The following is a 113,995-nucleotide window of genomic DNA, read 5'->3' as shown; positions in this document are numbered from 1 at the left end:
TCGTTCAGGTTGCGCGCCTCGCTGGGCACGCCGAGGGCGGCCAGCTGCGGGGTGTCGCGCTCGTCGCTGGCCACCAGCAGGCCGCCGCCGAGCTGGCGCAGCGCGCCGAGCATGGCGCCGCCCACCGCCTGGCTGCCGGCCAGGGTGGCGGCGGCCAGGTTGGCGTTGCTGGCGCCGGCCAGCTGTTCCACGGCGCGGCCGGCGTTGCCGGCGTCGCTGGTGATCAGCGCGTTGTACAGCTGGCCCATGCCCTGGCCCTGCAGGGCGCTGGCGGCGTTGCGGCCGTTGCCGCTGCTGGCCAGGTCGGCGAACTGCACGTCGTTGCGTGTCAGTTGCAGGTCCACGCTGTTGGCGCCGTAGCCGAGGCTCGGGGTGAGGAAGGCGAAGTTGCTGCTGACCTCGGCGAACCGGCCGTTGACGCCGCCGCTGGCGTCCAGCACCTGGTAGCTGCTCTGCCAGGGGTAGTTGCCGGGCCCGGCCTGCAGCGCCAGGCGCGCGCCGTCCAGCGTCGCGCTGCCATCCACTTGCAGGGTGGCGTGGCTGCCGTCGGCCTCCACGCCGTAGGCCAGGGTCGAGCCGCTGCGCAGGGCCAGGTCGCCGGTCACGTGGGTGGCGCCCTGTTGCGGGTTGGCCAGCAGGGTGCCGCTGACGTCCAGGCCGCCGACGCTGCCGCTGCCGGCGTAGCTGGCGCCGCTGTCCACCAGCAGGCTGCCGGCGATGCCGCCCTGGTTGATCAGCTGGGCGCCGGCGAAGACTTCGCCGCCTTCGCTGAAGTCGCCGCTGCCAGTGAGGGTCCAGGCACCCTGGCGCACCTCCAGGCGCTCGAAGTTGCGGCTCTGGCCGAAGCTGCCGCCGCGGGCGTCGTCGAAGCTCACCCGGTCATGGCCGTCGCCGCCGTCCACCAGGCCTTCGAAGCGGCTGCCGGCGAGCAGCGTCAGGCTGTCGTCGCCACCGCCCAGTTCCAGGGCGATGCCGTTGCCGCCGTGGATCAGGCCGTCGTTGATCACGCTGTCGGCGAAGTCGCCGACCAGGCTCACGCCGCTGGAGGCCAGGCCTTCGATGGTGCCGTGGTTCTCCAGGGTGGTGGCGCCGTAGCCGCTGCCGGCGGAGCCGTCGTCCACCAGGATGCCGCGGCTGGCGCCGCTGACCAGCGCGCCGGCGGCGTTGTAGACGCTGCCGCCGCCCATGGCGATGCCTTCGCTGCCGTTGGGCTGGCCGCCCTTGTCGACGCCGGCCGCGCCTGTGCCTTCGATGATCCCGTGGTTCTCGATGTGGCCGATCAGGTCGATGTCCACGCCATCGCCGTCGCCATCGGGCACCAGGCCGTTGTAGGCGCCGGTGATGCGCCCGTAGTTGCTGACCGTGCCGTTGCCGTCGGAGCCGTAGCCCGAGCCGTTGCGGCCGATGATCACGCCGTCGGCGTAGTTGACCAGGGTGGCGCCGACGTCGGTGGTGATGCCGTGGCGGCCGCCGGAGATCAGCCCGTGGTTGTAGACGCTGCCGCCCTCGGCGTCCTGGAAGTCGATGCCGTCGTTCTTGGCGTCGGCGTCGATCATGTCGCCGCTGCTGATCTCGCCGTAGTTGGTGATGCTGGCGTTGGCGCCGGGGCGGATGCCGTCGTTGCCGTCGCCGTGGATGACGCCGGTCTCGCGGTTGATGATGGTCACCGGCACGCCGCTGCGCAGGTCGTCGAAGTCCACCGCCTGGCCGCTGGTCGAGCGGATGCTGCCGGCGTTGTCCAGCAGCAGGCTGCCGCTGTCGAAGCCGTCCTTCACCCGCACCGCGTCGTCGCTGGCGCTGATGCTGGCGCCGGCGCGGTTGTAGATCCGGTAGTTGCGGGTGGTCGCGGTGCTGCCCGAGCTTTCGATGGCGCGGCCGTTGCTGGCGGTGATCTGCCCGCTGTTGTCGACCACCACGCCGGCGCCGCTGGTGGCGTCCTTCAGGGCGACGGTCTTGTCGCTGGCGGTGATGCTGCCGCTTGCGGTGACCTGCAGGCTGGCCTCGCCGGAGAGCGTCTGCTTGCTGGTGCTGGGCGTGCTGATGACGATGGGGCCGGCGGGCGCGGCGTGGGCGCCGGCGCTGAAGACGAGGGCGATGCTGAATGCCAGCGGGGAAGGCTTGAACGACATGGCGACGACCTTTTTCTTCTGGAAGTGGCCGTCGTTTATAGCGATGCAATCTTACGTTTTTGTAACCATGCTGGCTTTTTGCCAAGGCCGGGCGCGGGGCGCCCGGCCCTTGCCGTCACTGCTTGTAGTAGACGATCTGGTTGCTGGTGGCGAGCAGCTCGCCGGCCTCGCTCCACAGCTCCGCGGCCTGGTCGAAGTAGCCGTTGCGGAAGGCCTGGCCGCGGGCCTCGCCGAGCAGGTAGCCGCTGCCGACTTCGGCCAGCTGCGCGGCGTCGGTGTGGAAGTAGGTGGTGATCGACACGGTGCCGGCCGGCACCGGGGTGGCGCGGCGCAGCCAGACGCGCGGGTAGAAGATGTCGCTCATCGCCGCCAGCGCCGGGAAGTCCAGCGCCCGCGGCTGGGCGTCGCGCAGCCAGAGGCGGGTGCGGCTGTGCTCGCCGCTGCCGTCCCAGGTGCTGGGGAAGGCGCCGTCGATGGCGCGCATCTCATACTGCTGAGCCCAGGCCACGCCCTTGCCGCTAGTGTTCAGCGGCGGCGTCTGCGCCGGCGCCGTGGCCTGCGGGCGCGCCAGGTCGAGTTCGCTCCAGGTCTCGCGGCGCAGGGCGGTGACCGCGGTGCCGGTGGTGGAGACCTGCTCCACGCCGTCGCCGTCCACCTGGCTCAGCTGCAGCAGCCAGTGCTGGGTGGAGCGGTTGGTGCGGATCGGCGTGGCGCGCACGGCGAAGGCGCCGGCCTCGATGGCGGCGGCGAAGTTCACCGTCAGCGCGACGGGCGCGCCGAGCAGCTGCGGGTGGCGCAGCACGGCCTGCAGCAGGGTGGCGGCGGTGATGCCGCCGAAGGGCCCGACCATGTTCCAGTAGTCGGCGCTGGTGTGGCCGTGGAACAGGTCGGCGTCGCGGGCGTCGGCTTCCAGGGCCAGGGCGCGGTCGAAGGGGTGCAGGGCGGAGTCGGTCATGCTCGGTGCTCTCGGCGCGGGTATCCGGTCCTTTTAGGGGAGCGGCCCGGGCGCGGTCAAGCGAACCGGGCGGTCAGGGCGTGACCTCGAAACGCAGGGTGCCGATCACCTGGCCGACCTCGGTGATCACCTGCACCTGCCAGCGCCCGGTCGGGTCGGCGGGGAAGTTCTGCTTGTGCGTCCAGGCGCGGTAGCCGGCCTCGCGGCCGCCGTGGATGTCCAGGGCGATGCGGTCGACTTCCCGGCCGTTGTGCAGCCACACGTGGAAGATGCGCTCGTCCAGGCCGCGCGGGGCGCTGATGGCGGTGTAGGCGTAGAGGCCCTGGGCGCGGATCTGCGCGGCGCCGACCTGCTCGACGCTGTCGCCGGGGGTGCGCTGGCTGTTGTCGAACTGCTCGGTGACCGCCATTTCCGCCAGCCACAGGGTAGACGGCGGCACCCAGGCGCGGCCGAACCAGCCGACCACGCCGATGCACAGGGTCAGGCCGAGCAGGGCGAACCAGCGCCACCACTTGTGGATGCCCACCGACACCACCAGGCTGGGGAAGGACAGCGCCACGGCGATGCCCAGGGCCCAGCGGTAGCTTTCCGGGGTGCTCAGCTGGAGGATCAGCGGCAGCGCGGTGAGCAGCACGGCGAACAGCGTCAGGGTGTGGTAGCCGAGGAAGGTCCAGCGCCGCGGCGCCAGCCACTTGTAGTAGACCGGGTCGGTGATGGCGATCAGCCCGGCCAGCCCCAGGGCGCCGGTGAACAGGGCCTGGCCGCTGTTCCAGGTGGTGGTGACGAAGAAGAACGGCAGGACGAAGAACAGGCTTTCCTGGTGGATCAACTGGGTCGCGTAGCGCAGCAGCCCCGGCGGCACCGACCAGCCGAAGCGCTCCTTGAAGCGCTGGGTGAGCAGGTTCTCCAGCATCAGCCAGAGCCAGCTGACCAGCATGACGATGGCCATGGCGCGGGCGAAGCCGGCGCGGTGGCGGTCGACCATCATGAAGCTGAACAGCCCCGAGCAGAAGCCGAACAGGGCGACCAGCCGCGGGTAGCGTTCCAGGAGCGAGAGGGCCAGCGCGATCAGGCGCTGCACGCGGGATTTCAACACAAGCATGACGAAGGGCCGAAGCCGGACAACCGGAAGGGCGGGGATTGTAGCGCTTGTGCCGGGCGCGGGGCAGCGGCGCTGGACGGAGGGTAGGGTGGCCGGCGGCTCTTCGTAGGAGCGGACCTTGTCCGCGATAGCCGGCGGTTCCGGCGCGATTCGCGGGCAGGGCCCGCTCCTATGTATGGACTCACCCCCACCGTCAACCCGCTTTTGAACATGAAAACCCGACTGCATCTATGTATTAGGCCTGTTCGAGGAAGCCACGTCGGGCTTCTGGCCAACATTGGGTAAGCCCGCGGAATGCCGATTACAAAGAGGCCTCGAAGGCCGGTAGGAGCGTAGGCATCGATCCGCGACGGTCTGACCAGGGGTCAATGTTCTTCAGCAAGGGTTGGAGCGACTTGGCGCCCCGTTGGCGGGAACTCGTTGATCAGTGGCTCATTTCCATCTCCCGGCAAGCATTCGGCTTGCGCTGGTAGGTTTGTTCGCTGCACAGCAGCACCCAGGCGATACGCAGGTTGCGGTTGGCCAGTCGCACTGCTGCGCCCTTGCGCCCCAGACGTTGTAGCCAGCGCTGCAGGCGCCGATCATCCGGGTGTTCGGAATCGGGCCGCAGTTGCTTCAACACCGCATGCGAGCCCACCACCATCAGGCTGCGCACATAGGCGTCGCCACGTTTGGTCATCTTGCCCAGCCTTACCTTCTGCCCGCTGCTGTGCTGGTCGGGCACGATGCCGAAGTAGGCAGCGAACTGACGCGCATTGGCGAAACGTTCCGGCTCGACCTGTTTGGCCAGCAAGGCCGTAGCCGTGATCGGACCGATACCACGTACCGTCATCAGCCGTTTGGCTGTCGGGTCGGCGGCGGCACAGGCTTCCAGACGCCCGGTCAGCGCGGCGATACGCTCGCCCAGCCGTTTCCATTCGTTCAGCATCTCGTCGATCAGCTCGCGCAGCAGCGCCGGCAACGGCTGTCTAGCGTCTTCCAGCACCCGGGTGACACCTTGCTTCAAGCCCACATCCCCCTGCGCCAGGGCGATACCCTGCTCCAGCAGCAGCCCGCGGATCTGATTACCCATGGCGGTGCGCCGCCGCACATAGCCCCGCCGGACACGGTGCCAGGCCTGCATCGCCAGTGCCGCGACGCTCTTCACCGGCACCGACGCGATACTGCTATCCCGGCCCGCCCGCAGAATGGCGTGGGCATCATTGCGATCATTCTTCGCTCCGCTCCGGTGCTCGGCCACCCGCTGGGCCGGCAGGATACGCACCGGGTTGCCCTGCGCCTGCAGCAGCCGGGCCCAGGCTTGTGCTCCAGGGCCGGTCTCCATCAGCACCGTCACGCCCTCCGGCAGCTTCTGCAGAAACACCTGAAACGCTTCACGCGACTTGATTCGCTGTTCGTACGCCAGTTGACCCAGGGCGTCTTCCCCCGCCACCTGGAAGACCTTTTTCGCCAGATCCACGGCGACTGTCGTGCACACCGATACATCGGTTGCAGACACCGGCTTATTCATCGTCGTATGCTTTTTCATGGACTCACCCTCACTGTCGGTGGCTTCTTAGACCGCCACCGTGGCGCCTCGACGCCTTGGTGAGGGTGAGTCCATCCAATTACAAGGGTTGGCATTCAGCCCCGTAGGATGGGTATCGCTCCGCTCAACCCATCCTACGAAGGCTGGTGTGCGGGCTCTGACGCCACCCCGCCACTCAACTCCTCGCGGGCATAGTCGACGAACAGCCGCGCCGGCTTGGTCAGCTGGGCGCGCTTGAGCCAGGCGGCCACCAGGCCGGAGGCGCTGACGTCTTCGGCGATGTTCACCATCACCACCTTCTTGCCGTCGTAGGTGCATTCCGAATGCGGCCGGGTGACCAGCACCGAGAAGCCGAAGCCCTGGCCGACCATGCCGCGCACCATCTCGATGGAGGGCGAGCTGAAGGCGATGTTCGGCGTCAGCCCCAGTTCCTCGAAGATGCTCACGAAGTAGGTGCGGCTGGGCTGCACGTCGAGCAGGATCATCGGCTCCAGCGCCAGGTCGCGCAGCGACACCTGGGCCTGGCGGGCGAAGCGGTGGTCGGCCGGGAGCAGGGCGTAGGGGCGCTGCGCCGGCATCAGCGGCTCGGTCTCGATGGTGCCGTCGAGGTCGTGGCGGTACAGCAGGGCCAGGTCGAAGCGCCCGGAGGTCAGGCCCTGCACCAGTTCCTGCTGCTCGCCGTCGCGGATGCGGATCTCCACCCCCGGGTAGCGCTCGCGGAAGCCGGCGATCAGCCGCGGCAGGTACAGTGGCGCCACCGTCTCGAAGCAGGCCAGGTCGATCTGCCCGGCCACCACGTCGTTGTCGGCCAGGGCGTTCTGCTCGAACTCGTGGGCCATGCGCAGCAGTTCCTGGGCCTTGCGGTAGAAGCGCGCGCCGCTGGGGGTGAGGGACACGCCCTGGGCGTGGTGGCGGATGAACAGCTGCACGCCGAAGCTCTCTTCCAGGCCCTTGATCGCCGTGGAGATCGACGGCTGGGCGATGTAGAGCTTGCGCGAGGCCTCGGCCACGCTGCCGCATTCCACTGTGGTCACGAAATACTTCAATTGCCGCAAGGTATAGGAAGCCACTGCAAGACCTCTATGGCGCGGCTTCGCCGGTGGCGTGCGCGCTCTCGTTGTGTCATCGGTTCATCGGAAAGCAAGGATCGGGCCCGCCGGCAGGCGCCGGGGAGCGCCGAGGCGCCTCCAGGTGCCGCACCATAACCCAGCATGGCGCACTTTGCCGGTGCGCGCCTGCCCAGCTTTTTCATATACCCCGAAGACATATTTAATATTTTTCCTCCGCCGGGGCATGCGCGACCATCAGGGCACCACAGAACAAAACAATAATTGCTCGTGAGCAGGAGTGCCCTGGTGTATCAACTCAGCGACTGGCAGCAGCGTGCAGCCCGCCAGACCTTCATCGACGCCGCCCTGATCGATGGCCGCCGCATGGCCGCCGCCGACGGCGCCACCTTCGCATCCATCGACCCGGCCACCAACCGCCTGCTGGCCAACGTCGCCGCCTGCGGCGCGGCCGAAGTCGACGCCGCCGTGCGCAGCGCCCGCCGTGCCTTCGAGCAGGGCCCCTGGGCGCGCATGGCGCCGCGCGAGCGCAAGGCCGTGCTGCTGAAGCTGGCCGAGCTGATGCTGGCCCACCGCGACGAGCTGGCCCTGCTGGACTCGCTGAACATGGGCAAGCCGGTGATGGACGCCTGGAACATCGACGTGCCCGGCGCCGCCGGCGTCTTCTCCTGGTACGCCGAGGCCCTGGACAAGCTCTACGACCAGGTCGCCCCGACCGCGCCCAACGCCCTGGCCACCATCACCCGCGCGCCCCTGGGCGTGATCGGCGCCGTGGTGCCGTGGAACTTCCCCCTCGACATGGCCGCCTGGAAACTGGCCCCGGCCCTGGCCGCCGGCAACTCGGTGGTGCTCAAGCCGGCCGAGCAGTCGCCGTTCTCGGCCCTGCGCCTGGCCGAGCTGGCCCTGGAGGCCGGCCTGCCCGAAGGCGTGCTGAACGTGGTGCCGGGCCTCGGCGAGCACGCCGGCAAGGCCCTGGGCCTGCACCCGGACGTGGACTGCCTGGTGTTCACCGGCTCCACCGAAGTGGGCAAGTACTTCATGCAGTATTCCGCCCAGTCCAACCTCAAGCAGGTGTGGCTGGAGTGTGGCGGCAAGAGCCCGAACCTCGTGTTCGCCGATTGCCGCGACCTCGATCTTGCGGCTGAAAAAGCGGCATTCGGCATTTTCTTCAACCAGGGCGAGGTCTGCTCGGCCAACTCGCGGCTGCTGGTGGAGCGTTCCATCCACGACGAATTCGTCGAGTGCCTGATCGCCAAGGCCCGCGACTGGGCCCCGGGCGACCCGCTGGACCCGGCCAGCCGCGCCGGCGCCATCGTCGACGCCAAGCAGACCGCCAGCATCCTGCGCTTCATCGAGGAAACCCGCGGCAGCGCCGCTACCCTGGCCTGCGGCGGCCGCCAGCTGAGCTTCAATGGGTCGGGCAACTTCATCGAGCCGACCATCTTCACCAACGTCGACCCGCAGCAGCGCCTGGCCCGCGAGGAAGTCTTCGGCCCGGTGCTGGCGGTGACCGCCTTCGACAGCGAGGACGAGGCCCTGCGCCTGGCCAACGACAGCCCCTTCGGCCTGGCCGCCTCGGTGTGGAGCGACGACCTCAACCGCGCCCACCGCGTGGCCGGCCGGTTGAACGTCGGCACCGTGTCGGTGAACACCGTGGACGCGCTGGACCCGGCCATCCCCTTCGGCGGCGGCAAGCAGTCCGGCTTCGGCCGCGACCTGTCGCTGCATTCGTTCGACAAGTACACCCAGCTGAAAACCACCTGGTTCCAGCTGCGCTGAGGGCAGGCCCGGGGCCGGCGCACCGCCGGCCCGTGCTGCCCCGGCGAACCGCTCGAGACGGCCGGTGAGACTGCCCAGGTAAGTCCGTCGCCCTCGATCCCCTGCAAACCCCTCAGGCCGGCTGCCGGAGCACCGCCGAGGGAACTAGGAGAAAGTCGATGACCGACAACACCAAAGCGCAACGCGAAACCCGCGACTACCAGGCGGCCGACGCGGCCCACCACATCCACGCCTTCCTCGACCAGAAGGCACTGAACGCCGAAGGCCCGCGGGTGATGGTGCGCGGCGAGGGCCTGTACCTGTGGGACAACGACGGCAACCGCTACCTGGACGGCATGTCCGGCCTGTGGTGCACCCAGCTGGGCTACGGGCGCAAGGACCTGACCGCCGCGGCGAGCGCGCAGATGGACCAGCTGCCGTACTACAACATGTTCTTCCACACCACCCACCCGGCGGTGATCGAGCTGTCCGAGCTGCTCTTCAGCCTGGTGCCGGGCCACTACAGCCACGCCATCTACACCAACTCCGGCTCCGAATCCAACGAGGTGCTGATCCGCACCGTGCGCCGCTACTGGCAGATCCTCGGCAAGCCGCAGAAGAAGATCATGATCGGCCGCTGGAACGGCTACCACGGCTCGACCCTGGCGGCCACCGCGCTGGGCGGCATGAAGTTCATGCACGAGATGGGCGGCATGATCCCGGACATCGCCCACATCGACGAGCCCTACTGGTTCGCCAACGGCGGCGACCTCACCCCCGAGGAATTCGGCCGCCGCTGCGCACAGCAGCTGGAGGACAAGATCCTCGAGCTGGGCGCCGAGAACGTCGCCGGCTTCATCGCCGAGCCCTTCCAGGGCGCCGGCGGCATGATCTTCCCGCCGGAGAGCTACTGGCCGGAAATCCAGCGCATCTGCCGCAAGTACGACGTGCTGCTGTGCGCCGACGAAGTGATCGGCGGCTTCGGCCGCACCGGCGAATGGTTCGCCCACCAGCACTTCGGCTTCGAGCCGGACACCCTGTCCATCGCCAAGGGCCTGACCAGCGGCTACATCCCCATGGGCGGCCTGGTGCTGAGCAAGCGCATCGCCGAGGTGCTGGTGGAGCAGGGCGGCGTGTTCGCCCACGGCCTGACCTACTCCGGCCACCCGGTGGCGGCGGCGGTGGCCGTGGCCAACCTCAAGGCGCTGCGCGACGAGGGCATCGTCACCCAGGTCAAGAACGACACCGGCCCCTACCTGCAGCAGTGCCTGCGCGAGGTGTTCGGCAACCACCCGCTGATCGGCGAGATCCAGGGCGCCGGCCTGGTGGCGGCGCTGCAGTTCGTGCAGGACAAGGCCACCCGCAAGCGCTTCGACAACGAGAACGACCTGGCCTGGCGCTGCCGCACCATCGGCTTCGAGGAAGGCGTGATCATCCGTTCCACCCTCGGCCGCGTGATCATGGCCCCGGCCCTGGTCGCCGGCCGCGCCGAGCTGGACGAGCTGGTGGACAAGACGCGCATCGCGGTGGACCGCACCGCGAAAGAGATCGGCGTGCTCTGACGCCAGTCTCGCAGGCGCTGCCTTCCGTAGGATGGCGTTGAGCGCAGCGATACCCATCGATGGGTATCGCCGCGCACATCCCCTCCTGCGAGCAGCGCCCTTCGCCACAACCGAACAACAACGCCGCGGGCCCACGCAGGCCCGTGCCGTGGAACCTTTTTGCCGCCCGTTCGGCAACTGCCCAGCAATCCAAACCAACAACGCCAACCGGCTGTGGGAGTTCGTTCCATGAAATCGTCCTTGCATTGCATCCTCGCCTGCGCGGTCCTCGCCGCCACCGGCGCCGCCCAGGCGCAGGATCTCACGGTGATCTCCTTCGGCGGCGCCACCAAGGCCGCCCAGGACAAGGCCTACTTCAAACCCTTCGATGCCAGCGGCGCCGGCAAGGTGATCGCCGGCGAGTACAACGGCGAGATGGCCAAGGTGAAGGCCATGGTCAACGTCGGCAAGGTCACCTGGGACGTGGTCGAGGTGGAAAGCCCCGAGCTGCTGCGCGGCTGCGACGAGGGCCTGTTCGAGCGCATCGACCCGGCCGCCATCGGCGACGAGTCGAAATTCGTCCCCGGCACCTTCAGCGAGTGCGGCGTGGCCACCTACGTCTGGTCGATGGTCATGGCCTACGACAGCAAGCGCCTGGCCAAGGCGCCGACCTCCTGGGCGGACTTCTGGAACGTCAAGGACTACCCGGGCAAGCGCGGCCTGCGCAAGGGCGCCAAGTACACCCTGGAAGTGGCCCTGCTGGCCGACGGCGTGAAGCCCGAGGACCTGTACAAGGTGCTGGGCACCCCCGAGGGCGTCAGCCGCGCCTTCAAGAAACTCGACGAGATCAAGCCCTACATCCAGTGGTGGGAAGCCGGCGCGCAACCGCCGCAGTGGCTGGCCGCCGGCGACGTGGTGATGAGCGCCGCCTACAACGGCCGCATCGCCGCCGCGCAGAAGGAAGGCGTGCCGCTGGCCATCGTCTGGCCGGGCAGCCTCTACGACCCGGAATACTGGGCGGTGGTCAAGGGCACGCCGAACAAGGCGCTGGCCGAGAAGTTCATCGCCTTCGCCAGCCAGCCGCAGACGCAGAAGGTGTTCTCCGAGAACATCCCCTACGGCCCGGTGCACAAGGGCACCCTGGAACTGCTGCCGGCCGACGTGCAGGCCGCGCTGCCCACCGCCCCGGCCAACCTGCAGGGCGCCCGCTCGGTGGACTCGGCCTTCTGGGTCGACCACGGCGAGGAACTGGAACTGCGCTTCAACGCCTGGGCGGCCCGCTGAGGCCCCCGGCCAACCCGAGTGCCCGGCGTGCCGGGCACCGCTTTGCCTTGCGAGAACCACAATGACAACGACGCAAACCCCGGCGGCGACCCTGGAGCTGAGCACCATCCAGCCCATCGCCCGGCACGAACGCCACGGCCGCGCCCGCGACCTCTTCACCATCTGGTTCGGCAGCAACATCATGCTGCTCACCGTGGTCACGGGGGCGCTGGCCGTCACCGTGTTCCAGCTGTCCTTCGTCGCCGCGCTGCTGGCGCTGGTGCTGGGCAACCTGGTGGGCGGGGTGTTCATGGCCCTGCACTCGGCCCAGGGCCCGCAGCTGGGCGTGCCGCAGATGGTGCAGACGCGCGGCCAGTTCGGCTCCTTCGGCTCGCTGCTGGTGGTGGCCCTGGTGGTGATCATGTACCTGGGCTTCTTCGCCTCCAACCTGGTGCTCGGCGGCCAGACGCTGCACGCGCGCTTCCCGGCCGTGGCCACCAACGCCGGCATCCTGCTGGTGGGCCTGGTCAGCGTCGTCGCCACCGTCTTCGGCTACCGCCTGATCCACGGCTACACCCGGCTGATGTCCTGGCTGTCCGGCGCGGTGCTGCTGGTCAGCTTCGCCTGGGTGCTGTTCATCCACGGCCTGCCGGCGGACTTCCTGCAGCGCAACGGCTTCAACCTGCCAGGCTTCCTCGGCGCGCTGTCGATCGCCGCGCTCTGGCAGCTGGCCTACGCCCCCTACGTTTCCGACTACTCGCGCTACATGCCGCAGGACACCGGCGCGCGCACCGCGTTCTGGTCCAGCTACTGGGGCTGCTGCCTGGGCTCGATCCTGCCCATGGTCCTGGGCGTGATCGTCGGCCTGTGCCTGGATGGCGGCGACGTGGTCGCCGGGCTGATCGGCATGACCGGCGGCTTCAGCGCCGTGCTGGTGGCGGTGTTCTCCATCGGCATCGCCGCCACCAACGCCATGAACCTGTACTGCGGCACGCTCTCGGCGATCACCGTCGGCCAGACGCTGATCCCGGCCTGGGCGGCCGGCGCCGGCTGGCGCGCGCTGATCGCCCTGAGCCTGTTCGGCGGCTCGCTGGCCATCGCCCTGCTCGGCCAGGACGACTTCATGGCCAACTACACCAACTTCATCCTGCTGCTGCTCTACGTGCTGGTGCCCTGGAGCGCGATCAACCTGGTCGACTATTACCTGGTCGCCCACGGCCAGTACGACGTGCTGTCGTTCTTCCGCCGCGACGGCGGCATCTACGGCACCTTCAACTGGACCGCGGTGAACTGCTACGTGCTGGGCATCCTGGTGCAGGTGCCGTTCATGTCCACCGAGCTGTACACCGGGGTGGTGGCGCGCGCCATGAACGGCGCCGACATTTCCTGGATCGTCGGCCTGGGCGTGGTCTCGCCGGTCTACTGGCTGTTCAGCCGCAAGCGCCAGCGCGCCCTGGCGGAGGCCCGCGCATGAGCCGGCGCAGCGGTTTCTTCTTCGACGAGCGCTGCTTCTGGCACGCCGCCGGGCTGCACGCGCTGATCCTCCCGGTGGGCGGCTGGCTGCAGCCGCCGGCCGGCAGCGGCCATGCCGAGTCGGCGGAGAGCAAGCGGCGGCTGAAGAGCCTGATGGATGTCTCGGGCCTGAGCGCGAAGCTCAAGCTTTCCAGCGCGCCGCTGGCCAGCGAGGAGGACCTGCTGCGCGTCCACCCGCTGGACTACCTGCAACGCTTCAAGGCCATGAGCGATGCCGGCCACGGCGAGCTGGGCGAGGAGGCCATGGTCGGCCCCGGCACCTACGAGATCGCCCGGCAGTCCGCCGGGCTGGCCATCGCCGCGGTGGACGCGGTGCTCAGCGGCGAGCTGGACAACGCCTACGCGCTGTCGCGGCCGCCGGGCCACCATTGCCTGGCCGACCGCGGCATGGGCTTCTGCTACCTGGCCAACATCGCCGTGGCGGTGGAGGCGGCCAAGGCGCGCCACGGCATCCGCCGCGTCGCCGTGCTGGACTGGGACGTGCACCACGGCAACGGCACCCAGTCGATCTTCTATGGCCGCGACGACGTGCTGACTCTGTCGATCCACCAGGCCGACTGCTTCCCGGTGGGTTCCGGCGCCGTGGAAGAGCAGGGCGAAGGCGCCGGCCTGGGCGCCAACGTCAACGTGCCGCTGTACCCCGGCAGCGGCGACGACGCCTATCGCCACACCATGGAACGCATCATAGTGCCGGCCCTGGAGCGCTTCCGTCCGGAGCTGATCGTGGTCGCCTGCGGCTTCGACGCCAACGGCGTGGACCCGCTGGCGCGCATGCTCGCCCACAGCGAGACCTTCCGCGCCCTCACCGCCAGCGTGCGCGAGGCCGCCGAGCGCCTGTGCGACGGGCGCCTGGTGCTGGTCCACGAGGGCGGCTACGCCGAAGCCTACGTGCCCTTCTGCGGCCACGCGGTGATCGAGGAACTGGCCGGGGTGGCCACCGAGGTGGTCGACCCCTTCCTGCCGATGCTCGAAGGCCAGCAGCCGGACGCGGACTTCCGCGCCTTCCAGCGCCAGGCCATCGAGCGCATGGCGCAGAAGCTCGGGCTGGCGTAGGGCGTATAACGCTCCGCGTTATACGCCGTTTGGCCTTCATCACCGATGGCGATGAAGATGAGCCAGGCGTTGTCTATGCGTGGTCGCCCGATTCTGCCGTGGCGTGAGTGTCGGGAGCGGTGTAGCGGCGTATAACCGCGAACGGTTATACGCCCTACGCCCTGTCTTGCCGGCTGCACCGAGGTGCTTTTCGTAGGATGGGTTGAGCTTGCGATACCCATGCGGTGGTAGCGATGGGTATCGCAAGCTCAACCCATCCTACGGGACTCCTACGAAGAGCATGCGGCGCGGAGTCCTTTGTCTCCGGCTGACCCCAGCCTCCCCGCACACGCCGAACGGTCCCCTCTCCCCCCGGGAGAGGGTTAGGGTGAGGGGCCGTTGAGGCACGGGGCGTCATGTTTACCGTAGCGGGCCCTGCCCGCGATTCGCGCGCAGGGCGCGCTCCTACAGGGGAATGCGGCGCAAAAAAAGAGGGAGCCCGAAGGCTCCCCTGGAGAGAAACCGCGGCGGGGGACGCCGCGGTCGGAGCGCTGGCCGCGGCTCAGGCGGCGCGGAACAGGTTGTGCGGGTCGATGACGAATTTCTTCGGCACGCCGGCATCGAACTCGCCGTAGCCCTTGGGCGCTTCGTCCAGGGTGATGACTTCCACCCCGACGATGTCGGCGATCTTGATGCGGTCCCACATGATCGCCTGCATCAGCTGGCGGTTGTACTTCATCACCGGGGTCTGGCCGGTGTGGAAGCTGTGCGACTTGGCCCAGCCCAGGCCGAAGCGGATGCTCAGGCTGCCGTGCTTGGCGGCGTCGTCCACCGCGCCCGGGTCCTCGGTGACGTACAGGCCCGGGATGCCGATCTGGCCGGCCACCCGGGTGATGCCCATCAGCGAGTTGAGCACGGTGGCCGGGGCCTCGTGCTGCGAACCGGAATGGCCGTGGCCGCGGGCCTCGAAGCCCACCGCGTCGACCGCGCAGTCCACTTCCGGCTCGCCCAGCAGGTCGGCGATCTGCTCGTGCAGCGGGGTGTCCTTGGACAGGTCGGCGATCTCGAAGCCCTGGGCCTTGGCGTGGGCCAGGCGGGTCGGGTTGACGTCGCCGATGATCACCACCGCGGCGCCCAGCAGGCGGGCAGAAGCCGCAGCCGCCAGGCCGACGGGACCTGCGCCGGCGATGTACACGCTGCTGCCCGGGCCGACGCCGGCGGTGACCGCGCCGTGGTAGCCGGTGGGCAGGATGTCGGACAGGCAGGTCAGGTCGCGGATTTTCTCCATGGCCTTCTCGCGGTCCGGCAGCTTCAGCAGGTTGAAGTCGGCGTAGGGCACCAGCACGTATTCGGCCTGGCCGCCGACCCAGCCGCCCATGTCGACGTAGCCGTAGGCGCCGCCGGCGCGGGCCGGGTTGACCGTCAGGCAGACGCCGGTGTGCTGCTCCTTGCAGGTGCGGCAGTGGCCGCAGGCGACGTTGAAGGGCACCGAGACCAGGTCGCCGATCTTCATGGTTTCCACGCCGCGGCCGATCTCCACCACCTCGCCGGTGATCTCGTGGCCCAGCACCAGGCCGGTGGGCGCGGTGGTGCGGCCGCGCACCATGTGCTGGTCGGAGCCGCAGATGTTGGTGGAGACCACCCGCAGGATCACCCCGTGGTCGATCTGCCGACCTTGCGGGTCCTGCATCTTGGGATAGGGGATGTTCTGAACTTCGACCTTACCTGGGCCGAGATAAACCACACCACGATTGCCAGACATACGCATTCCTCTTTTTTGTCGTTGTGGGTACAAATGCGCGGCGCGGCGGCCACGCGGCTTTGCACTGGGAATTCGAGCTGGAAGCTCAAAGCGCGAAGCTTGAAGCCAGGCCGCATGCTTCCAGCTTCAGGCTTCCCGCTTCCAACTGCTCTTTTTAGAGAACCACCGTCCGATTCGCGTTGAGGAACACCCTCCGCTCGATGTGGTAGCCCACCGCCCGCGCCAGGGTCAGGCACTCGACGTCGCGGCCCTTGGCGATCAGGTCCTCGGGGTAGTGGGCGTGGTCCACGGCCTCGACGCCCTGGGCGATGATCGGGCCCTCGTCGAGGTCGTTGTTGATGTAGTGGGCGGTGGCGCCGACCAGCTTGACGCCCTTCTGGTACGCCTGGTGGTAGGGCTTGGCGCCCTTGAAGCCGGGCAACAGCGAGTGGTGGATGTTGATCGCCCAGCCGTCCAGCCTGCGGCACAGCTCGGGGGAGAGCACCTGCATGTAGCGGGCGAGGATCACCAGTTCCGCGCCGCTTTGCTCGATCACCTGCCACACCTTGGCTTCCTGGGCGGCCTTGTCCTGCGGGTCGAGGGCGAAGTGGTGGTAGGGGATGCCGTGCCAGCGCGCCAGGGGCTCCAGGTCCGGGTGGTTGGAGACCACCGCCACCACGTCCATCGGCAGCTGGCCGATGCGCTGGCGGTAGAGCAGGTCGTTCAGGCAGTGGTCGGCCTTGGAGACCATGATCACCACCTTGCTGCGGTAGCCCGGCGGGGTCAGTTCGGTCTTCATCTGGAAGGGCTCGACGCGCTCGGCCAGGCTGGCGCGGAAGGCCGCCTCGTCGAAGCCGGGCGGGGCGCGGAATTCCACGCGGATGAAGAAGCGCTGGGCCAGGCGGTCGTCGAAGGAGTGGTGCTCGGTGACGTAGCACTGCTGTTCGAACAGGTGGCGCGTCACCACGTCGACGGTGCCGAGCAGGCTCGGGCTGTCGGCGGTGAGGATCCAGGTATCGGGGGTGCGGCTCATGGCGTGGCTCCGGTGGCGACGCGGGAGGGCGGGCCGGGTGGCCCGCCCGCCGGGATCAGGCGGCGATCTGCAGGCCGTACTCGGCGCTGGCGTCCTGCAGCCACAGCCAGAAGTAGTCGGCGAAGCTGCGGCGCACCACCAGTTCCCAGGTGTCCTCGCCGGTGTGGCGGATCACGCACTGGGACTTGGCGAAGATGCTGCCCACCGCCTTGCCCACCGGGAAGTTGCTCGGGTGCACGTCGTAGCTGGTGGACTTCATCAGCAGTTCGCGCACCTTCGGCCCGGTGAGTTCCAGCAGGGTCTGCCCGCCGCTGACGTTGACCACCGAGTAGTGCAGGTCTTCGCCGAGGGTTTCGCGCAGCTTCTTCTCAACAGTGAATTCCTCGCCGCCGGGGACGATCAGCAGCCACTCGTCCGGGCCTAGCCACTGCAGCGAGACCTCGCCCTTGGCCACCAGGCCCAGGGCCACCGGCAGCTCCAGGCCCAGGGCCTTGTGCACGCCTTCGGCGAAGGCCGCGTCATGGGCGCTGCCGCGCAGGGTCAGGTGGCCCAGCAGCTTCTTCTCGCGCAGGGTGATGCCGGCGTTGGCGACGCTGCGGCCGGCGAGCTTGTCCAGCTCGGCGTGGTGCAGCGGGGTCTCGACTTTCACCCCGGCTTTGGGGCATTGCTGGTAGAGGTTTGCCTTGCTCATTCGTATTCACCTTGGGGCGCCGTGCGCCCTGGAATCCTGACGCCCTCCCCCCGTCGGAGGAGGGCTCGGCCTTCGCTTGCGGCTTGTCGCTTACCGCTTGCAGCTGCTCTTAATCCACATTCTGCCGTTCGCCTTTCGGGTCGTAGAACACCGAGCTGCAGATTTCCGCCTCGATCACCCGGCCGTCGACCAGGGGCGCGTAGACCTTCTCGCCCATGCGCTTGAGGCCGCCCTTGACCACCGCCAGGGCGAAGCCGTAGCCGAGGGTGCTGCTCATGTAGCTGGAGGTGACGTGGCCGACCATGTTCATCGGGATCGACTGCTGGGTGGTGAACACCAGCTGGGCGCCTTCGGGCAGCACGTCCATGGGGTTGGTAGGTTTCAGCCCGACCAGTTGCTTGCGGTCTTCGCGCAGGCAGTCGGCGCGGTTCATGCCGCGCCAGCCGATCCACGAGAAGGGCTTGGTGCGGCCCACGGCCCAACCCATGTTGAGGTCGTCCGGGGTCACCGAGGCGTCGGTGTCCTGGCCGACGATGATGAAGCCCTTCTCGGCGCGCAGCACGTGCATGGTCTCGGTGCCGTACGGGGTCAGGTTGTACTTCTTGCCGGCCTCGACTATGGCTTCCAGCACGCCCATGGCGTAGTTGGCCTGGATGTTCACCTCGTAGGAGAGCTCGCCGGTGAAGGAGATGCGGAATACCCGCGCCGGCACGCCGGCCACCTTGCCTTCCTTCCAGGTCATGAAGGGGAAGGCGTCCTTGTCCAGGTCGATGTCGGTGACCTCGGCCAGCAGCTTGCGGCTGTTGGGGCCGGACAGGGTCAGGGTGGCCCAGTGGTCGGTGACCGAGGTGAAGTACACCTTCAGCTCCGGCCATTCGGTCTGGTGGTACAGCTCCAGCCACTCCAGCACGCGGGCGGCGCCGCCGGTGGTGGTGGTCATGACGAAGTGGTTGTCCGCCAGGCACGCGGTCACGCCGTCGTCGAAGACCATGCCGTCTTCCTTGCACATCAGGCCGTAGCGGGCCTTGCCCACGTCCAGCTTGGTCCAGGCGTTGGTGTAGACGCGGTTGAGGAACTCGCGGGCGTCCGGGCCCTGGATGTCGATCTTGCCCAGGGTGGAGGCGTCCAGCAGGCCCACCGACTCGCGCACCGCGCGGCATTCGCGGGCCACGGCGGCGTGCATGTCCTCGCCGGCCTTGGGGAAGTACCAGGGGCGCTTCCACTGGCCGACGTCCTCGAACTCGGCGCCGTTCTTCACGTGCCAGGCGTGCAGGGCGGTGAAGCGCACCGGCTCGAACAGGTGGCCGCAGTGGCGGCCGGCCACGGCGCCGAAGGTCACCGGGGTGTAGTTCGGGCGGAACATGGTGGTGCCGGTCTCGGCGATGCTCTTGCCCTGGGCGCGGGCGGCGATGGCCAGGCCGTTGATGTTGCCCAGCTTGCCCTGGTCGGTGCCGAAGCCCAGCGCGGTGTAGCGCTTGACGTGCTCGATGGACTCGAAGCCCTCGCGGCAGGCCAGTTCGATGGCCGCGGCGGTGACGTCGTTCTGCGGGTCGACGAATTGCTTGGGCGCACGGGAGGTGGGCTTCTCGTGGGGCACCTGGAACAGTGCCACGGTCGGCTCCTCGACCCGCTCGGAAGCCTTCGGCAGCTCGCCTGCGACGGCCTTGAAGCCGGCGTCCTCGGCGGCCTGGGTACCGGCGTTGTAGCCGTCCTGCAGGTTGTCGGCGAGGCGGAACACGCCGTTCACGGCGCCTGCGCAGATGCGCTTCTGCAGGCCTTCGCCGGGGACGAAGGCGAGGATGTCCTCGCGCCACTCGGGCTTGCCGCCCAGGTGCGAGGCCAGGTGCACCACCGGGCTGTAGCCGCCGGAGCTGGCGATCAGGTCGCAGTCCAGCCAGTCGCCGGGGGCGGTGACCTTCAGGCGGATGGGGTCGATGGCGGCGATTTTCGCGCCGCTCACGCGCTTGCCGCCGCGGGCTTCGATCACCGCGCTGCCGGTGATGACGCGCATGCCGCGCTTGCGGGCTTCTTCCACCCACTCGCCGCGCGGGTTGGCGCGGGCGTCGGCGATGGCCACCACTTCCAGGCCGGCTTCCTGCCAGTCCAGGGCCACGCGGTAGGCGTAGTCGTTGTTGGTGGAGAGCACCAGCTTCTTGCCCGGCGCCACGCCGTAGCGGCGCACGTAGGTGGAGACCGCGCCGGCCAGCATGTTGCCCGGCAGGTCGTTGTTGGCGTACACCAGCGGCCGCTCGTGGGCGCCGGCGGCGAGCACCACGCGCTTGGCGCGCACGCGGTGCACGCGGTGGCGCACCTGGCCCAGCGGCGCGGTTTCACCCAGGTGGTCGGTGAGGCGCTCGTGGATGGTGAGGAAGTTGTGGTCGTGGTAGCCGTTCACCGTGGCGCGCGGCAGCAGCACGACTTCCGGCAGCGACTTCAGCTCGGCCAGCACCTGCGCCACCCATTCGGCGGCGGGCTTGCCGTCGAGGGTCTCGCGGGTGTCCAGCAGGCTGCCGCCGAACTCTTCCTGCTCGTCGGCCAGGATCACCCGGGCGCCGGTGCGCGCGGCAGCCAGGGCCGCGGCCAGGCCGGCGGGGCCGGCGCCGACCACCAGCACGTCGCAGTGGCGGTTCATCCAGTCGTAGCTGTCCGGGTCGACCTCGGTGGGTGCGCGGCCAAGGCCGGCGGCCTTGCGGATGTACTTCTCGTAGGTCAGCCACATGGACTGCGGGTACATGAAGGTCTTGTAGTAGAAGCCGGGGGGCATCATCTTGCCGCCGACCTTGCCGAACACGCCCATCAGGTCGTTCTGCACGTTCGGCCAGCCATTGGTGCTGCTGGCCACCAGGCCCGGGTACAGGGCCTGCTGGGTGGCGCGCACGTTGGGCACCTGGGTGGCCTCGCGCGAGCCGATCTGCAGGATGGCGTTGGGCTCCTCGGCGCCGGCCGCGACTATGCCGCGGGCGCGGGAGTACTTGAAGCTGCGGCCGACCACGTCGACGCCGTTGGCCAGCAGGGCGGCGGCCAGGCTGTCGCCGGCGAAGCCCTGGTATTGCTGGCCGTTGAAGGTGAAGGTCAGCGGCTTGCTGCGGTCGATGCGACCGCCACGGGAAAGGCGATTGATCTGGCTCATGTTCAGGCCTTCGCGACTGCGGGCTGGGCGGCGGGTTTCTTCTCGGCGCTGGTCACGCTGGGTTTCTCGCCGATCTTGTAGGTTTCGAGGATCTCGTAGGTCACGGTGTGGCGGGTGGCGTTGAAGTACTGCCGGCAGCCGGCGGCGTGCACCCACAGCTCGTGGTGGATGCCGCGCGGGTTGTCGCGGAAGAACATGTAGTCGCCCCACTCCTCGTCGGTGCAGGCGCCGGGGTCCAGCGGGCGCGGGATGTGCGCCTGGCCCTTGGCGTGGAATTCCTCTTCGGAGCGCAGCTCGCCGCAATGGGGGCAGAAGATGTGAAGCATGGTCTAAACCTCCGGGGTTGCCTTCCGTGGGAGGCGGGGCGCCGGCTCTTCGCCGAACCACCCTCTCCCGCCCTTCGGGCACCCTCTCCCGCAAGCGGGAGAGGGGAATCAGTTGTCGCCCTGCGGGCGAATGTTCAATGTGCGACGGCGGCCGCGCCGTGTTCGTCGATCAGCGCGCCACTGTGGAAACGTTCGATGGAGAAGGGTGCGGCCAGCGGGTGCGGCTCGCCGGTCGCCAGGGTGGCGGCGAAGACGTTGCCCGAGCCGGGGGTGGCCTTGAAGCCGCCGGTGCCCCAGCCGCAGTTGAAGAACAGGTTCTTCACCGGGGTCTTGCCGATGATCGGGCAGGCGTCCGGGGTGGTGTCGACGATGCCGCCCCACTGGCGGTTCATGCGCACGCGGGAGAGCACCGGGAACATCTCGACGATGGCCTGCAGGGTGTGCTCGATCACAGGATAAGAGCCGCGCTGGCCGTAGCCGTTGTAGCCGTCGATGCCGGCGCCGATGACCAGGTCGCCCTTGTCCGACTGGCTGATGTAGCCGTGCACGGCGTTGGACATGATGACGCTGTCGATGATCGGCTTCAGCGGCTCGGAAACCAGGGCCTGCAGCGGGTGCGATTCGATCGGCAGGCGGAAGCCGGCGAGCTTGGCCATGTGCCCGGAGTTGCCCGCGGTGACCACGCCGACGCGCTTGGCGCCGATGAAGCCGCGGTTGGTCTCGACGCCGATTACCGCGCCGTCCTGCTTGCGGAAGCCGATGACCTCGGTCTGCTGGATCAGGTCCACGCCCAGGGCGTCGGCGGCGCGGGCGAAGCCCCAGGCCACCGCGTCGTGGCGGGCCACGCCGCCGCGGCGCTGCACGGTGGAGCCCATGATCGGGTAGCGGGCGCTCTTGGTGCAGTTCAGGTAGGGGATTTCCTCGGCCACCTGCTGGGCGTTCAGCAGCTCGCCGTCCACGCCGTTGAGGCGGTTGGCGCTGACGCGGCGCTCGCCGTCGCGCATGTCCTGCAGGGTGTGGCAGAGGTTGTAGACGCCGCGCTGGGAGAACATGACGTTGTAGTTGAGGTCCTGGGACAGGCCTTCCCACAGCTTCATGGCGTGCTCGTAGAGCTGCGCTGACTCGTCCCACAGGTAGTTGGAGCGGACGATGGTGGTGTTGCGCGCGGTGTTGCCGCCGCCCAGCCAGCCCTTCTCCACCACCGCGATGTTGCGGATGCCGTGTTCCTTGGCCAGGTAGTAGGCCGTGGCCAGGCCATGGCCGCCGCCGCCGACGATGACCACGTCGTACACCGGCTTGGGCGTGGGCGTGCGCCACATGCGCTGCCAGTTCTCGTGGTGGCTCAGTGAGTGCTTTAACAGGCCGAAGCCGGAGTAGCGTTGCATGTGGGTGCTCCTGAAAATCTCGTGTCGCGGCGTTCTACCTGTAGGAGCGGGCCCTGCCCGCGATGCTTTCGGCCATTCGCGGGCGGGGCCCGCTCCTACGGAGCAAGGGCCGCGGGAATCTCAACGATAGACCGGGAAGTCGGCGCACAGGCCGGCGACCTGGGTGGCCACCTTGGCCTCGACGTCGGCGTCGCCCAGGTGGTCGAGCACGTCGCAGATCCAGCCGGCCAGCTCGCGGCTCTGTTCTTCCTTCAGGCCCCGGCTGGTGATGGCCGGGGTGCCGACGCGGATGCCCGAGGTGACGAACGGGCTCTGCGGGTCGTTGGGCACGGCGTTCTTGTTCACCGTGATGCCCACGCGGCCGAGGGCGGCGTCGGCTTCCTTGCCGGTCAGGCCCTGCTTGACCAGGCTGATCAGCATCAGGTGGTTGTCGGTGCCGCCGGAGACCACGTCGTAGCCGCGGTCGATGAAGACTTCGGCCATGGCCTTGGCGTTCTTGATCACCTGGGCCTGGTAGTCCTTGAACTCCGGCTCCAGCGCTTCCTTGAAGCACACCGCCTTGGCGGCGATCACGTGCATCAGCGGGCCGCCCTGGGCGCCGGGGAACACCGCGGAGTTGAGCTTCTTCTCGATCTCCTCGTTGGAGCGCGCCAGGATCAGGCCGCCGCGCGGGCCGCGCAGGGTCTTGTGGGTGGTGGTGGTGACCACGTCGGCGTAGGGCAGCGGGTTCGGGTACAGGCCGGCAGCCACCAGGCCGGCGACGTGGGCCATGTCGACGAACAGCAGCGCCCCGACCTTGTCGGCGATGGCGCGGAAGCGCGGGAAGTCGAGAGTCTTGGAGTAGGCGGAGAAGCCGGCGACGATCATCTTCGGCTTGTGCTCCACGGCCAGGCGCTCGACCTCGTCGTAGTCGATCAGCCCGGTGGCGGTGTCCAGGCCGTACTGCACGGCGTTGTACAGCTTGCCGGAGGAGGAGACCTTGGCGCCGTGGGTCAGGTGGCCGCCGTGGGCCAGGCTCATGCCCAGGATGGTGTCGCCGGCGTTGAGCAGCGCCAGGTACACCGCCGAGTTGGCCGAGGAGCCGGAGTGCGGCTGGACGTTGGCGTAGTCGGCGCCGAACAGCTGCTTGGCGCGGTCGATGGCCAGCTGCTCGACCTTGTCGACGTGCTCGCAGCCACCGTAGTAGCGCTTGCCCGGGTAGCCTTCGGCGTACTTGTTGGTCAGCCCGCTGCCCTGGGCCTGCATGACGCGCTTGCTGGTGTAGTTCTCCGAGGCGATCAGCTCCAGGTGGTCTTCCTGGCGTTCTTCCTCGGCGGCCATGGCGGCGAAGAGTTCGTCGTCGTAGCCCTGGATCTGGTCATGCTTGCTGAACATCGCGGTCTCCGTGCGACAGGCGCGTCGCTTGTGGGTGGAGGCTGCCCTGACCGCCCGCGCCGGGAGCCTGGCGGGGCTCGGCGCGAAGGGATCGGTATTAGCCAGTTGCAATCGATTGTGCGCAATAGCCAGCCCCCCCATTTGCCTGTTTGCGACGTCAAAATGCCCAAACCTACCCGCGCGCTGCACCGCCCGTCCCTGCTTCGTCTGCGCCGGGCCCGCGACGGCCGCGAAGGCGTCGGCGCGACATCGCCAAGGGTGTAAGCTGGAGGCCGCCAGCGCCCCCGGCGCATGTCGCAGAAGAACAAGAAAAGCAGGCTGCCCTGACTGCCGCCGATTCTCGGCTGCCTGGCCGGGGAAAAGATGTCCGCTCCCGACCTGAAAATGCACCTGGCTGCCACCGGGCCACTGCTGCACGCCGCGCCGCCCAGCGGCTAGAATGCCGCCACTGTCAAACCCGAGGACGCCATGAAACGCTCCCTGATCCTGCTCAGCGCCCTGATGCTCGGCGCGACCCTCCACGGCTGCGGCGGTGGCGACGACAAGGCCAAGGCCGAGAAGGCCGCGGCCGCCGCGGTGCCGGCCGACAGCTGCACCGGCCACCCGCTGGAAAAGGCCCTGCCGCCGAGCAAGGAAATGTACGGCTACCCGTTCATCTCCCGCGAATGCGGCTACAACGACGCCAAGCTGGTGTACGGCACCGCCGACGGCAGCCGCCACCTGGAGATCAGCCTGATCGACACCGGCATGCCGGCCCCGGCCCAGGATGCCAACAGCGAGCAGGCCATCGCCTACCGTGGTGCGCAGGACAAGCTGCGCGACATGACGCATTCCAGCCTGACCTTGCTGAACAAGACTCGCGAGACTGCGATCAAGAATGGCACCGCCGACAAGTTCGGTGGCGACGACTATCTGCCGGTGATCGACACCACGCGCATGGGGGATCCCCTGGGCATAGTCGCGCCGGCCAAGGGCGAGGCGGGTGAGTCCAGCCTGACCGGGCTGATCAAGGGGCGCTATGTGCTGACCCTGAGCAGCCCGGACAAGCCCAATGGCGGTAGCACCCAGTCCATGCGGCAGTTGTTCGTGCCTATCGTCGAGCAGATGAAGCTGACGGCGTTGCCCTGATCGACTGCCTGGGCTCCCGGCCACGCCGGAGGCCCAGGTGGCACGAATGGCCCCATTCGCGAGCCGTCGTAGGATGGCGTTGAGCGAAGCGATACCCATCACCGCGACCGCATGGGTTTCGCCAAGGCTCAACCCATCCTACGAAGAGCACCTCGGCGCAGCCTGAAAGACAGTTGCTACGGCTCCAGGAAAGCGCGGGCGTAGGAGCGGACTTTGTCCGCGATTGGATTCCCCCAGCCACGCCGAACAGCCCCCGCCGTAGGATGGCGTTGAGCAGCGATACCCATCACCGCGACCGCATGGGTTTCGCCAAGGCTCAACCCATCCTACGAAAAGCACCCCGGCGCAGCCGGCAAGACAGTTGCTCCTACAAAAGCTGCGATTTCGCTACGCTGCCTGTGGATGACTTTTATCTTCCCGAGGCAGCTTTCGATGTTCGACATTTCCCAGCAATTCGCCAGCGACAACTATTCCGGCATCTGCCCGGAAGCCTGGGCCGCCATGGCCGAGGCCAACCGCGGCCATGAGCGCGCCTACGGCGACGACCAGTGGACGGCGCGCGCCTCCGACCACTTCCGCGAGCTGTTCGAGACCGATTGCGAGGTGTTCTTTGCCTTCAACGGTACCGCCGCCAACTCCCTGGCTCTGGCCGCCCTGTGTCAGAGCTACCACAGCGTGATCTGCGCCGAGACCGCCCACGTCGAGACCGACGAGTGCGGCGCCCCGGAGTTCTTCTCCAACGGCTCCAAGCTGCTGCTGGCGCGCACCGACGAGCAGGGCAAGCTGACCCCCGCGGCTATTCGCGAAATCGCCCTGAAGCGCCAGGACATCCACTATCCCAAGCCGCGGGTGGTGACCCTCACCCAGGCCACCGAGGTCGGCACCGTCTACCGCCCGGACGAGCTGGGCGCGCTGAGCGCCACCTGCCGCGAGCTGGGCCTGCACCTGCACATGGACGGCGCGCGCTTCTCCAATGCCTGCGCCTTCCTCGGCGCCACCCCGGCGGAGCTGACCTGGAAGGCCGGCGTCGAGGTGCTGTGCTTCGGCGGCACCAAGAACGGCATGGCGGTGGGCGAGGCCATCCTGTTCTTCGACCGCGAACTGGCCGAAGGCTTCGACTACCGCTGCAAGCAGGCCGGCCAACTGGCCTCGAAGATGCGCTTCCTCGCCGCGCCCTGGGTCGGCGTGCTGCAGGACGACGCCTGGCTGCACTACGCCAACCACGCCAACCAGTGCGCGCGCCTGCTGGCGCAGCGGGTGGCCGACGTGCCGGGCGTGCAGCTGATGTTCCCGGTGGAGGCCAACGGGGTGTTCCTGCAGATGTCCGAACCGGCCCTGGAAGCCCTGCGCCAGCGCGGCTGGCGCTTCTATACCTTCATCGGCGCCGGCGGCGCGCGCTTCATGTGCTCCTGGGACACCGAAGTCGAGCGCGTCAAGGCGCTGGCGCAGGACATTCGCCAGGTGATGGGCGCCGCCGCCTGAGTTGTCCACCGAATCTGTCGAAAACCCTGTGCGCAGCCTGTGGCCGGGCTGTGCGCAGGCGGCTGGCATATCGTGTGCGGACCATGGCGGCGGAGCATTCGTCACCGTAGCCCTGGGTCTGGCCATGCTGGCTGAACATCGTGGTATCCGTGCGGCGCACATTTGCGACACGCCTGTCGCTGACGAAACGGCGTACTTGCGAATCGGATGCACCTGGCATTGGCGAGGGTGGCTATTTGACAAGGTACATGGGTTCCCAATGATGGAGTCCTGCCATGTCCAAGCCTGCTGCCCGCCAGACCGACATCGATGCCTGCCCGTTACCAGGGCATGGCTCCAATCCCACTGTCACGGGCTCACCCGACGTACTGATCAATGGCCTGCCAGCGCTGCGCGTTGGCGACAGCAGTGCCTGCGGCGACGTGGTTGTCGAGGGGATGACCAGCATCCTGGTCAATGGCCGGCCGCTCGCCTTCCAGGGAAGCACTACCGCCCATGGCGGCGTGATCATTTCCGGATCTGGCGATGTGCTCATTGGTAACCAGCACACGCCGGCGCCTTTCGTGCCGCCGGCGCCCATGCCCAATACCTTTCAGGACAGGTTTCAGCTGGTCTGTTCGCAGACCGGTGAACCGCTGCCCCATTACCCCTACGTCATTCGTCGTGCCAATGGCGCAATGGAGAAGGGCGTATCCGATGACCAAGGATTCACCCACCTAGTCAGATGCGTGGGCGAAGCGGAGAAGGTCCAGATTCTCGCGGGAGGTGACGCATGAGCGGCGAGGCCGATGCCGCTCTTAAAGCGCCCGGGGTCGCCGATACACGAGAACTGACCCCGGCGGCAGACCAGGCGGTGAAAAAGATTCCGGTGGTCGTGAAAACGGCGGTGGTGTTTTTTATCGGTGGTGCGGCGGACAGGGAGTCCTATTACTTCCAGGGGCCGAACGACAACGTCGATGAGGCCAAGAAGATACTGGATGCCGATTTTGAAATGCAGAAGCAGGCAGGCGCGTACGCCTCCTATCATGTGGGCTACAGCGACGTGCGAGGCGGCAGGGACATCAGAAAGTACGTGCTGAGCAAGATTGTCTCCAAGGCCATGCCCGTCTACCTGGTGGGGCATAGTCTGGGTGGCTGGAACGGCGCACACCTTTCGCAGATTCTCAGCGACAAGGGCTACAAGGTGAAGGCGCTGATAACGCTCGACCCGGTCGGGGAGGGTTCCATTGTCTGGGTGGGTTCGGACATCTACATGAACAAGCCAACGCCGCAGGCCGAATTCTGGATCAATGTTCGCGCCAATGCCGAGAGTCCGGACGCGTCGGACCGCGTTGCCGAATTCGGTGAGCGCTGGATTCCCCAGGGTGCCAACATCAGTGTTGTAGCGAACATCCACCACGCCAATGCCGGCCGGATGTTCACGGTCATGATGCCGCAGGGCTTCTCGCCCTATGACTATCTCAGGCGCTCCATCCAGGAGTACCTGGCGAAATGAACAAGGTGCGGGTGTTCGCTTCGCTGCTTATCGTCTCGCTCTGTTCGGCCTGCATGAGAGACCATCACCAGCCGATCGCCAACCTGGCCTACCTTCGTTCGCAACCGGTGGAAGGTCGTATCAGCTTCCATCTTTACTTCGCCTCCGATCTGGATCTCGACGAGGTCTATTCCCATCTGGAGGGGAGCGGCAAGATCGGGCAGCGGCTTTACTGCTCCCTCGAGCGTGAGCCGCAGTTCAGCATGGGCCATGTGATCCCGGCGTTCGGCGAGGGTACCGTCGAACGCATTGGCCAGGGCGGCGGCCGTTATCTCTATCTCTCCAGCCTGCACTTCGCGGAAACCAGTGACGAGGGCCGGTCGGATCGATTCATTGACCAGCGGCGTTTCAAGGAGATTCTTGCCGGGCGTAGGAACGTCCCATGCAAGGTGGTGATGACTGCCTACGGCTACAAGGCCTATTTCTCCAACATCCTCCTGCTGCCTGCAGACGACCTGCTGCCCATGCTGCCGGAGCAATGACGAGCCCGCGGGGCGACGCAGTGCCTCCCTTTGGCGCCTCCATACCTGCATCGGCGCCTGCGGCGTGTTCCTAGACACCGAAGTCGAGCGCGTCGAGGCGCTGGCGCAGGACATTCGCCAGGTGATGGGCGCCGCCGCCTGAGTTGTCCACCGAATCTGTCGAAAACCCTGTGCGCAGCCTGTGGCCGGGCTGTGCGCAGGCGGCTGGCGGGCGCATGGCCGCTGGGCCGGGCCAGGGCGCTCGGGGTTTGTCCGGCGGGCTGGATTCTGCCCCCGGAATCTGTTGGCCGTGCTGTGGATAAAGTGTGAATGAATACCTTCGCGCCAGGCCGGGCGGGGCCTGCGCGCGGCTGTATGTTTTTTGACCTTGTTTCCGCTGCGCGCCTTGATTTTCAAGCACTTGCCGCGACCTTTCGGTGACCGACGAGTTGCCCACAATGGCTGTGGAGCGAGGCGCGGGAAAGCTGTGGAAAAGCTGTCAGTGAATGGCTGCACGAGCGAAACGGCGAGGGCTGCCGGGTATTGCTGGTTTTTTCGCCAATGGCCCTGTCTCCGGGCGCTGCGGAAAAAACCGGCGGCCAATCGTCGCGGACTGTCCACGGCTTCTGTTGAACGGCTTGTGACAAAGCTGTGGATAAACTGCCGCCGGACAGGCTTTTCGGGGCTTGCGCGGCACTGCTCGAAAAATCACCAGCGTTGCGCTTGAAGGCCCGTGGCGCAAGGCTTGCCAGCCTCTCCAGCGAATCTCCCGAACTGTCCACAATGGCTGTGGAGGCGACCTTCAGCAAGCTGTGGAAAAGCTGTGGTGAAACGACTGTGACAGGCATGCCCGCTGGGCTCGTGGCGGCTGGCTGTTTTTTGCCCAGAGAGTCCCGAGGTGCTACCTATACTTGCCGTTACCCTGCCTGGGAGGTGCCCCATGTCGAACTACTCGGTCGAACAGATCCGCACGGTCGCCCTGGTCGGCCATGGCGACAGCGGCAAGACCCTGCTCGCCGAAGCCCTGCTGCAACGCAGCGGCGCCATTCCCGCGATGGGCTCGCTGGAGCGCGGCGATACCCTGTGCGACGCCGACCCGCTGGAGCGCGACTATCACCATTCGCTGTCCGCCGCCCTGGCGCACTTCGAGCACGAGGGCGCGCACGTCCAGCTCATCGATACCCCCGGCCTGCCCGACTTCATCGGCCACGCGCTGCCGGCCCTGGCGGCGGTGGAGACCGCGCTGGTGGTGGTCAACGCGCAGAACGGCATCGAGCTGAACACCCACCGCATGATGGACTGGGCCGCCGAGCGCGGGCTGTGCCGGATGCTGGTGGTGAACAAGATCGACGCCGAGCGCGTCGACCTGCCGACGCTGCTGGCCGACCTGCGCGAGGCCTTCGGCAAGGAGGTGCTGCCGCTGAACCTGCCGGCCGGCGGTGCGACTCGGGTGGCCGACTGCTTCTTCGCGCCCGCCGGCGAGGCGGACTTCTCCTCGGTGGAGGAGGCGCACCAGGCGCTGGTCGACCAGGTCGTGGAGGTCGACGAGGAGCTGATGGCGCGCTACCTGGAGCAGGGCTCGATCCAGCCGGAGGAACTCCACGAACCCTTCGAGCGGGCCCTGCGCGAAGGCCACCTGATTCCCCTGTGCTTCGTCTCGGCGCGCACCGGCGCCGGCGTCGACGAGCTGCTGGCGGCGCTGGCGCGGCTGGCGCCCAACCCCGCCGAAGGCAACCCGCCGCTGTTCGAGCGGCTGGACGAGCAGGGCGGCGCCAGGCCCTTTCGCTCGCAGCCGGACCCTGAAGCCCACGTGCTGGCCCATGTGTTCAAGGTGGTGATCGACCCCTTCGTCGGCCGCCTGGCGGTGTTCCGCGTGCACCAGGGCACCGTGCGCCGCGACATGCAGCTGTTCGCCGGGGACGGCCGCAAGCCGTTCAAGGTCGGCCACCTGCTGCGCCTGCAGGGCAAGCGCCACGAGGAGGTGCCGCAACTGATCCCCGGCGACTTCGGTGCGCTGACCAAGGTCGAGGAGCTGGAGTTCGACGTGGTCCTGCACGACTCCCACGACGAGGACCACATCCGCCTGGCGCCGCTGGACTTCCCCACGCCCATGCAGGGCCTGGCCATCGAGGCCGGCCGTCGCGGCGACGAGCAGCGCCTGGCCGAGGTGATGCAGCGCCTGCTGGCCGAGGACCCCTGCGTGCGCCTGGACTACAACGCCTCCACCCAGGAAACCGTGCTGCGCGGCATGGGTGAGCTGCACCTGCGCTACCTGCTGGAGCGCCTGACCGGCAGCTACAAGCTGGAAGTGAACACCCGAGCGCCCAGCGTGCCCTACCGCGAGACGGCCACACGCCCGGCCGAGGGCCATTGCCGGCACAAGAAGCAGACCGGCGGCGCCGGCCAGTTCGGCGAGGTGTTCCTGCGCGTGGAGCCGCTGCCGCGCGGGGCCGGTTTCGAGTTCGTCGACGCCATCAAGGGCGGGGTGATTCCGGGGCAGTTCATCCCCTCGGTGGAGAAGGGCGTGCGCGCGGCGCTGGCCGCCGGGCCCCTGGCCGGCTTCCCGGTGGAGGACGTGAAGGTCACGGTGTTCGACGGCAAGAGCCACTCAGTGGACTCCAAGGACATCGCCTTCCAGGCCGCCGGGCGCAAGGCCATGCTCGACGCCCTGCGCAACGCCGGGGGGCTGGTGCTGGAGCCGGTGGTGAACATCGCGGTAACGGCGCCGGAGGCGCGCCTGGGCGACATCACCGCCGACCTCACCGGCCGCCGCGGCCAGGTGCTGGGCACCGAGCCGCTGTCGGCCCGCGCCACCCTGGTGCGCGGCCAGGTGCCGCTGGCGGAGCTGGAGGGCTACGCCAACCGGCTGAAGGCGATCACCGCCGGGCAGGGCTTCTTCACCCTGGAGGCCAGCCACTACAACCCCGTGCCGCAGGACGTGCAGCAGCGCCTGGCCAGTGGGTACAAGGCGGTGCAGGAAGAAGACTGAGGAGGCCGGGTCCTGTCTTGCCGGCTGCGCCGGAGCGCTCTTACGAGAAACCGTGTCCGCCCGGCGTGGCAGGAGCAACTGTCTTGCGCCGAGGTGCTCTTCGTAGGATGGATTGAGCTTGTGAAACCCATGCGGTTGCGCTGATGGGTATCGCTTCGCTCAACGCCATCCTACGAAAAGCCGTGCTTCCTGGAATCGTAGGAGATTTATCCGCGATGCCCTGTGCGTGGGCTCGGCCTATCGCTCCAGGCGCATCAATTCAGATGCAGTTCCACCCCGAAGCGCCGCGACAGGCACGGCCACTGCTTCCAGGCGGTGACCGTCTGCGGGTCGCTCAGGCGGGCGCGGTAGGCTTGCGCCGCCGGGCTGGCGAAGACGCTGTCGTCGAGCATCGAGTCCACCGCGTGGTGCACGGCCTCGTCCAGCTGGTTGGCGAAGGGCTCGCCGATCAGCTGGTGCGCCACCAGGTTGGCCACTGTGGTGTCCAGTGGGATCAGCGGCTGGCCGAAGTGGGCGATGTAGCGGTCGTTCACTTCCTCCACCAGGCGGTGCGCCAGGTAGGCCTCGTCGAGCAGCGCGTCCAGGCCGTCGTGGCCGGCCAGCAGGTCCGGCGGGGTCAGGAAGAAGTGCTCGGCGACCTTCAGCACCGGCTTGATCCTTTCCTCTATGCCGGCGTTGCGCGCCACGCTGGTGGCGGCTTCGAGGAACTCGGGGACCTGCTCGATATAGGCATGGACGAAGCGGGTGAGCACCTGGACGGCATCGTCGCCGCTCAGGTTGATGCTCGGGTGCAGGCCCGCCATCTGGCTGTGGATGAGCCGCGCCAGGTGCCCGTTGCGTGCCTCGAGCCGGTGGGCCTGCTGAATCAGTTCGCGCAGTGCTGCGATATTCATGACAACTCCAAGACAACTCGATTTGGAAAGTGAAGAAAGACCTTAGCCGGGCGGGTCGGCGAGCTAAGACGCGATCGTCATAATCACGCAACCTTTATGAGGTTCGGGCATATCAAGCCGCCACCATGGTAGCGCAAAGCCGCAGGCGGCGTGGGTTTGAGAGCACCTTTCGCAATTGCGGAGGAGTTTTTTGCGCTGCGTTGTTATGTCGCAACCCCTGGCTATACTCCGATTCGACACACCTGAACCTGATGAACCCGGCCTGCCTTGCACGTGCCGAGGCTCGGCGGTCAAAGTTTGCTGTCTTGGCGGTCGCTCCCTTGGCCGCTGGCGTTTGCCGGCGGGATAAGAACAACGATAAGGGGAACCCGAATGCTGCGACATCCGCGTACCTGGATGGGCTTGCTGTCGCTCCTCGTGTTTACTCCGGCGCACGCCGCCTGGACGGTGAACATGACCCCGGGGGCGACCGAGGTCAGCCGTAACGTGTTCGACCTGCACATGACCATTTTCTGGATCTGTGTGGTCATCGGCATCATCGTCTTCGGCGCCATGTTCTGGTCGATGATCGTCCACCGCCGTTCCACCGGCCAGCAGCCGGCGCATTTCCACGAGAGTACCGCAGTGGAAATCCTCTGGACCGTGGTGCCGTTCCTGATTCTGGTGGTGATGGCCATTCCCGCCACGCGCACCCTGATCCACATGTACGACACCTCCGAGCCGGAGCTGGACGTGCAGATCACCGGCTACCAGTGGAAGTGGCAGTACAAGTACCTGGGCCAGGACGTGGAGTTCTTCAGCAACCTGGCCACCAGCCAGGAGCAGATCCACAACAGGGATCCCAAGGACGAGCACTACCTGCTGGAAGTGGATAACCCGCTGGTGCTGCCGGCCGGGGTCAAGGTGCGCTTCCTGGTGACTTCCAGCGACGTCATCCACTCCTGGTGGGTGCCGGCCTTCGCGGTCAAGCGCGACGCCATCCCCGGCTTCGTCAACGAGGCCTGGACCAAGATCGATGAGCCCGGCGTCTACCGCGGCCAGTGCGCCGAGCTGTGCGGCAAGGACCACGGCTTCATGCCCATCGTCGTCGACGTGAAGGCCAAGCCGGACTTCGACAAGTGGCTGGCCGAGCGCAAGGAAGAGGCCATCAAGCTCAAGGAGCTGACCAGCAAGGAATGGACCAAGGAAGAACTCGTCGCCCGCGGCGACAAGGTCTACCACACCATCTGCGCCGCCTGTCACCAGCCCGAGGGCCAGGGCATGCCGCCGATGTTCCCGGCGCTCAAGGGCTCGAAGATCGTCACCGGGCCCAAGGAGCACCACCTGGAAACCGTGTTCAACGGCGTCCCGGGCACGGCCATGGCGGCCTTCGGCAAGCAGCTCTCGGAAGTGGACATCGCCGCGGTGATCACCTTCGAGCGCAACAGCTGGGGCAACAACGACGGCGACATGGTCACTCCGCAAGACGTAGTGGCCTACAAGCAGAAGCAAAAATAACGAGGAGCCTGCGATGAGCGCTGTGATCGACCATCCCGAGCATTCGCACGCCGGCGAGCACCACCACGGCCCGGCCAAGGGCCTGATGCGCTGGGTCCTGACCACCAACCACAAGGACATCGGCACCCTGTACCTGTGGTTCAGCTTCTGCGCCTTCCTCCTCGGCGGCTCCTTCGCCATGGTGATCCGCGCCGAGCTGTTCCAGCCGGGGCTGCAGATCGTCGAGCCGGCCTTCTTCAACCAGATGACCACCATGCACGGCCTGGTGATGGTGTTCGGCGCGGTGATGCCGGCCTTCGTCGGCCTGGCCAACTGGATGGTGCCGCTGATGATAGGCGCGCCGGACATGGCCCTGCCGCGCATGAACAACTTCAGCTTCTGGCTGCTGCCGGCGGCCTTTGGCCTGCTGGTCAGCACCCTGTTCATGCCCGGCGGCGGCCCCAACTTCGGCTGGACCTTCTACGCCCCGCTGTCCACCACCTTCGCCCCGCACAGCGTGACCTTCTTCATCTTCGCCCTGCACATGATGGGGATGAGCTCGATCATGGGCGCGATCAACGTGATCGCCACCATCCTCAACCTGCGCGCCCCGGGCATGACGCTGATGAAGATGCCGCTGTTCGTCTGGACCTGGCTGATCACCGCCTTCCTGCTGATCGCGGTGATGCCGGTGCTGGCCGGCTGCGTGACCATGATGCTGATGGACATCCACTTCGGCACCAGCTTCTTCAGCGCGGCCGGCGGTGGCGACCCGGTGCTGTTCCAGCACGTGTTCTGGTTCTTCGGCCACCCCGAGGTGTACATCATGATCCTGCCGGCCTTCGGCGCGGTCAGCGCGATCATCCCGGCCTTCAGCCGCAAGCCGCTGTTCGGCTACACCTCGATGGTCTACGCCACCGCCTCGATCGCCTTCCTCTCGTTCGTCGTCTGGGCGCACCACATGTTCGTGGTCGGCATCCCGCTGGTGGGCGAACTGTTCTTCATGTACGCCACCATGCTGATCGCCGTGCCCACCGGGGTGAAGGTGTTCAACTGGGCCTCGACCATGTGGCAGGGCTCGCTGACCTTCGAGGCGCCGATGCTGTTCGCCGTGGCCTTCGTCATCCTCTTCACCATCGGCGGCTTCTCCGGGCTGATGCTGGCCATCGCCCCGGCGGACTTCCAGTACCAGGACACCTACTTCGTGGTGGCGCACTTCCATTACGTGCTGGTGCCCGGGGCGATCTTCGGCATCTTCGCCTCGGTGTACTACTGGATACCCAAGTGGACCGGGCACATGTACGACGAGACCCTGGCCAAGCTGCACTTCTGGCTGAGCTTCATCGGCATGAACATGGCCTTCTTCCCCATGCACTTCCTGGGGCTGGCCGGCATGCCGCGGCGGATTCCGGACTACAACCTGCAGTTCGCCAACTTCAACATGGTCTCGTCCATCGGCGCCTTCCTGTTCGGCACCACCCAGCTGCTGTTCCTGTTCATCGTCATCAAGACCATCCGCGGCGGCAAGCCGGCCCCGGCCAAGCCCTGGGACGGCGCCGAAGGCCTGGAGTGGACGGTGCCCTCGCCGGCGCCCTACCACACCTTCAGCACCCCGCCGGAAGTGAAATGAACCGGCATCCGCGGGAACGGCCCTGGCCGTTCCCGCAGGAGGGATAGAACATGAGCGACGGCAATATCGAGACGCGCAAGCTGGTCACCCGCCTGCTGGTGGTGGTGGTGGCCATGTTCGCCTTCGGCTTCGCCCTGGTGCCGATCTACAACGTCATGTGCAAGGCCCTGGGCATCAACGGCAAGACTTCAGGCAGCGCCTACCAGGGCGGCCTCCAGCAGGTGGACATGGCGCGCCAGGTGAAGGTGGACTTCGTGGCGAACAACAACATCGACATGGTCTGGGAATTCCGCCCCGAGAGCGAAATGATCGTGGTGCATCCCGGGGCGGTGAACCAGATGCTGTTCGTCGCGCAGAACCCCACCGACAAGCCGATGACCGCCCAGGCCATCCCCAGCATCGCGCCCTCCACGGCCGCGCGCTACTTCCACAAGACCGAATGCTTCTGCTTCACCCAGCAGGTCCTGCAGCCCGGCGAGCGCATCGAGATGCCGGTGCGCTTCATCGTCGACCGCGACCTGCCGGCGGACGTCCACCGCATCACCCTCGCCTACACGCTGTTCGACATCACCGCACGCAAGCCACCGGTGGCCAGCAACGACCGCTGACCGGCCCAGGAGAACAAGAATGGCAACCCACGATCCCTACTACGTTCCCGCCCAGAGCAAATGGCCGATCATCGCCACCATCGGCCTGCTCACCACGCTGTTCGGCGTCGGCACCTGGATGAACGACTACAGCGCCGGCAAGGAGGCCTCCCACGGGCCCTGGATCCTCTTCGCCGGCGGGCTGATCGTCGCCTACATGCTGTTCGGCTGGTTCGGCAACGTGATCAAGGAGAGCCGCTCCGGGCTCTACAGCCCGCAGATGGACCGCTCGTTCCGCTGGGGCATGAGCTGGTTCATCTTCTCCGAGGTGATGTTCTTCGCCGCCTTCTTCGGCGCGCTCTTCTACATCCGCCACTTCGCCGGGCCCTGGCTGGGCGGCGAGGGCCACAAGGGCATCGCCCACATGCTCTGGCCGCAGTTCCAGTACACCTGGCCGCTGCTGAGCAACCCGGACAACAAGCTGTTCCCGCCGCCCAAGGAAGTCATCGAGCCGTGGAAGCTGCCGCTGATCAACACCATCCTGCTGGTCACCTCCAGCTTCACCGTGACCTTCGCCCACCACGCGCTGAAGAAGAACCACCGCGGCCCGCTGAAGCTGTGGCTGGCGATCACCGTGGCGCTGGGCGTGGCCTTCCTGTTCCTGCAGGCCCACGAGTACCACGAGGCCTATAGCGAACTGGGCCTGACCCTCGGCTCGGGCATCTACGGCACCACCTTCTTCATGCTCACCGGCTTCCACGGCGCCCACGTGACCATAGGCGCGCTGATGCTGAGCATCATGCTGATCCGCATCCTGCGCGGGCACTTCGACGCCGAGCACCACTTCGGCTTCGAGGCGGCCAGCTGGTACTGGCACTTCGTCGACGTGGTGTGGATCGGGCTGTTCATCTTCGTGTACGTGCTTTGAGGAGGCACGCCCTGTAGGAGCGAGCTCAGAAAGTAGCGGAAGTGACCAACTGCCCGGAGTAGAAGCCCCAGGCGACCAGGGCGAGGGTGAGGGCGGCGAGGATGACCCGCACGGTAAGGGCGTTGACCACACGGGAACCGTGGCCCTCGTCCTTGACCAGGAAGAACAACCCGCTGAACAGGCTGGCCACGGTGGCCAGCAGCAGAACGACGATCGCGGCCTTGAGCATGACCTGGCTCCGATTGCTGAGGGGGTAACTTGCAGTATAGCCAGCACGCCATCGACTCCCGCCCGCGCCACGGCGTGGCGGCGGTCTTCCGGCCGGGCCTGGCGCCGACCCTGGTGGTCCTGGCGCTGCTCCCGCTGCTGGTCGCCCTGGGCTGCTGGCAGCTTTCCCGCGCCGCCGAGAAACGCGTGCTGCTGGCCGCCGCCGAAGCGCGCCGCGAAGCCGCGCCCATCCCCGCCGCGCAGCTCGAACGCCTGGCCAACCCCGCCTACGTGCGGGTGCGCTTGCAGGGCCGCCTGGACGCCGAACATACCCTGCTGCTGGACAACCGCACCCGCGACGGCGCCGCCGGCGTCGAGGTGCTGCAGCCCTTCCACGACAAGGCCAGCGGCCTCTGGCTGCTGGTCAACCGCGGCTGGTTGCCCTGGCCCAACCGCAGCGTGCCGCCGGCCTTCGACACGCCCGCCGGCGACCTGCTGCTCGACGCCTGGGCCTACGTCCCGCCGCCCGGCGGCCTGCAGCTGGCCGATGTGCGGCAGCAGGCCTGGCCGCAACTGATCACCCGCGTCGACCCGGACGCCACCTGGCAGGCCCTGGACCGCAACGGCCTGGCCCTGGAGCTGCGCCTGGAACCGGGCGACGCCGCCTTCGAGACCAACTGGCCGGTGGTCGCCATGGCCCCCGAACGCCACACCGGCTACGCCGTGCAGTGGTTCGCCATGGCCACCGCCCTGTTCGCCCTCTACCTCTATCTCGGCATCCGCCGCGCACGGGAGAAGCCCGCCCATGACCAGCCTGACCCTCGATGAAACCCAGCTGCGCCGCCGCAACCGCGGGCGCCTGCAACTGCTGCTGATCCTCGCCGTGGTATTCGGCCCGATGCTGCTGGCCACCGGCATGTACAAGTTCCGCTTCTGGGTGCCGGAAAGCCGCAGCTACCACGGCGAGCTGATCGCCAACGGCAGCACGCCCGCCGACCTGGGCGTGCAGGCCGACGCCGCGAGCGACCGCTGGCAACTGCTGGTCACCGCCCCCGCCGCCTGCGCCGCCGACTGCCAGCAACTGGTGTACCTGGCGCGGCAGATCAACATCGGCCTGAACCGCGACGCCAACCGCGCCGAGCATGCCCTGGCCGCCGCCCAGGCGCTGCCGGCGGACTTCCAGGCGCAGCTGGACAAGGACTACCCGCGCCTGAAGCGCTACGCCCTGCAACCGGCCGCCGGCGAGCAGGCGCCGCAGCTGTGGATCGTCGATCCCCACGGCAACCTGGTGCTGCGCTATGCCGCCGGCGCCAACGGCAAGCAGATCCTCGGCGACCTGCAACTGCTGCTGAAGCTCTCCCACATCGGCTGAGCGCAGGCCACGACAACGACAAGAACGGGGGCTGTGCATGACGAACACACCGCGTAAACCCGGCTTCTACGTCGCCGCCTTCGCCACCGCCCTGGCGCTGGTGGTGGTGCTGCTCGGCGCCTACACCCGGCTCACCCACGCCGGCCTGGGCTGCCCGGACTGGCCCGGCTGCTACGGCTTCATCCACGTGCCCAGCAGCGAGGCGCAGCTGGCCCACGCCGAGCAGCACTTCCCCGAGGCCCCGGTGGAAGCGCAGAAGGGCTGGAACGAGATGATCCACCGCTACTTCGCCGGCACCCTGGGCCTGCTCATCGCTGGCCTTGCGGTACACGCCCTGCTGCGCCGCGGCCGCGACGGCCAGCCGCTGCGCCTGCCGTTGCTGTTGCTGGGCGTGGTGATCGCCCAGGCCGCCTTCGGCATGTGGACGGTGACCCTCAAGCTGTGGCCGCAGGTGGTCACCGCGCACCTGCTCGGCGGCTTCACCACCCTGTCGCTGCTGTTCCTCCTCGCCCTGCGCCTGTCCGGCGCCGTGCAACCGCTGCAACGCGCCGGCGCGCCACGCCGCCTGGCAGCCTTCGCCCTGGCCCTGGTGGTGCTGCAGATCGCCCTGGGCGGCTGGGTGAGCAGCAACTACGCGGCGGTGGCCTGCATCGACCTGCCCATGTGCCACGGCCAGTGGTGGCCGCAGATGGACTTCGCCAACGGCTTCCACCTGACCCAGCACATCGGCCCCAACTACCTGGGCGGGCAGCTCGACAGCGACGCCCGCACGGCCATCCACATGACCCACCGCATGGGCGCCTTCTGCGTGGTGGCGGTGCTGCTGGTGCTGGCCTGGCGCATGCAGCGCGTCGGCCTGATCTACCCCACCGCGCTGATGCTGCTGGCGCTGTCGCTGCAGGTCGGCCTGGGCATCAGCAACGTGCTGCTGCACCTGCCGCTGCCGGTGGCGGTGGCGCACAACGGCGGCGGCGCCTGCCTGCTGCTGGGCCTGGTGCTGGTCAACTACCGCCTGCGCGCGCCGGTCAGCGTCGCCAAGGTCGCTGCGGCCGGCAGAGCGCGCGCACTGCCGGCGCTGGAACGGCCGGTGGCCTATCCCTCGCAAGGCTGAACCCCCTTCAACGAAAGGAGAGTCGAACATGGCCAGCGTACTGAGCGGCACCCGCAGCCAACCCGGCTGGCGCGATTACCTGGAGCTGACCAAACCCAAGGTGGTCCTGCTAATGCTGATCACCTCGCTGATCGGCATGCTGCTGGCCACCCGCAGCGGCGTGCCCTGGACGGTGCTGCTGTTCGGCAACCTGGGCATCGGCCTGTGCGCCGGCGCGGCGGCGGCGGTGAACCACGTGGTGGACCGGCGCATCGACTCGATCATGGCGCGCACCCACCGCCGCCCGCTGGTGGAAGGGCGGCTCTCGCCCAGCGTGGCCCTGGGCTTCGCCCTGCTCCTGGCGCTGGCCGGGATGAGCCTGCTGCTGACCTTCACCAACGCCCTCACCGCCTGGCTGACGCTGGCCTCGCTGCTGGGCTACGCGGCGCTCTACACGGGCTTCCTCAAGCGCGCCACGCCGCAGAACATCGTGATCGGCGGCCTGGCCGGCGCGGCCCCGCCGATGCTCGGCTGGGTGGCGGTGACCGGACACCTGTCGGCCGAGCCGCTGCTGCTGGTGCTGATCATCTTCGCCTGGACGCCGCCGCACTTCTGGGCCCTGTGCCTGCACCGCAAGGACGAGTACGCCAAGGCCGAGATCCCGATGCTGCCGGTGACCCACGGCGAGCGCTACACCAAGCTGCACATCCTGCTCTACAGCCTGGTGCTGTTCGCCGTGAGCCTGATGCCCTTCGCCATCCACATGAGCGGCCTGGTCTACCTGCTCGCCGCGCTGGCCCTGGGCGCTCGCTTCCTCGACTGGGCCTGGGCGCTGTACCGTGACAGCAGGCCCCATGCGGCCATCGGCACCTTCAAGTACTCTATCGCCTACCTGTTCCTGCTGTTCATCGCGCTGCTGGTGGACCATTACCTGCCCATCCACATGGCGCTGTAACAACCGGGTTCGCGAGCATTTCCGGGAAGCACGGCTTTTCGTAGGATGGCGTTGAGCGAAGCGATACCCATCAGCACGACCGCATGGGTATCGCAAGCTCAACCCATCCTACGAAGAGCACCTCGGCGCATGACAGTTGCTCCTACGAAAAGCCCCCGCAGGACCGACCTGCAGGAGCGAGGGGGCGCCTAGCCCTTGCTCGCGAACGCCCCTCGACCTCTCCCGACCACGAGAACCCCATGTCCCGAGTCAACAAGACCGTCCTTATCCTGGTAGCCATAGTCGCCGTCATCCTCGGCCTCACCGTGCAGAAGGTGCTCACCGAGAAACACCGCCTCGACCCCGCCGCGCTGCTCGACGCCGGCATCGTGCTGCTGCCGCAGAGCCGCGAAGTGCCGGCGCTGACCTTCCAGGACCAGGACGGCAAGCCGTTCGACACCGCCAGCCTCAAGGGTCGCTGGCACCTGCTGTTCTTCGGCTACACCTTCTGCCCGGACGTCTGCCCCACCACCCTGGCGCAACTGCGCGAGCTGCAGGGCAAGCTGGCCCCCGAGTCGCGCGAGAAGCTGCAGGTGGTGTTCGTCAGCGTCGACCCGCACCGCGACACCCCGGCGCGCCTGAAGGAATACCTGGGCTTCTTCAACGCCGGCTTCCAGGGCCTGGTGGGCAGCGACGAGGCCATCCAGAAGCTGGCCAACGCCATGAGCATCCCCTACATCCCGGCCGACACCAGCAAGCCCAACTACACCGTCGACCACAGCGGCAACCTGGTCATCATCGGCCCGGACGGCACCCAGCACGGCTTCATCCGCGCGCCGCTGAACAACGCCAAGCTCGCCGAACAGCTGCCCAAGGTGCTCGCCGACCAGGGCTGAGCCATTCGCCGGCGCGCAGCCGGCCCATTCACCGCGCTGCTTTGTCGCAGCCAGGCAACGGCCACCCTCGGGTGGCCGTTCTTTTTTTTCATCACCCGCCTGCACAGCCTTGGACTAGTCTGTTTTTCAAGGTCTGCCCCGACGCCCGCCCGAAAGCCAGGAAACATGCGCCGTGAGGCTGTCGCCGGGGATTTCCTGACTCTGTAGTCAATGTAAAAAATCTGCTACGGAATTCCAGGCATCAGTGATCACTCATATTTCGGATTAAAAACATTAATTAACACCTATAGATACGCCTGAGGCAGGATTGACGGGCCTCTCACCGGGTTGCCGGGGGTTCTGATGAGCAAACATTCACACCAGGGATAGCGTTTTCCCCGGGTCACAATAGGCAATTAGGCTAAAAGCCAGGGCGCACGCGCCCCTTGCCGGAACGGGGGAACTACGGGTCCCAACGTGACTTGTAGTCCTTTTTCAGTACTACTTCAGAACTTCTTGCCGACCCAGTGGCTCGATTGCACAATGCCGACGCCCAGCGGGTTCTGGACCCGCCCTTATCGCGGCATGCGTTGCCAGCTCGACAACCCGGCCGCCTTCCGGCGCCGGACTACTCAAGGATCACGCAGGAGATTTGTGAGTGCAGATCGGTGTCCCTCTCGAGACCCATGCCGGTGAAACACGGGTCGCCGCCACCGCTGAAACCATCAAGAAACTGGTTGGCCAAGGCCACCAGGTGATCGTTCAGAGTGGCGCCGGTATCAATGCCTGTCAGCCGGACAGCGCCTACGAGGCCGCCGGGGCGAAGATCGGCTCCGCCGCCGACGCCCTGGGCGCCGAACTGGTGCTCAAGGTGGTCGCCCCCAGCGCCGAGGAACTGGCGCAGATGAAGTCGGGCGCCGTGCTGATCGGCATGCTCAACCCCTTCGACAGCGACAACATCGCGCGCATGGCCGAACGCGGCATCACCGCCTTCGCCCTGGAAGCGGCGCCGCGCACCTCGCGGGCGCAGAGCCTCGACGTGCTGTCGTCCCAGGCCAACATCGCCGGCTACAAGGCGGTGATGCTCGCCGCCAACCACTACCCGCGCTTCATGCCCATGCTGATGACCGCCGCCGGCACCGTGAAGGCCGCCCGCGTGCTGATCCTCGGCGCCGGCGTCGCCGGCCTGCAGGCCATCGCCACGGCCAAGCGCCTGGGCGCGGTGATCGAGGCCTCGGACGTGCGCCCGGCGGTGAAGGAGCAGATCGAATCCCTCGGCGCCAAGTTCGTCGACGTGCCCTACGAGACCGACGAGGAGCGCGAGTGCGCCGAAGGCGTCGGCGGCTACGCCCGGCCGATGCCGGCCTCGTGGATGGAGCGCCAGGCCAAGGCGGTGCACGAGCGCGCCAAGCAGGCCGACATCGTCATCACCACCGCGCTGATCCCGGGCCGCAAGGCGCCGACGCTGCTGCACGAAGCCACCGTGCAGGAGATGAAACCGGGCTCGGTGGTCATCGACCTGGCCGCGGCCCAAGGCGGCAACTGCCCGCTGACCGAAGCCGGGCAGGTGGTGGTCAAGCACGGCGTGACCCTGGTCGGCCACACCAACCTGGCCGCCATGGTCCCGGCGGACGCCTCGGCCCTGTATGCGCGCAACCTGCTCGACTTCCTCAAGCTGACCCTCTGCGCCGAAGGCTTCAAGGTCAACCTGGAAGACGACATCGTCGCCGCCTGCCTGATGTGCCGCGACGGCCAGGCCGTGCGCAAGAACGGCTGAGCCCTCCTTAATAAAGAAGAACCCGCCGGGCTCCTGCCCGGCCTAGAGACCGGTGAAAGACGATGGAAGAAATGCTGATCTCCCACGGGATCTACAACCTGATCATCTTCGTGCTGGCCGTGTACGTCGGCTACCACGTGGTATGGAACGTCACCCCCGCGCTGCACACCCCGCTGATGGCGGTGACCAACGCCATCTCGGCGATCGTCATCGTCGGCGCCATGCTGGCCGCCGCCCTGACCGTCACCCCGCTGGGCAAGATCATGGGCACCTTGGCCGTGGCCCTGGCCGCGGTCAACGTGTTCGGTGGCTTCCTGGTCACCCGCCGCATGCTGGAAATGTTCAAGAAGAAAGCGCCGAAAGCGCCGGCGGAGAAGCACTGACCATGAGCATGAACCTCGTCACTCTCCTTTACCTGATCGCCTCGGTCTGCTTCATCCAGGCCCTGAAGGGCCTGTCGCACCCGACCAGCTCGCGGCGCGGCAACCTGTTCGGCATGGTCGGCATGGCCATCGCCGTGCTCACCACCGTGGGCCTGGTGTTCAAGCTCGGCGCGCAACTGGCCGAGGGCGGCAACGCCGCCGCCGGCATCGGCTACATCCTGGTCGGCCTGCTGATCGGCGGCAGCGCCGGTTCGATCATGGCCAAGCGCGTCGAAATGACCAAGATGCCCGAGCTGGTCGCCTTCATGCACAGCATGATCGGCCTGGCCGCGGTGTTCATCGCCATCGCCGCCGTGGTCGAGCCGCAGTCGCTGGGCATCGTCCAGCACCTGGGCGACACCATCCCCACCGGCAACCGCCTGGAGCTGTTCCTCGGCGCGGCCATCGGCGCCATCACCTTCTCCGGTTCGGTGATCGCCTTCGGCAAGCTGTCGGGCAAGTACAAGTTCCGCCTGTTCCAGGGCGCACCGGTACAGTTCGCCGGCCAGCACCTGCTCAACCTGGTGCTGGGCCTGGCCACCCTGGGCCTGGGTCTGGTGTTCATGTTCACCGGCAACCTCGCCGCCTTCGCCCTGATGCTGGCCCTGGCCTTCGTCCTCGGCGTGCTGATCATCATCCCCATCGGCGGCGCCGACATGCCGGTGGTGGTGTCGATGCTCAACTCCTACTCCGGCTGGGCCGCGGCGGGCATCGGCTTCTCGCTGAACAACTCGATGCTGATCATCGCCGGCTCGCTGGTGGGCTCCTCGGGCGCCATCCTCTCGTACATCATGTGCAAGGCGATGAACCGCTCGTTCTTCAACGTCATCCTCGGTGGCTTCGGCGCCAGCGCCGACGACGCCGGCCCGGCTGGCGCCAAGGAAGCGCGCCCGGTGAAGTCCGGCTCGGCCGACGACGCCTCCTTCCTGCTGACCAACGCCGACAGCGTGATCATCGTCCCCGGCTACGGCCTGGCGGTGGCCCGCGCCCAGCACGCGCTGATGGAACTGGCGGAGAAGCTGACCCACCGCGGCGTCACCGTGAAGTTCGCCATCCACCCGGTCGCCGGGCGTATGCCGGGCCACATGAACGTCCTGCTGGCCGAGGCCGAGGTGCCCTACGAGCAGGTGTTCGAGATGGAAGACATCAACTCCGAGTTCGGCCAGACCGACGTGGTGCTGGTGCTGGGCGCCAACGACGTGGTCAACCCGGCGGCGAAGAACGATCCGAAGTCGCCGATCGCCGGCATGCCGATCCTCGAGGCCTACAAGGCCAAGACCGTGATCGTCAACAAGCGCTCGATGGCCAGCGGCTACGCCGGCCTGGACAACGAACTGTTCTACCTGGACAAGACCATGATGGTCTTCGGCGACGCCAAGAAAGTCATCGAAGACATGGTCAAGGCCGTCGAATAACGACAGCCGTCGATCCACAAGACACCGGCCGCGCGCCGGTGTCTTGCTTTGCCGCAAAGGAAAACCCTCTGGACTTTGGTAGTAAGGAAGGCGGTGGCGGGGCAGTTTTTCGACCTTGGTATAAGGGCGAAAAATCGCCGAATCCCTAGACTGGCCGCCTTGCACTCCCTATAAAGCCTGAGGTTTTTCCATGTACCGTGATCGCGTGCGCCTGCCTTCCCTGCTCGAGAAGGTGATGACTGCTGACCAGGCCGCAGCCCTGATCCAGGACGGCATGACCGTCGGCATGAGCGGCTTCACCCGCGCCGGCGAAGCCAAGGCCGTGCCGGAGGCCCTGGCCCAGCGCGCCAAGCAGCAGCCGCTGAAGATCAGCCTGATGACCGGCGCGAGCCTAGGCAACGACCTCGACAAGCACCTCACCGAGGCCGGCGTGCTGGCCCGGCGCATGCCCTTCCAGGTCGACAGCACCCTGCGCAAGGCGATCAACGATGGCTCGGTGATGTTCATCGACCAGCACCTGTCGGAAACCGTCGAACAACTGCGCAACCACCAGCTCAAGCTGCCGGACATCGCGGTGATCGAAGCCGTGGCCATCACCGAGCAGGGCCACATCGTGCCGACCACCTCCGTGGGCAACTCGGCCAGCTTCGCGATCTTCGCCAAGCAGGTGATCGTCGAGATCAACCTGGCGCACAACACCAACCTGGAAGGCCTGCACGACATCTACATCCCGACCTACCGGCCGACCCGCACGCCCATCCCGCTGACCAAGGTCGACGATCGCATCGGCAGCACCGCCATTCCGATCCCGCCGGAGAAGATCGTCGCCATCGTCATCAACAACCAGCCCGACTCGCCCTCCACCGTGCTGCCGCCGGACAGCGAGACCCAGGCCATCGCCAACCACCTGATCGACTTCTTCAAGCGCGAAGTGGACGCCGGCCGCCTGGCGAAGAACCTCGCGCCGCTGCAGGCGGGCATCGGCAGCATCGCCAACGCGGTGATGTGCGGCCTGATGGAATCGCCCTTCGAAGACCTGACCATGTACTCCGAAGTGCTGCAGGACTCCACCTTCGACCTGATGGACTCGGGCAAGCTGCGCTTCGCCTCGGGCAGCTCCATCACCCTGTCGAGCCGCCGCAACGCCGACGTCTTCGGCAACCTGGAGCGCTACAAGGACAAGCTGGTGCTGCGCCCGCAGGAAATCTCCAACCACCCCGAGGTGGTGCGGCGCCTGGGCATCATCGGCATCAACACGGCGCTGGAGTTCGACATCTACGGCAACGTCAACTCCACTCACGTCGGCGGCACGAAGATGATGAACGGCATCGGCGGCTCGGGCGACTTCGCCCGCAACGCCCACCTGGCCATCTTCGTCACCAAGTCCATCGCCAAGGGCGGCAACATCTCCAGCGTGGTGCCCATGGTCAGCCACGTCGACCACACCGAGCACGACGTGGACATCCTCGTCACCGAACAGGGCCTGGCCGACCTGCGTGGCCTGGCGCCGCGCGAGCGCGCCCGGGTGGTCATCGAGAACTGCGTGCACCCGTCCTACCGCGATGCCCTGGCCGGCTACTTCGAGGCCGCCTGCCAGCGCGGCGGGCACACCCCGCACATCCTGCGCGAAGCCATGAACTGGCACATCAACCTGGAAGAACGCGGCCACATGCTCGCCGCCAGCTGATCCGGCATCCCTGGCGGGCCATTCCACAAAGAATGGCCCGCCAGGCTGGACAGTCGGAAAAAAACCACGTAAAAACACTTCCGAACAGTTTTTTATCCCACAGCGACTGTTCCACTTCTCCTACTGCCACCCCCGGCAGGCCTGCTGAAAATCCTCAATCCCCCGCCACCTGTGCACCACAATGGAGCGCAGCGGTACAGTTCGCCCCAAAATCGCCATTACAGTTCGCTGAAACAATTCGCTGACGCTATTTAATTCAAGGCAACTGTACCTATCGCGGCTGACCAAAAAGTCAGAAGATACTCCTCAACAACTTCCGCAACCCCACTGCCCGCCAAAAGCGGGAAGGACGAAAATCATGGAACGTACCCTCGGTTCCGCCACTGTCAGCAACATCCGTTCTTCCTCCACCGCCCACCGCAGCCTGGTCGGCACCGTCCGCCTGTGGCAGCGCCGCATCGAGAGCCGCCGCCAGCTGGCCCGCCTCGACTCGCGCCTGCTGGCCGACGCCGGCATCAGCGAAGCCCAGCGCTACGCCGAGCTGAACAAGCCGTTCTGGAAGTAAGCGGAAGCGCTGAACTGTCAGGCGATAGATAGACAGTTCGAAACTGTACTGGTGAAAGGCCGCTAGATTGAGCGGCCTTTCTGCTTTTCCAGGCCCGGATCGGCGAACAGCAGTTCCCGATACAGACCGGCCCAGCGCCGTCCCATGGTCTCGGCGGTGAACAGTTCCTCGTAGCGCGCCTCGGCCTTCCTGCCCATCTCGGCTGCGCTCTCCGGGTGCTCCCATATCCAGCGCATCGCCTCGCGGAACGCCTTCGGCTCGCTGGGCGGCACCACCAGCCCCGTCACCCCCTGGATATTGATGTAGCTGGTGCCCGTCCCGATCTCGCTGGAAATCATCGGCTTGCCGTACATCGCGCCTTCCAGCAGGGAGATACCGAACGCCTCCGAACGCAGGTGCGAAGGAAACACGATGGCGCGGCTCAGTTGCAGCAGCGCCACCTTGTCCACCTCGCTGACCCGCCCCAGGAAGCGTACGTGGCCTTCCACTCCCAAGGCAGCGGCCTGCGCCTTCAGCTCGGCCTCCAGCGGCCCGGCGCCGACCACCACCAGCGGGTAGCCGGTCCCCTGGATCGCTTCCAGCAGGATGTGCAGGCCCTTGTAGTAGCGCATTACCCCGACGAACAGGAAGAAACCCTCTCCCACCCGCTGGCGCCAGCCGTCCAGGCAGTTCGCATCGGGCTGTGGATAACCCGTCTTGTCCAGACCGTAGGGAATCACTTCGGTCTTGCCCGGGAAGCGCCGCAACACCTCGCTGGTGGCCAGGTAGTTGGGCGAGGCCGCCACTATGCGGTCGGCGCAGCCGAGGAAGCCGTTCATCAGCGGCTGGTACAGTTTGAGCAGGTGGCGCTGGCGGACGATGTCCGAGTGGTAGGTCACCACCATCGGCTTGCGCACCCCGGACAGGAAATGCACCAGGTCCATGAACGGCCAGGGGAAGTGGAAATTGATGATGTCGGCCTCGGCGGCCAGGGCGCGAAAGCGCGGCAACACGCTGTAGGAGAAGCCCGTCGAGGCCAACTGCAGGTCCAGGCGCGCACGGTGCACCCGGTGTCCATCGACCTCCAGCAGCGCCGGCTCGGGATTGGCGCTCAAGGTGAGCACCTCGTTCTCAATGCCGTGAGCCTCGCCGCTGCGGCAGAGCTGGTTGATCACCTGTTCGATCCCGCCCACGGAGTCGGGCAGGTAGGTCTTGAAGAAATGTAGAACGCGCATTCAGCCTCCCATGGCCTGGCGATAGGCCTCGACGGTGGCGCGGGCGCACGCCTGCCAGCTGAAAGCCCCGGCGCGGCCCAGCCCCAGGCGCCGCAGACGTGCCCATTCGTTCCCGTCCTCCAGCAGCCGCTGGATGGCATCGGCCATGCCCTGCTCATCCTGTGGCTCGACGAAACAGCCGGCCTCGCCGGCCACTTCCGGTAGTGACGAGGTGCGTGCCAGCACCGTAGGCACGCCGCTGGCCATGGCTTCCAGCACCGGCAGCCCGAAGCCCTCGTAGAGCGACGGGAACAACAGCAGGCGCGCGCCGGCGAGCACGCACGCCAGGGTGTCGTCGTCCAGGTAGCCGAGCAGGCGCACCTGGCCGCCGGCCAGCGCCACGGCCAGTTCCGCGTCCAGCTGTTCCTGGCGCCAGCCGGCCATGCCGGCGATCAGCAGGGGATAGCGCTCGCGCAGCGCCGGCGGCAACAGGGCATGGGCGCGCAGGGCCTGCTGCAGGTTCTTGCGCGGCTCCAGCGTGCCTACGCAGATCAGGTAGCCCCTGGCTTCCAGAGCCAGTGGCGCCAGTACAGTTCGCAACTGTTCCGCCGTGCGCGGCCGGAAGCGCGGCGCACACCCCAGGGGCGCGACCATCACCCGCTCCGCCGGCAGGCCGAAATACGCACGCAGCTCCTCGCCGACGAAGTGCGAATCCACCAGGATGCGCCCGGCCCGGGCCACGCCTTCTCCGACACGCCGCTCGATCTCCGCCAGGCGGTCACGCGGCTGGGTCTGGGGATAACGCACGTGGGTCAGGTCATGCACCGTCATGACCATGGGGCCCTCGAACGCCAGCGGCCACAGGCTCGGTTCGTGATACAGCTGCACATCCCGCTCGCGCAGGCCCCGGTCGAAGCGCTGCTGCTCCAGCCAGCGGCGGATCCGATAGGCGCCCGGCACCCGCCTGGCCGCGGCACTCCAGCGCGAATAGCCCGGCAACGCCGCCCGCGGCAGCGCCTGCGACCAGCCCCAGCCATGGAAATAGTCCAGATCCACGCCGGGCTGCTCGCCCAGGGCCTGCGCCAGCGCCGCCACGTATTGGCCGATGCCGGTGCGCGGGGCCTGGAGGATGCGGGTGTTAAGCGCAATTCGCATCGACTCGTCCAGACTGGGTGACGGGCAGCGGCGCAACATCCCGCATCGTGCGTTCGAGCAACTGCAGGCTGGCCTCGCGCCAGCCGATCCAGCGCCATTGCGCCAGCGAGCCCGCCGCCGGGAAGCGCCCGCTGGCCTCGTAAGCCTCCACCAGCCGGGCCAGGCTCGCCGGGTCGTCCAGGTCGAAGTAGGCCATGAAGTCCTGGCCGATCTCGCGGAACACGGGGATATCGCTGGCCATCACCGGCAAGCCACGCTGCATGGCCTCCACCAGCGGCAGGCCGAAGCCCTCGGCGTGGGAGGGAAACACCAGCGCGCGCGCCTTGGCGTAGGCGTATTCCAGGCCCGTATCGTCGAGCCGGTTGAACATGAACAACTGGCGATTCAGGCGCGGATGACGGTGGATGGCGCCAATGAGGTCCTCGCTCTTCCAGCCGATCTTGCCGATGATGCACAGGCGCGCCTGCGAGCCCGCGGCCCAGAGCTGCTCGAAGGCCCTGAGCAGGTAGGCGTGATTCTTTCGCGGCTCGATGGTGCTGACCATGAGATAGACCGGCGCACCGGACTCGAACACCTTCACCAGCGCCGGATCGGGCTTCTGCTCCTTCTCCACCTGGTCCAGCTCGGAACCCAGGTAGAAATGGTCGAACAGGCGCTTCTGCGCCTCTTCCGCCCCCAGGCGGCGGACTACCTCGGCCCGGACCTCGTCGCGGATGGTTTCGGAGATGGCGATGAAACCATCGGCGGTGCGCACGACCCAGTCGAACCAGCGGTCGAACACCCGGGTCAGCCCGGCATCGCAGAACTGCGAGTGGGTCAGCGGGATCAGGTCGTAGATGACGGACACGATGCGGATTCCCTGTGCCTTCATGCTTTCGGCCAGCGCGTAGAAGTCCACGTGCCAGGACGAGTCGAGCATCAGGAACACGTCGCCCGGGCGGATTTCCAGCGGCACCGAGCGCTGCCGGACCATACCCAGGCGGCGCTCGAGCCACAGCAGCGTGCGCAGCGGCAGCGTCATGCTCAGGCTGCCCAGCTTCCAGCCCCAGAACAGCGCGCGCCTGGGCGTACCATCGGCAGCCAGGCCCAGCTTGCCCACCAACCAGGAGTGCAAGCCCCAGAAGCGCAGCCTGGCGTGGTCGAAGCCGTGGATCAGGCGGCGCATCAGGTTCGGCTTGCCGGATACCCTGGGCGGGATCAGCTCCAGGACCTGCTTGAGCTGCCCGTCCTGCATGATTACCGGAATGCATTCGACGTCGCCCTGGCGCCCCTCGAGGTGCTGGACGACGCTGCGCACGACGCGCTGGATGCCGGAGTTCAGGTCCGGGTGCTCGTAGACGTAGGTACATTCGATCAACAAGCGTTTCACGACAGGCTCCGGTCCGGAATGGGGGCTGCGGCTCGTTCGACCTCCAGCTGGGCGCCGAGCCAGGAATAGCCGATGAAGTTCTCCCGGGTGCTGTTGACCACGTGGAAGATCATGGCGCAGTCGGTCCACTCGTAATTGCCGTCCAGGTGGGAGTCCAGGCGCGAGATGCTCAGCGACACCGAGTAGTTGCCGGTGCCCAGGCGCACGGGGAAGGCGTAGCGGTAGACCACTCGCTCGCCTGCCTTGAGATGCTCCTGCGCCTGTTCCAGGCGATGGGAGTTGATGCCGTACATGGCTTGGCCGAGACGGTCCTTGAGCATGAAGCCGAGGACCAGGCGGTCGATGTCGGCCTCGACCCGCACCGTCACCTCCAGCACCACTTCCTGGCCGACCTCGACCACCTCGATGGACCGACCCTGGGCGTCGAGCAGGCGCACCGACTCCATCACCGCCTCGCCGCTGCCGGAGATGGTGCGCGCCTTGCCGTGGGCCAGCATCTCCTGGCGAACCATCTGGTTGAGGCCGTTGCCCATGCGGGCGTGGTAGTAGTCCATGACCATTTCCGGGTCGCCCTGCTTGGCCACCCGGCCGAACTCCAGCAGCACCGCGCGATCGCAGATCGACTGGATGGCGAAACGGTCGTGGGAGACGATCAGCAGCGTGGTGCCGTCGCGGCGGAAGCTGCGGATGCGCTCGAAGCTCTTGTGCTGGAAGTAGGCATCGCCCACCGACAGCGCCTCGTCGACGATCAGCACGTCGGGCCTGCGCGCGGTGGCGACGCTGAACGCCAGGCGCATCTGCATGCCGCTGGAGTAGGTGCGCACCGGCTGGTCGATGGCTTCACCGATCTCGGCGAAAGCCTCTATCGACGGCATCAGCGCCTCGATTTCCTCACGCTGCAGACCCAATAGCTGCGAGGCCATGTAGACGTTCTGGCGACCGGTGAACTCGGGGTGGAAACCCATTCCCAACTCAAGCAGCGCCGAGACCAGCCCGCCGACCTCGCAGTGCCCGGTGGTGGGCGCGGTGGTGCCGGTGATGATCTTCAACAGCGTGCTTTTGCCCGCGCCGTTGGAGCCGACGATGCCTACGGCCTCGCCCGGCTGGATCTCCAGGTCGATGTCCTGCAGCACCCAGCGCTGCTGGTGCCGCGGCTGGCCGCCAATGCTCAGCCATTCGCGCAGGCGCGCCCAGCGCGAGGGGTATTGCCGGTAGGCCTTGCCCAGGTGATGTATGCGGATCTGTCCCATCAGAGTTCGTCCACCATTTCGCCCGAGCGTCGGCGGAAAAGCGCCAGCGCCAGGCCGCACAACAGGATGCCGGCGACGGCCAGCGGGAGCAGCTGCGCCCAGTCGGGCCAGCGGCCGTAGAGGAACAGATTCTGGTAGGACTGGATCAGCGCCGTCATGGGGTTGAGCTGGATCGCATGACGGATCGGCTCCGGCAGGATGGCCAGCGGGTAGACGATGGGGGTGAACCAGAACCAGAACTGCACGACTATCCCGAACATCTGCCCGACGTCGCGGAAGAACACGTTGAGCAGGCCCAGCAACATGCCCAGCCCCACCGCGAACATCAGCTGCAACAGCAGCAGCAGCGGGAAAGCCAGCAGGGCGACGCCCGGCAGGCGCCCGGTGATCAGCAGGAAGCCGCAGAACAGGCCGAAGATGATCGAGAAGTTGAGCAGCGAGTTGAGCAGGCTCACCAGCGGCAGGCAGATGCGCGGGAAGCTGAGCTTCTTCAGCAGGTTGGAATTGTCCAGGAACATGGTGAGGCTGCGCGACACCACCTCGGAGAACAGGCCCCAGGTCAGCAGGCCGGAACACAGGAAGACGCTGTAGGCCAGCCTGTCGTCCTCCCCGGGCAGGCGCGTGCGCATCACCTCGGAAAAGATCACCGTGTAGACCAGGATCATCGCCAGCGGGTTGAGCACGGTCCAGGCCACCCCCAGCAACGAACCCCGATAACGCGTTTCGAACTCGCGCCTGACGCTGCCGAGGATGAATCCCCGGTAGTGCCAGGCGCCTTTCAACATGCTCAGCGACATCAGACGACCCTGCCGTAGACATCCTCGAAACGGACGATATCGTCCTCGCCCAGGTATTCCCCGCTCTGCACCTCGATCATCACCAGGTCGATGACACCGGGGTTTTCCAGCCGATGCTTGTGGCCGGCGGGGATGTAGGTGGACTCGTTGCTATTGACCAGCCGGACCGACTCGCCGTTGGTCACCTTGGCCATGCCCTGCACCACGACCCAGTGTTCGCTGCGGTGGTGGTGCATCTGCAGCGACAACGAGGCATTGGGCTTGACCACGATACGCTTGATCTTGAAGCGCGACCCTTCCTCCAGGACCGTGTAGGTGCCCCAGGGGCGGTTCACGGTGCGGTGCAGCCGGTAGGCCTGGTTTTCGCTGTCCTTGAGCTGCTTGACCACCTTGCGCACGTCCTGGGCGCGGTCGGAGCGGGCGACCAGGATGGCGTCCGCGGTCTCGACGATGACCAGCCCCTCCACCCCCACGGTGGCGATCAGGCGCCCCTCGCTCTGCACGAAGTTGTCGCGGCTGTCGACGAAGATGGCGCTGCCGGCGGCGCGGTTGTTCTGCGCATCCGGCTCCACCAGCGCGCTCAGCGCGCCCCAGGAGCCGATGTCGCTCCAGTCGAAGGTCGCCGGTACCACCGCCACCCGCTCCGAGCGCTCCATCAGCGCGTAGTCGATGGATATGTCCTCCAGCACGCCGAAATGTTCCGCGGGAAGCTCCTGCTGCAGGAAGCTGCCCACCTCGTCGGGTTGGCTGGCCATCTGACACTCGATTGCCTTGGCCAACAGCTCCGGCGCGTGTCGTTCCAGTTCGCCGAGGCAGGTGCCGACGGTGAAGCAGAACATCCCCGAGTTCCATAGGAAGCCGCCAGTGCTGACGAAGCCCTGGGCTGTAGCCAGGTCCGGCTTCTCGACGAAGCGCCTGACCCGGCTGCCGCCCCGTTCATCGATGGCGTCGCCCATCTCGATGTAGCCGAAGCCGGTTTCCGGCGTCGTGGGCACTACGCCGAAGGTCACCAGGAATCCCTCTTGCGCCAGGGCACTGGCGTGTTCTACGGCGCGGGCGAACGCCTCGGTATCGCGGATCAGATGGTCGGCCGGCATCACCAGCATGGTCGCCTGGTCGCCGTGCCGGGCACGCAGGGCGAGCGCCGCCACGGCGATCGCCGGCGCCGTGTTGCGGCCCATGGGTTCGAGGATGAAATGTCCACGCTGGTCGAGCTTGGCGGCCTGGAAATGGTCCTTGCTGTGGAAGAAGTAGTCCCGGTTGGTCACCGTCACGATGTCGCCGTCGGCGGCGAGCACCCCGGCCGCCCGCCGGTAGGTCTTCTGCAGCAGCGACTGGCCATCGGGCATCGCCATGAAGGGCTTGGGCGCGCCTTCGCGGGAGACCGGCCACAGGCGCGTGCCCGCGCCGCCGGAAAGAATCACGGGAATCAGCATGAGCTACTCCTTGCCGACCCGGCGCAGGTCGGCCTCGACCATCATGTGGATGAGGGATTCCAGGCTCGTCTTGGGGCTCCAGCCCAGCACGCGCTCGGCCTTGGCCGGGTTGCCGAGCAGCACGTCGACTTCCGCGGGGCGGAAGAACGCGGGGTCGATTACCACGTGATCCTGGTACTTCAGGCCGACATGGTCGAAGGCGATGCGGCACATTTCCCGCACCGTGGTGGTCACGCCAGTGGCCACCACGTAATCGTCCGGCTTGTCCTGCTGCAGCATCAGCCACATGGCCTCGACGTAGTCGCCGGCGAAGCCCCAGTCGCGCTTGGCGTCGATGTTGCCCAGGCGCAGTTCGTCCTGCTTGCCGAGCTTGATCCGCGCTACCGCGTCGGTGACTTTACGGGTCACGAACTCGATTCCGCGCAGCGGCGATTCGTGGTTGAAGAGGATGCCGCTGGAGGTGTGCAGGCCGAAGCTCTCGCGGTAGTTCACCGTGATCCAGTGGCCGTACAGCTTGGCCACGCCATAGGGGCTGCGCGGGTAGAAGGGCGTGTTCTCGTCCTGCCGCTCGGCCTGGATCAGGCCGAACATCTCGCTGGTGGAGGCCTGGTAGAAGCGTGTCTGCGGGCTGAACTGGCGGATCGCCTCGAGCAGGTGGGTGACCCCCAGGCCATCGACCACGCCGGTGGTGATCGGCTGGTCCCAGGAACTGCCGACGAAGCTCTGCGCCCCCAGGTTGTAGATCTCGTCGGGCCGGCTCTTGATCACCGCACGCTGGATCGACGAGGCATCGGCCAGGTCGCCGTCCAGGTATGCCAGCTCGGACTCTATGCCCAGCTCGCGCAAGCGCCAGCGGGTATCGGTACTTCGGCGAGCCACCAGTCCGTGGACCTTGTAGCCTTTTTCGAGAAGCAGTCTGGCGAGATAAGCGCCGTCCTGACCGGTAACGCCGGTAATCAGTGCAGATCTTGTCATTCTTGTAACACCCGTGATTCCCAGTCCGACAGAATCGTCGTCAGGGTTTGTCTTATCGTTATGTTCGGCATCCAGCCCGTCGCCTCGTGCAGCTTCCGATAGCTACCGCACACTCGGCGTTGTTCCGCCCGCCTCATGCGGGTGGGGTCCTGAATCAGTTCGATGTCGATATCCGCCAGGTCGGCCAGTTCCAGGATGAGTTCGCGGATCTTCCGCTCCCGTCCGGAGCAGACGTTGTAGACCTCGCCGCCCTCGCCCCCGTCCAGCAGGGCGAAATACGCGTCCAGCACATCCTGCACATCCAGGAAGTCCCGGGTAACGTCCACGTCGCCCACCTCCAGCCGGCGGGCCTGCAGGCCCTGGCGCATCCTGGCGATCTGGCGCGCCGCGCTGGCCAGTACGAAGGCGTCCTTCTGGCCCGCGCCGACGTGGTTGAACGGGCGCGCCACCAGGCAGCGCCAACCTTCGGTGTAGCCCCACTGGCGACACAGCAGCTCGGCGGACACCTTGCTCACCGCGTAGGGGTTGCGCGGCCTCGGTTGCAATTGCTCGTCGATGGGCAGGTTGGCCTCTTCCACCTGCCCGTAGACATCGCCCGAGCTGACATACAGGAAACTGCCCCCGAAGCCGGCACGCTGCAGCGCCTGGAGCAGGTTGAGCGTGCCCAGCAGGTTGACCTCGAAGGTTGCCGCGGGGTTGCGGAAGGCCTCCGGCACGAAGGTCTGCCCGGCCAGGTGAATGACGGCATCCGGCACCTCCTGCGCCAGCACCGCGTCCAGCGATGGCGGGCTCAGCAGGTCGAAGGGCGCATCCCCGACGAGGCGCCACGCGACGTCGCCACCTTCGGCGAGGCGGGCGCGCAGATGGCTCCCGACGAAGCCCCCAAATCCGGTTACGAACAGTTTCCTGGTCAATATGTCCCTCCTTGCTTGTTGTTGTCGGGACCGCAAGACGGGCTCTACGCCCGTCTTGCGTCATCGGGTTACCTGTCGCATTCCGTCCATTCGGACGACTCCTGGCTTGCGCGCGATGATCACCTGGCTCTTGGGCATCACCTCGTCCAGGGCAGCCTTGACCTTCTGCCCCTGGGGCAGCGAAAGCAGGGCGCCCCAGGTCCTGTCCCAGTGCTCCAGCAACGGATGCCAGGGCGGGGATAGGGTCGGCTGGCCGCTGGCCCAGTAGAAGAACCACCATAGCGTCCGGTAGAAGCCGTAGGTCGTACGCCGTTCCACCTCCAGCCCGGCTTCGCGCACCAGCGTCTCGAAGCGCTCGCGCTCGAAGATGTGGATATGGTTCGGCTGCTGGAAGTAGCTATCCGGGGCGATGCCCTGCTGCGCCTTTTCGCCGAACGCATCCGGCACTGTGAGCAGGAACAGCGAACCGGGGCGCGCCACCCGTACCAGCTCGGCGAGGAAGCGTGCGGGGTCCTCGACGTGCTCCAACACCTCCATGGCGATGACGCGATTGACCCGGCCGTCCTCCAGTGGGATCGGATTGGCGTCCGTCACCAGCGGATGCACCGCCCGTGCGGCTGTCTCGCGAACCCGGGCCACGGCCGTATCGACGCTCGACTGATTGATGTCGGCGACGAAGATTTCCGCCCCCTGCCGCCCCGCGAAGAGCGTGAAACCGCCATCGCCACAGCCGATGTCCAGCACCGAATCGTCGGCGCCGATCGGGAAGCCCTCGATCAGCTCGCCGGTGTCGTTCCTGAACCAGCCACTCAGGGACATGTCGACCAGGCCCACTGGCACTGGTGCTTCGGCGGTCTCGACCGGCCTTTCGGGCACAGGCGGGACCGGCGGCGCCACGGCGGCATCCGGTGTCTGTAGCAGTCTCTTCAAGCGATGCAGCATTGGCGCTCCTTATGAATTCGTCGATGCCGGCTCGGTAAAAGGCAAGGTCTCCCGAGGCGTCGTGGACGCTCGCGAACCAGAGGTCAGCCGCACGCCGAAGCGGCGTAGCGGCGACTCCACGAATCGGAAGTTGAGTTCGGCCAGGCCTGCGATCAGCAACCAGGACACGGGCAACGCGATGGCGAGGTAGGTCAGGCTACTCGTGCCACTGTTGCCGAGCAGCCGATGCTGCAGCTCGCGCATCAGCAGATAGACTGGGACGTGGATCAGGTAGATGGCGTAGGAACGGCTGCCCAGCCAGAGCATCACCGCACGCAACCAGCGGACCCGACAGAAGAGCCCCAGGTCGTACGATGCCAGCCAGACCAGGAGTAACGACAACAGCGCTACCAGGCTGATCTCGAAGGTGAAGTAACCCCGCGCCGGCTTTCCTAGCACCAGCATTGCCGTCACGCCCGCTAACAGCGCGAGACTGGCCAGAAACGGTACCTTGGCGAGCCGCTCGGGCCTGAGCCGCTGGTACAGACCGCTACCGCTGGCCATCGCCAGGAGCACACCAAGCAGCAAGGCATCGGTACGGAAGGCCATGAGCCAGAGACCTCGAAACTGCAGCATCTGCACCAGGACCAGGACGATCAGCACCACGGGCAATGCGCGCCGGCCGACGAACACCAGCAGCAGCGGGAACAGCAGATAGAACTGCTCCTCCAGCGACAGGCTCCAGTAGACGAAGCTGACGTAGAAATCGCAGCGCCCGAAGCAGGAGGCGAACCGTACGTTGGCGTAATTCAGGACCCCCGCCAGTGTTGCGTCCAGGTTGCTCCCGAGCTTGCCGAACACGCCACTGTCGTTGAACTGCCAGACGAGCAGCAGGATGATCGCCAACCATAACCAGGCCGAGGGCACCAGGCGCCAGAAACGGCGGATCCAGAAGACCTTGACCACTGGCCAGGCAGCGCTCCAGCTGCTCTGACGCGCCAGTTTCGGCAGTAGGTTGCGGGCAATGACGAAGCCGGAGATGGCGAAGAACAGGTCGACGCCGAAGCTGCCACCCAGATGGAGCATCGGCCAGGGAAGGCTTGGGGCGTCGAGCGTCGTCAGTGAGCCATTGAGGTGCTGGAAGGCCACCATCAACACTGCGCAGGCCCTGAGGACTTCGATGTCACCGATTCTCTGGTTCATTGCAGCGCACTCGCCATCGGGCTTGCCATGCCCTCGGCTCGCGCCGAGGCAGCCGCAAGGAACGGCGCCAGGCGCTCATTCACCGCTCGCCTGGAGCAGTAACCCTCCATGCGCTGCACGGCCCTTTCCGCCATGGCCCGGTACTGTTCCGGCTGCTCGTGGAAGGTGCGATAGGCATTCCGGTATGCGGCAACCAGCGAAGTCCAGTCGATCTGTTGCCGACAGGTACGGATCGCCGAGCGCGGATCGTGCGGCCAGGCGGTGGCTTCCGCCCAGCTGTCCACCACGAACGCCACGTCCTCGTCGATGTAGTCGCTCATGCCGGAGTGTGCGGGGGCGATCGCCGGCTTGCCACAGGAGAGGAACTCCATCAGCGGCAGGCATTGTCCCTCGCCGAAGGAAGCGTTCACCACATAGTTGGTGGCTGCCATCAACGCCTGGTAATCGGCGTCTTCCAGATAGCCATGCAGTAGCACGATGCGGCAGCGGAACGCGGGCAGGCGCGCCATGCAGCGGGCCATTGCAGTCATCGCCGAGCAGTATTCGCGGTGGGTCAGCTTGAACACCAGCGCGGCATCGGGGCTGTCGGCGAATGCCGCGCAGAAAGCGCTGATCAGATCTTCCCAGTTCTTGCGGCCGTCGTAAGGATTGAACACTGTGGTGAAGATCACGCCTTGCAGCTCAAGATCGAAGGGCGCCGGCTCGAATAGTACGCGCTGGGGGAACGGGTCCTGCTCGGCTTCGGCGACTTCGACGGGCTCGCCGACATCTGGCGCGGTCGCCACCGAGCGCCGCAATAGCTTGCGCAGCCCGGCCTTGACGGATTTCGGCAGTAGGTCCCGTACCACCAGCAGGTACCAGGCCGCCAGGTAGCGGCGGTGAACTTTCAGCCAGCCCTCCCAGGACTCGACCCGTGGCGTTGCTGCAGGCTCGGGCCGGGCGGGCGGCGTCGCGTCAGACAAACCTTCCTGCTCGACAGGAGGTGTCTCGCCCTTGAACAGCAGATGCCAGCGCTCGGGGTCGGCATGCAGGAACGACTGCAGGTCCAGTTTCCAACTGTCGAAAACCACACCGTTGCCGCGTATCGATTGGCGCCCGGTCGCCATTGGCAGCGCGCGCAGCGCCGCGAAGGAATCCCACACCGGTGCCGGCACCGAGAGCATCGGGTAGGTGGCGTGCAGCACCTTGCGCGACGCCGCCACCGTCGACTGCGAGTGAGTGATCGCCTGGCCGAACTGGCGCAACATGAACGGCCAGTCCTGGGTGAAGTCGCGCAACCAGACCTCGTGGGGAATGCTGTCGAACTCCCAGGCGAACACCGGGATGGTCGGGCACTCCAGGTTCGCCTGCGTCTTGTGCGGCGGCGAGAAGCTCAGGAACACGCAGGCCTGCCCGCGTTCGCGGCTTTCCCGGTAGAGCGGGTCGACCTCCACCCCCGGGTCGCTGACCACCACCACCTCGCCCAGTTCACGCAGTGCCGGCAGGAACTCCTTGAGGACGAAGTAATAGCTGTACTCCGGTGCGCCGAGGCTGTTACGGATGGTGGAAGCGTTCGTTTCCGAGTAGACCAGGATCCTCATGAACCGGCCCCCACCTGAAGTGCCACAGGCTGGGCATCGGTACGTCGCGGCGCGAGGAACTGTCGCCAGTCGTCGGCCAGCCGCGTCCGGTCGCAGCGCTCCCTGGCGGACTCCCGCGCCGCTCGCGAAAGCTGCCGGTAACGTTGCGGATTCTCCATCGCCACGGCGAACGCGCGGGCGAACACCTCGCACATCGAGGTCCAGTCGAGGCGGTGGTCACGCAAGTGCAGGCGCTTATCGGCATCCTGCACCCAGTAGGCGGGCTGCTCGGCGGAGCGGATGAGGAAGGGGTGGTCGTCCCCGATCCACTCACACAGCGCGCTGTGGCGAGGCGCCAGCACGGGCCGGCCGGCGCTCATGAACTCCTGCACGGTGAGGGCTGAGCCCTCGCTCTGCGCGGGGTGCACCAGGTAATGGCTGGCCGCGACCAAACGCGCGTACTCGGTGTCCTTCAAGTGAGCATTGATCACCACCACGCGGCACTGGAACGGCGACAGGCGCGACAGGTTGGTGAGCATCGCTATGCGTCCGGAGGACAGGTTGCTGTGGGTCAGTTTGAAAACGAGGGTGGCATCGGGCTGGTCCCTGAAGGTCCAGCAGAAGGCGGTGAGCATTTCGGTCCAGTTGCGGGACGGGTCCTCGGCGCTGAGCACGCAGGTGAAAATCACCCCGTGCAGCCGTACCTTCTGTTCGATGGCCGGCAAGCAGCCATCAGGCACCTGCCGAGGCGGCGCTGGCATTGCCGCGGCAGCAGGCCGTGGCCGCAGCAGTTCGACTACGGCCTCGTTCCACCAGTCCCGCAGCAAGGTCCGACTGATAGCCAGACGCCGCCGCCAGGCCAGTGGTTGCGCGGCGGCAACAGGCGCTTCCTGGGTCAGCGGAGACGAGGAAGGCGGCTCGACACGGGCCAGTCCGTCCACGCACAACCCGATCGATGGGCTGTCCAGCAGTTGTCCACGGAAATCCAGCGTACGCGGGGCCAGCGAGATGCTGAGTCCTTCGTCCGGGGCCAGGGCGGCGAACCGCTCCCAGGGCTGGGCGGCGCTCACCAGGACGGGGAAATCGTTGCCCATCAACGTGCGGATGGCGTCGGCCGCCTGCTGGCTGAAGGTGATCACACCCTCGCTACGCGCCAACGGCGCTCGCCAGGTTGCCGCCTCGGGCGGCAGGTCCGCGAAGGCCCAGGGAAAGACGTAGAAACAGGGGCAGCCAGGCTCCACGGCCTGGGACAGGGGCAGCCCGAAGTGGCACAGCACCACGGGGCGGCCCGCCTCCCGGTAGTTTTGGCAAATGGCACGCAAGTCGGCATCCAGGCCCACCCCGACCGGTTCCCCGATCGCGTTCAGGACGGGCCAGATCGCTCGCTTGAGAAACTGTATCCCTTGTCCAGGTACCCCCAGAACATCGGAAGAATCCAGTCCTTCGCACAGACTCCGAACGAGAATGATCGTTTTCATCGTTGTTTTCAGCAACCTGACAGCAGAGAACCATTGTTGTTATTGAATGTTTGGTGCCGAAAAATCCGGCCACGCACAGGGTCTCTTCGCTACCAGTCAGACCAAATCGCGACATCCTGCCGCAGCCTGGCAAGACTGTGTACACGCTCTAAAAAGCCATTTCGCACCGTCTAATTCAAGGCTTTTGTAGTGAAAGTGCAAATTACTGACAGATATGTCTGGCAGATAAGGCCATGGCGGAGCGTCTTCTACACAACCACAGCTAATAGTGACTGGCGAGTCATTGCGACGGACGACAACTTCCGGACTGTCGTGTGCGAATGCCGAGCGAAAGGTCGCTCCTGCCACGAATGTCGATCCCCAGCGCCGCAAGGGACCCACACAGCGACGCTGGAACGCAACAGTACAGATGATCTCGGACGTGCAGGTGTATCGATCGTCGAGTCGATACCTGTGTCTGGCGGCGGCGCCTCATCGGCTGGATGCTGTTCTTCCGCCAGGGAGAGCAGACAGATGGACCGTAACCACAGCCACCGTGTTCCGCACCTCGACATCACCCCGACGCCATGCCGCGTATCGATCAAGCGCCTCATGGCGGTGCTACGGCATTGCCTGCAAAACGCCCGCACCCGCCACCAGCTCGCCCAGCTCGGCGAACGCGAGTTGGCCGACGCCGGCATCGACCGTTGCCAGCGCGAGCGGGAACTTTCGAAACCTTTCTGGCGCTGAGCGGCTGGCCGCGGCGGGCGGGCTCCGCTAGTCTGCATCGGTAGCGCGCGGCAGCTTTGGCCGCGCGGTTTCATCTCGACTGGGAGTGTCCATCCATGAATCGTCTGCGCCTGCTTACCGCCGCCGCCCTGCTCACCTGCGCCAGCGGCGCCTTCGCCACCAGCTTCATCGTCACTACCGATGCGCTGGTCGGCGCCACCAAGGCCACCTCCGACGGTACCACCGACATCACCAACTCCTTCCGCGACGACAAGATCGTCCTGGACGCCCGCGACGACGCCGCCACCTTCGTCGCCACCGCCGGGCAGGTGCGCGGCGCGCACCTGGAAGCGGCGCTGCGGCACATTCGCGGCAAGCTGCCGAGCCTGGCCGCCAACGACCTGCAGCTGGCCCAGGCGATCCTGGTCATCTGACCCCCGCTCTTCGCCCGGAGGCGCCTTTTCAGAGCGTCTACCGGGCCTGCGAGGCTGGCTCTTGCCGGCACATTCCGTTAGCCTTGTCGGCTGTGCTTTTCCGATCGCCATAGCCCATGCGCAGCCTCCTATTCCTGCTCACCGGCCTCTGCCTGGCCACCCCCGCGCTGGCCTTCGAACAGACCACCATGTTCGTCGCCGGCAGCAGCTACGTGACCAGCAAAGTCACCAGTACGCCTTTCGAGAACAAACTGCTCGGTGCCGCCCGCGATGATGCCGCCAGCTACATCGCCACCGATGGCCGGGTGCGCGGAGCGCGCCTGGAGCAGGCGTTGCGCTGGCTGCGCAAACAGCACCCGGAGCTCGCGGCGAACGATCGGGAACTGGCCGAAGCCATTCTTGCCCAATAGTCAGTCGTGAGCAGCGCCCGCTGCCGTTTCGGAGACTCCCATGCGCCTCAGCTCGATCCCCAAGAGCCCCCTGATCCTCGGCCTGCTGCTGGCCGCCTGCGCCTCCAGCGCCCAGGCACAGTCGGTCATCCGCCTGTTCAACATCACCACCAACGCCATCGGTCGCAGCGTGGACTTCACCTCCGACACCACCACCTCGATCCGCGACATGAAGATCGTCCGCGAGGCCCGCGACGACGCCGCCAGCTTCGTCGCCAGCGAAGGCGCCATCCGCGGCGCGCAGCTGGAAGCGGCGCTGAAGGTGGTCCGCGAGAAGGTGCCGGACGCGCGCGACGCCTCCGACCAGCAGCTGGCCGAAGCCATCCTCGCTCTGTGATCCCCCGCGGCCGCCGCGCTCTGGCGGCACTGGGCCTGCTCGCCGCCGTCGGCGCCCGGGCCGATCTGCGCCTGGAGCTGCTGCCCGACGACCTCGCCCCGGCGCAGCGCCAGGCCAGCCAGCAGCTGCTGGATGACGTCCGCCAGGCGCTGCCGCCACTCTTCGTCCAGGCCCTGGACCGCCGCGTCGAGGTTCAGTGGCGCGACGACCTGCCGGGCAACGGCATGGGCCAGGCCCTGCGCCCCGGCGCCATCGCTCTGAACCGCAAGTACCTGGCCGCCCTCGCCGACGGCAGCGCCGCCACCCTCAAGACCGGCCGCAGCCACGGCACCCTGCGCCGCGAACTGCAGGCCACGGTGGTCCACGAGCTGACCCACCTGTACGACCGCGGCCGCCTCTGGCTGCCCGCCGAGGCCCGGCTGATCCAGCGCTGCACGCGCCAGCAGGGCAGCATCGGGCGCATCGGCGAGGGCGCCGAGTGCCGCGGCCAGGCCAACCGCCGCTTCACCCTCTCCGACGACCCGCGCCTGCTCGACCTCGCCGGCTGGCCGCAACTGGCCGGCAAGCGCGGCCAGCGCGAGCACGACAACCGCTTCGTCCTGCGCAGCCCGGACCGCTACGAGCTGAGCAACCCGCGCGAGTTCGTCGCGGTGAACATGGAGTACTTCGTCCTCGACCCCAGCTACGCCTGCCGCCGCCCGGCGCTGTACCGCTACTACGCCGAGCGCTTCGGCGAGCGTCCGCAGCGCCAGGCCTGCGAACAATCCTTCGCCTACCTCAACGCCGGCCGCGACTTCGGCCGCCAGCCGCTGGGCAGGCTGGACCCGGAGCGCGTCTACGAGGTCGACTACCTGCTGGCCGAGGCCAACGACCAGTGGGTGAGCCGCTGGGGCCACGCCATGCTGCGCCTGGTGGTCTGCGCCCCGGGCCGGCCGCGCGGCCCGGATTGCCGGCTGGACCTGGACCAGCACCTGGTGCTGTCCTACCGCGCCTTCGTCGGCGACCTGCAGCTGTCCAGCTGGGACGGCCTGACCGGTTCCTACCCGTCGCGGCTGTTCGTCCTGCCGCTGTCCCAGGTGATCGAGGAATACACCAAGATCGAGCTGCGCAGCCTGGCCTCGATCCCGCTCAAGCTCAATCGCCAGCAGATCGACGAGCTGGTGGAGCGGGCCATGCAGGTGCACTGGGGCTACGACGGCAACTACTACTTCATTTCCAACAACTGCGCCGTGGAAACCCTCAAGCTGCTGCGCAGCGGCATCCCCGACCCGCGCCTGCAGGACCTCGACAGCATCACCCCCAACGGCGTGGTGCAGATCCTGGAGAACCGCGGCCTGGCCGACGCCAGCGTGCTCGACGACTCCAAGCGCGCGCTGCGCCTGGGCTACCGCTTCGACTCCTTCCGCGACCGCTACCAGGCGATGTTCGAGGTGCTGCGCCAGCGCCTGGACATTCCCCAGAGCAAGGTCGAGGACTGGCTGGCCCTGCCCGCCAGCGAGCGCCGCGCCTGGTTCGACAAGGCCGACCTGCGCGCCAGCGCCGCCATGCTGCTGCTGGAGCAGGCCTCGCTGCGGCGCCAACTGCAACTGGCCCAGGACGAGCTGAAGCGCCTGTACCTGGGCCACCGCGACGACGCCCGCGCCGACCCCAAGCTGGTGGCGGCGGGCAAGACGCTGCAGCAGATCCTCGACGACAGTGGCTTCCTAAGCCAGCCGGCGGAGCTGCTGGACAGCGGCTACGGCCTGCCGCAGCCGGGCGAGTCGACGCGCCTGGAACAACAGACCCAGGCCCGCCAGGCGCGCCTGCGCCAGCTCAGCGACAACCTCGACCAGGAAGTCCGCGCGCTGCTGGAGCCGGAGCGCCGCGAGGAGTTGCAGGCGCTGGAGGCCAATCTCAAGCAGCTTGGTGCGCACTTGCGGGCGCTGCATAAGGCGGCGGGTGGGTTTGAGTTGCCCTGAGGGGCTGTTTCTGTAGGAGCGACTGCGCCAAAGCGCTTTTCGTAGGATGGGTTGCAGGGGAGCACGTTGGGAGCGAGCTTGCTCGCGAACGGTGGTCAGCTGCGGCTTCGGTACGTTGGTTTGACTTCGCTCCCTCTCCCCAGCCCTCTCCCTGAAGGGAGAGGGGGCTAGTCCGTGCCGAGATGAGGCATGGTTTCAGCCTGGCAGCAACGGAATTGCCGGCTGACTCCAGAACATCCAAGCACACCGAACGGTCCCCTCTCCCTTCAGGGCGGGGCGCGCAGCCGAGGGTTAGGGAGAGGGGCTCTTCAGGACACGCACCGAGCCATCGGGCTGCGTTCCGTTCGCAAGCAAGCTCGCTCCTACACAACACCCACCACCCCAAACAAAAAACGCGCCCAAAGGCGCGTTTCTCATCAACCGAAGAACCCCTCAGCGGCGCCCCTCCAGCTTGAAGTAGAAGACCTTGGTCGCCTGTCGCGCGACGATCCGGCCGCCGCTGATGCGGGGCTCGAAGCGCCAGGTGTCCATGGCCTGGCGCACGGCGTTGTCGAACATCCGCGGCGGCGAGGAGTCCAGCACCTGGATGTCGTCGATGCGGCCGTCGGCGGTGATGGTGAACAGCACTTTCACGTGGCCTTCGATGCCGCGGCGCTGGGCCATCAGCGGGTACTTCGGCGAATCCATGCGCAGCGGCTTGATGTCGCTGTCGTTGAGGCTGCCGGTGGGCAGGCCGGCCGGGCCCTGGGTGCCGGTCGGGGCGGCCTGGGCGCCCGGGGTGCTCTGGCCAACGGTCGGCGCGGCCGGAGGCGGCGGCGGGGCGGGCGGCGTCGGCTCGGCCTGGGCTTGCTCGGCCGGCTCGGGTTCGGGTTTGGGTTTCGGCTTGGGCTTGGGCGCCTTCTTCGGCACCGCCTTTTCCACCGGCTTGGGCTTGGGTTTCGGCGGCTCCGGCTTGGGCGGCTCGACCACCGGCTCCGGCGGCGTGGGTTGCGGCGGCTGCGGCTCGGGCGCGGCGGCCGGCGGCTCCTTCACCGGTTCGGGCTTGGGCGGCAGTTGCACCACGCTGACCTGCATGGTCGGCACTTCGCCACGGCCCAGGTTGAGCTCGTCGGGGCTGGGCACGGCCCAGACCAGGCCGGCGACCACGGCCAGGTGCAGCACCACGGACAGTCCGGAAGACTTCCACCAGCCCGCCTGCTGGGGCGGCTGCTCCGCGTCTTCCACGCCCTCCACGGGCGCGGCGTAGGGGATCAGCAGTTCGGCGACGGGAACTTCCTCGTCGCGGCGGGCGCCGGAGCAGTCCACCAGACGCAGGTTGGCTTCATTGCCACGCTGGGCGCTGACGCAGGGCAGCGAGAGTCCTTCGTCGCTGTCGGAGGACGAAGGAAGTTCCGCGGCGGACGCGACGAGAGTGGAACTCGCCGGCGAGCGCGATTGCGATGGCGACATGGGAGAAGCCTGTGGAGAAATGACAGAATCTGATAATTATTATCATTCGCCCCGGGTATGGCAACCTTATTGGCCATCCGGCAACCAGGCACAGGTCAACATTTGCTGCTGCAGCGCCTGCGGATCCTGCTCTTTGGCGAAGATCAGCTCCAGCCGATTGTCCCGCCGCCAGGCGCTGGGCTGCCAGGGTTCGGCGCCCGTCACCCGGTTGCAGGCCAGCCAGCCGTCCTCGCAGTGCAGCACCGCCTTGGCCCGCAGCAAGCCGTCCAGGCCGGCCAGCCAGGCCTCCAGCGCCGCGCGGCGGAAGCGCCAGTCGGCGTGCAGGCGCCAGCCGACGGCCTGGTGCCCGCCATCGCTGTGCACCTGGCGCAGGGGCGCGGCGCGGGTCAGCAGTACCGGCAGTTCGGCCGTGGGGGCTGGCAGTTCCATCGCCGCAACTGGGCCAAACGCTGCGACGAACGGCAGGCTCGCGAAGGGCAGGCGCCCCTGCTCGGTCCAGACCAGCGGCAACGCCGGCAGGCTGGCTTGCAGGCGCTCGCGGGCCTCTTCATCCAGACCTTCGCTCTTGTTCAGCACCAATAGCGCGGCGTCGGCCAGGGCGTCCTGCTGCGCCTCCGGCATCGAGGCTCCGGCGGCCAGCGCTGCGGCATCCAGCACCAGCAGCAGCGGCTGCGGCGCCAGCACGCCGCGCCAGGGCGCCTCGCCCAGCTGGCGCAGCAGGGTGCGCGGGTGGCCGAGGCCGGAGGGTTCGATGAACAGCCGCTGCGGCCGCGCCTTGCGCAACAGGCGGGCGAGGCCGACCTGGAAGGGCGCGCCGTTGACGCAGCACAGGCAGCCGCCGGCCACCTCGCCAATGGCCACGCCGTCGGCGTCGGCGGCCAGCAACGCGGCGTCCAGGCCGACCTGGCCGAATTCGTTGACCAGTACCGCCCAGCGCTCGCCAGGCGGACGCTGGGCCAGCAGGTCGCGGATCAGGCTGGTCTTGCCGGCGCCCAGTGGGCCGCCGATCACATGGGTGGGAATCTGTTCGAGCATGGCGCCATGTTGCCGCCTGACGCAGGCCGGGAAAAGCGCTAGAGTCGGCCCTTCGCTCAAAGGACCCCGTTTTCATGCGTCTGCCGGCCCTGCTCCTGTCGTCCTGCCTCGCCCTGCCAGCCCTTGCCCACGCCGAAGCCTGCGTGGTGCACAGCCGCGGCAAGAACCTCGACGTGAAGGTCTGCCAGCAGAACCGCAGCATCCCGGCGAAGCTGTTCCACGAAGGCTTCTGTCAGCCGCAGCTGAAGGACCAGCAGGTCGAGGTGACCTACGCCGACGCCTGCCCCAGCGGCGCCTTCGGTGTCTGCAACAACGCCCAGGTGCCCAACAGCCCCTACCGCCAGGACATCCACTACTACGGCGTAGCCAGCGACGCGCGCTTCCTCCAGCCGTTCTGCGAAAGCCAGAGCAAGGGCCAGTGGCAGGCCGGCAAGTGACCGTCACGTGCCTGTCATGGGCGGCTGTTCTACTGCTGGTCGGGTACCTCACACCCACTGGCGCCCCACGCCAGCAAAGATCTTGGTGATAGGGCCGCCCCGCGCGGCCCTCTTTTTTCCGACTCTATTTCCCGCGTTTTCGCCATCCGGACCGGCGGTATCGCCGTTCGTCCGCGCAAAGGTGTCTTGCGCAGCCGCCCCTTCTGTCAGAAGGTCACATCCGCTAAGTTTTCAGAGCGTGAGGTACCTTGGGGGTTACGCATGAGCACGTCTATGAACCTGGACGGCCCCTTCTATCCACCGGCGCTGGGGGCGCCGGAACGACTCAGCGCGGAGCAGTTGCGCGCCTCGCTGGAAATCACCATGGCCGAGCACGGCGGCGGCGCCGTCTGGCTGTTCGCCTACGGCTCGCTGATCTGGCGCCCGGAGTTCCCGGTGGCCGAGGCCAGCCGCGCGCGGGTGCACGGCTACCACCGCGGGCTGTACCTGTGGTCGCTGACCCACCGCGGCACCCCGGAGATGCCCGGCCTGGTGCTCGGCCTGGACCGCGGCGGCTCCTGCGCGGGCTTCGCCTACCGGCTGCCCGACGACGACCTCGACGCCAACCTGTTCGCCCTCTGGCAGCGCGAGATGCCCTACGCCTCCTACCGCCCGGAATGGCTCAGCTGCCGCCTGGAGGATGGTCGCCGGGTGCGCGCCCTGGGTTTCGTCCTCGAACGCCACCTGCCCAGCTATGCCGGCTCGCTGCCGGACAGCATCGTGCAGCGCGTGTTCGACAGCGCCCAGGGGCACTTCGGCACCACCCGCGAATACGTCGAGCAGACGGTCAGCGCGCTGCGCGCCTGCGCCATGCCCGACCTGAACCTGGAGGCCCTGCTGGCGCGCTGCTGCGCCAAGGCCAGCGGCTGAGTCAGGGCGTCGGCTGGCGCACCTCGATCGGTTGCGCCGGCGTCTCGTCCAGCCCCCAGTCTGACCCATCCGCCCAGTCCTCGCCGAAGGTCTCGATGGGGTGCTGGGTGCGGCTGGAGCCATTGCCGCAACCCATGGCCGAGGCCGGGCAGTAGCGGTCGCAGCCCCAGCAGATGCGTTCGGGGTGGGCGGGGTGCAGGGGGAATTTCTTGGCCATGGAGGTTCGCCTGAAGGGAGTGGGCCCAGCTTCGATTCAACGCCTTCCGGCGCCCTTCGTACTTGTCGCGAATCAAGAAGTGCAGGAATAAGCAAATGCAGTATAAGCAAAGTATTTTTTATTCCTTAATTTATTGACGAAGCCCACCTACACTGCCTCCCCATGACGACTTTCAGGGGGATGAACCCATGCGCAGCGAACGCGTCCGCTATGTCCTGGTGCCCGGCTGGCACGGCTCGGAGGACGAGCACTGGCAGAGCCACTGGCAGCGCGCGCTGCCCAACGCCTCGCGGGTGCAGCAGCGCGACTGGGTGACGCCGCGGCATGTCGACTGGGTCGCCGAACTGGACCGCGAGATCCGCCGCCAGCCCGGTCGCGTGGTGCTGATCGCCCACAGCCTGGGCTGCGTCACCGTCGCTTCCTGGGCCCGCCGCGCCGGGCCCAGGGCCCTGGCCCAGGTCTCCGGAGCCCTGCTGGTGGCGCCCGCCGACGTCGAGCGCGAGACCTGCCACGCGGCGCTGCGCAACTTCGCCCCCATCGCCCTGGACGCCCTGCCTTTTCCCAGCGTGCTGGTGGGCTCGGACAACGACGCCGCCTGCAGCCCGCAGCGCGCCCTGCAGCTGGGCCGCGCCTGGGGCGCCGAGACGCTGATCCTGCCGGATGCCGGGCACATCAATGTGAAGTCCGGCCACGGGGCCTGGGAAGCCGGCTACCGTCACCTGTTCCGCCTGCAGTACCTGATCGACCAGCGCGAACGCCGCCGGGCCTGAGCGAGACGGAATGTAGGAGCAACTGTCTTGCGCCGATGTGCCCTTCGTAGGATGGGTTGAGCTTGCGATACCCATGCTGCCGTGGTGATGGGTATCGCTTCGCTCAACACCATCCTACGAAAAGCCGTGCTTCCCTGGAGGTGTAGGCGGGCCCTGCCCGCGATTTCGCGCGCAGGGCGCGCTCCTGCATGGGAATGGTGCTCGGGCTTGCCCCCTCCCGGAGGGAGAGGGGACCGCAGGCTCCGAGGCGGATCTCATCCGCGATCCGGCTGTCATGCGTGTCGCGGCATGACAGCAGAAACCCATCCTACGAACCTGCCGCTCCCGCCTCGCGCCGTGCGCGGCCTTCGAGGCGGCGGCGCAGGCCGTGGCTTTCCAGGCTCAGCCGGCAGCCCTTGGCCGCCGCGGCGCGGCCCCAGTCCTCCAGCAGCTCCATGCAGGCGTGGTCGATGTAGCGCAGGTGCTGCAGCGGCACGTGCAGCGTGGTGCCCGGCTTCACCTGGTCCAGCAGGCGTGCCAGCTGCGGTACCCGCAGGAAGGTGGCGGCGCCCACCAGGCGCAGCTCGGCTTCGTCGCCGGCGCCGTTGTAGTGCAGGCTGGCCTTCAGCCGTGCGGCCTTCAGCGCCAGCTTGAGCAGGGTCAGGGCGAAGCCCACCAGCACGCCGGTGAGCAGGTCGGTGAGGACGATGCCCAAAGCCGTGGCCAGGTACACCAGCGCCGGCATCCGCCCGTAGCGCAGCAGGCCGGTGAGCGCCTTGGGATCGGCCAGCTTGAGCCCGGTGTAGACCAGCACCCCGGCCAGGCTGGCGATGGGGATCTGCCGCAGCAGCCCGCCGAGCAGGGCGACGAAGGCCAGCAGCCAGAGGCCGTGGAGGATGGCGGACAGTCGGCTGCGGGCGCCGGCCTGCACGTTGGCCGAGCTGCGCACGATCACCCCGGTCATCGGCAGCGCGCCGAGCAGGCCGCAGATCAGGTTGCCGACGCCCTGGGCGGACAGCTCACGGTCCATGTCCGAACGCGGCCCCTGGTGGATGCGGTCCACCGCGGCGGCGGAGAGCAGCGTCTCGGCGCTGGCGATGAAGGCCACCGCCAGGGCCGCCAGCAGCAGCTCGGGTTCGGCCAGGCGCAGCAGGTCGGCCGGGCGGACCCAGTCGATGGCCTGGCTGAGCTGTTCCGGCACTTCCACCCGCAGCACGTCCATGGGCAGCGCCAGGCTCGCCAGGGTCGCCGCGCTCATCCCGAGCAGGGCGCCGGGCAGGAAGCGCAGGCGCGCCGGGCGGAAGCGTTCCCAGCCCCACATCAGCGCCATGGTGCCGAGGCCCAGGGCCAGGGCCTGCGGGCTGTTGCCCAGCGAGGCGGCGAGGGCGCCGGGGAACGCCAGCAGGTTGTCCAGCCCTGAAGCCTGTGGCTGGAGGTCGAGCATCACGTGGACCTGCGACAGCACGATGAGGATGCCGATGCCGGCGAGCATGCCGTACACCACCGCCGGCGCGGTGACGCGGAACCAGCAGCCCAGGCGCAGGCGCCCGGCGACCAGCTGGATCAGCCCGGCCAGCAGCAGGATCGGCCCGAGCATGGCCATGCCGTGGCTGCGCACCAGTTCGAAGACCAGCACCGCCAGGCCCGCCGCCGGCCCGCTGACCTGCAGCGGCGAGCCGGCCAGCAGGCCGACCACCAGGCCGCCGACGATGCCGGTGAGCATACCCTTGGCCGGCGGCATGCCGGAAGCGATGGCGATGCCCATGCACAACGGCAGGGCGACGAGAAAGACCACCACCGAGGCCAGCAGGTCGCGGGGCAGGTTGTCCTTGAGGGCGCGCAGGGGCGCATGAAGGGGTTGGGGAACGGGCATGGCGCTGTCCTCCTTGGCTTTTTCGGGCGCGAGAAAGCCCACGACGCCGGGTCAGCGGCATCGACACGCGCAGGTTGTCAGGCCGCGCCGGCGGGCCGGCGCGGGGTTCGGGCAGGTGTCAGGTCAGGAAGCGGGCACGGCTGTCGTTGTGGAGGTGGGCGCCGTGCCCGTGAGGATCAGGATTGCGAGTAGCGCGGGCGCGGCGTCGCCATGGGCATCGGGCCTTCGCCGTCCAGCGGGCGGAAGTGACCCACCTCGGCGTCGTAGGCCTTGATCTGGCTGGTCTCGATGTCATAGACCCAGCCGTGGATGAACAACTGCCCGCTGGCCAGGCGCGCGGCCACCGAGGGGTGGGTCTTCAGGTGGTCGAGCTGGGCCACCACGTTTTCCTCGGTGAGGATGTCCAGGGTGTCGTGGCTGGCGCAGCCGCAGTTCTGCTCGACCACCGTCTTGGCCACTTCGGCGTGGCGCAGCCAGGCCTTCACCGTGGGCATGCGCTCCAGCGTCTGCGGGTCGAGCACGGCCTTCATGGCGCCGCAGTCGGAATGCCCGCAGACGATGATGTGCTGCACGCCCAGGGCCATCACCGCGAACTCGATGGCGGTGGACACGCCGCCGTTCATCTGCCCGTAGGGCGGCACCACGTTGCCGACGTTGCGGGTGACGAAGAGGTCGCCCGGCGAGCTCTGGGTGATCAGTTCGGGGACGATGCGCGAATCCGCGCAGGTGATGAACATAGCGCGCGGGTTCTGCGCATGGGCGAGCTTCTTGAACAGCGCTTCCTGTTGCGGGAAGACCTCCTGGCGGAACTGGCGGAAACCTTCGACGATGCGCCGCAGGGCCTCGTCGGCATTCTCCGTGATGTGCTCCTCACCGTGCGATTTGTCGTTCATTGCATGAGCCTCGAAGAGTGACGATGGATTTTTCCCATGCTTGCCGACGTTTCGCACATGGCGAAAAGACACAAACGTTGGGAAATGATGTTCGTGACCGTTTGGTCATCCTGTCGGCAACCCTAGACAAGGAAGATTAATCAAAAATTAAATAAACGCTCTATCTCGCACGTTACAGACATCTTTAAGGCAAGATCGCCGATGATGCCGACAAGCTATCATGGCCCGATGATGTGAATGCGCCGCCTCAGAACAGGCTCATCTGTGCCCGCGGAACCTGGAACAGCGAGCAGTCCAGCCCACCGTAGTCGCGGCGGTCCAGCCCCAGGCGGCGGGCGGCCAATTGGAAGCGCTTGGCCAGCAGTTCGGCGAACACGCCTTCCCCGCGCATGCGCGTGCCGAAGCGGCTGTCGTAGTCCTTGCCGCCGCGGCTCTGGCGGATCAGGCTCATCACATGCTCGGCGCGGTCGGGGAAGTGCGCCTGCAGCCATTGCTGGAACAGCTCGGAAATCTCCAGCGGCAGGCGCAGGAGGATGTAGCCGGCCGAGCGCGCGCCGTTGTCGTGGGCGGCTTCCAGCAGGCGTTCCAGCTCCATGTCGTTGACCATCGGGATCATCGGCGCCAGCACCGCGCTGACCGGCACGCCGTGCTCGTGCAGGGTGCGCATGGCGCGCAGGCGCGCGCCGGGGCTGGCGGTGCGCGGCTCCATGATGCGCTTGAGCTCGTTGTCCAGGGTGGTGAGGCTGAAGGCCACGCTGACCAGGTTGAGGCTGGCCAGTTCGCCCAGCAGGTCGAGGTCGCGCAGGATCAGCGAGCCCTTGGTGATGATGTGCAGCGGGTGGCGGAAACGCAGCAGGATCTCCAGCGCCTGGCGCGTCAGGCGCTGCTCGCGCTCCAGCGGCTGGTAGGCGTCGGTATTGATGCCCAGGGCGATGGGCCGCGGCACGTAGCCGGGCTTGCTCAGCTCCGCCTCCAGGCGCTCGGCGAGGTTGGTCTTGGCGATCAGCCGCGTCTCGAAGTCGATGCCCGGCGACAGGTCCCAGTAGGCATGGCTGGGCCGTGCGAAGCAGTAGATGCAGCCGTGCTCGCAGCCGCGGTAGGGGTTGATCGAGCGGTCGAAGCCGACGTCCGGCGACTGGTTGCGGCTGATCACCGTCTTCGCATGCTCCATCCGCACCTTGGTGGCGCGGCAGGGCGGCGCCTCGTCCTGGTACCAGCCGTCGTCCTCGGTCTCGCTGCGGGTCGGCGCGAAGCGGTTGTGCGGATTGCTGGCGGTGCCGCGGCCACGCGGCGGCAGGGAAGAGGACATGAGCTGGCTCCAGAAAATACTGTATATAAATACAGTATTCCCATGCGAATGACAGCCCCCTCCGATGGATGGCCGGGCGTAGGGCGGATAACCGTTCGCGGTTATCCGCCGTTTGACCATGGCCCCAGGCCCCCTGCGGAGCCAAACCCGAAGCCCCGCCTCAAGGCGCTCCGAACCCGACATCGGGTTGGGCAACGGCGTACAACCGCGAACGGTTGTGCGCCCTACGAATGGTGATGGGTATCGCTTCGCTCAACCCATCCTACGAGGGTGTTTCTCCCGCACCCCGCAGGAGCGGATTCATCCGCGATTCCGCCGGCAGGGCCGGCGCTCATGCCATCGCCGACCTCAGATCAACGCCCGCAACGACCAGTACAGCAGCGCCGCCAGGCAGATCGCCGCCGGCAGCGTCAGCACCCAGGCCAGCAGCATGTTGCGGATGGTCTGCCATTGCAGGCCGCTGCCGTTGGCGGTCATGGTCCCGGCGACGCCGGAGGACAGCACCTGGGTGGTGGACACCGGCAGGCCGTAGATGTCCGCCGCGCCTATGGTGAGCATCGCGGTGAGCTGCGCGCTGGCGCCCTGGGCGTAGGTCAGCGGCTGCTTGCCGATGCCCTCGCCGACGGTGGTGACGATGCGCCGCCAGCCCACCAGGGTGCCCAGGCCGAGGGCCAGGGCCACCGCCACCTTGACCCACGGCGGGATGAACTGGACGGTGTCCAGGCTGCGGTCGCGCAGGGCCTGCAGGGTGCTCCAGGTGTCGACGTCGAAGACCTGCTCGGTGCGGTCGAGCTGGCGGATGGTCTCCACGCTCAGGTACAGCTCGTTGTGCAGCGCCAGCACCTCGTCGTCGGGCAGCCCGCTCAGGTCGTCGTGGCCGCGCAGGCGCGCGCCTATGTTGTGCAGTTGCGCGGCCAGCGCCGGCAGCACCTCGGGGGTCAGGCGCTGCTCGCTCTGGTAGTCCAGCAGCACCCGGCGCGGGGCCGTGGGGATGTCTTCCGGGGCCAGCCGGCGCAGCTGCAGTTCGGCCCGGTGCGCCAGTTCGCGCAGTTGCTGCACCTGGGCCGGCGCCTGGCCGCGGTCGACGGCGAAGCTCAGCGGCATCAGCGCGGCGAGGATCAGCATGATCAGGCCGATGCCCTTCTGCCCGTCGTTGGAGCCATGGGCGAAGGACACCCCGGTGCAGGTCAGCACCAGCAGCGCGCGGATGCCCAGCGGCGGCGGCTGGCGCCCCTGGGGCGCGCTGAACAGCGTCTTGCGCCGCGCCACCGCGCGCATGCCCAGCAGTAGCAGGCCGGCGCCGAGGAAGCCCAGCAGCGGCGACAGCAGCAGGGCGTAGCCGACCTTCTGCAACTGCTCCCAGGCGCTGCCGTCGATGCCCAGCGTGCCGCTCAGCACGCCGTGGGCCAGGCTCACGCCGACGATGGAGCCGATCAGGGTGTGCGACGACGACACCGGCAGGCCCAGCCACCAGGTGCCGAGGTTCCACAGGATGGAGGCGCCGAGCAGGGCGAAGATCATCGCCAGGCCGGCGGCGCTGTCCACCCGCAGCAGCAGGTCCAGCGGCAGCAGGGTGACGATGCCGAAGGCCACCGCGCCGCTGGAGAAGAGCACGCCGAGCAGGTTCCACAGCCCCGACCAGCCCACCGCCAGCTGCGGCGGCAGGGCGTTGGTGTAGATCACCGTGGCCACCGCGTTGGCGGTGTCGTGGAAGCCGTTGATGAACTCGAAGCCCAGGGCGATCAGCAGCGCCAGGGCCAGCACCAGCAGGGTGCCGCTGGGGCGCAGCTGGCCGCCCTGGGCGAGGATGTCCAGGGCCAGGTTGCCGAAGGTGTAGACCAGGCCGCCGCCGAGCAGGAGGAAGAACAGCACTTGCCCGGTGGGCGTGGCCACTTCCTGCAGCACCGGGTTCACCGGCATGCGCGAGACGCGCGTGGCGCGCAGGGACTGGAGCAGGTGGTAACGGTCAAGCACGTCCGTTGTGCTCCCTGTCGGGGACTGTGGTGTCGGGGGCGGGGCGAGGGGGCACTGGCGGCTCCTTCCTGCAAATGCCTAATAGCCTAGTCCGCCGGGCGGCGCTGCGGTTCTCCAATGTTTCCGAGATAGGCGCCCCAGGTGATATGTCAAATGGCTATTATCCGTGCAGGTCTTTCAACCACTACGCTTTCCTGGTGGGCCACCCGAGGGCACTGTCATGCAGGAAGAAAGCCCAAGTGCGTTTCCGAGATGGATGCCAGCAATGCCCTACGACCAGCTCCCGGACGTCTTCGCGCAGATTCTCGAACAGGCCATCGATGGCGTGGTGGTGCTCGACGAGCACAACCGCGTGCTGCTGTTCAACGCCGCCGCGGAGCGCCTGTGGGGCTATTCCCGCGAGGCGGTGCTGGGCCAGGACGTCGGCCTGCTGCTGCCCCGGGAGGTGCGCCCGCGCCTGGACGCCCGCCTGGACACCGAGGGCATCGTCGGCAGCCGTAGCGAGGTGCCGATGCGCTGCCGCGACGGCAGCCGGCTGTGGGGCTCGATGTCGATCTCGCACATCGAGTTCGACGGCAAGCGCCTGCTCGCCGCCTTCGTCAAGGACTGCACCCTGCAGCGCCGCCAGCGCGAGCAGATGGACGTGCTGTCGCTGGCCGCCAACGAGACCGACAACGCAGTCATCGTCACCGGCCGCGAGGGGCGCATCCTCTACGTCAATGCCGGCTTCAGCCGCATGTTCGGCTGGAACGCCGAGCAGGCCCAGGGGCGCTACCCCTCGGAGCTGCTGCAGGTGCCCCAGGCCAGCGTGCGGCGCTGGCGCCAGGCCGGCGCCGGGCTGTTCCGCAGCGAAGAGCTGGTGCGCGACCTGATCGGCCGGCCGCTGTGGTGCTCGGTGGTGGCCAACCCCATCCTCGACGCCCGCGGCCAGCCGGTGAACTCGGTGATGCTGCTCACCGACATCACCCACACCAAGCTGCACGAAGTGCTGCAGAACAAGGTGCTCGACGCCCTGGTGCGCGAGCGCCCGCTGGTGGACGTGATGGACCTGGTGTGCCGCGAGGTGGAGCGCATCGCCCCGGAGGTGAAGGCCTCGATCCTGCGCGTGGACGCCCAGGGGCGCATGCACCCACTGGCCGCGCCGAGCCTGCCGGAGGCCTTCTCGCAGTCCATCGAGGGCGCGCGCATGGGCCCCCACGCCGGCAGCTGCGGCACCGCGGCCTACCGGGGCAAGGCGGTGATGGTCAGCGACATCGCCAGCGACCCGTTGTGGGACGACTACCGCCAGCTGGCGCTCCCCCTGGGCCTGAAGGCCTGCTGGTCGAGCCCGATCAAGAACAGCGAGGGCCGCGTCATCGGCACCTTCGCCTTCTACTACGAGCAGTGCCGCGGCCCGGACGAACTGCACCTGCGCCTGGTGGACGTCAGCCTGCCGCTCTGCGCCCTGGCCCTGGAGCGCGAGGAAGCCCGCGCGCACATCCGCCAACTGGCCTTCTACGACACCCTCACCGGCCTGCCCAACCGCAGCCTGCTGCTGGCCGAGGCCGAGCAGGCGATGACGCGCATCGAGAACGACGAGGCGGAAATGGCGGTGCTGTTCATCGACCTGGACCGCTTCAAGCAGATCAACGATTCCCTCGGCCACCCGGCCGGCGACGAGCTGCTGCGCCTGGTGGCGGCGCGCCTGCAGGAGGTGGTGCGCGAGCAGGGCCTGGTGGGGCGCCTGTCGGGCGACGAGTTCGTGGTGGTGCTGCCGTACTGCGGCGGCCTGCTCGCCTCGCAGATCGCCGAGCGCATCCTCGCCCGCCTGGCCCTGGCGCACCGGGTGGGCGGCGTCAGCCTGATCACCCTGGCGAGCATCGGCATCAGCCTGTTCCCCAGCAACGGCCGGGACATGGAGACGCTGCTGCACCGCGCCGACATCGCCATGTACCAGGCGAAGAACGGCGGGCGCGGCAGCTACCGCTTCTTCAGCGAAGAGATGAACCAGCGCGCCCAGGAACGCCTGGCCCTGGAAAGCGCGCTGCGCGAGGCCGTGCAGCGCCAGGCGCTGAGCCTGCACTACCAGCCCCAGGTGCGCCTGGACGACGGCCGCGTGCACGCGGTGGAAGCCCTGGCCCGCTGGCGCCACCCGCAACTCGGCGCGGTGGCGCCGAACCGCTTCATCCCCCTGGCCGAGGAGTGCGGCATCATCGGCGAACTCAGCCAGTGGGTGCTGCGCGAGGCCTGCCGGCAACTGGCCGACTGGCGCCGGCGCGGCATCCACGTTCCGGCGGTGGCGGTCAACCTGTCCCCCGCCGACTTCCGCGATCCCGACCTGCCGGTCCGCCTGCAGGACCTGCTGCAGCGCAACGGCCTGGCCGGCACCGACCTGGTGGTGGAAATCACCGAAGGCATGCTGCTGGACAACCACCCGGCGACCCTCGACATCCTCCGCGCCGTGCACGGCCTGGGCGTGCGCCTGTCGATGGACGACTTCGGCACCGGCTACTCCAGCCTCGGCTACCTGCACCGGCTACCGATCAGCGAACTGAAGCTCGACCGCAGCTTCGTCGCCGAGCTGAACGCCGGCGCGGCGGCGCAGGCGCTGACCGACGCGGTGATGAACATCGGCCGCAGCCTGGAGCTGATGGTGGTCGCCGAAGGGGTGGAGGACGAGGCGCAACTGGAGCTGTTGCGCCAGCAGGGCTACCCGGTGGCCCAGGGCTACCTGTTCTCGCGGCCCTTACCGGCGGCGGCGCTGGAGGAGTGGTTGGTGAGGAGGGGAAGAGGGTTGTAATTGGATGGACTCACCCTCACCGAGGCGTCGAGGCGCCACGGTGGCGGTCTAAGAAGCCACCGACAGTGAGGGTGAATCCATGAAAAAGCATACGACGATGAATAAGCCGGTGTCTGCAACCGATGTATCGGTGTGCACGACAGTCGCCGTGGATCTGGCGAAAAAGGTCTTCCAGGTGGCGGGGGAAGACGCCCAGGGTCAACTGGCATACGAACAGCGAATCAAGTCGCGTGAAGCGTTTCAGGTGTTTCTGCAGAAGCTGCCGGAGGGCGTGACGGTGCTGATGGAGACCGGTCCTGGAGCACAAGCCTGGGCCCGGCTGCTGCAGGCGCAGGGCAACCTGGTGCGTATCCTGCCGGCCCAGCGGGTGGCCGAGCACCGGAGCGGAGCGAAGAATGATCGCAATGATGCCCACGCCATTCTGCGGGCGGGCCGGGATAGCAGTATTGCGTCGGTGCCGGTGAAGAGCGTCGCGGCACTGGCGATGCAGGCCTGGCACCGTGTCCGGCGGGGCTATGTGCGGCGGCGCACCGCCATGGGTAATCAGATCCGCGGGCTGCTGCTGGAGCAGGGTATCGCCCTGGCGCAGGGGGATGTGGGCTTGAAGCAAGGTGTCACCCGGGTGCTGGAAGACGCTAGACAGCCGTTGCCGGCGCTGCTGCGCGAGCTGATCGACGAGATGCTGAACGAATGGAAACGGCTGGGCGAGCGTATCGCCGCGCTGACCGGGCGTCTGGAAGCCTGTGCCGCCGCCGACCCGACAGCCAAACGGCTGATGACGGTACGTGGTATCGGTCCGATCACGGCTACGGCCTTGCTGGCCAAACAGGTCGAGCCGGAACGTTTCGCCAATGCGCGTCAGTTCGCTGCCTACTTCGGCATCGTGCCCGACCAGCACAGCAGCGGGCAGAAGGTGCGGCTGGGCAAGATGACCAAACGTGGCGACGCCTATGTGCGCAGCCTGATGGTCGTAGGCTCGCATGCGGTGTTGAAGCAACTGCGGCCCGATTCCGAACACCCGGATGATCGGCGCCTGCAGCGCTGGCTACAACGTCTGGGGCGCAAGGGCGCGGCAGTGCGACTGGCCAACCGCAACCTGCGTATCGCCTGGGTGCTGCTGTGCAGCGAACAAACCTACCAGCGCAAGCCGAATGCTTGCCGGGAGATGGAAATGAGCCACTGATCAACGAGTTCCCGCCAACGGGGCGCCAAGTCGCTCCAACCCTTGCTGAAGAACATTGACCCCTGGTCAGACCGTCGCGGATCGATGCCTACGCTCCTACCGGCCTTCGAGGCCTCTTTGTAATCGGCATTCCGCGGGCTTACCCAATGTTGGCCAGAAGCCCGACGTGGCTTCCTCGAACAGGCCTAATACATAGATGCAGTCGGGTTTTCATGTTCAAAAGCGGGTTGACGGTGGGGGTGAGTCCATACATAGGAGCGAGCTTGCTCGCGAATGGAGTCTACCGGCTGCGCTGGTGCATGAGGTCACCTCCGCAACCCTCTCCCCAGCCCTCTCCCTGAAGGGAGAGGGGGCTATCCGTGCCGGCGGCTGCTTCCGTGCCATCCGGCAACTCTGGGGTTTCCGGCGAGAGTCGGAAATGCGCTTGACGCCGAACAGTCCCCTCTCCCTTCAGGGAGAGGGTTAGGGAGAGGGCGCTCTTAAAACCCCAGCACCGATAGCCCCCAGCAACCTCAATCCTTCTTCTTCAGCTTCGGATTAGGAAAGAACTGCACTCCCTGCACCTTCGGATCAGCCGGCTTCTTCAACGCGCTGGCATTGACCCGCGTAGCCAACTCCTTCGGCACCGACTGCCCCTGGGCATTGAGCGTGTCGGCGTAGCCGCAGGCCACGCACTCGCGGTGCGGCACGCCGTCCTCGTCCCACATCAGGATCTTGTCCTGCTCGCTGCAGGCCGGGCATACCGCGCCGGCGATGAAGCGCTTCTTCACCTCGGCCATCACGCAGCCTCCCCGGTCAGGCCGGAATGGCGCAGCAGCGCGTCGATCGACGGCTCGCGGCCGCGGAAGGCGACGAACAGCGCCATCGGCTCCTGGGAGCCGCCCTTGGCCAGGATGGCCTCGCGGAAGGCCGCGCCGGTCTGCGGGTTGAACACGCCCTCTTCCTCGAAGCGCGAGAAGGCGTCGGCCGACAGCACTTCCGCCCACTTGTAGCTGTAGTAACCGGCCGCGTAGCCGCCGGCGAAGATGTGCGCGAAGCTGTTGGCGAAGCGGTTGTACGCCGGTGGGCGCATCACCGCCACCTCGTCGCGCACGCCGTTGAGCACGTCGAGCACGCTGCGGCCGTCGCCGTGGCTGGTGTGCAGTTCGAAGTCGAACAGCGAGAACTCCAACTGGCGCACCATCATCAGGCCGGACTGGAAGTTCTTCGCCGCCAGCATCTTCTCCAGGATGTCCTGGGGCAGCGGCGCGCCGGTCTCGTAGTGGCCGGAGATCAGCGCCAGGCCCTCGGGCTCCCAGCACCAGTTCTCCATGAACTGGCTGGGCAGCTCCACCGCGTCCCAGGCCACGCCGTTGATGCCCGAGGCGCCGGCGTGCTCGACGCGGGTCAGCAGGTGGTGCAGGCCGTGGCCGAATTCGTGGAACAGCGTGGTCACTTCGTCGTGGGTGAGCAGCGCCGGCTTGCCGTTCACCGCCGGGGTGAAGTTGCACACCAGGTAGGCGACCGGGGCGATCAACTGGCCGGCGGCGTCGCGGCGGCGGTCGCGGGCGCCGTCCATCCAGGCGCCGCCGCGCTTGTTGGCGCGGGCATAGAGGTCGAAGTAGAAGCGCCCGACGTGCTGGCCGTTCTCCTCGATCTCGAACAGGCGCACGTCCGGGTGCCAGCGCTCGAAGTCATGCAGCTCGCGAATCTGGATGCCGTAGAGCTTCTGCACGATGGCGAACAGACCGGACAGCACTTTGTCCACCGGGAAGTACGCGCGCAGCGCTTCCTGCGACACGCTGTAGCGCGCCTCGCGCAGTTTCTCGCCGTAGTAGCCGGAGTCCCAGCTCTGCAGCTGCGCGCAGCCCTGCTCGGCGGCGTAGGCCTTGAGCTGGTCGAGGTCCTGCTGGGCGTAGGGCTTGCTGCGCACCGCCAGGTCGCGCAGGAAGTGCAGCACCTGCTCCGGGGATTCGGCCATCTTGGTCGCCAGCGACAGCGCCGAGAAGTTGGCGTAGCCCAGCAGGCGCGCCAGCTCCTGGCGCAGGTCGAGGATTTCCTGCATCACCGGGCCGTTGTCGTTCTGCCCGGCGTTGGGGCCCTGGTCGGAGGCGCGGGTGCAGTAGGCGGCGTAGACCTCTTCGCGCAGGGCGCGGTCGTCGGCGTAGGTCATCACCGCGAAGTAGCTGGGGAATTCCAGGCTGATCAGCCAGCCGTCCAGGCCCTTGGCCTGCGCGGCCTGCTGCATCTGCGCCCTGGCCGAGTCGGTCAGGCCGGCCAGCGCCGCCTCGTCGGTGACGTGCTTGGTCCAGGCCTGGGTGGCGTCCAGCAACTGGTTGGAGAAGCGGCTGCCCAGCTCGGACAGGCGCGCCTGGATTTCCGCGTAGCGCTTCTGCTGCTCGGCCGGCAGGTCGATGCCCGACAGGCGGAAATCGCGCAGGGCATGTTCCAGGATGGTCTTCTGCGCCACGTCGAAGTTCGCCGCGGCGGGGCTGGCGGCCAGGGCCTCGTAGGCCTTGAACAGCTCGCGGTTCTGGCCCAGCTCGGTCCAGTAGGCCGAGAGCAGCGGCAGGCAGCCTTCATAGGCCTCGCGCAGCTCGGCGCTGTTGCACACGGCGTTGAGGTGGCTCACCGGGCTCCAGGCCGCGCCCAGGCGCGCATGCAGTTCGTCCATGGCCAGCACCAGGCCGTCCCAGCTGGGGTTGGCGCCCTGTTCGGCGAGAATGCGCGCAATGCCGGCGCGGTTGTCGGCGAGGATCTGCTCGATGGCCGGCTTCACATGCTCGGGGCGGATGGCGGAGAAGGGCGGCAGGTCGTAGGACTGCAGAAGGGGATTCGCGCTCACGGTGGCAACCTTGGCTGAGGAAACACCCGGCCATCTTAAATACAATCGACGGCATCCGCAGCCTGAAGGAAAACTATCGTGGCCATACGTTCGTATCAGGGTAAAACGCCGCAACTCGGCGAACGCGTCTTCGTCGACCCCAGCGCCGTGCTCATCGGCGACATCGAAATCGGCGCCGACAGCTCGGTGTGGCCGCAGGTGACCATCCGCGGCGACATGCACCGCATCCGCATCGGCAACCGGACCAGCATCCAGGACGGCAGCGTGCTGCACATCACCCACGCCGGCCCCTACAACCCCGACGGCTTCCCGCTGACCATCGGCGACGAAGTGACCGTCGGCCACAAGGTCCTGCTGCACGGCTGCAGCGTCGGCAACCGCGTGCTGGTGGGCATGGGCTGCATCGTCATGGACGGCGCGGTGATAGAGGACGAAGTCATCCTCGGCGCCGGCAGCCTGGTGCCGCCGGGCAAGGTGCTGGAGAGCGGCTTCCTCTACGTCGGCAGCCCGGCGAAGAAGGCCCGCCCGCTGAGCGACAAGGAAAGGTCCTTCTTCGCCTATACGGCCGGCAACTACGTGAAGCTGAAGGACCAGCACATCGCCGAGGGCTATGCCGAATAAGGCAACAGGCGGCGCGGAGACGACTGGGCGCCGGTCTGTTTGTACGGCAATGAGGCGCGCAGGAATGCTCTTCCGAGTGTCCGGTGCTTTTTAGCTGCCTACACGGCAGTGAAGTCGATCCCGCCGCGGTACTTTTTGAGCGCGAACTTCTTAGCGGCCTATACGGCAGTGAAGTTGGCGCCGCCCAGGTAGGCGCCGCGCAGGTTTTTCTTAGCTGCCTACACGGCAGTGAAGAACGAATTGACTCTGCGCTGTATCTGGCTGATTTTCTTAGCTGCCTACACGGCAGTGAAGCCAGGACGGGGCTGACCTACCGTTCGACTACTGTTTCTTAGCTGCCTACACGGCAGTGAAGATCGAGGCCTACGCCGATATCCAGGCGCGCAATTTCTTAGCTGCCTATACGGCAGTGAAGTTGGCGGAGCGCTGCGTGCTCGACCAGTAGTATTTCTTAGCTGCCTATACGGCAGTGAAGCGATGCGGCGCTGACTAGGACCTTCCCTCCCATTTCTTAGCTGCCTACACGGCATTGAAGCGGCCGCTGGCGGCGAACCAGTACGGCATCAGTTTCTTAGCTGCCTACACGGCATTGAAGTAGAGGCTCAAGCTCCCAACTCGTTGTGGCTAAAAGGAAAACCAGCCATTAAGCTCATCTATCCCTTTTTTCGACGGCCCTTGTAAGTGACTGATTTTCCAAGATGTACAGAATGCCCCGGAAAAAAGGGTCAGAACCAGGGAACAGTACACCCATCGCTCAGCCCATAGCGGTTGATGTGCCCGGCCACCGGTTGGCTCTGCAAAGGGCCGTGGTGGATGAACAGACGAAAGTGCTGCCCACTGCTCTGACTGCGCAACCGGACGTAGGGCAAGTCGAGCCGGCGGGCGGCGCTGTCGGGAATGCGTTGCCTGGCTTCTTCTTCGCTGAAACCATGGCGGCGCATCTGCCGCCGCCGCAGGCGCTCCGGGTTGCTCTTGGCCTGCACGCGGCGGACCTGGCGATGCTGCGCCCCCTCGGGAACCGGCAGCAGTTCGCCCAGGCGCAGGTGGTCGCGCATGCCGGATAACCAGGGTTGAGCCATCAACGAATCCAGCGCGGCACTGGTTCCGTGCAGGCGTAGCTGGTTACCGAGGCATGGGCGCTTCTCGTCGACGGCCGGGAAGCTGATGCCGATGTTCTCCTCGGGCAGTGCCACCAATGCGCGGTGCAGCTTGGCAAACAACGCATTCATCAACTGGGGGCTGGGGAACTCCGGATCGGGCCTGATGTGGATATCCAGGTAGTGGTCCATGGCTCACTTCTCTTCCGCTTCGCCGAAGACGCCACCGCGGATCAGGTTGGCGATCACGAAGTGTTGCTGTTCGGGGGCCGGCGCCTGGTCCTTCAGCACCCAGCGGTCGAGCAGGCTGTAGAAATCCAGCTTCTCCCGCGGCTGGCGATAGGCCTTGCCCTGGGAGGTCACCGAGCCATAGGGCTCCACGGCGATGGGGCCGAGACCGTCCTCGTCGGGGTACCAGGTGTCGATGGTGCGCAGGGCGTTGCCGATCTTCTGCGAGTGGATGGCGGCGACCTCGCGGACCTGGTACAGGGTCTTGCTCTTCTGTCCGCGCTTGTCGCCGCGGTCGAGGATGAGCTCCTGCGAAGGGAAGACTTCCTGGCCGTCGCCGATGCGGGCAAAGGCGATGACTTCCAGCAGAACGTGGCCTTGGCCGGCCAGCCCCTCGGCGATCAGGCCGGCCAGACCGTCCAGTTCGTCACCGTCGTCGAAGGCGCGGAGGCTGTGGGCTAAGGCGTCGAAGGTCCAACTCTGCGCCGCTTCGCCGTTGCGCAGGTGGCGCACATGGACCTCTATGGCCTCGGCGCCAGTGCGGTTGCGCCAGAGGAATCGCCCGTTGGCCAGGTTGCCGGCATAGCGGCGCGCCAGTTCGCCGAAGCCCTGGCTGCTCACGTACTGGCCGACGGTTTCCAGCAGCTTGGCCTTGTAGGCGGTGTCGTTGCAGGCGGACGGCGTACCGGCACCGCCCAGCACGCGCAAGGTGAAGCGCACTCTTAAGGTGTCCGCATTGTTGGGCAGGTTGGCCACATCCACGGTCTGCAGGTTGGGCGACTGGATGGAGGCGTCGAGCTTCGCCGGGTCGCGGTCCTTGGTCTTCAGACGGTTGGAGATGGTGCCGCGTACGGATTTCTCGCGGATGGCCACGCTGGTCCAGCCGGCGGAGTCGCCACGGTTTCCCCAGCGCCCGGCGCTGAACAATGCGTCGGACGGGTCGAGCTTGCGCTCGAAGGCCAGGACGGAAGCGGTGCTGAGTTCTTGCTTGGACATGTCGATTTCCTTATGCGGTGGCTTCGTGGGCATAGTGAGGCGTGGTGCAGCGGTACAGCCCGGCCCGGGCATCGGCCTGGTGGTACCAGAGCAAATGGCGCAGGTCGGCGACCCGCTGCGGGCTCAGCCACTCGCCAAGGGTGAAGAGGGTTTCGACGAATCGCATTGGAACGCTCCGGTCACGAGCGTTGAGCACTTCCCCCGGCGCGTAGGTTTCCGACAGGGCGCCATAGCCCGCTGGAATCGGCACCAGCCAACCGGCCGGCCGCCTGGACTGCCATTGGGCGGGGCGGCCAGCCTCATGGTGGGGCGGGGGCTCGATGTTGAGTCGCGACAGGTCGAGCAGCGCATCCAGTTCGTTTGCCTGGGGATCGCCTTGGCGTAGGTCTTCCAGGTGCTCTTGCAGCAGACCTTCACGGCTGACCAGGGCGAAACCGGGTAGCAGGCGATGCGCCAGGCGCCGGTAGCGACGGCGCTGTTCGTCCGCATTGCCGGAAAGCAGCTCGAGCGACGGCTCCAGATAACCGCTCGTGGGCCGGGTGGCGGGCAGGATGCTGCCGCCGGCCAGGCGCATGGCATGGGCCTCATGGAGGAGCCGATGGGCGAGGCTGGCCAGGGAATGATCGTCGAGGGCATTGCCGCTGGCGCCGACCAGCAGGCTGACCTCCAGATGGGCGCGGCCTTCCTCGACGATAGCCGCCGTGCTGCCGTCCTTGTTCAGCGGGTTGCGCGTCAGGTTGAAGACCCTGGTGCGCTTGCCGGCCGGCTGCGAGACCTGTGGTTCGAAGCGATGGCAGATGATGCCGACGCCGTCCAATTGGAGGTCCAACTCGTTGGCCACGCGGCGATGCAGGGCGTGCACGAAACCGGTAAAGGCACTGGGAGCGGGGAAGCCCCAGGTCAGCGGGCTGGAGATGGCGTTGGCGTTCTGTACCCGCAGATGTGGGAGCAGAAGCAGGGCCTCGGGTTCAGCTGGGGTCATATTCGAGCTCCTCCCTGAGCAGTTGCAGTTCCTTGTGCAGGTCATGGGTCCATTGCCTGGCTTCGTCTTCGCCCAGCCGGTGTTCATGACCGCCAAGGGCCTGGTTCAGCCAGTTGGCGAAGCGCTGGCCGACTTGCTGGGGCCAATCCAGGCGAACTCGCTGGGCGGAGAATATTTCGTCTTGCCGTCCGCGCAATGGATCGAGCCAGAGACGCTCGGCATCGTGCAGCCGGCAGTCCTGCCGGGCGCTCCAGCCCGAAGGCTCGCGCACTTGGGCTGCGTAGTGCAGGAGCCGATCGCAGATGTCGCCCAGCAGGCGTTCACGCTTGCGGCGTATCGCCAGGTTGTTGTGGCTGGTGTGTGCCAGGAAATCGCGTAGCTCGCGGACGCGGCGGCGCAACGTCCCATCATGGCGAGCCAGGAATGGGAACACCGAGTCGGTGTCCAGCGGCAGGCGCACTTCCGGGCTCTCCCATTGTGGCGGCAGGGATGCCAGCAGCCAGTTCTCGCCGTGGCGTTCGCTGTTCAACTGGCTGATGTTCTGCGGCTTGGTACCACCGAAGTTCTGGATGGCCAGGTTCGGGTACTCGCGGTAGCCGTGGGGCCAGCCCTCGCCTCTGGCGCGTGCCTCGCGGGCTGCCCGGGCTGCCTCGCCGAAACGGTCGGCACGCAGTGTCTGTTGCACCTTGTGCGCCAGGCTGGTGGGAAACAGCGGGGCGAGCAGGTGGTAATCGCCCCCCGCGAGCGGGAAATACAGCTGCTTGGCCAGAGTGTGGGAGGCCGTTTTGCCCTTGCTTCGGGTGATGCTCACGAATGCATCGCGCCATTCCCTGGCAAGACTGCTTTCCTCGGAAAGCGCTGCGAGTACCTGCGGTTCGTCGTCCAGCAGGCGTTGCAACAGACTGCGGCCTTCCAACTCGAGGTTGAGGAACTTGAACACGTCCAGCGCGGCGGCGTTGCCCACTACGTCATGGGCCAGCTCGCCCTTCAGGCTGTGGGTACCGACAAGCCCAGGGGGCTTGGGTGACTCGGGCATGACGTAGAGGTTGCTGCCGCGGGCATCCGGGTGGATGGGTTTGAGGGTATGGCTGGCCATCTGGATCTGGCCGACCCGCCGTGCGGCATCGGCCAACCAGGCTTCGCGGCGATGCCCCTCGATCAGCGCCTGGCGTTTGCCTTCATCGTCGGGCCTGAGCTTGTCCAGCTTGGCTTGCAGGCGTTCGTCGATGAAGGACTGGATGGCCTGGCGCAGGGCCAGAGCGTTTGCTTGGAGCATCACGACCTCCTGGCGTTGGAAGAATGAACTGCAAGTGAGCCGTCAGACGGCGGCGCGCTATCTGGATGAACTGGTGGGTATCGGCATGCTCAGCAAGCATCGCATCGGCAAGGAGAACTTCTACCTCAACGACGCGTTGTTCGAATTGCTGCTCAATGCGGGGCACGCCGACGTGTCGATGGAACAGCGCCTTTCTTGACGCGTTCTCTGCTCGTGTTAAGGAAACCGATGTTTGCTTAACACGTTCTCTCCACGTGTTAAGGAAAACGCCATTTGCTTAACACGTTTCCTCGACGTGTTAAGGAAACCGGCATCTGCTCGACACGTCTTTCCCCTCTTCAGAGCCTGCGTTTGAAACCCAAGGCCGATTGGTAACCCCAGCCTTGGGTCGATTCGCGAAGCTGCACCCTGGCGAAGCGCATCGCGCAATCACGCAGCCCCATGTCGCTGCGTCTGGCCAGTGCTTCGAGTTCGTCGAGATAGTCGGCGGTCGCCCAGAGGCTGATGTTTTCGGCCTGAAGAGGGAGCGGCAGTAGCTCGCACAGAGTGCCGCAAGCGGTCCATTGGCCTTCTTCGTAGTGGTGGAGGCGCAGCCTGGTGTCGTCGTCTTCATCGGGCAGCAGGGCGTAGCTGTCCCCTTGGTTACCTGCCCGGAAGGGCTGGTCGCTCTGCAGGATGCCGGACAGCGAAGCCGGTGATTGCCACCAGAGTTGGGTGTTCAGCTCTATCGCTGCATTGCCGCCGTGCAGCAGAGCACGTAGCCGGGCGTGCTCCAGGTCGGCCAGGTGCATGCGAGGGCGCAAGGGCTGCGGCTCGACGATGCGCGCCGTGGCGTCGATCACCGCCAGTTGCTCGGCCGGTAGCAGGTCATGCAGGTCGTGACTGTCGAGGGGGAAGTCCTTGCTTTCGAAACCCGGCTGGCGATAGGCGGGGTGGCGCCCCTCCAGGCTCCACAGGTTCTGCGCCAGCAGGTACAGGTTGGGGCTGGCGCAGGCACCCGGGCGATGGCGCCGGATGCGGCCGGCGAGCTGGATGATCGAACGCATGGAGGAGGGCTCGGCGATGGCCCAGTCGTAATCGTGATCGCGTCCCACCTCCGCTACTGGCGAGGCGAGCACCACGAACAGATGGTCGTCCTGCGGGTACTCCGCCAGCGCGCGGCGCACGCTTTCCCTGGCGAACAGCCGTGGCGCGTCCCCGTCACCGCGCTTGAGCAGTTCGTCGAGTTCGTGCTCGATGGCCGAGCGCATCAGCAGCGGGTGATGGGAGTGGTAGATGCACAGGTGCAGTTGGCAGCCCGGTGGCGCGACTCCAGCCAGCAGCGCGCGGGCCAGGTCGATCAGCGGCTCGATGTGCGCCAGGCGCAGCAGGCCGAAGCTGACGCGTTTGCCCTCGTGCGCCGTGTGGTGCTGGCGATGCAACTCGCCCATCCAGGCCGGCAGTTGCCGTGCCAGTTCCGTGCAGATGCCCTCGCGCGTCCGGGTTTCGGGGCTCAGGCTGCGAATCTCGGCGCGACGGCGGACCTCGCTTTGCCGCAAACGCCGTGCGCGCTGTTCGACGAAGGCCGCATGGGCTGCAGCGAACGGCTCCAGCGTGGCGCAGTCACGTTCCGTGCAGCCGTATTCGTCGAACCAGGCGCAGACCACGTTCGCCGGGGCTCCCGGGTGTTCGCCGCGATGGCGCTGGAAGACCTGGCGGCCATTGCGATAGGCCTCGAACAGCCCTTCCACCAAGGCCGGCGGCAAGGTGGCCGAGGACAGCAGTACCCGGCTGCCGAGCAGGCCTGCCCAGTGCACCAGGCGGGTAAGGGCGGGCAGGTCGTCGATGTCGAAGTCGTCCGGTTCGTCGAGGACCAGGTCGGAAGTCATCAGGCGCAGCATGGGGGCTATCTGGCGGCCGCCGCGCAGGCTTTCGGTGGCCGGCACCAGGTGGTCGATGGTGCAGACCAGCAGCGGTGCATCGAGTAGCTTGCCGGCGGCCGGGTTACCCGCGAGCCAGTCTTTCAGGGGCCCGCTTTCGAGGCGGCCTTCGTAGCTCACATGGCTGTTGTCCGGCAGCAGCGGCTCGGCAGACTCGCTACCCCGCGCGTCCAGGTCCTGTCGAGTCAGTTCGAACAGCTCCCGGGTGGCGCCACCGCCCACCAGGACGGCGAGGTCGTCGTCGCCCAGGTCGAGTCGCTGGCGGTAGGCTTGCCCGGTCTGCAGCGTCAGGGTGCGCAGGCCGAGGGCAATGGTGGCGCGCATGCCGCGCCCGGGGCTGGCCAGGGCGTAGAGGATGCGTCCGTTGGCGAGGGTCTTGCCGCAGCCGGTGGAGGCCATGTTGATGCCGAAAAAGCCCTGCCGGCTAGTCCGTTCGGCGAGGGCGCCGGCCATGTCGAAGGCCTTGTCCTGCCAGCGGAAGCGCTCTTCCGTGGCGCGGCGCTGGAAGCCCTTGTGGCGTGCCAGGCGGGGCAACTGCCGTTCGAGCCGTGGCAGCAGGCCCAGCAACTGCCGTGCGCCCCGGGCGACACCGATCAGATGTTCGTCCAGGTGCTGCTTGAGCGATCCGCTGGCGCCGTCGGTATTGGCGAACAATGGGAAGCCCTTGTCGCCCAGTGGGCTGGCCGGGCGGCTCGAGTAGTGATGGTCGGCGAGCATCAGGGCCAGACGGGAAAGATGCATGACATAGGGATCGCCGAGAAAGCCGGCGCCGCGCTGGACGAAGCCGTTGCGCTCCAGCATCGACCTGGCGCAGGCAGCCGCCTTGCGCCGCCAGGCACCACTGGCGAAGGGCAGACCGTGGGAGAAACGCCAGCAGCTCTGCTTTTCCTCGGTCGTGGCATCGCCACGCGGGCCGCACCATTCCGGCTTGATGGCGCCGGGCAGGCGCGCCAGGGTAGCGGGACCACGGTGCGGGCCCAGGGGCAGTCGGTGGTGGGTGAGAATCAGCCAACCCAGCGCCCGGGCCAGGGGCGGCATGCCGTTTTCATGCAGGGGGTTGCCCGGCGTTTCCAGGCCATCGCAGCGCAGGCTTGCCAACCAGGGTGTTTGCGCCTGCTCCTCGGCCTCGGCCAGGCTCTGCAGCCAGGCCCGGTCGTCCGTGGCCTGGCCGACGAAGGCTTCGAACAGCCTCAGGGATACCCACTCATGGCGGTAGGCATCGGCCAGCGGTTTGCGGCTCTTCAGTTTTGCCTGGAAGGCGTCGCTGGCCTTGCCGATATCGTGGAACAGGGCCGCCATCTGCGCGAGCAGGCGGATGTCCTCGGCGCTGTGCCAATCGTTCTCGTCTTCCCGGCGCAGGACATCGAGGCTGGTCGTGTCCGTGGGGACGGCGCCCTGGGCGTTGAAGCGGCTGGCGTTGCCGACGATCCAGAGCAGTTCGCTATGATCCTGTCCGCGAATCCAGTGGCAGGCCACGGCAGTGTTGCGCCGTGCGCTCTTCTTCAGCAGGCGGCGCAGGGTGTCCAGGCCGGCCTGGGTAATCGCCGTCTGCCAGGTGCGGTCGCCGCGCCGCTCGGCGAACTGATCGAGGATGCGCCGGCTCTCGGCCAGCGCGCGTTTATCGCATTGCGCGATCAGCAGTACGTTCACCGACTGCCTTCTCCCAGCGTATCGACCACGGCCTTGAGCGTGTCGATCATGAAGTCGAGGGACTCGGTGCGCGTGAGGCTTTCGATGCAGCTCTGGCGGAAGTCCTGCTCCGTATCGCCACGCATGGCCGAGATGAAGGCCTGGGGCAGGATGACCGCGTCCTTGATCAGGTCGGCGATGTCGAACACCAGGCCCCCTCGGCGTGTCTTGCCGTGCAGCACGGCAAGGCCATGGGGTAGGCCCAGCACCCAGGCAGCGGTCGCGCCCAGGCCATAGGCGAGGTAGTTGCCATGGTCGAGGAAGCGGTTGGCCGGGTCCGTACCGCTGCCGTGCTTGGCCCGAGTGAACTCGCCATAGCCGCAGGCCTGGGCGGCCAGGCGGAACAGCCGCTTGGTAAGGCGCGCTTCTTCCGTCAGCAGCAACTCGTTGCTGGATATGCCTTCCAGGGCCTGGCTAGAGGCTGCCAGCGCCGACAGCAACTGTTCGGAGTCGACCTTGAGCCCAGCCTCGCGCAGGAGCCGGTTCTCCAGCCAGTGTTGGCGCACCCGCTCCAGACGGGCGCGCTGGAAAGCCTTGGCGGCTTCCAGGCGCAGTCTGTCGTCGAACCAGAAGCGAACCCAGTTCTGCAGGTATTCCGTGGGTCGGTATTCGCTCTGCGGCGGAAACCAGGCGACCTCCACTTCCATCTCGTTGGCGCTGAACAGGGGCGTCCCGCCTCCACCGCAGAAGCCGACCATGACACCGGCCCTGGCCAACTCACGCATGGCGGCCTGGGTGACCGAGGTGCCGGTGCCGAGCAGCAGGCAGGTGGTGTTGGCGATAGGGATGTTCCAGTACAGCGAACGCTTGCCTTCATCGGTGACGTACTCCACCCGGCCCCCCTTGACCAGTACCCGGCAGTGCTGGAGGTAGTACAGGTTGGCGCGCTTGGAATGGAGAATGGTCTTCAGGTCGGAAGGGGCGAACTCGTCCATGGTCGCGGGTGCCGAAGCGGGATGATTGCGCGATGCTACTGCTGCATGCGGGGGAAGGGAATGATGGAGGTTTGCTTGACTGCCTGGCATGGGAAGAACTGCCTATATGGCAGTGAAGGGGCCTTGGCGGTCATTTAGTCCGCCCTCGCATTTCTTCGCTGCCTACACGGCAGTGAAGACTTGGGCGGCCTTGGTCAGGTCGATGGTGATTTTCTTAGCTGCCTATACGGCAGTGAAGGCCGGCGATGGTGGAATGGGGTTGGGTTATGCTTTCTTAGCTGCCTATACGGCAGTGAAGGAGCTACTGCAATTTCGAATACTGCCGCACAATTTCTTAGCTGCCTATACGGCAGTGAAGGTGTTCGACTCTGGGCGGCCCGGCGGCAAGGTTTTCTTAGCTGCCTATACAGCAGTGAAGTCCTCGACACTGTCCTCGCCCAGCAGCTGCTTTTTCTTAGCTGCCTATACAGCAGTGAAGTCCTCAACGCCCTGGCTTTTTCCGAGCTACTGTTTCTTAGCTGCCTATACAGCAGTGAAGTAGAGATGTTACTCCTCACCCCCCTGACTTCCCACGAGAAAGCACCCTATACACACGCATAACCCTTTTTTCAGGGGCCTCTCCAAACCATTGATTTTCATGGGACTCGCAAGAGGCTCCAGAAAAAGGGCAGGAAGTCATTGCATGGGCGTTTGGTCGGTACGGAGGCCAGTTGTATGCTTCCGGTTCGATTCTTCCTGTCGCAGCCTTGCCCATGCACTACCAGAACATCCTCTTCGACCTCGACGGCACCCTCACCGACCCGCGCGAGGGCATCACCCGTTCGATCCAGTATGCCCTGGCGCAGTTGGGCATCGACGAGCCGGACCTGCGCCGGCTCGAACACTTCATCGGCCCGCCGCTGCTGCAGTGCTTCATGAGCACCTATGGCTTCGACGAGGCGCGGGCCTGGGAGGCGGTGAACCATTACCGGATGCGCTTCAAGGACACCGGGTTGTACGAGAACCGGGTGTTCGACGGCGTCGGCGAGTTGCTGGCGCTGCTTGGCGGCCAGGGCCGCACGCTGTTCATCGCCACCAGCAAGCCCACCGTGTTCGCCGCCGAGATCGCCCGGCATTTCGACTTCGCCCGGCATTTCAAGGTGATCTACGGCAGCGAGCTGGACGGCACTCGCACCAACAAAGTGGAGCTGATCGAGCACCTGCTGCGCCTCGAAGGCCTGGACCCGGCGCAGACGCTGATGATCGGCGACCGCAAGCACGACCTGATCGGCGCGCACCGCAACGGCCTGAGCGCCGCCGGCGTCGGCTACGGTTTCGGCAGTCGCGAGGAGCTGCTGGCCGAAAGCCCGGCGCACTACTTCGCCAATCTGGGCGAACTGCACGCGGCCTTCGCCGCCGGCTGAGGCGCAAGACCCCGGGAGGGCCGCCTCCCCGTGCTGCAACGGGGCGCCGTGGCGGCGGGGGAAATCGCGTCTAGAATGAGTCAGTCGGATGACGTCAAAAATATGGCAAATAGCCATTAATTTGCATTGCCTGGGGAAAGGCTCGCCTGCACAATTGCGCTTTCGCCAAAAGAACGACACTGACTCGGCGAACGGGATTTCTGGGGACAGCCATGGCGGCACGATGGGGATTGCGCGGCAAATCGGTGGTAGCGCTGTTACTGGCCTGCGTTCTGGCGTTGGTTCCCGCGGTGCTGCTGGGCTGGAAGGCGATGGAGGACATCCGCACGCACTTCGGCCTGGCCTATGCGAAGAACTTTACCCTGCTCAACCAGCAGAAGATCCTCGCCCCGGTGATCCGCGAGCTGTCGCTGTCGCGGCGCCTGGCCGAGTCGGTGGTGACCCAGGACTGGCTGCTGGACGAGAGCAGTTCCGAGCGGCGCACGCGCTTCTTCCGTGAGGCCGACGGTTACCGCGGCGACCAGGGCGAGTATTCCTACTTCGTCATCGTCGACTCCTCGCTGCACTACTACTTCAACGACTCCACCTCGCCGCTGTCCAACGCCCCGCGCTACACCCTCAGCCGCGACGACCCGCAGGACGCCTGGTACTTCGCGACCATGGCCAGCGACAGCCCCTACAACATCAACGTCAACTACGACGCCAAGCTGCGCGCCACCAAGGTCTGGTTCAACGTCCAGGTCATCGCCGGCAACCACAAGGTCGGCCTGGCCGGCGGCGGGCTGGACCTGACCGCCTTCCTCGACCAGTTCATCTCGCGCCGCGAGCCCGGGGTGACGCCGATGATCGTCGACGCCGACGGCGCCATCCAGGCGCACCCGGACCGCAAGCTGATCGCCTTGAGCTCCGGCGCCGGCACCGCCGGGAACGATGGCCACCGGGTCTTCGACCTGCTGGCCAGCGACGAGGAACGCAAGGGCCTGCGCCAGGTGCTGGACGACGCCCAGGCGCACCCGGGCGAGGTGCGCACCTTCTGGGCCACCCTCGACGGCAAGCGGCAGCTGCTGGCCACCGCGTACATTCCCGAGCTGCGCTGGCACGTGCTCAGCGCCGTCGACCTGCACGCCGCGCAGGTGCTCGACAGCCGCTGGATCTGGCCGCTGGCGGGCACCCTGCTGGGCCTGCTGGCGCTGCTGCTGATCGGCTTCGCCTACACCGTCGAGCTGCTGCTGCTCAAGCCGCTGCGCGGCCTGCGCCAGTCGGCCAAGGCGATCGCCGCCGGGCAGTACGACAACCCGCTGCCCAAGTCCCGCGGCGACGAGATCGGCGAGCTGTCCGACGCCTTCGCCAGCATGGCCAACCAGGTCCGCCGGCACACCGAGGACCTGGAGGACAAGGTGCGCCAGCGCACCCAGGCCCTGGAGCAGGCCAACCGCGAGATGGCCGCGGCGCAGAAGAAGATCGGCGATTCCATCGACTACGCCAGCCTGATCCAGCGCGCCATCCTGCCCGACCGCCAGCTGCAGTCGTCCCTCGGCCAGCACCATTTCGTGCTGTGGAAGCCGCGCGACGTGGTCGGCGGCGACTTCTACATCTACCGCGAAGGCAGCGAGGACAGCCTGATCGGCGTGGTCGACTGCGCCGGCCATGGCGTGCCCGGCGCGCTCATGACCATGCTGGCGCTGGCCGCCATCGACCACGCCATCGACAGCGTGCAGAGCCACGACCCCGCGTCGATCCTGCGCGAGACCGACCAGGTGATGCGCGGCATGATCGGCCAGGAGCGGGTGACCCAGGCCCTGGCCACCAACATGGACGCCGGTTTCGTGCGCATCGACCACGGCCGCCGGCTGCTGCACTTCTCCGGGGCGAAGATCTCGTTGTTCGCCAGCAATGGTGACGAGGTTCGCGAATACAAGGGCGGCCGTCGCGCCATCGGCGACAAGCGCCAGGGAGAGTACGAGAATATCCAACTGCCGCTGGAGCCGGGCTGGACCTTCTACCTGTGCACCGACGGCTTCCTCGACCAGGCCGGCGGCGAGCACGGCTTCGGTTTCGGCAACAGCCGCTTCGCCGAACTGCTGCGCCGTCATTCACGTCTGCCATTGGCCGAGCAGGCGCGGGTGTTTGCCGCTACCCTGGCGGACTATCAGGGCGAACGGCCGCAACGCGACGACATCACCATCCTGTCCTTCCGATTCGAGTAGGAGTACGCCATGGAGACACTAGACCTGTTGGCCATGCGTGAAAGCTACACCCGACAACGCATCCTGCTGTGCTTCAACGGCCCGATCTCGCGCAGCCTGATCGAGGAGATCGGCCACGCCCTGCGCAACTACATGCAGGCCGAGCAGGCGCACCCCAGCGAGGCCATGGACGTCTTCGCGGTCTACATCGAGATGACCCAGAACATCCGCCACTACGCCACCCAGCGCGGCTACGGCGACCAGGACGCCTCGGCCACCGTGGCCATCGCCCGCGACGACGACGGCCACTACGTGGTGTCCGCCGGCAACCTGGTGGAGCTGGCGGACGGCCGCGAGCTGGTGCGCAACATCGAGGCCATCGCCGGGCTCGACAAGGCCCAGCTCAAGGCGGCCTACAAGGAGCAGCTGCGCCGCCCGCGCGATTCCGGGGTCAGCAGCGGCGCCGGCCTGGGCCTGCTGGACATCGCCCGCAAGTCCAGCATGCCCTTGCAGACCTCCCTTACCGAACAACCCGATGGGCGCGCGTTCTTCAGTCTGCGCGCCGTGATCTGACCACGCGTTTCAGGAATACAAAGGTATGAGTGACCTTCACATCAGCGGCACCCAGTCCACCCCGTCGATCCACGGTGACTGGGAAGCCGGCGTCCTGGCCATGCAGGGCGACTCCTATCCCGAGAACTCCTACGAACTCTTCGGCCAGGTGATCGAATGGGTGGAACGCTTCCTCGCCGGGGAGCAGCGCCCGCTGGCACTGGACTTGCGTCTGCTATACCTCAATACCAGTTCGATCAAGGCGATGATGGATATCTTCGACCTGCTCGAGGAAGCCCACCGCAACGGTCGACAGACCCAGGTGAGCTGGCACTACGACCGCCGCAACGAGCGCGTCGCCGAACTGGCCGAGGAATTCCGCGAAGACTGTAGCTTCCCGTTCGTCATACAGCCCTACGACGAGTGATGCCATGAACAGCGAACGCGAGCTGGACCTGTTGATCGAGGAGCTGCTGGCCGACCCGCAGTATTTCGACCATCCGCTGCGCGAGGCGCTGTTCCTCAAGCACCAGCAGTCCCTCGACCAGCTCGCGCGCCTGGAGCGCATCGCGCGGATTTCCGACGGTTTCCAGTCGATGGCGCGGGCGCAGAACTCGACGCTGTCCGAGCGCTACCACAAGCAGTTGCGCCAGTTGGAGAAGGTGGCGCGCATCTCCGACCGCTACCAGAACATGATGCGCGACCTCAACGTGGCGCTGCGCGAGGCCTCCACCCACGACCCGCTGACCGGCATCGGCAACCGCCGCCTGCTGATGGAGCGCCTGCGCGAGGAAAGCGAGCGCGCCCAGCGCAGCGGCAAGCCCTACGTGCTGGTGATCCTCGACATCGACCACTTCAAGCAGGTCAACGACACCTGGGGCCACGAGGTGGGCGACCGCGTGCTGGTGGAGATCGGCTGCACCATGCAGGCCGCGCTGCGCCAGTACGACCTGTGCGGGCGCTGGGGCGGCGAGGAGTTCCTCCTGCTGCTGCCGGAAACCGCCATGGCCGACGCCGACCAGGTGATCGACCGGGTGCGCCAGGACATCCGCTCGCTGGCCGTGCGCGTGGGCACCGAGGCGCTGTCGGTGACCGCCAGCTTCGGCGTGGCCGAATACCGCCTGGGCGAGAGCTACTCGCAGACACTCAGCCGGGCTGATGCGGCGCTGCTGGAGGCGAAGCGCAGCGGGCGGGACAAGTGCGTGGCGAGTGCTGTGACGAGTGGTTGAGCTGACGGGTTTTCTGTAGGAGCGAGCTTGCTCGCGAACGGTGCTCGCCGGTGGTATGGGTACTTCAGGTTACCTCCATTCCCTCTCCCCAGCCCTCTCCCTGAAGGGAGAGGGGGCTAGTCCGTGCCGAGAGAAGGCATGGCTTCGTCCTGATACCTGCGGAGTTGTCGGCTAACGCCAGAACAACCGTTTCTGCCCAACGGTCCCCTCTCCCTTCAGGGAGAGGGTTAGGGAGAGGGGCGGAGCCAATCCCAGGCACCAAAGCGATAGGCGAACACCCATCGCAATCACCCCACCGCAAAAAAACCTCAAACCCTCACACTGGCAAAGGTCGACTCCCCCTGCGCCTGGCTCAGCGCCGAGATCGCCGAGGAGTGCGGCATCAGCGCCAGGTCCTGGGGTATCGGCATGACCATCACCGGCTGGCCGATCGGCTGGCCCTGGCGTTCGTCGCGTGGCGGGATGCCGAAGTATTCGCGGTAGCACTTGGAGAAGTGCGGGGTGGAGACGAAGCCGCACACCGAGGCCACCTCGATGATCGACATGGAGGTCTGCTTGAGCAGCTGGCGCGCGCGGATCAGGCGCAGCTTCAGGTAGTAGCGCGACGGCGAGCAGTGCAGGTACTTCTGGAACAGCCGCTCCAGCTGGCGCCGCGAGACGTTGACGTAGACCGCCAGTTCGTCGAGGTCGATCGGCTCTTCCAGGTTGGCTTCCATCAGCGCGACTATTTCCTGCAGCTTCGGCTGGTTGGTGCCGAGCATGTGCTTGAGCGGCACGCGCTGGTGGTCCTGCTCGTTGCGGATGCGCTCGTAGATGAACATCTCGGAGATCGCCGCCGACAGCTCGCGGCCGTGCTCGCGGCCGATCAGGTGCAGCATCATGTCCATCGGCGCGGTGCCGCCGGAGGAGGTGTAGCGGTTGCGGTCGATGGAGAACAGGCGGGTGCTCATGGCCACCCGCGGGAAGGCTTCCTGCATCGCTGCCAGGCATTCCCAGTGCACGCTGCAGTCGTAACCGTCGAGCAGGCCGGCGCGGGCCAGCGCCCAACTGCCGGTGCACACCGCGCCGAGGCGGCGGCCCAGGCGCGCCTGGGTCTGCAGGAAGCTCACGTGCTCGCGGGTGACGCTGCGCTGGATGCCCACGCCGCCGACCACGATCAGCGAATCCATCGGCGGGGCGCCGTCGGTGCTGGCGTCGGGGGTGATCTGCAGGCCGTCGCTGGCCCACACCTGGCGGCCGTCGAGGGTGAGGGTGTGCCAGCGGTACAGCTCCCTGCCGGAGAGCTGGTTGGCCATGCGCAGCGGTTCCACCGCCGAGGCCAGGGAGATCAGGGTGAAGTTGTCCAGCAGCAGGAAGCCGATGGACTGCGGAGCTCGGTTTTGCGGGGGAACTCCGGGGTTGAAAGCATTCATGATGCTCGATCTCCTCACGCTAGTCACGGTTGCCCCTGAGGGGCTTTCTTATGCTTGTTTTCTGCCTGGGTGACCCGCAGGTCACCACCGCTTCCAAGAGCAAGGCAAATGCCGTGCCTATGTTGATTGGGCGTTCAATAAAAAAAGAAAAGCGCCTGGGAACGGCGCTTTTGGGAGCTTGGATGCGACCCCTGACATGTCGCAAACGCCTATGGGGCGTGGCCTCTGGGGCATTTGGTAGCACTCGGCCCGTGGCTGCCGAGTGCCAGCATTTTCCGAAAGTAACGCTTGTCAGACCTGTCCGATAACGGCGCGACGCTGCGCCAAAAGGTGGCGTCGGGCGCGCGGAGTGAGCAAAAGGGGGTCAGCACTCGATGATGCTGACGGCCAGGCCGCCACGGGAGGTTTCCTTGTACTTGTCGTGCATGTCGGCGCCGGTGTCGCGCATGGTGCGGATGGCCTGGTCGAGGCTGATGAAGTGCTGGCCGTCGCCACGCAGGGCCATCTGCGCGGCGTTGATGGCCTTCACCGCGGCGATGGCGTTGCGCTCGATGCAGGGCACCTGGACCAGGCCGCCGACCGGGTCGCAGGTCAGGCCCAGGTTGTGCTCCAGGCCGATCTCGGCGGCGTTCTCCACCTGCTCGGGGCTGGCGCCGAGGACTTCGGCCAGGCCGGCGGCAGCCATGGCGCAGGCCGAGCCGACTTCGCCCTGGCAACCGACTTCGGCGCCGGAGATGGAGGCGTTCTTCTTGCACAGGATGCCCACCGCGGCGGCGGCGAGGAAGAAATCCACCACGTCCTGCTCGCTGGCATCGGGGTTGAAGCGCATGTAGTAGTGCAGCACCGCCGGGACGATGCCGGCCGCGCCGTTGGTGGGCGCGGTGACCATGCGCCCGCCGGCGGCGTTTTCCTCGTTGACTGCCAGGGCGTAGAGGTTGACCCACTCCATGGCGCTGAGGGTGGAGCCGATGACGTTGGGCTTGCCGATCTCCAGCAGGTTGCGGTGCAGGCGGGCGGCGCGACGCTGCACGTTGAGGCCGCCGGGGAGGATGCCCTCGGCCTTGAGGCCGTTGTTCACGCAGTCCTGCATGGCGCGCCAGATGCGCATCAGGCCGTCGCGGGTGTCGGTGTCGCTGCGCCACATGCGCTCATTGGCGAGCATCAGCTGGGACACGCGCAGGTTGTGGCGGCGGCACAGCTGCAGCAGCTCGGCGGCGCTGTTGAAGTCGTAGGGCAGGCGGGTGGTGTCCTGGTCGAGACTGCCGGTGGCGGCCTGCTCGGCATCGACGACGAAGCCGCCGCCGATGGAGTAATAGGTGTCGGCGTACAGCTCATTCCCGTCTTCGTAGGCGACCAGGCTCATGGCGTTGGGGTGGTAGGGCAGGTTCTCCTCCAGCAGGCGCATGTCGCGCACCCAATCGAAGGCAATGCGCCGCTCGCCGGCCAGCAGCAGTTCGCCGCTGCCGAGCAGTTCGGCCATGCGCGGGGCGATCTGGCTGGGGTCGATGCGGTCGGGCCACTCGCCCATCAGGCCCATGATCACGGCGCGGTCGGTGCCGTGGCCGACGCCGGTGGCGGAGAGCGAACCGTAGAGCTTCACTTCGACGCGGTCGACGCGGGGCAGCAACTGGCGCTCGCGCAGGGCGCCGACGAACAGGGCGGCGGCGCGCATGGGGCCGACGGTATGCGAGCTGGAAGGGCCGATACCGATCTTGAACAGGTCGAACACACTGATAGCCATGCCGGCCTCCGCAGGAACTGGGCGTGATGCGGAGCGCCCGCGGGCACTCCTGATGCGGGGCATGATCGGCCCTCGGCCGGCGGGGCCGGCGTCCGGCACCGACTTGGCCTTATCCAAAAGCGCCGCGGCGTGCGACACGGGAAGAATCGTGCCAGGCGATGTCGCTAATGCGACAAATAGTTATGAATTTGAGACTTGGTCGATAGACAACATCAATCAGTCGACAGCCCCATATTTCGGGGTGTTTCATGATGAACGGTCGACGAACGGCTAGGGTTTCGCCTTCGGACCTGCGCTTGACCCCTCCCCGTAATTGCTAGAGGCTGACCTCATGAAGTGTTTTCTGTTGTCGCTGTTGGCGTTACCCGTTCTTTGCTCAGGCCTGGCCCAGGCCGCCGAACCACAGTCCTGCTCGCTGGTCCGTTTCGCCGATGTCGGCTGGACCGACATCACCGTCACCACCGCCGTCACCCGCCTGGTGCTCAGTGAACAGGGCTACCGCACCAAGGTCGAGCGTCTCTCCGTCCCCGATACCTACAAGGCTATGGCCGAGAAGCGCATCGACGTCTTCCTCGGCAACTGGATGCCGAGCATGGCCGCGGACATCAAGCCCTACGCCGACAACGGCCAGGTGCAGACGGTGCGCGCCAACCTGGAGGGTGCCAAGTACACCCTCGCCGTTCCCCAGTACGCCTACGACGCCGGCCTGAAGAGCTTCGCCGACATAGCGAAGTTCAAGGAGCAGCTGGGCGGCAAGATCTACGGCATCGAGCCGGGCAACGACGGCAACCAATTGATCCGCAAGATGATCGCCGAGAAGGCCTTCGGCCTGGGCGACTTCCAGCTGGTGGAGTCCAGCGAGGCCGACATGCTCGCCTCGGTGCGCCGCGCCGGCGCCCTCAAGCAGCCAATCGTGTTCCTCGGCTGGGAACCGCACCCGATGAACACCCGCCTGCAGATGCGCTACCTGGAAGGCGGCGATGCCTATTTCGGTCCGAACTACGGTGGCGCCACCGTCTACACCAACGTCAGGGCCGGCTATCTTGATGAATGCCCGAACGTCGCGCAGCTGCTGCGCAACCTGAAATTCGACCTGGCCATGGAGAACCGCCTGATGGACGCGGTGCTCAATGAACGGAGCAATCCGCGCCAGGCCGCCAAGGACTGGTTGCAGGCCAACCCGCAGGTGCGCGACGCCTGGCTCAAGGGCGTGCAGCCGCGCGCCCAGGCCCAGTCCAAGGCCGTCGCCCAGCAGTGAGAGCGACGCCGCCGGGACGCCGGAACAGGGCCGTGGAACTGGATGCGACACCCCTGGTGCTGATTGCGACTTCGCCTGCACTGGTTGCGACGCACCCGGTATGCGGCGGATTTTTCCTGTTCCATGATCGTTTCCGAATCGACGAAGAAAGGGCCCGCGTCCCGGCGCGGCCCACCTAGAAACCCACGCAGATCGCCCCATCCCGTAGAGGAGTACGCTCATGAAAGGTTGCAAGTCTTTGCTACTGGCTGTGTCCCTGAGTACGCCGCTGGTGGTTCAGGCCGCTGAACCTGAGTCGTGCGGCACGGTTCGCTTCTCCGACGTCGGCTGGACCGACATCACCGTCACCACCGCGACCACTCGCCAGGTGCTGGAGTCGCTCGGCTACACCACCAAGGTGAACATGCTTTCCGTGCCGGTGACCTATCGCTCGCTGGCGAACAAGGACCTCGACGTCTTCCTCGGCAACTGGATGCCGAGCATGGCCAACGACATCAAGCCCTACGCCGACAACGGCTCGGTGGAAACCGTGCGGGCCAACCTGGAGGGCGCCAAGTACACCCTGGCGGTCACCCAGGCGGCCTACGACGGCGGGCTGAAGACCTTCGCCGACATCGCCAGGTTCTCCGACAAGCTCGGCGGCAAGATCTATGGCATCGAGCCGGGCAACGACGGCAACCGCCTGGTCCAGGGCATGATCGACAAGAACCAGTTCGACCTGGGCAAGTTCAAGCTGGTGGAGTCCAGCGAGGCCGGCATGCTCTCGCAGGTGGGCCGCGCCGACCGCCGCAGCCAGTGGATCGTGTTCCTCGGCTGGGAACCGCACCCGATGAACACCCGCTTCAAGATGCAGTACCTGCAGGGTGGCGATGACGTGTTCGGCCCCAACTACGGCGGCGCGACCATCTACACCAACGTGCGCAAGGGCTACGTCCAGGAATGCCCGAACGTCGGCAAGCTGCTGACCAACCTCACTTTCACCCTGGACATGGAAAACAAACTGATGGACGCCGTGCTCAACGAGGGCAAGAAGCCCGAGGACGCGGCCAAGGCCTGGTTGAAGGATCACCCGGAACTGCTCGATGCCTGGCTGGCTGGCGTCACCACGCGTGACGGCAAGCCGGCGCTCGCCGCGGCCAAGGTCGCTTTCGCCAAGTGACCCTGGCCGGTCGCTTCCACCTTGCTTGATGGGCCCGCACTATGTTTCTGACTGAACACAAGATCCCCCTCGGTGAGCACATCGCCGCCTTCGTCGACTGGCTCACCCGCCATGGTTCGGCGGTCTTCGACAAGATCTCGGATGTCCTCGAGTTCCTCATCCACGGTGTCACCGGCGGGTTGCTGTGGTTCCACCCGCTGCTGCTCACCGCCATCATGGTGGGCCTGGTGCACTTCATCCAGCGCAGCATCGGCCTGACGCTGTTCGCTCTGGCCTCGCTGCTGCTGATCCTCAACCTGGGCTACTGGCAGGAAACCATGGAGACCCTGGCCCAGGTCATCTTCGCCACCCTGGTGTGCGTCGCCATCGGCGTGCCCCTGGGCATCCTCGCGGCGCACAAGCCCTGGTTCTACACCGCCCTGCGCCCGCTGCTGGACCTGATGCAGACGGTGCCCACCTTCGTCTACCTGATCCCCACCCTGACGCTGTTCGGCCTGGGTGTGGTGCCGGGCCTGATCTCCACGGTGATCTTCGCCATCGCCGCGCCCATCCGCCTGACCTGCCTGGGCATCCAGGACGTGCCGGCGGAACTGATGGACGCCGGCAAGGCCTTCGGCTGCTCGCGTTGGCAGCTGCTGACCCGAATCGAACTGCCGCACGCCATGCCCAGCATCGGCGCCGGCATCACCCAGTGCATCATGCTGTCGCTGTCGATGGTGGTGATTTCCGCGCTGGTAGGCGCCGACGGCCTCGGCAAGCCGGTGGTGAACGCGCTGAACACCGCGGACATCTCCCTGGGCTTCGAGGCCGGCCTGGCCATCGTCCTGCTCGCCATCCTGCTCGACCGGGTGTGCAAGCAACGCTCGCTGCGGGGGAGGTAAGCAACCATGGCTGCGATTGAATTCAAGAACGTCGATGTGATCTTCGGCAAGAACACCAAGGAAGCCCTGCGCCTGCTCGACGAAGGCCTGGGCCGCCAGGAAATCCTCAAGCGCACCGGCCAGGTGCTGGGCGTGGAGGACGCCAACCTGGACGTCGAGCGCGGCGAGATCTGCGTGATGATGGGCCTGTCCGGCTCGGGCAAGTCGAGCCTGCTGCGCTGCATCAACGGCCTCAACACGGTCAGCCGCGGCAAGCTGCTGATCGAGCACGAAGGCCAGCAGGTGGACGTCGCCAACTGCTCGCCGGCGACGCTCAAGACCATGCGCACCAAGCGCATCGCCATGGTGTTCCAGAAGTTCGCCCTGATGCCCTGGCTGACCGTGGCCGAGAACATCGGCTTCGGCCTGGAGATGCAGGGCCGCCCGGCCGCCGAACGCAAGAAGGTGATCGACGAGAAGCTCGAACTGGTGGGCCTGTCGCAGTGGCGCGACAAGCGCCCGGACGAACTCTCCGGCGGCATGCAGCAGCGCGTCGGCCTGGCCCGCGCGCTGGCCATGGACGGCGACATCCTGCTGATGGACGAACCCTTCTCGGCACTGGACCCGCTGATCCGCCAGCAGCTGCAGGACGAACTGCTGGTGCTGCAACGGCAACTGCACAAGACCATCGTCTTCGTCAGCCACGACCTCGACGAGGCGCTGAAGATCGGCTCGCGCATCGCCATCATGAAGGACGGCCGCATCATCCAGCACAGCAAGCCCGAGGAGATCGTGCTGAACCCGGCGGACGACTACGTGCGCACCTTCGTCGCCCACACCAACCCGCTCAACGTGCTGTGCGGCTCCAGCCTGATGCGCGGCCTGGACCAGTGCCGCCGGCAGGACGGCGAGGTGTGCTTCGACCAGGGCCGCGACTGCTGGATCGGCCTCACCGAGACCAACCAGATCAAGACCGCGCGCCAGGGCAGCAACATCATCGACCTGCAGCAATGGCGCCCGGGCGACCCGGTGGAGAAGCTCAAGCACGAGCCGACCCTGGTGGACGTCAGCATCCGCATGCGCGACGCGCTGCAGATTCGCTACCAGACCGGCCACAAGCTGGTCCTGCAGGAGCAGAGCCGCGTGGTCGGCGTGCTCGGCGACAGCGAGCTGTACCACGCGCTGCTGGGCAAGAACCTGGGCTGACGGAGCCGAGGCAACGAAAACGCCGGGCAGATGCCCGGCGTTTTCGTTTTGCGCGGAGTTTCTCCTGCACTTCGTAGGATGGGTTGAGCGAAGCGATACCCATCGCCACGACCGCATGGGTTTCGCAGGCTCAACCCATCCTACGAAGCGCCCATCGGTGCGGCCATTCTCAATGCTTGAGCTCGGCCAGCCCCTTGAGCAGCGCCGCGTGGAAGGCCTGCGGGTCCTGGATCTGCGGCGCGTGGCCGAGCTTGTCGAACTCCACCAGGGTGGCGTGGGGGATGGCCTGGGCGGTGCGCTTGCCCAGCTCGGCGTAGTTGCCCAGCTTGGCGCGCAGCGGCTCGGGGGCCACGTCCTTGCCGATCGCGGTGTTGTCCTGGGTGCCGATCATCAGCAGGGTGGGCGCCTGGATCTGGCCGAACTCGTAGACCACCGGCTGGGTGAAGATCATGTCGTACTGCAGCGCCGAGTTCCACGCCACGCGCTCGTGGCCGGAGCCGTTGTACAGGCCGGCGAGCATGTTCACCCACTTGTCGTACTCCGGCTTCCACTGGCCGGCGTAGTAGGTGGCCTGCTCGTACTTGCGGATGCTTTCCGCGCTGGTCTTCAGCTCGCGCTCGTACCACTGGTCCGGGGTGCGGTAGGGCACGCCCAGGGCCTTCCAGTCCTCAAGGCCGATGGGGTTGACCAGCACCAGCTGCTCGACCTGCTGCGGGTACATCAGCGCGTAGCGCGCGGCGAGCATGCCGCCGGTGGAGTGGCCGAGCATGGTCACCTTGTGCAGCCTGAGCTTGTCCAGCAGGGCGTGGGTGTTGCTGGCCAGTTGCTGGAAGCTGTACTGGTAGTGCTCCGGCTTGGTCGACTTGCAGAAGCCGATCTGGTCCGGCGCCACCACCCGGTAGCCGGCGGCGCTGAGGGCGGCGATGCTCGCCTCCCAGGTGCCGGCGCAGAAGTTCTTGCCGTGCAGCAGCACCACCGCGCGGCCGTTGGGCTTGGCCGGCTTCACGTCGATGTAGGCCATGTGCACGTGCTTGCCCTGGGAGGCGAAGCTGAAGTGTCCCACCGGGTAGGCGTAGTTGAAGCGTTCCAGTTCGGGACCGTAGTTCGGCCGGGTTTCGGCGGCCTGCAGCGGCAGGGCGGCGGCCAGCAGCAGGGCGGGGAGCCAGCGTCGGAACATGGGGTTTCCTCGGGAGGGCGGGGGAATGCTCTAGCATGCCTGGGGAGGCTTGAGGCTCACAAGGGCGTAGGGTGGATAACCGTTCGCGGTTGTCCGCCGTTTGACCGGGGTTGCGTAACGCTGCGAAGTGGAGCACGCAGTCACGGCGATGGGTATCGCTGCGCTCAACGCCATCCTACGAGAAGCAGTGCCTATCCGTATTGTAGGAGCGGGCCCTGCCCGCGAATCGCGCGCAGGGCGCGCTCCTACAGGTGACTCCGTTCGCGATGGCGGCGTTTCAGGCCGGCCCGTCGCGGGTCAGCCAGTCGATGAACAGCGAGAACAGCTCCGCCTGGGAGTTGATCTCCAGCTTGGTGTAGAGGTGCTTGCGGTGCATGCGCACTGTCTCCGGCGAGATGTCCAGCACCCGCGCGCTGGACTTCACCGAGTGGCCGCGCAGCAGCAGGTGGGCGATTTCCCGTTCGCGCTCGGTCAGGCAGTCGCCGCCGAAGTTCATGAAGGCTTCGCGGATGTGCCGGTTCAGCGCCGCCGCCGGTTGCGCGCCGGCGTCGCCGCCGGCCAGCAGCAGGTCGAGGCCGCCGCGGCTCTCGAACTGCCGGCACAGCTCGCGCACCAGCGGCAGCGCGGCGCGCAGCAGTTCGGTCTGTTCCTCGCTGAAGCGCGCGCCGCTGCGGCCCTGGTACACGCACAGGGAAAGCTTGCGCTGGGCGTCGAGGTCGACGATGTAGTGGCTGTCTTCCACCGAGCCGCACTTGAGGTAGTAGGTCTTGTAGTACTCGCTGGCGAAGAAGTCGTCCGGGGCGATTTCCGCCAGCGGGTAGAAGCCCTCGGCCAGGCCGCCTTCCATGGCCAGGCAGAAGGGGTCGAGCAGGTAGCCGCGGGCGTAGTAGCGCTCGGTCAGCGGCTCGCGGTATTGCGCGGGGATGCCGTGCTGGAACAGGTGGCGCGGCGGCTGGCCCTTGCGCTCCAGGCCGAACAGCGAGGACTCGATGGGCACCAGCGCGCCGAGTGCCTCCACCAGCCGCGCCGGGAATTCCGCCGTGGCCACCGCCGCCATGGCGCGCGCCAGCCCCGCATGCCAGGCATGCAAGGCCGGGCTGTTGGGTGGGGTGTCGAGTGGGGTGGCCGGTGTGCTCATGGTCGGCAGCATACGACCGCCGCCGACCAGGTGCAAAGCGCCGCGTCCGCGCATCAGTGCCCCGCGTAGTCGCCGCTGCGCTTGAGGTCCTCGGCGGTTTCGAGAATCGCCTCGCGCAGGCTGTCGACCACCTCGTCGACCTGCTCGCGGGTGATGGTCAGCGGCGGCGACATCACGTTCAGGTGCACGATGGGGCGCACCAGCAGGCCGCGCTTCTGCGCGCGCAGGTGGATCTTCTCGCCGATGTTCAGCTCCTCGGGGAACAGCGTCTTGCTGCGCTTGTCGGCGACGAACTCGACGCAGGCCATCAGCTTCTGGCAGCGCACGTCGCCCACCAGCGGCAGCTCGGCCAGCTCCTTCAGGCGCTGCTCCAGGTAGGCGCCGACGTCCCTGACGTGCTCCAGCAGGTTCTCGCGCTGGATGATCTCGATGTTCTTCAGCGCCGAGATGCAGCTCACCGGGTGCCCGCTGTAGGTGAAGCCGTGGCTGAAGCAGCGGCCCTGGTTCGGCTCGGCGATCACCTTCCAGATGCGCTCCGAGAAGATGCACGCGCCCAGCGGCAGGTAGCCGGAGGTCAGGCCCTTGGCGGTGGTGATGATGTCCGGCTGCATGCCGAACACGTCCTCGGAGGCGAAGAACGCGCCCAGGCGGCCGAAGGAGGTCACCACCTCGTCGGCGACGTAGAGCACATCGTATTTCTGGCACACCTCCCACATGCGCTTGTGGTAGCCCTTGGGCGGGATGATCACGCCGCCCGAGCCCATGATCGGCTCGGCGAAGAAGGCCGCCACGTTGTCGGTGCCCAGTTCCAGGATCTTGTCTTCGAATTCCTTGACCAGGAATTCCAGGAAATCGCCCTCGGTCATGCCCGCCGGCGCGCGGTAGGGATTGGGGCAGGAAATGTGGTGGATGAAGTCCTTGAGGAAGTCGAACTCGGCCGGGTGGTCGGCCACCTTGCCGCCGAGCGACATGGTCAGGAAGGTCGAGCCGTGGTAGGCGTTGACGCGGCTGATGATGTGCTTCTTGGCGTGCTTGCCGCGGCAGTTCTGGTAGTACTGGATCAGCCGGTAGGCGGTGTCCACGGCGGTGGAGCCTCCGGTGGTGAGGAACACGTGGTCGAGGTCGCCCGGGGCCAGTTCGGCGAGCTTCTCGCAGAGCTGGATGGCGGTGACGTTGGCCATGTCGCAGAAGGGGTTGGAGTAGGCCAGCTGGCGCACCTGCTCGGCGATGGCCTCGGCCATTTCCTCGCGGCCCAGGCCGATGTTGGTGCACCACATGCCGCCCACGGCGTCCAGGTAGCGGTTGCCCTTGGTGTCGTAGATGTAGGCGCCCTGGCCTGCGGCGATGTTCAGCGCGCCGTTCTCGCGGTGGTCGTCGAACACGTGGTAGCCGTGCACGTAGTGGGCCTTGTCGGCGGCGACCAGCTTTTCGTCATCGAACTGGGCGAAGAAGGCGGCGGATGGGGTGGTCATGGCAGTACCTCGATAGTGCGGTTTCATCTCGTTAATTCCGTTTCCCTCTCCCTGACCCGCTCCCTGAAGGGCGGGGGGACCGTTCGGAGTGTTCGGCAACTGCGAAACTCCTTGTTGGTCGGGCAGCATCTCCAGCTATCAGGACAACACCTTGCTAGCCGCGCACTGCGGACTGCCCCCTCTCCCTTCAGGGAGAGGGCTGGGGAGAGGGGGCTCTTGAAAGTCAGCTCATCAGGTCCCCGTCTTCACCGCATTCCACGTCCGGGTGATCAGCCGCGTGGCCTTGGGCCCCTGGACCTTCTGGGTGAACAGCCGCGAACGCGTCTCGGCATCCGGGTAGATCGCCGGATCGTCACGCACCTCGGCGGCCAGCAGCGGCTTGGCCGCGCCATTGCTGGTGGCGTAGCGGATGTAGTCGCTGACGTCGGCGGCAACCTTCGGCTGCAGCATGTACTCGATGAACTTGTGGGCGTTGGCCACGTGCGGCGCGTCGGCCGGGATGTAGAAGTCGTCGAACCAGATCAGCGAGCCTTCCCTGGGCACGAAGTAGCCCAGCTTGACCTTGGCCCCGGCCTCGTCGGCGCGGGCCTGGGCGGTGGCGTAGTCGCCGGACCAGGTCATGGCCATGCACTGGTCGCCGTTGGCCAGGCCGTTGAGGTAGCTGGTGGAGTCGAACTTGCGGATGTACGGGCGGATCGACTGCAGCAGGTCCTGGGCGGCCTTGAGGTCCTCGGGGTTGGCGCTGTTCGGGTCGCGCTTGAGGTAGGCCAGGGCCAGCGGGATGACGTCGGTGGGCGAGTCGATGATGGTCACCCCGCAGTCGGCGAATTTCGACACCACCTTGGGATCGAACAGCATCGCCAGCGAACCGATGGGCGCGTCGGGCATGCGCTGCCTGATCTTCTCGATGTTGTAGGTGATGCCGTTGCTGCCCCAGGTGTAGGGCGCTGAGTACTGCACGCCCGGGTCGTAGTGCTCCAGGTGCTTGAGCACCTCGGCGTCGAGGTTGCTCCAGCTGGGCAGCCTGCTCTTGTCCAGCGGTTGGAACACCCCGGCCTTGAGCAGCGGCGGCACCAGCGCGGCGTTGAGCACCACCAGGTCGTAGCCGGAGCGGCCGGGCAGCAGCTTGCCCTGCACCGTCTCGTAGGAGTCGAAGGTGTCGTAGACCACCTTGATCCCGGTGGCTTTCTCGAAGTCGGCGATGGTGTGCTCGCCGATGTAGTCGGTCCAGTTGTACAGCCTCAGCGTTTTGGCGCCGTCGGCGTCCGCGGCCTGGCCGAGCAAGGGGCTCAGCAGCAGGGCCGTGCCCAGGATCGCTGCGCAGGATTTGTACATGTCACTCCCACCTGTGGTTGTTGTTCGAGGGTCGTGTCGGCTGTGGCCACTGTCCGCCGCCGGCCGTCGCCGGGCCATTCCCCGAATGGGTGGGTGGGGCTGGTATGCTGTTGCACATTCGTTCAGATTGGCGGCCTCGGACACAGGAGCGGCAGGCGATGAACCAGGCAGTGCGCTTTTCCCGGCTGGAACCCGAACAGCGCAAGGCGCTGCTGATCGAGGCCACCCTGGCGTGCCTGAAGCAGCACGGCTTCCAGGGCGCGTCGATCCGCAAGATCTGCGCCGAGGCCGGGGTTTCGGTGGGGCTGATCAACCACCACTACGCGGGCAAGGACGAGCTGGTGGCCGAGGCCTATCTGACGGTCACCGGGCGCGTCATGCAGTTGCTGCGCGAAGCCATCGACCAGGCCGCGCCGGACCCTCGCGCGCGCCTGTCGGCGTTCTTCCGTGCTTCCTTCAGCGCCGAACTGCTCGACCCGCAGCTGCTCGATGCCTGGCTGGCGTTCTGGGGCGCGGTGAAGACCGCCGAGGCGATCAACCGCGCCCACGACCATTCCTACGGCGAGTACCGCGCCCTGCTGGCCCAGGCGCTGAACCAACTGGCCGAAGAGGAAGGCTGGGCCGACTTCGACGCCGACCTCGCCGCCATCGCCTTGTCCGCCATGCTCGACGGCCTGTGGCTGGAATCCGGGCTGAACCCCAATACCTTCAGCCCCGAGCAGGGCATCCAGGTCTGCGAAGCCTGGGTCGACGGCCTGCAGGCCGGCGGGCGGCAGCGCTTCAGCCGTCGGCCGTCGGACTGTTGATCGGCCGTTCAGCAATCGCTACTCTGCGCTGGCCCCTGGGAAATTTCCCACGGGCGTCCATCTTCTAATAAGAAATCCGCCGCGACCTCGCCGGCGGCCGCAGCAGGGTACTGGCGATGGCTCCCCGTGTACTGATCGTCGATGACGATCCGCTGATCCACGAACTCCTCCAGTCCTACCTCGCCGGGGAGGGCTACGAGGTGGCCTGCGCCAGCACCGCCGAACAGGCCGAGGCCAGCCTGGCCGAAGCCGAGCAGGGCGGCCCGCCCTTCGACCTGGTGCTGCTGGACATCCGCCTGCCCGGCAAGGACGGCCTGACCCTCACCCGCGAACTGCGCGTGCGCTCGGAGGTGGGCATCATCCTGATCACCGGGCGCAACGACGACATCGACCGCATCGTCGGCCTGGAATGCGGCGCCGACGACTACGTGATCAAGCCGCCGAACCCGCGCGAGCTGGTATCGCGGGCGAAGAACCTGATCCGCCGCGTGCGCCACGCCCGCGCCCCGGCCGCGGCCACGCCGGTGCGCCAGCCGCTGAAGCGCTTCGCCCAGTGGCGCCTGGACCCGGACCGCCGGCGCCTGGTCGACCGCGACGGCGGCGAAACCCTGCTCACCCACGGCGAGTTCCAGCTGCTCAGCGTGTTCCTGCGCAACAGCGGCCACACCCTCAGCCGCGACCAACTGATGGACCAGATCCGCAACCGCGAGTGGCTGCCCAACGACCGCTCCATCGACGTGCTGGTCGGCCGCCTGCGCCGCAAGCTGCGCGACGATCCGGCCGAACCCGAGCTGATCATCACCATCCACGGCGCCGGCTACCTGTTCACCGCCGCCCCCAGCGACGCCTGAACGTGCGCTGGCTGGCCCTGCTCGCCCTGGCGCTGCTCGCTCTGGCCCGGGGTGGCCTGGCGCTGGCCGCCGAGCGCGTGCGTTACTGCGACTATCCGGTGTACCCGCCGGTGTCCTGGAGCGACGGCCATGAAGTGCGCGGGCTGGCGCCACAGGTGGTGAAGCGCGTGCTCGGCGGGCTCGGCTACGACGTGCAGGTGGTGGTGCTTGGCAACTGGAAACGCTGCCTGCTGGATGCCGCCGCCGGGCGCGTCGACGTGGTGCTGGCCTACCGCACGGCGCAGCGCGACCAGGGCCTGGCCTTCGCCGAGGCGCCGGTGCTGCGCGAGGAGGTGGCGCTGTTCTACAACCGCCGCAAGCCGGTGCGCTTCCAGACGCTGGACGACCTTTCCCGCTACCGCGGCGGCCTGCTGTTCGGCGAGAGCTACGGCGCCGCGTTCGACCGCTTCGTCGCCAGCCACGACAACATCGAGTACGTCTCCGACAGCACGCAGAACTTCGGCAAACTGGTCCGCCAGCGCATCGACTTCATCCCCTACGAACGGCGCACCGGGCGGCTGCTGGTCGAGCGCCTGCCCGGCGGCGCGGACATAGTGGACGCGCCGCAACCGATCACCGTCGACTACCTGCGCCTGGCGGTGTCGCGGCATTCGCCGTTGCAGGCGCACCTGGGCGAGATCGACAAGGCCCTGCAACGCCTGCAGGCCGACGGCAGCCTGGCGCGCTGGCTGGACGAAAGCGAGCGCGACTACCGCGCCATGCTCGCCGCCGGGGCGCAACCATGAGGGCCCTGCGCGCCCCCGGCCCGCTGGCGCGGCGCCTGCTGCTGCGGGTGCTGGGCTTCAGCCTGTGCTTCACCCTGCTGGCCGGCGCGCTGCAGCTGTACCTGGAATACCGCCGCGAGATGCGCGACATCGAAACCCGCCTGGAGCTGATCCGCAGCGGCTACCTGGCCAGCTTCGAGCGCAGCCTGTGGGACCTCAACCAGGCCCAGCTCAACGTGCAGCTGCACGGCCTGGTGGACTTCCCCGACATCGCCTGGGCGAGCCTCGCCAGCGCCGACTTCAACCTGATCCAGGGCGACATCCAGGCTCCCGGCCCGCTGCGCGTCGAGCACTTCCCGCTCAGCTACCAGCCGCCGGACGGCGAACTGCGCGCCCTCGGCGAGCTGGCCGTGGCCATCGACCAGGGCGCCGTGTACCGCCGCCTGTGGCACGGCGGGCTGAGCAACCTGCTGTGGATGGGCCTGTTCCTCTGCGGCCTGGCGGTGGCCCTGAGCTGGCTGTTCCACAAGTTGGTGACGCGCCACCTGGAGCGCATGGCCGAGTTCGCCGGGCGCATGGCCGGCGGCGACCTGCAGCAGCCGCTGCGCCTGGACAAGCGCATCCGCGCCGAGGCCGACGAACTCGACACCGTGGCCCATTCCCTGGACGACATGCGCCAGGCCCTGCGCGAAGAGCGCGACGAACTGCAGCGCCAGGTCGAGCGGCGCACCGCCAGCCTGCGCCGGGCCAAGGACGAGGCCGAGGCGGCCAACGAGGCGAAGAGCCGCTTCCTGGCCACCATGAGCCACGAAATCCGCACCCCGCTCAACGGCATCCTCGGCATGGCCGAACTGCTGCGCGACGCGCCCCTGGGCGAGCTGGAACGCAAGCGCCTG

At 66.9% G+C, this 113,995-nt stretch carries 98 protein-coding genes, 1 pseudogene and 1 CRISPR repeat array (2 of these 100 running past the window's edge); of the genes and pseudogenes, 51 read left to right on the top strand and 48 right to left on the bottom strand.

Annotated elements, in window-relative coordinates; genetic code table 11:
• The 5 genes from FG99_RS12620 to FG99_RS12600 all read right to left on the bottom strand — a co-directional run.
• Positions 1–2,129: the 5' portion of an autotransporter outer membrane beta-barrel domain-containing protein gene (locus tag FG99_RS12620; RefSeq protein WP_043270007.1), read on the bottom strand. Its footprint begins 835 nt before the window's first position; the window shows 2,129 of its 2,964 coding nt (coding positions 1–2,129); the start codon lies at positions 2,127–2,129; its stop codon lies beyond the left edge, outside the window.
• 115 nt (positions 2,130–2,244) lie between these two features.
• Positions 2,245–3,084 (bottom strand): acyl-CoA thioesterase, encoded by an 840-nt coding sequence (locus FG99_RS12615; protein WP_043270005.1) that lies wholly within the window; start codon positions 3,082–3,084, stop codon positions 2,245–2,247.
• Positions 3,085–3,157: 73 nt separating this feature from the next.
• Entirely contained in the window at positions 3,158–4,186 is a 1,029-nt protein-coding gene (locus FG99_RS12610; RefSeq protein WP_009614640.1) for a DUF5924 family protein, read from the bottom strand.
• A 424-nt stretch (positions 4,187–4,610) separates the two neighbouring features.
• On the bottom strand, positions 4,611–5,696 hold the full coding sequence (locus FG99_RS12605) for an IS110 family RNA-guided transposase (protein WP_081884617.1): 1,086 nt from the start codon (positions 5,694–5,696) through the stop codon (positions 4,611–4,613).
• A gap of 152 nt (positions 5,697–5,848) precedes the next feature.
• Positions 5,849–6,784 carry a LysR family transcriptional regulator gene (locus FG99_RS12600; protein WP_043270000.1) on the bottom strand — a complete coding sequence of 312 codons (936 nt, stop codon included), beginning with the start codon at positions 6,782–6,784 and terminating at the stop codon, positions 5,849–5,851.
• Positions 6,785–7,069: 285 nt separating this feature from the next.
• On the opposite strand from FG99_RS12600, the gene FG99_RS12595 reads away from it, so the two are divergent.
• From FG99_RS12595 to FG99_RS12575, 6 genes and pseudogenes are all read left to right on the top strand, one after another.
• Positions 7,070–8,560, top strand: coding sequence for an aldehyde dehydrogenase (locus tag FG99_RS12595; RefSeq protein ID WP_043269998.1), 1,491 nt, complete (start codon positions 7,070–7,072; stop codon positions 8,558–8,560).
• Positions 8,561–8,605: 45 nt separating this feature from the next.
• Positions 8,606–8,679 (top strand): annotated as a pseudogene (locus FG99_RS33220) (hypothetical protein); the annotation flags it as partial.
• Between the two features lie 39 nt (positions 8,680–8,718).
• Positions 8,719–10,101: an aspartate aminotransferase family protein gene (locus FG99_RS12590; RefSeq protein WP_043269996.1), complete on the top strand. Its 1,383-nt coding sequence runs from the start codon at positions 8,719–8,721 to the stop codon at positions 10,099–10,101.
• A 228-nt stretch (positions 10,102–10,329) separates the two neighbouring features.
• Positions 10,330–11,364 (top strand): ABC transporter substrate-binding protein, encoded by a 1,035-nt coding sequence (locus tag FG99_RS12585; RefSeq protein ID WP_043269994.1) that lies wholly within the window; start codon positions 10,330–10,332, stop codon positions 11,362–11,364.
• Positions 11,365–11,425: 61 nt separating this feature from the next.
• A complete protein-coding gene (locus tag FG99_RS12580) occupies positions 11,426–12,817 on the top strand; it encodes a purine-cytosine permease family protein (RefSeq protein ID WP_043269990.1) in 1,392 nt (463 codons plus the stop codon).
• A complete protein-coding gene (locus tag FG99_RS12575; RefSeq protein WP_043269989.1) occupies positions 12,814–13,929 on the top strand; it encodes a class II histone deacetylase in 1,116 nt (371 codons plus the stop codon). Before FG99_RS12580 ends, FG99_RS12575 begins: the two co-directional genes overlap by 4 nt.
• 541 nt (positions 13,930–14,470) lie before the next feature.
• Here FG99_RS12575 and fdhA read toward each other — a convergent pair.
• The 7 genes from fdhA to glyA all read right to left on the bottom strand — a co-directional run bounded on the left by fdhA (position 14,471) and on the right by glyA (position 23,588).
• Positions 14,471–15,670, bottom strand: coding sequence for a formaldehyde dehydrogenase, glutathione-independent (fdhA, locus tag FG99_RS12570; RefSeq protein WP_043269987.1), 1,200 nt, complete (start codon positions 15,668–15,670; stop codon positions 14,471–14,473).
• A gap of 154 nt (positions 15,671–15,824) precedes the next feature.
• On the bottom strand, positions 15,825–16,682 hold the full coding sequence (purU, locus tag FG99_RS12565; RefSeq protein WP_043269984.1) for a formyltetrahydrofolate deformylase: 858 nt from the start codon (positions 16,680–16,682) through the stop codon (positions 15,825–15,827).
• 55 nt (positions 16,683–16,737) lie between these two features.
• Positions 16,738–17,373 carry a sarcosine oxidase subunit gamma gene (locus FG99_RS12560; RefSeq protein WP_043269982.1) on the bottom strand — a complete coding sequence of 212 codons (636 nt, stop codon included), beginning with the start codon at positions 17,371–17,373 and terminating at the stop codon, positions 16,738–16,740.
• 109 nt (positions 17,374–17,482) lie between these two features.
• A complete protein-coding gene (locus FG99_RS12555) occupies positions 17,483–20,503 on the bottom strand; it encodes a sarcosine oxidase subunit alpha (protein WP_043269975.1) in 3,021 nt (1,006 codons plus the stop codon).
• Positions 20,504–20,505: 2 nt separating this feature from the next.
• Positions 20,506–20,829: a sarcosine oxidase subunit delta gene (locus FG99_RS12550; protein WP_009614657.1), complete on the bottom strand. Its 324-nt coding sequence runs from the start codon at positions 20,827–20,829 to the stop codon at positions 20,506–20,508.
• A 134-nt stretch (positions 20,830–20,963) separates the two neighbouring features.
• Positions 20,964–22,214, bottom strand: coding sequence for a sarcosine oxidase subunit beta (locus tag FG99_RS12545; protein ID WP_009614658.1), 1,251 nt, complete (start codon positions 22,212–22,214; stop codon positions 20,964–20,966).
• Between the two features lie 120 nt (positions 22,215–22,334).
• Positions 22,335–23,588, bottom strand: a complete 1,254-nt coding sequence (gene glyA / locus FG99_RS12540; protein ID WP_043269972.1) for a serine hydroxymethyltransferase — start codon at positions 23,586–23,588, stop codon at positions 22,335–22,337.
• A 468-nt stretch (positions 23,589–24,056) separates the two neighbouring features.
• On the opposite strand from glyA, the gene FG99_RS12535 reads away from it, so the two are divergent.
• From FG99_RS12535 to FG99_RS12515, 5 genes are all read left to right on the top strand, one after another.
• Positions 24,057–24,716 (top strand): hypothetical protein, encoded by a 660-nt coding sequence (locus FG99_RS12535; protein WP_009614675.1) that lies wholly within the window; start codon positions 24,057–24,059, stop codon positions 24,714–24,716.
• A 432-nt stretch (positions 24,717–25,148) separates the two neighbouring features.
• Positions 25,149–26,198 (top strand): threonine aldolase family protein, encoded by a 1,050-nt coding sequence (locus FG99_RS12530; protein ID WP_043269970.1) that lies wholly within the window; start codon positions 25,149–25,151, stop codon positions 26,196–26,198.
• 275 nt (positions 26,199–26,473) lie between these two features.
• Positions 26,474–26,974 (top strand): PAAR domain-containing protein, encoded by a 501-nt coding sequence (locus tag FG99_RS12525; RefSeq protein WP_009614679.1) that lies wholly within the window; start codon positions 26,474–26,476, stop codon positions 26,972–26,974.
• The gene (locus FG99_RS12520) at positions 26,971–27,693 is read left to right on the top strand and encodes an alpha/beta hydrolase (protein WP_043269968.1); all 723 of its coding nucleotides are present in this window, start codon (positions 26,971–26,973) and stop codon (positions 27,691–27,693) included. The genes FG99_RS12525 and FG99_RS12520 overlap by 4 nt, the downstream gene beginning before the upstream one ends.
• Positions 27,690–28,214, top strand: a complete 525-nt coding sequence (locus FG99_RS12515) for a hypothetical protein (protein ID WP_043269966.1) — start codon at positions 27,690–27,692, stop codon at positions 28,212–28,214. The genes FG99_RS12520 and FG99_RS12515 overlap by 4 nt, the downstream gene beginning before the upstream one ends.
• A gap of 392 nt (positions 28,215–28,606) precedes the next feature.
• On the opposite strand, the gene FG99_RS32095 is transcribed toward FG99_RS12515, so the two are convergent.
• Positions 28,607–29,041, bottom strand: a complete 435-nt coding sequence (locus FG99_RS32095; protein WP_141766065.1) for a hypothetical protein — start codon at positions 29,039–29,041, stop codon at positions 28,607–28,609.
• A gap of 92 nt (positions 29,042–29,133) precedes the next feature.
• On the opposite strand from FG99_RS32095, the gene fusA reads away from it, so the two are divergent.
• On the top strand, positions 29,134–31,182 hold the full coding sequence (gene fusA / locus FG99_RS12510) for an elongation factor G (RefSeq protein ID WP_043269965.1): 2,049 nt from the start codon (positions 29,134–29,136) through the stop codon (positions 31,180–31,182).
• Positions 31,183–31,436: 254 nt separating this feature from the next.
• On the opposite strand, the gene FG99_RS12505 is transcribed toward fusA, so the two are convergent.
• Complete coding sequence (locus FG99_RS12505) at positions 31,437–32,075, bottom strand: hypothetical protein (RefSeq protein ID WP_009614683.1); 639 nt, start codon at positions 32,073–32,075, stop codon at positions 31,437–31,439.
• A 372-nt stretch (positions 32,076–32,447) separates the two neighbouring features.
• Between FG99_RS12505 and coxB the strand changes: the two genes are divergently transcribed.
• Genes coxB through FG99_RS12485 form a run of 4 tightly spaced genes read left to right on the top strand, consistent with a single transcriptional unit; the run spans position 32,448 to position 36,696 of the window.
• Entirely contained in the window at positions 32,448–33,572 is a 1,125-nt protein-coding gene (gene coxB, locus FG99_RS12500) for a cytochrome c oxidase subunit II (RefSeq protein ID WP_081884612.1), read from the top strand.
• A gap of 13 nt (positions 33,573–33,585) precedes the next feature.
• Positions 33,586–35,181: a cytochrome c oxidase subunit I gene (gene ctaD / locus FG99_RS12495; protein ID WP_043269960.1), complete on the top strand. Its 1,596-nt coding sequence runs from the start codon at positions 33,586–33,588 to the stop codon at positions 35,179–35,181.
• 50 nt (positions 35,182–35,231) lie between these two features.
• On the top strand, positions 35,232–35,789 hold the full coding sequence (locus tag FG99_RS12490) for a cytochrome c oxidase assembly protein (RefSeq protein WP_043269958.1): 558 nt from the start codon (positions 35,232–35,234) through the stop codon (positions 35,787–35,789).
• A 19-nt stretch (positions 35,790–35,808) separates the two neighbouring features.
• Entirely contained in the window at positions 35,809–36,696 is an 888-nt protein-coding gene (locus FG99_RS12485) for a cytochrome c oxidase subunit 3 (protein WP_043269956.1), read from the top strand.
• A gap of 25 nt (positions 36,697–36,721) precedes the next feature.
• Here FG99_RS12485 and FG99_RS12480 read toward each other — a convergent pair whose 3' ends face one another.
• A complete protein-coding gene (locus FG99_RS12480) occupies positions 36,722–36,925 on the bottom strand; it encodes a twin transmembrane helix small protein (protein WP_009614697.1) in 204 nt (67 codons plus the stop codon).
• A 29-nt stretch (positions 36,926–36,954) separates the two neighbouring features.
• Between FG99_RS12480 and FG99_RS12475 the strand changes: the two genes are divergently transcribed.
• The 10 genes from FG99_RS12475 to FG99_RS12430 all read left to right on the top strand — a co-directional run bounded on the left by FG99_RS12475 (position 36,955) and on the right by FG99_RS12430 (position 47,040).
• A complete protein-coding gene (locus FG99_RS12475) occupies positions 36,955–37,731 on the top strand; it encodes an SURF1 family protein (protein ID WP_043269955.1) in 777 nt (258 codons plus the stop codon).
• Entirely contained in the window at positions 37,709–38,275 is a 567-nt protein-coding gene (locus tag FG99_RS12470) for a hypothetical protein (RefSeq protein WP_009614702.1), read from the top strand. The genes FG99_RS12475 and FG99_RS12470 overlap by 23 nt, the downstream gene beginning before the upstream one ends.
• 37 nt (positions 38,276–38,312) lie before the next feature.
• Entirely contained in the window at positions 38,313–39,386 is a 1,074-nt protein-coding gene (locus FG99_RS12465) for a COX15/CtaA family protein (RefSeq protein WP_043269953.1), read from the top strand.
• A gap of 28 nt (positions 39,387–39,414) precedes the next feature.
• A complete protein-coding gene (gene cyoE / locus FG99_RS12460; RefSeq protein ID WP_043269951.1) occupies positions 39,415–40,320 on the top strand; it encodes a heme o synthase in 906 nt (301 codons plus the stop codon).
• Between the two features lie 239 nt (positions 40,321–40,559).
• On the top strand, positions 40,560–41,195 hold the full coding sequence (locus tag FG99_RS12455) for an SCO family protein (protein ID WP_043269949.1): 636 nt from the start codon (positions 40,560–40,562) through the stop codon (positions 41,193–41,195).
• Between the two features lie 637 nt (positions 41,196–41,832).
• Positions 41,833–42,951, top strand: a complete 1,119-nt coding sequence (locus FG99_RS12450) for a Re/Si-specific NAD(P)(+) transhydrogenase subunit alpha (RefSeq protein ID WP_043269947.1) — start codon at positions 41,833–41,835, stop codon at positions 42,949–42,951.
• A 62-nt stretch (positions 42,952–43,013) separates the two neighbouring features.
• Positions 43,014–43,334 carry an NAD(P) transhydrogenase subunit alpha part 2 gene (locus FG99_RS12445; RefSeq protein WP_009614711.1) on the top strand — a complete coding sequence of 107 codons (321 nt, stop codon included), beginning with the start codon at positions 43,014–43,016 and terminating at the stop codon, positions 43,332–43,334.
• A gap of 2 nt (positions 43,335–43,336) precedes the next feature.
• The gene (locus FG99_RS12440; RefSeq protein WP_043269945.1) at positions 43,337–44,788 is read left to right on the top strand and encodes an NAD(P)(+) transhydrogenase (Re/Si-specific) subunit beta; all 1,452 of its coding nucleotides are present in this window, start codon (positions 43,337–43,339) and stop codon (positions 44,786–44,788) included.
• A gap of 190 nt (positions 44,789–44,978) precedes the next feature.
• A complete protein-coding gene (locus tag FG99_RS12435; RefSeq protein WP_043269943.1) occupies positions 44,979–46,475 on the top strand; it encodes an acetyl-CoA hydrolase/transferase family protein in 1,497 nt (498 codons plus the stop codon).
• A gap of 358 nt (positions 46,476–46,833) precedes the next feature.
• A complete protein-coding gene (locus tag FG99_RS12430) occupies positions 46,834–47,040 on the top strand; it encodes a DUF1127 domain-containing protein (RefSeq protein ID WP_009614715.1) in 207 nt (68 codons plus the stop codon).
• A 62-nt stretch (positions 47,041–47,102) separates the two neighbouring features.
• Here the strand turns inward: FG99_RS12430 and FG99_RS12425 are convergent, their stop codons facing one another.
• The 12 genes from FG99_RS12425 to FG99_RS12370 are packed head-to-tail and all read right to left on the bottom strand — an operon-like array spanning position 47,103 to position 61,290.
• A complete protein-coding gene (locus tag FG99_RS12425; protein ID WP_043269941.1) occupies positions 47,103–48,254 on the bottom strand; it encodes a glycosyltransferase family 4 protein in 1,152 nt (383 codons plus the stop codon).
• Positions 48,255–49,388, bottom strand: a complete 1,134-nt coding sequence (locus FG99_RS12420; RefSeq protein WP_043269939.1) for a glycosyltransferase family 4 protein — start codon at positions 49,386–49,388, stop codon at positions 48,255–48,257.
• Complete coding sequence (locus FG99_RS12415) at positions 49,372–50,757, bottom strand: glycosyltransferase family 4 protein (RefSeq protein WP_043269937.1); 1,386 nt, start codon at positions 50,755–50,757, stop codon at positions 49,372–49,374. The genes FG99_RS12420 and FG99_RS12415 overlap by 17 nt, the downstream gene beginning before the upstream one ends.
• Positions 50,754–52,007: an ABC transporter ATP-binding protein gene (locus FG99_RS12410; RefSeq protein WP_043269935.1), complete on the bottom strand. Its 1,254-nt coding sequence runs from the start codon at positions 52,005–52,007 to the stop codon at positions 50,754–50,756. The genes FG99_RS12415 and FG99_RS12410 overlap by 4 nt, the downstream gene beginning before the upstream one ends.
• Positions 52,007–52,804 (bottom strand): ABC transporter permease, encoded by a 798-nt coding sequence (locus tag FG99_RS12405; RefSeq protein ID WP_043269933.1) that lies wholly within the window; start codon positions 52,802–52,804, stop codon positions 52,007–52,009. The genes FG99_RS12410 and FG99_RS12405 overlap by 1 nt, the downstream gene beginning before the upstream one ends.
• Positions 52,804–54,240: a mannose-1-phosphate guanylyltransferase/mannose-6-phosphate isomerase gene (locus FG99_RS12400; protein WP_043269932.1), complete on the bottom strand. Its 1,437-nt coding sequence runs from the start codon at positions 54,238–54,240 to the stop codon at positions 52,804–52,806. Before FG99_RS12400 ends, FG99_RS12405 begins: the two co-directional genes overlap by 1 nt.
• 3 nt (positions 54,241–54,243) lie before the next feature.
• On the bottom strand, positions 54,244–55,215 hold the full coding sequence (gmd, locus tag FG99_RS12395; RefSeq protein WP_043269930.1) for a GDP-mannose 4,6-dehydratase: 972 nt from the start codon (positions 55,213–55,215) through the stop codon (positions 54,244–54,246).
• Positions 55,212–56,129: a GDP-mannose 4,6-dehydratase gene (locus FG99_RS12390; RefSeq protein WP_043269928.1), complete on the bottom strand. Its 918-nt coding sequence runs from the start codon at positions 56,127–56,129 to the stop codon at positions 55,212–55,214. Before FG99_RS12390 ends, gmd begins: the two co-directional genes overlap by 4 nt.
• 60 nt (positions 56,130–56,189) lie before the next feature.
• Positions 56,190–57,071 (bottom strand): class I SAM-dependent methyltransferase, encoded by an 882-nt coding sequence (locus FG99_RS12385; RefSeq protein ID WP_051878795.1) that lies wholly within the window; start codon positions 57,069–57,071, stop codon positions 56,190–56,192.
• Positions 57,072–57,080: 9 nt separating this feature from the next.
• Entirely contained in the window at positions 57,081–58,253 is a 1,173-nt protein-coding gene (locus FG99_RS12380) for an acyltransferase family protein (protein ID WP_043269926.1), read from the bottom strand.
• Positions 58,250–59,833, bottom strand: a complete 1,584-nt coding sequence (locus tag FG99_RS12375; protein ID WP_043269924.1) for a glycosyltransferase — start codon at positions 59,831–59,833, stop codon at positions 58,250–58,252. Before FG99_RS12375 ends, FG99_RS12380 begins: the two co-directional genes overlap by 4 nt.
• On the bottom strand, positions 59,830–61,290 hold the full coding sequence (locus FG99_RS12370) for a glycosyltransferase (protein WP_043269922.1): 1,461 nt from the start codon (positions 61,288–61,290) through the stop codon (positions 59,830–59,832). The genes FG99_RS12375 and FG99_RS12370 overlap by 4 nt, the downstream gene beginning before the upstream one ends.
• A gap of 513 nt (positions 61,291–61,803) precedes the next feature.
• Between FG99_RS12370 and FG99_RS32475 the strand changes: the two genes are divergently transcribed.
• The 5 genes from FG99_RS32475 to FG99_RS12345 all read left to right on the top strand — a co-directional run bounded on the left by FG99_RS32475 (position 61,804) and on the right by FG99_RS12345 (position 65,176).
• A complete protein-coding gene (locus FG99_RS32475) occupies positions 61,804–62,019 on the top strand; it encodes a DUF1127 domain-containing protein (RefSeq protein ID WP_043269920.1) in 216 nt (71 codons plus the stop codon).
• A 95-nt stretch (positions 62,020–62,114) separates the two neighbouring features.
• Positions 62,115–62,432 carry a DUF2388 domain-containing protein gene (locus FG99_RS12360; RefSeq protein ID WP_043269918.1) on the top strand — a complete coding sequence of 106 codons (318 nt, stop codon included), beginning with the start codon at positions 62,115–62,117 and terminating at the stop codon, positions 62,430–62,432.
• A 116-nt stretch (positions 62,433–62,548) separates the two neighbouring features.
• Entirely contained in the window at positions 62,549–62,842 is a 294-nt protein-coding gene (locus FG99_RS12355) for a DUF2388 domain-containing protein (protein WP_043269916.1), read from the top strand.
• A gap of 40 nt (positions 62,843–62,882) precedes the next feature.
• A complete protein-coding gene (locus FG99_RS12350) occupies positions 62,883–63,218 on the top strand; it encodes a DUF2388 domain-containing protein (RefSeq protein WP_009614751.1) in 336 nt (111 codons plus the stop codon).
• Positions 63,218–65,176 (top strand): DUF7844 domain-containing protein, encoded by a 1,959-nt coding sequence (locus FG99_RS12345; RefSeq protein WP_141766066.1) that lies wholly within the window; start codon positions 63,218–63,220, stop codon positions 65,174–65,176. The genes FG99_RS12350 and FG99_RS12345 overlap by 1 nt, the downstream gene beginning before the upstream one ends.
• Before the next feature lie 432 nt (positions 65,177–65,608).
• Here FG99_RS12345 and FG99_RS12340 read toward each other — a convergent pair whose 3' ends face one another.
• Positions 65,609–66,625 (bottom strand): energy transducer TonB, encoded by a 1,017-nt coding sequence (locus tag FG99_RS12340; protein WP_009614755.1) that lies wholly within the window; start codon positions 66,623–66,625, stop codon positions 65,609–65,611.
• A gap of 66 nt (positions 66,626–66,691) precedes the next feature.
• Complete coding sequence (locus tag FG99_RS12335) at positions 66,692–67,660, bottom strand: CobW family GTP-binding protein (RefSeq protein ID WP_043269914.1); 969 nt, start codon at positions 67,658–67,660, stop codon at positions 66,692–66,694.
• 74 nt (positions 67,661–67,734) lie between these two features.
• Between FG99_RS12335 and FG99_RS12330 the strand changes: the two genes are divergently transcribed.
• The gene (locus FG99_RS12330) at positions 67,735–68,097 is read left to right on the top strand and encodes a hypothetical protein (protein WP_009614759.1); all 363 of its coding nucleotides are present in this window, start codon (positions 67,735–67,737) and stop codon (positions 68,095–68,097) included.
• A gap of 261 nt (positions 68,098–68,358) precedes the next feature.
• Positions 68,359–69,006, top strand: coding sequence for a gamma-glutamylcyclotransferase (locus FG99_RS12325; protein WP_043269912.1), 648 nt, complete (start codon positions 68,359–68,361; stop codon positions 69,004–69,006).
• 1 nt (position 69,007) lies between these two features.
• Here the strand turns inward: FG99_RS12325 and FG99_RS12320 are convergent, their stop codons facing one another.
• A complete protein-coding gene (locus tag FG99_RS12320) occupies positions 69,008–69,223 on the bottom strand; it encodes a DUF3079 domain-containing protein (protein WP_009614763.1) in 216 nt (71 codons plus the stop codon).
• A gap of 188 nt (positions 69,224–69,411) precedes the next feature.
• Here FG99_RS12320 and FG99_RS12315 point away from each other — a divergent pair, with 188 nt between their 5' ends.
• Positions 69,412–69,993, top strand: coding sequence for an alpha/beta hydrolase (locus tag FG99_RS12315; protein WP_043269910.1), 582 nt, complete (start codon positions 69,412–69,414; stop codon positions 69,991–69,993).
• A gap of 307 nt (positions 69,994–70,300) precedes the next feature.
• On the opposite strand, the gene FG99_RS12310 is transcribed toward FG99_RS12315, so the two are convergent.
• The 4 genes from FG99_RS12310 to FG99_RS12295 all read right to left on the bottom strand — a co-directional run bounded on the left by FG99_RS12310 (position 70,301) and on the right by FG99_RS12295 (position 75,967).
• Entirely contained in the window at positions 70,301–71,845 is a 1,545-nt protein-coding gene (locus FG99_RS12310; RefSeq protein WP_051878789.1) for a SulP family inorganic anion transporter, read from the bottom strand.
• A 176-nt stretch (positions 71,846–72,021) separates the two neighbouring features.
• A complete protein-coding gene (locus tag FG99_RS12305) occupies positions 72,022–72,738 on the bottom strand; it encodes a carbonic anhydrase (protein WP_043269908.1) in 717 nt (238 codons plus the stop codon).
• 247 nt (positions 72,739–72,985) lie between these two features.
• Positions 72,986–74,047: a PA0069 family radical SAM protein gene (locus FG99_RS12300; RefSeq protein WP_043269906.1), complete on the bottom strand. Its 1,062-nt coding sequence runs from the start codon at positions 74,045–74,047 to the stop codon at positions 72,986–72,988.
• 348 nt (positions 74,048–74,395) lie between these two features.
• Positions 74,396–75,967: an inorganic phosphate transporter gene (locus tag FG99_RS12295; protein WP_051878824.1), complete on the bottom strand. Its 1,572-nt coding sequence runs from the start codon at positions 75,965–75,967 to the stop codon at positions 74,396–74,398.
• Between the two features lie 319 nt (positions 75,968–76,286).
• On the opposite strand from FG99_RS12295, the gene FG99_RS12290 reads away from it, so the two are divergent.
• Together FG99_RS12290 and FG99_RS12285 are read left to right on the top strand one after the other, a co-directional pair.
• Entirely contained in the window at positions 76,287–78,800 is a 2,514-nt protein-coding gene (locus FG99_RS12290; RefSeq protein ID WP_043269902.1) for an EAL domain-containing protein, read from the top strand.
• 97 nt (positions 78,801–78,897) lie between these two features.
• Entirely contained in the window at positions 78,898–79,983 is a 1,086-nt protein-coding gene (locus FG99_RS12285) for an IS110 family RNA-guided transposase (protein ID WP_081884568.1), read from the top strand.
• Positions 79,984–80,495: 512 nt separating this feature from the next.
• On the opposite strand, the gene FG99_RS12280 is transcribed toward FG99_RS12285, so the two are convergent.
• Together FG99_RS12280 and prlC are read right to left on the bottom strand one after the other, a co-directional pair.
• Positions 80,496–80,762 carry a YheV family putative zinc ribbon protein gene (locus FG99_RS12280; protein ID WP_043269901.1) on the bottom strand — a complete coding sequence of 89 codons (267 nt, stop codon included), beginning with the start codon at positions 80,760–80,762 and terminating at the stop codon, positions 80,496–80,498.
• Positions 80,762–82,807, bottom strand: a complete 2,046-nt coding sequence (gene prlC, locus FG99_RS12275; RefSeq protein ID WP_043269899.1) for an oligopeptidase A — start codon at positions 82,805–82,807, stop codon at positions 80,762–80,764. The genes FG99_RS12280 and prlC overlap by 1 nt, the downstream gene beginning before the upstream one ends.
• A 78-nt stretch (positions 82,808–82,885) precedes the next feature.
• Here prlC and FG99_RS12270 point away from each other — a divergent pair, with 78 nt between their 5' ends.
• Positions 82,886–83,428, top strand: coding sequence for a gamma carbonic anhydrase family protein (locus tag FG99_RS12270; RefSeq protein WP_043269897.1), 543 nt, complete (start codon positions 82,886–82,888; stop codon positions 83,426–83,428).
• Positions 83,429–84,153: 725 nt separating this feature from the next.
• Here the strand turns inward: FG99_RS12270 and cas6f are convergent.
• From cas6f to csy1, 4 genes are read right to left on the bottom strand one after another with little or no spacing between them, the layout of a single operon-like run.
• Positions 84,154–84,717 (bottom strand): type I-F CRISPR-associated endoribonuclease Cas6/Csy4, encoded by a 564-nt coding sequence (gene cas6f / locus FG99_RS12265; protein WP_043269895.1) that lies wholly within the window; start codon positions 84,715–84,717, stop codon positions 84,154–84,156.
• Between the two features lie 3 nt (positions 84,718–84,720).
• A complete protein-coding gene (csy3, locus tag FG99_RS12260) occupies positions 84,721–85,749 on the bottom strand; it encodes a type I-F CRISPR-associated protein Csy3 (RefSeq protein ID WP_043269893.1) in 1,029 nt (342 codons plus the stop codon).
• A 10-nt stretch (positions 85,750–85,759) separates the two neighbouring features.
• A complete protein-coding gene (gene csy2, locus FG99_RS12255; protein WP_043269892.1) occupies positions 85,760–86,731 on the bottom strand; it encodes a type I-F CRISPR-associated protein Csy2 in 972 nt (323 codons plus the stop codon).
• A complete protein-coding gene (gene csy1, locus FG99_RS12250) occupies positions 86,718–88,007 on the bottom strand; it encodes a type I-F CRISPR-associated protein Csy1 (protein WP_043269890.1) in 1,290 nt (429 codons plus the stop codon). Before csy1 ends, csy2 begins: the two co-directional genes overlap by 14 nt.
• A gap of 34 nt (positions 88,008–88,041) precedes the next feature.
• Between csy1 and FG99_RS32085 the strand changes: the two genes are divergently transcribed.
• Positions 88,042–88,206 (top strand): hypothetical protein, encoded by a 165-nt coding sequence (locus FG99_RS32085; RefSeq protein ID WP_156060071.1) that lies wholly within the window; start codon positions 88,042–88,044, stop codon positions 88,204–88,206.
• Positions 88,207–88,345: 139 nt separating this feature from the next.
• On the opposite strand, the gene cas3f is transcribed toward FG99_RS32085, so the two are convergent.
• Together cas3f and cas1f are read right to left on the bottom strand one after the other, a co-directional pair.
• Positions 88,346–91,576 (bottom strand): type I-F CRISPR-associated helicase Cas3f, encoded by a 3,231-nt coding sequence (gene cas3f, locus FG99_RS12245; protein ID WP_043269888.1) that lies wholly within the window; start codon positions 91,574–91,576, stop codon positions 88,346–88,348.
• Positions 91,573–92,550, bottom strand: coding sequence for a type I-F CRISPR-associated endonuclease Cas1f (gene cas1f, locus FG99_RS12240; RefSeq protein ID WP_043269886.1), 978 nt, complete (start codon positions 92,548–92,550; stop codon positions 91,573–91,575). The genes cas3f and cas1f overlap by 4 nt, the downstream gene beginning before the upstream one ends.
• A gap of 150 nt (positions 92,551–92,700) precedes the next feature.
• Positions 92,701–93,088: a CRISPR direct-repeat array (repeat unit 28 nt; unit sequence TTTCTTAGCTGCCTATACAGCAGTGAAG).
• 214 nt (positions 93,089–93,302) lie between these two features.
• Between cas1f and FG99_RS12235 the strand changes: the two genes are divergently transcribed.
• The 5 genes from FG99_RS12235 to siaD all read left to right on the top strand — a co-directional run bounded on the left by FG99_RS12235 (position 93,303) and on the right by siaD (position 97,920).
• Positions 93,303–93,953 carry an HAD family hydrolase gene (locus FG99_RS12235; RefSeq protein ID WP_043269883.1) on the top strand — a complete coding sequence of 217 codons (651 nt, stop codon included), beginning with the start codon at positions 93,303–93,305 and terminating at the stop codon, positions 93,951–93,953.
• A gap of 212 nt (positions 93,954–94,165) precedes the next feature.
• On the top strand, positions 94,166–96,160 hold the full coding sequence (gene siaA / locus FG99_RS12230; RefSeq protein WP_043269881.1) for a biofilm regulation protein phosphatase SiaA: 1,995 nt from the start codon (positions 94,166–94,168) through the stop codon (positions 96,158–96,160).
• 9 nt (positions 96,161–96,169) lie between these two features.
• Positions 96,170–96,712, top strand: coding sequence for a biofilm regulation protein kinase SiaB (gene siaB / locus FG99_RS12225; protein WP_009614787.1), 543 nt, complete (start codon positions 96,170–96,172; stop codon positions 96,710–96,712).
• A 25-nt stretch (positions 96,713–96,737) separates the two neighbouring features.
• Positions 96,738–97,118 carry a biofilm regulation phosphoprotein SiaC gene (siaC, locus tag FG99_RS12220; RefSeq protein WP_009614788.1) on the top strand — a complete coding sequence of 127 codons (381 nt, stop codon included), beginning with the start codon at positions 96,738–96,740 and terminating at the stop codon, positions 97,116–97,118.
• A 4-nt stretch (positions 97,119–97,122) separates the two neighbouring features.
• A complete protein-coding gene (siaD, locus tag FG99_RS12215; protein ID WP_009614789.1) occupies positions 97,123–97,920 on the top strand; it encodes a biofilm regulation diguanylate cyclase SiaD in 798 nt (265 codons plus the stop codon).
• 308 nt (positions 97,921–98,228) lie between these two features.
• Here siaD and FG99_RS12210 read toward each other — a convergent pair whose 3' ends face one another.
• On the bottom strand, positions 98,229–99,332 hold the full coding sequence (locus FG99_RS12210) for a choline metabolism transcriptional regulator GbdR (RefSeq protein WP_009614790.1): 1,104 nt from the start codon (positions 99,330–99,332) through the stop codon (positions 98,229–98,231).
• Between the two features lie 364 nt (positions 99,333–99,696).
• Positions 99,697–101,073: an L-serine ammonia-lyase gene (locus FG99_RS12205; protein WP_043269879.1), complete on the bottom strand. Its 1,377-nt coding sequence runs from the start codon at positions 101,071–101,073 to the stop codon at positions 99,697–99,699.
• A gap of 382 nt (positions 101,074–101,455) precedes the next feature.
• Here FG99_RS12205 and FG99_RS12200 point away from each other — a divergent pair, with 382 nt between their 5' ends.
• The 4 genes from FG99_RS12200 (at position 101,456) to choV (ending at position 105,556) form a co-directional block, all read left to right on the top strand.
• On the top strand, positions 101,456–102,331 hold the full coding sequence (locus FG99_RS12200; protein WP_371263867.1) for a choline ABC transporter substrate-binding protein: 876 nt from the start codon (positions 101,456–101,458) through the stop codon (positions 102,329–102,331).
• A gap of 220 nt (positions 102,332–102,551) precedes the next feature.
• Complete coding sequence (locus tag FG99_RS12195) at positions 102,552–103,490, top strand: choline ABC transporter substrate-binding protein (protein ID WP_009614794.1); 939 nt, start codon at positions 102,552–102,554, stop codon at positions 103,488–103,490.
• 41 nt (positions 103,491–103,531) lie between these two features.
• The gene (gene choW, locus FG99_RS12190) at positions 103,532–104,371 is read left to right on the top strand and encodes a choline ABC transporter permease subunit (RefSeq protein WP_009614795.1); all 840 of its coding nucleotides are present in this window, start codon (positions 103,532–103,534) and stop codon (positions 104,369–104,371) included.
• A 6-nt stretch (positions 104,372–104,377) separates the two neighbouring features.
• On the top strand, positions 104,378–105,556 hold the full coding sequence (gene choV / locus FG99_RS12185) for a choline ABC transporter ATP-binding protein (RefSeq protein WP_009614797.1): 1,179 nt from the start codon (positions 104,378–104,380) through the stop codon (positions 105,554–105,556).
• A gap of 169 nt (positions 105,557–105,725) precedes the next feature.
• On the opposite strand, the gene FG99_RS12180 is transcribed toward choV, so the two are convergent.
• The 4 genes from FG99_RS12180 to FG99_RS12165 form a co-directional block, all read right to left on the bottom strand.
• Entirely contained in the window at positions 105,726–106,733 is a 1,008-nt protein-coding gene (locus FG99_RS12180; protein ID WP_043269875.1) for an alpha/beta fold hydrolase, read from the bottom strand.
• Positions 106,734–107,010: 277 nt separating this feature from the next.
• A complete protein-coding gene (locus FG99_RS12175; RefSeq protein ID WP_043270332.1) occupies positions 107,011–107,871 on the bottom strand; it encodes a helix-turn-helix transcriptional regulator in 861 nt (286 codons plus the stop codon).
• 53 nt (positions 107,872–107,924) lie between these two features.
• Positions 107,925–109,343 carry an aminotransferase gene (locus FG99_RS12170; protein ID WP_043269873.1) on the bottom strand — a complete coding sequence of 473 codons (1,419 nt, stop codon included), beginning with the start codon at positions 109,341–109,343 and terminating at the stop codon, positions 107,925–107,927.
• A gap of 231 nt (positions 109,344–109,574) precedes the next feature.
• Positions 109,575–110,678: a polyamine ABC transporter substrate-binding protein gene (locus tag FG99_RS12165; RefSeq protein WP_043269871.1), complete on the bottom strand. Its 1,104-nt coding sequence runs from the start codon at positions 110,676–110,678 to the stop codon at positions 109,575–109,577.
• A 158-nt stretch (positions 110,679–110,836) separates the two neighbouring features.
• On the opposite strand from FG99_RS12165, the gene FG99_RS12160 reads away from it, so the two are divergent.
• The 4 genes from FG99_RS12160 to FG99_RS12145 all read left to right on the top strand — a co-directional run.
• Positions 110,837–111,484 (top strand): TetR family transcriptional regulator C-terminal domain-containing protein, encoded by a 648-nt coding sequence (locus tag FG99_RS12160; protein WP_043269869.1) that lies wholly within the window; start codon positions 110,837–110,839, stop codon positions 111,482–111,484.
• Positions 111,485–111,594: 110 nt separating this feature from the next.
• Positions 111,595–112,335 carry a response regulator gene (locus FG99_RS12155; protein ID WP_141766263.1) on the top strand — a complete coding sequence of 247 codons (741 nt, stop codon included), beginning with the start codon at positions 111,595–111,597 and terminating at the stop codon, positions 112,333–112,335.
• Positions 112,332–113,120 (top strand): substrate-binding periplasmic protein, encoded by a 789-nt coding sequence (locus FG99_RS12150; RefSeq protein ID WP_371263866.1) that lies wholly within the window; start codon positions 112,332–112,334, stop codon positions 113,118–113,120. The genes FG99_RS12155 and FG99_RS12150 overlap by 4 nt, the downstream gene beginning before the upstream one ends.
• Positions 113,117–113,995: the 5' portion of an ATP-binding protein gene (locus FG99_RS12145; RefSeq protein WP_081884611.1), read on the top strand. Its footprint extends 1,323 nt past the window's final position; only the first 879 of its 2,202 coding nucleotides appear in the window; its start codon is at positions 113,117–113,119; its stop codon lies off the right edge, out of view. The genes FG99_RS12150 and FG99_RS12145 overlap by 4 nt, the downstream gene beginning before the upstream one ends.

Source organism: Pseudomonas sp. AAC, from assembly GCF_000725445.1.
In the GTDB taxonomy this organism is placed as follows: Bacteria; Pseudomonadota; Gammaproteobacteria; order Pseudomonadales; family Pseudomonadaceae; genus Pseudomonas; species Pseudomonas citronellolis.
Note: the sequence above shows the minus strand (reverse complement) of the source record. Positions and strands in the feature narration are given on the sequence as shown.

Bases quoted from the DNA above. Each gene is read 5' to 3' on its own strand.
- FG99_RS12435 (WP_043269943.1), top strand. From the start codon at position 44,979: ATGTACCGTGATCGCGTGCGCCTGCCTTCCCTGCTCGAGAAGGTGATG.
- FG99_RS12530 (WP_043269970.1), top strand. From the start codon at position 25,149: ATGTTCGACATTTCCCAGCAATTCGCCAGCGACAACTATTCCGGCATC.
- FG99_RS12605 (WP_081884617.1), bottom strand. From the start codon at position 5,696: ATGAATAAGCCGGTGTCTGCAACCGATGTATCGGTGTGCACGACAGTC.
- FG99_RS12490 (WP_043269958.1), top strand. From the start codon at position 35,232: ATGAGCGACGGCAATATCGAGACGCGCAAGCTGGTCACCCGCCTGCTG.
- FG99_RS12520 (WP_043269968.1), top strand. From the start codon at position 26,971: ATGAGCGGCGAGGCCGATGCCGCTCTTAAAGCGCCCGGGGTCGCCGAT.
- FG99_RS12235 (WP_043269883.1), top strand. From the start codon at position 93,303: ATGCACTACCAGAACATCCTCTTCGACCTCGACGGCACCCTCACCGAC.
- csy1 (WP_043269890.1), bottom strand. From the start codon at position 88,007: ATGCTCCAAGCAAACGCTCTGGCCCTGCGCCAGGCCATCCAGTCCTTC.
- FG99_RS12615 (WP_043270005.1), bottom strand. From the start codon at position 3,084: ATGACCGACTCCGCCCTGCACCCCTTCGACCGCGCCCTGGCCCTGGAA.
- FG99_RS12560 (WP_043269982.1), bottom strand. From the start codon at position 17,373: ATGAGCAAGGCAAACCTCTACCAGCAATGCCCCAAAGCCGGGGTGAAA.
- FG99_RS12210 (WP_009614790.1), bottom strand. From the start codon at position 99,332: ATGAATGCTTTCAACCCCGGAGTTCCCCCGCAAAACCGAGCTCCGCAG.
- cas6f (WP_043269895.1), bottom strand. From the start codon at position 84,717: ATGGACCACTACCTGGATATCCACATCAGGCCCGATCCGGAGTTCCCC.
- ctaD (WP_043269960.1), top strand. From the start codon at position 33,586: ATGAGCGCTGTGATCGACCATCCCGAGCATTCGCACGCCGGCGAGCAC.
- siaA (WP_043269881.1), top strand. From the start codon at position 94,166: ATGGCGGCACGATGGGGATTGCGCGGCAAATCGGTGGTAGCGCTGTTA.
- FG99_RS12355 (WP_043269916.1), top strand. From the start codon at position 62,549: ATGCGCAGCCTCCTATTCCTGCTCACCGGCCTCTGCCTGGCCACCCCC.
- FG99_RS32095 (WP_141766065.1), bottom strand. From the start codon at position 29,041: ATGCCTGTCACAGTCGTTTCACCACAGCTTTTCCACAGCTTGCTGAAG.
- siaC (WP_009614788.1), top strand. From the start codon at position 96,738: ATGAGTGACCTTCACATCAGCGGCACCCAGTCCACCCCGTCGATCCAC.
- cyoE (WP_043269951.1), top strand. From the start codon at position 39,415: ATGGCCAGCGTACTGAGCGGCACCCGCAGCCAACCCGGCTGGCGCGAT.
- FG99_RS12340 (WP_009614755.1), bottom strand. From the start codon at position 66,625: ATGTCGCCATCGCAATCGCGCTCGCCGGCGAGTTCCACTCTCGTCGCG.
- FG99_RS12175 (WP_043270332.1), bottom strand. From the start codon at position 107,871: ATGAGCACACCGGCCACCCCACTCGACACCCCACCCAACAGCCCGGCC.
- fusA (WP_043269965.1), top strand. From the start codon at position 29,134: ATGTCGAACTACTCGGTCGAACAGATCCGCACGGTCGCCCTGGTCGGC.
- FG99_RS12170 (WP_043269873.1), bottom strand. From the start codon at position 109,343: ATGACCACCCCATCCGCCGCCTTCTTCGCCCAGTTCGATGACGAAAAG.
- FG99_RS12305 (WP_043269908.1), bottom strand. From the start codon at position 72,738: ATGAACGACAAATCGCACGGTGAGGAGCACATCACGGAGAATGCCGAC.
- FG99_RS12310 (WP_051878789.1), bottom strand. From the start codon at position 71,845: ATGCCCGTTCCCCAACCCCTTCATGCGCCCCTGCGCGCCCTCAAGGAC.
- FG99_RS12285 (WP_081884568.1), top strand. From the start codon at position 78,898: ATGAATAAGCCGGTGTCTGCAACCGATGTATCGGTGTGCACGACAGTC.
- FG99_RS12550 (WP_009614657.1), bottom strand. From the start codon at position 20,829: ATGCTTCACATCTTCTGCCCCCATTGCGGCGAGCTGCGCTCCGAAGAG.
- FG99_RS12480 (WP_009614697.1), bottom strand. From the start codon at position 36,925: ATGCTCAAGGCCGCGATCGTCGTTCTGCTGCTGGCCACCGTGGCCAGC.
- FG99_RS12350 (WP_009614751.1), top strand. From the start codon at position 62,883: ATGCGCCTCAGCTCGATCCCCAAGAGCCCCCTGATCCTCGGCCTGCTG.
- FG99_RS12420 (WP_043269939.1), bottom strand. From the start codon at position 49,388: ATGCGAATTGCGCTTAACACCCGCATCCTCCAGGCCCCGCGCACCGGC.
- FG99_RS12205 (WP_043269879.1), bottom strand. From the start codon at position 101,073: ATGGCTATCAGTGTGTTCGACCTGTTCAAGATCGGTATCGGCCCTTCC.
- FG99_RS12295 (WP_051878824.1), bottom strand. From the start codon at position 75,967: ATGCCGGTGAACCCGGTGCTGCAGGAAGTGGCCACGCCCACCGGGCAA.
- FG99_RS12360 (WP_043269918.1), top strand. From the start codon at position 62,115: ATGAATCGTCTGCGCCTGCTTACCGCCGCCGCCCTGCTCACCTGCGCC.
- FG99_RS12400 (WP_043269932.1), bottom strand. From the start codon at position 54,240: ATGCTGATTCCCGTGATTCTTTCCGGCGGCGCGGGCACGCGCCTGTGG.
- fdhA (WP_043269987.1), bottom strand. From the start codon at position 15,670: ATGTCTGGCAATCGTGGTGTGGTTTATCTCGGCCCAGGTAAGGTCGAA.
- FG99_RS12470 (WP_009614702.1), top strand. From the start codon at position 37,709: ATGACCAGCCTGACCCTCGATGAAACCCAGCTGCGCCGCCGCAACCGC.
- FG99_RS12290 (WP_043269902.1), top strand. From the start codon at position 76,287: ATGCCCTACGACCAGCTCCCGGACGTCTTCGCGCAGATTCTCGAACAG.
- FG99_RS12380 (WP_043269926.1), bottom strand. From the start codon at position 58,253: ATGAACCAGAGAATCGGTGACATCGAAGTCCTCAGGGCCTGCGCAGTG.
- FG99_RS12430 (WP_009614715.1), top strand. From the start codon at position 46,834: ATGGAACGTACCCTCGGTTCCGCCACTGTCAGCAACATCCGTTCTTCC.
- FG99_RS12425 (WP_043269941.1), bottom strand. From the start codon at position 48,254: ATGCGCGTTCTACATTTCTTCAAGACCTACCTGCCCGACTCCGTGGGC.
- FG99_RS12410 (WP_043269935.1), bottom strand. From the start codon at position 52,007: ATGGGACAGATCCGCATACATCACCTGGGCAAGGCCTACCGGCAATAC.
- FG99_RS12525 (WP_009614679.1), top strand. From the start codon at position 26,474: ATGTCCAAGCCTGCTGCCCGCCAGACCGACATCGATGCCTGCCCGTTA.
- choW (WP_009614795.1), top strand. From the start codon at position 103,532: ATGTTTCTGACTGAACACAAGATCCCCCTCGGTGAGCACATCGCCGCC.
- csy3 (WP_043269893.1), bottom strand. From the start codon at position 85,749: ATGTCCAAGCAAGAACTCAGCACCGCTTCCGTCCTGGCCTTCGAGCGC.
- FG99_RS12325 (WP_043269912.1), top strand. From the start codon at position 68,359: ATGAGCACGTCTATGAACCTGGACGGCCCCTTCTATCCACCGGCGCTG.
- FG99_RS12545 (WP_009614658.1), bottom strand. From the start codon at position 22,214: ATGCAACGCTACTCCGGCTTCGGCCTGTTAAAGCACTCACTGAGCCAC.
- FG99_RS12555 (WP_043269975.1), bottom strand. From the start codon at position 20,503: ATGAGCCAGATCAATCGCCTTTCCCGTGGCGGTCGCATCGACCGCAGC.
- FG99_RS32475 (WP_043269920.1), top strand. From the start codon at position 61,804: ATGGACCGTAACCACAGCCACCGTGTTCCGCACCTCGACATCACCCCG.
- FG99_RS12610 (WP_009614640.1), bottom strand. From the start codon at position 4,186: ATGCTTGTGTTGAAATCCCGCGTGCAGCGCCTGATCGCGCTGGCCCTC.
- csy2 (WP_043269892.1), bottom strand. From the start codon at position 86,731: ATGACCCCAGCTGAACCCGAGGCCCTGCTTCTGCTCCCACATCTGCGG.
- FG99_RS12505 (WP_009614683.1), bottom strand. From the start codon at position 32,075: ATGAATATCGCAGCACTGCGCGAACTGATTCAGCAGGCCCACCGGCTC.
- FG99_RS12180 (WP_043269875.1), bottom strand. From the start codon at position 106,733: ATGTTCCGACGCTGGCTCCCCGCCCTGCTGCTGGCCGCCGCCCTGCCG.
- FG99_RS12315 (WP_043269910.1), top strand. From the start codon at position 69,412: ATGCGCAGCGAACGCGTCCGCTATGTCCTGGTGCCCGGCTGGCACGGC.
- FG99_RS12335 (WP_043269914.1), bottom strand. From the start codon at position 67,660: ATGCTCGAACAGATTCCCACCCATGTGATCGGCGGCCCACTGGGCGCC.
- FG99_RS12590 (WP_043269996.1), top strand. From the start codon at position 8,719: ATGACCGACAACACCAAAGCGCAACGCGAAACCCGCGACTACCAGGCG.
- choV (WP_009614797.1), top strand. From the start codon at position 104,378: ATGGCTGCGATTGAATTCAAGAACGTCGATGTGATCTTCGGCAAGAAC.
- FG99_RS12440 (WP_043269945.1), top strand. From the start codon at position 43,337: ATGAGCATGAACCTCGTCACTCTCCTTTACCTGATCGCCTCGGTCTGC.
- FG99_RS12405 (WP_043269933.1), bottom strand. From the start codon at position 52,804: ATGTCGCTGAGCATGTTGAAAGGCGCCTGGCACTACCGGGGATTCATC.
- FG99_RS12580 (WP_043269990.1), top strand. From the start codon at position 11,426: ATGACAACGACGCAAACCCCGGCGGCGACCCTGGAGCTGAGCACCATC.
- FG99_RS12535 (WP_009614675.1), top strand. From the start codon at position 24,057: ATGAAACGCTCCCTGATCCTGCTCAGCGCCCTGATGCTCGGCGCGACC.
- coxB (WP_081884612.1), top strand. From the start codon at position 32,448: ATGCTGCGACATCCGCGTACCTGGATGGGCTTGCTGTCGCTCCTCGTG.
- FG99_RS12575 (WP_043269989.1), top strand. From the start codon at position 12,814: ATGAGCCGGCGCAGCGGTTTCTTCTTCGACGAGCGCTGCTTCTGGCAC.
- gmd (WP_043269930.1), bottom strand. From the start codon at position 55,215: ATGACAAGATCTGCACTGATTACCGGCGTTACCGGTCAGGACGGCGCT.
- glyA (WP_043269972.1), bottom strand. From the start codon at position 23,588: ATGTTCAGCAAGCATGACCAGATCCAGGGCTACGACGACGAACTCTTC.
- FG99_RS12195 (WP_009614794.1), top strand. From the start codon at position 102,552: ATGAAAGGTTGCAAGTCTTTGCTACTGGCTGTGTCCCTGAGTACGCCG.
- FG99_RS12320 (WP_009614763.1), bottom strand. From the start codon at position 69,223: ATGGCCAAGAAATTCCCCCTGCACCCCGCCCACCCCGAACGCATCTGC.
- FG99_RS12385 (WP_051878795.1), bottom strand. From the start codon at position 57,071: ATGCTGCATCGCTTGAAGAGACTGCTACAGACACCGGATGCCGCCGTG.
- FG99_RS12165 (WP_043269871.1), bottom strand. From the start codon at position 110,678: ATGTACAAATCCTGCGCAGCGATCCTGGGCACGGCCCTGCTGCTGAGC.
- FG99_RS12370 (WP_043269922.1), bottom strand. From the start codon at position 61,290: ATGAAAACGATCATTCTCGTTCGGAGTCTGTGCGAAGGACTGGATTCT.
- FG99_RS12280 (WP_043269901.1), bottom strand. From the start codon at position 80,762: ATGGCCGAGGTGAAGAAGCGCTTCATCGCCGGCGCGGTATGCCCGGCC.
- FG99_RS12465 (WP_043269953.1), top strand. From the start codon at position 38,313: ATGACGAACACACCGCGTAAACCCGGCTTCTACGTCGCCGCCTTCGCC.
- FG99_RS12160 (WP_043269869.1), top strand. From the start codon at position 110,837: ATGAACCAGGCAGTGCGCTTTTCCCGGCTGGAACCCGAACAGCGCAAG.
- FG99_RS12330 (WP_009614759.1), top strand. From the start codon at position 67,735: ATGCGTCTGCCGGCCCTGCTCCTGTCGTCCTGCCTCGCCCTGCCAGCC.
- FG99_RS12515 (WP_043269966.1), top strand. From the start codon at position 27,690: ATGAACAAGGTGCGGGTGTTCGCTTCGCTGCTTATCGTCTCGCTCTGT.
- FG99_RS12300 (WP_043269906.1), bottom strand. From the start codon at position 74,047: ATGTCCTCTTCCCTGCCGCCGCGTGGCCGCGGCACCGCCAGCAATCCG.
- FG99_RS12445 (WP_009614711.1), top strand. From the start codon at position 43,014: ATGGAAGAAATGCTGATCTCCCACGGGATCTACAACCTGATCATCTTC.
- FG99_RS12455 (WP_043269949.1), top strand. From the start codon at position 40,560: ATGTCCCGAGTCAACAAGACCGTCCTTATCCTGGTAGCCATAGTCGCC.
- FG99_RS12485 (WP_043269956.1), top strand. From the start codon at position 35,809: ATGGCAACCCACGATCCCTACTACGTTCCCGCCCAGAGCAAATGGCCG.
- purU (WP_043269984.1), bottom strand. From the start codon at position 16,682: ATGAGCCGCACCCCCGATACCTGGATCCTCACCGCCGACAGCCCGAGC.
- FG99_RS12585 (WP_043269994.1), top strand. From the start codon at position 10,330: ATGAAATCGTCCTTGCATTGCATCCTCGCCTGCGCGGTCCTCGCCGCC.
- siaD (WP_009614789.1), top strand. From the start codon at position 97,123: ATGAACAGCGAACGCGAGCTGGACCTGTTGATCGAGGAGCTGCTGGCC.
- FG99_RS12375 (WP_043269924.1), bottom strand. From the start codon at position 59,833: ATGAGGATCCTGGTCTACTCGGAAACGAACGCTTCCACCATCCGTAAC.
- siaB (WP_009614787.1), top strand. From the start codon at position 96,170: ATGGAGACACTAGACCTGTTGGCCATGCGTGAAAGCTACACCCGACAA.
- cas1f (WP_043269886.1), bottom strand. From the start codon at position 92,550: ATGGACGAGTTCGCCCCTTCCGACCTGAAGACCATTCTCCATTCCAAG.